This is a genomic window from Streptomyces sp. NPDC043427 (assembly GCF_056436655.1).
On the sequence record NZ_JBWKCC010000010.1, the window covers coordinates 57,672 to 171,420 of the forward strand.

General features: G+C 71.2%; 96 protein-coding genes, 1 tRNA gene and 5 pseudogenes (2 of these 102 only partly in view). 35 read left to right on the forward strand and 67 right to left on the reverse strand.

Translation table 11 applies throughout. From position 1 onward, the window contains the following. Together AC067M_RS18555 and AC067M_RS18560 are read left to right on the forward strand one after the other, a co-directional pair. Positions 1–882, forward strand: partial view of an MFS transporter gene (locus tag AC067M_RS18555; RefSeq protein WP_478698062.1) — the 3' portion only. It extends 492 nt beyond the left edge of the window; 882 of the gene's 1,374 nt are visible here — the last part of the coding sequence; its start codon lies off the left edge, out of view; its stop codon occupies positions 880–882. Positions 883–947: 65 nt separating this feature from the next. Continuing rightward, a complete protein-coding gene (locus tag AC067M_RS18560) occupies positions 948–2,174 on the forward strand; it encodes a serine hydrolase domain-containing protein (protein ID WP_478698063.1) in 1,227 nt (408 codons plus the stop codon). A 13-nt stretch (positions 2,175–2,187) separates the two neighbouring features. Here AC067M_RS18560 and AC067M_RS18565 read toward each other — a convergent pair whose 3' ends face one another. The 4 genes from AC067M_RS18565 to ribA form a co-directional block, all read right to left on the reverse strand. Further along, on the reverse strand, positions 2,188–3,342 hold the full coding sequence (locus AC067M_RS18565; RefSeq protein ID WP_478698064.1) for a saccharopine dehydrogenase family protein: 1,155 nt from the start codon (positions 3,340–3,342) through the stop codon (positions 2,188–2,190). Further along, the gene (locus AC067M_RS18570) at positions 3,335–4,405 is read right to left on the reverse strand and encodes a saccharopine dehydrogenase (protein ID WP_478698065.1); all 1,071 of its coding nucleotides are present in this window, start codon (positions 4,403–4,405) and stop codon (positions 3,335–3,337) included. The genes AC067M_RS18565 and AC067M_RS18570 overlap by 8 nt, the downstream gene beginning before the upstream one ends. Then, positions 4,402–5,547 (reverse strand): NAD(P)/FAD-dependent oxidoreductase, encoded by a 1,146-nt coding sequence (locus AC067M_RS18575; RefSeq protein WP_478698066.1) that lies wholly within the window; start codon positions 5,545–5,547, stop codon positions 4,402–4,404. The genes AC067M_RS18570 and AC067M_RS18575 overlap by 4 nt, the downstream gene beginning before the upstream one ends. Positions 5,548–5,759: 212 nt before the next feature. Continuing rightward, a complete protein-coding gene (gene ribA / locus AC067M_RS18580) occupies positions 5,760–6,419 on the reverse strand; it encodes a GTP cyclohydrolase II (RefSeq protein ID WP_393618450.1) in 660 nt (219 codons plus the stop codon). Between the two features lie 39 nt (positions 6,420–6,458). On the opposite strand from ribA, the gene AC067M_RS18585 reads away from it, so the two are divergent. Further along, positions 6,459–7,238 carry a creatininase family protein gene (locus AC067M_RS18585; protein ID WP_478698067.1) on the forward strand — a complete coding sequence of 260 codons (780 nt, stop codon included), beginning with the start codon at positions 6,459–6,461 and terminating at the stop codon, positions 7,236–7,238. Between the two features lie 266 nt (positions 7,239–7,504). Here AC067M_RS18585 and AC067M_RS18590 read toward each other — a convergent pair. From AC067M_RS18590 to AC067M_RS18610, 5 genes and pseudogenes are all read right to left on the reverse strand, one after another. Further along, positions 7,505–8,473: pseudogene (locus AC067M_RS18590) on the reverse strand (lysylphosphatidylglycerol synthase transmembrane domain-containing protein); the annotation flags it as partial. Beyond that, positions 8,470–9,585 carry a hypothetical protein gene (locus AC067M_RS18595; protein ID WP_478698068.1) on the reverse strand — a complete coding sequence of 372 codons (1,116 nt, stop codon included), beginning with the start codon at positions 9,583–9,585 and terminating at the stop codon, positions 8,470–8,472. The pseudogene AC067M_RS18590 and the gene AC067M_RS18595, both read right to left, overlap by 4 nt. Positions 9,586–9,761: 176 nt before the next feature. Further along, positions 9,762–10,958, reverse strand: a complete 1,197-nt coding sequence (locus AC067M_RS18600; RefSeq protein WP_478698069.1) for a glycosyltransferase family 4 protein — start codon at positions 10,956–10,958, stop codon at positions 9,762–9,764. Further along, positions 10,955–11,353 (reverse strand): 6-pyruvoyl trahydropterin synthase family protein, encoded by a 399-nt coding sequence (locus tag AC067M_RS18605; protein WP_133925701.1) that lies wholly within the window; start codon positions 11,351–11,353, stop codon positions 10,955–10,957. The genes AC067M_RS18600 and AC067M_RS18605 overlap by 4 nt, the downstream gene beginning before the upstream one ends. A 116-nt stretch (positions 11,354–11,469) precedes the next feature. Next, positions 11,470–12,453 (reverse strand): zinc-dependent alcohol dehydrogenase, encoded by a 984-nt coding sequence (locus tag AC067M_RS18610; RefSeq protein WP_478698070.1) that lies wholly within the window; start codon positions 12,451–12,453, stop codon positions 11,470–11,472. A gap of 107 nt (positions 12,454–12,560) precedes the next feature. Between AC067M_RS18610 and AC067M_RS18615 the strand changes: the two genes are divergently transcribed. Continuing rightward, positions 12,561–13,358 (forward strand): CDP-alcohol phosphatidyltransferase family protein, encoded by a 798-nt coding sequence (locus tag AC067M_RS18615; RefSeq protein ID WP_478698071.1) that lies wholly within the window; start codon positions 12,561–12,563, stop codon positions 13,356–13,358. Between the two features lie 84 nt (positions 13,359–13,442). Here the strand turns inward: AC067M_RS18615 and AC067M_RS18620 are convergent, their stop codons facing one another. The 4 genes from AC067M_RS18620 to AC067M_RS18635 are packed head-to-tail and all read right to left on the reverse strand — an operon-like array spanning position 13,443 to position 17,480. After that, positions 13,443–13,565 (reverse strand): hypothetical protein, encoded by a 123-nt coding sequence (locus tag AC067M_RS18620; RefSeq protein WP_478698072.1) that lies wholly within the window; start codon positions 13,563–13,565, stop codon positions 13,443–13,445. A gap of 34 nt (positions 13,566–13,599) precedes the next feature. Next, a complete protein-coding gene (locus AC067M_RS18625) occupies positions 13,600–15,390 on the reverse strand; it encodes an ABC transporter permease subunit (protein ID WP_478698073.1) in 1,791 nt (596 codons plus the stop codon). A gap of 20 nt (positions 15,391–15,410) precedes the next feature. Further along, positions 15,411–16,940, reverse strand: a complete 1,530-nt coding sequence (locus AC067M_RS18630; RefSeq protein WP_478698074.1) for an ABC transporter substrate-binding protein — start codon at positions 16,938–16,940, stop codon at positions 15,411–15,413. A gap of 3 nt (positions 16,941–16,943) precedes the next feature. Further along, entirely contained in the window at positions 16,944–17,480 is a 537-nt protein-coding gene (locus tag AC067M_RS18635; RefSeq protein ID WP_478698223.1) for a GNAT family N-acetyltransferase, read from the reverse strand. A gap of 215 nt (positions 17,481–17,695) precedes the next feature. On the opposite strand from AC067M_RS18635, the gene AC067M_RS18640 reads away from it, so the two are divergent. From AC067M_RS18640 to AC067M_RS18650, 3 genes are all read left to right on the forward strand, one after another. Continuing rightward, positions 17,696–18,655, forward strand: coding sequence for an ATP-binding protein (locus AC067M_RS18640; protein WP_478698075.1), 960 nt, complete (start codon positions 17,696–17,698; stop codon positions 18,653–18,655). Between the two features lie 34 nt (positions 18,656–18,689). After that, positions 18,690–19,082 (forward strand): SCO5389 family protein, encoded by a 393-nt coding sequence (locus AC067M_RS18645; RefSeq protein WP_478698076.1) that lies wholly within the window; start codon positions 18,690–18,692, stop codon positions 19,080–19,082. Positions 19,083–19,283: 201 nt separating this feature from the next. After that, entirely contained in the window at positions 19,284–20,744 is a 1,461-nt protein-coding gene (locus AC067M_RS18650) for a hypothetical protein (RefSeq protein ID WP_478698077.1), read from the forward strand. Positions 20,745–21,190: 446 nt separating this feature from the next. Here AC067M_RS18650 and AC067M_RS18655 read toward each other — a convergent pair whose 3' ends face one another. Further along, positions 21,191–21,403, reverse strand: a complete 213-nt coding sequence (locus AC067M_RS18655; RefSeq protein ID WP_478698078.1) for a hypothetical protein — start codon at positions 21,401–21,403, stop codon at positions 21,191–21,193. 187 nt (positions 21,404–21,590) lie between these two features. Here AC067M_RS18655 and AC067M_RS18660 point away from each other — a divergent pair, with 187 nt between their 5' ends. Next, entirely contained in the window at positions 21,591–22,148 is a 558-nt protein-coding gene (locus tag AC067M_RS18660) for a hypothetical protein (protein WP_478698079.1), read from the forward strand. On the opposite strand, the pseudogene AC067M_RS18665 reads toward AC067M_RS18660, so the two are convergent. The 3 genes and pseudogenes from AC067M_RS18665 to AC067M_RS18675 form a co-directional block, all read right to left on the reverse strand. Beyond that, positions 22,143–22,259: pseudogene (locus tag AC067M_RS18665) on the reverse strand (IS5/IS1182 family transposase); the annotation flags it as partial. The gene AC067M_RS18660 and the pseudogene AC067M_RS18665 overlap by 6 nt on opposite strands. A 192-nt stretch (positions 22,260–22,451) precedes the next feature. Beyond that, positions 22,452–24,524 carry an elongation factor G gene (gene fusA / locus AC067M_RS18670; RefSeq protein WP_478698080.1) on the reverse strand — a complete coding sequence of 691 codons (2,073 nt, stop codon included), beginning with the start codon at positions 24,522–24,524 and terminating at the stop codon, positions 22,452–22,454. A 348-nt stretch (positions 24,525–24,872) separates the two neighbouring features. Continuing rightward, a complete protein-coding gene (locus tag AC067M_RS18675; protein WP_478698081.1) occupies positions 24,873–25,574 on the reverse strand; it encodes a nucleotidyltransferase domain-containing protein in 702 nt (233 codons plus the stop codon). A gap of 233 nt (positions 25,575–25,807) precedes the next feature. On the opposite strand from AC067M_RS18675, the gene AC067M_RS18680 reads away from it, so the two are divergent. From AC067M_RS18680 to AC067M_RS18720, 9 genes are all read left to right on the forward strand, one after another. After that, positions 25,808–26,623, forward strand: a complete 816-nt coding sequence (locus tag AC067M_RS18680; protein WP_478698082.1) for a hypothetical protein — start codon at positions 25,808–25,810, stop codon at positions 26,621–26,623. Between the two features lie 94 nt (positions 26,624–26,717). Continuing rightward, complete coding sequence (locus AC067M_RS18685) at positions 26,718–27,869, forward strand: NAD(P)/FAD-dependent oxidoreductase (RefSeq protein ID WP_478698083.1); 1,152 nt, start codon at positions 26,718–26,720, stop codon at positions 27,867–27,869. Continuing rightward, positions 27,866–28,165 carry a (2Fe-2S)-binding protein gene (locus AC067M_RS18690; RefSeq protein ID WP_478698084.1) on the forward strand — a complete coding sequence of 100 codons (300 nt, stop codon included), beginning with the start codon at positions 27,866–27,868 and terminating at the stop codon, positions 28,163–28,165. The genes AC067M_RS18685 and AC067M_RS18690 overlap by 4 nt, the downstream gene beginning before the upstream one ends. Further along, complete coding sequence (locus AC067M_RS18695; RefSeq protein ID WP_478698085.1) at positions 28,158–29,570, forward strand: FAD-dependent oxidoreductase; 1,413 nt, start codon at positions 28,158–28,160, stop codon at positions 29,568–29,570. Before AC067M_RS18690 ends, AC067M_RS18695 begins: the two co-directional genes overlap by 8 nt. A 45-nt stretch (positions 29,571–29,615) precedes the next feature. Continuing rightward, positions 29,616–30,512 (forward strand): dihydrodipicolinate synthase family protein, encoded by an 897-nt coding sequence (locus tag AC067M_RS18700; protein WP_478698224.1) that lies wholly within the window; start codon positions 29,616–29,618, stop codon positions 30,510–30,512. A gap of 37 nt (positions 30,513–30,549) precedes the next feature. Further along, positions 30,550–31,551, forward strand: coding sequence for a proline racemase family protein (locus AC067M_RS18705; protein ID WP_478698086.1), 1,002 nt, complete (start codon positions 30,550–30,552; stop codon positions 31,549–31,551). A gap of 48 nt (positions 31,552–31,599) precedes the next feature. Beyond that, a complete protein-coding gene (locus AC067M_RS18710) occupies positions 31,600–32,298 on the forward strand; it encodes a GntR family transcriptional regulator (RefSeq protein WP_478698087.1) in 699 nt (232 codons plus the stop codon). Between the two features lie 82 nt (positions 32,299–32,380). After that, entirely contained in the window at positions 32,381–33,076 is a 696-nt protein-coding gene (locus AC067M_RS18715; protein WP_478698088.1) for a type 1 glutamine amidotransferase domain-containing protein, read from the forward strand. A gap of 167 nt (positions 33,077–33,243) precedes the next feature. Beyond that, positions 33,244–34,557 (forward strand): flavin-containing monooxygenase, encoded by a 1,314-nt coding sequence (locus tag AC067M_RS18720; RefSeq protein WP_478698089.1) that lies wholly within the window; start codon positions 33,244–33,246, stop codon positions 34,555–34,557. A gap of 109 nt (positions 34,558–34,666) precedes the next feature. Here the strand turns inward: AC067M_RS18720 and AC067M_RS18725 are convergent, their stop codons facing one another. The 6 genes from AC067M_RS18725 to AC067M_RS18750 all read right to left on the reverse strand — a co-directional run bounded on the left by AC067M_RS18725 (position 34,667) and on the right by AC067M_RS18750 (position 39,996). After that, positions 34,667–35,812, reverse strand: a complete 1,146-nt coding sequence (locus AC067M_RS18725; RefSeq protein WP_478698090.1) for a tryptophan dimethylallyltransferase family protein — start codon at positions 35,810–35,812, stop codon at positions 34,667–34,669. A 295-nt stretch (positions 35,813–36,107) separates the two neighbouring features. Further along, complete coding sequence (locus AC067M_RS18730) at positions 36,108–37,460, reverse strand: cytochrome P450 (protein ID WP_478698091.1); 1,353 nt, start codon at positions 37,458–37,460, stop codon at positions 36,108–36,110. 8 nt (positions 37,461–37,468) lie between these two features. Next, complete coding sequence (locus AC067M_RS18735; protein WP_478698092.1) at positions 37,469–38,062, reverse strand: GTP-binding protein; 594 nt, start codon at positions 38,060–38,062, stop codon at positions 37,469–37,471. Continuing rightward, the gene (locus tag AC067M_RS18740) at positions 38,037–38,414 is read right to left on the reverse strand and encodes a DUF742 domain-containing protein (protein WP_478698093.1); all 378 of its coding nucleotides are present in this window, start codon (positions 38,412–38,414) and stop codon (positions 38,037–38,039) included. The genes AC067M_RS18735 and AC067M_RS18740 overlap by 26 nt, the downstream gene beginning before the upstream one ends. Next, the gene (locus tag AC067M_RS18745; protein ID WP_037680888.1) at positions 38,411–38,812 is read right to left on the reverse strand and encodes a roadblock/LC7 domain-containing protein; all 402 of its coding nucleotides are present in this window, start codon (positions 38,810–38,812) and stop codon (positions 38,411–38,413) included. Before AC067M_RS18745 ends, AC067M_RS18740 begins: the two co-directional genes overlap by 4 nt. After that, the gene (locus AC067M_RS18750) at positions 38,809–39,996 is read right to left on the reverse strand and encodes an ATP-binding protein (protein WP_478698094.1); all 1,188 of its coding nucleotides are present in this window, start codon (positions 39,994–39,996) and stop codon (positions 38,809–38,811) included. Before AC067M_RS18750 ends, AC067M_RS18745 begins: the two co-directional genes overlap by 4 nt. Before the next feature lie 505 nt (positions 39,997–40,501). Here AC067M_RS18750 and AC067M_RS18755 point away from each other — a divergent pair. Then, positions 40,502–41,444 (forward strand): annotated as a pseudogene (locus tag AC067M_RS18755) (endo-1,4-beta-xylanase). A 64-nt stretch (positions 41,445–41,508) separates the two neighbouring features. Here AC067M_RS18755 and AC067M_RS18760 read toward each other — a convergent pair. The 22 genes and pseudogenes from AC067M_RS18760 to AC067M_RS18865 all read right to left on the reverse strand — a co-directional run bounded on the left by AC067M_RS18760 (position 41,509) and on the right by AC067M_RS18865 (position 65,562). Next, positions 41,509–41,596, reverse strand: a tRNA-Leu gene (locus AC067M_RS18760). A gap of 177 nt (positions 41,597–41,773) precedes the next feature. Further along, positions 41,774–41,953: pseudogene (locus AC067M_RS18765) on the reverse strand (aldehyde dehydrogenase family protein); the annotation flags it as partial. A 117-nt stretch (positions 41,954–42,070) separates the two neighbouring features. Continuing rightward, positions 42,071–43,120 carry a sugar phosphate isomerase/epimerase family protein gene (locus AC067M_RS18770; RefSeq protein ID WP_478698095.1) on the reverse strand — a complete coding sequence of 350 codons (1,050 nt, stop codon included), beginning with the start codon at positions 43,118–43,120 and terminating at the stop codon, positions 42,071–42,073. Between the two features lie 59 nt (positions 43,121–43,179). After that, positions 43,180–44,613, reverse strand: coding sequence for an alkaline phosphatase family protein (locus AC067M_RS18775; RefSeq protein ID WP_478698225.1), 1,434 nt, complete (start codon positions 44,611–44,613; stop codon positions 43,180–43,182). 26 nt (positions 44,614–44,639) lie between these two features. Beyond that, on the reverse strand, positions 44,640–45,809 hold the full coding sequence (eboE, locus tag AC067M_RS18780; RefSeq protein ID WP_478698096.1) for a metabolite traffic protein EboE: 1,170 nt from the start codon (positions 45,807–45,809) through the stop codon (positions 44,640–44,642). 3 nt (positions 45,810–45,812) lie between these two features. Next, positions 45,813–46,661: a TatD family hydrolase gene (locus tag AC067M_RS18785; protein WP_478698097.1), complete on the reverse strand. Its 849-nt coding sequence runs from the start codon at positions 46,659–46,661 to the stop codon at positions 45,813–45,815. After that, positions 46,661–47,476 carry an EboA domain-containing protein gene (locus AC067M_RS18790; protein WP_478698098.1) on the reverse strand — a complete coding sequence of 272 codons (816 nt, stop codon included), beginning with the start codon at positions 47,474–47,476 and terminating at the stop codon, positions 46,661–46,663. Before AC067M_RS18790 ends, AC067M_RS18785 begins: the two co-directional genes overlap by 1 nt. Then, on the reverse strand, positions 47,473–48,492 hold the full coding sequence (locus AC067M_RS18795; RefSeq protein WP_478698099.1) for a sugar phosphate isomerase/epimerase family protein: 1,020 nt from the start codon (positions 48,490–48,492) through the stop codon (positions 47,473–47,475). Before AC067M_RS18795 ends, AC067M_RS18790 begins: the two co-directional genes overlap by 4 nt. Continuing rightward, positions 48,489–49,451 (reverse strand): SCO3242 family prenyltransferase, encoded by a 963-nt coding sequence (locus AC067M_RS18800; RefSeq protein ID WP_478698100.1) that lies wholly within the window; start codon positions 49,449–49,451, stop codon positions 48,489–48,491. Before AC067M_RS18800 ends, AC067M_RS18795 begins: the two co-directional genes overlap by 4 nt. After that, the gene (locus AC067M_RS18805; RefSeq protein ID WP_478698101.1) at positions 49,448–50,608 is read right to left on the reverse strand and encodes an inositol-3-phosphate synthase; all 1,161 of its coding nucleotides are present in this window, start codon (positions 50,606–50,608) and stop codon (positions 49,448–49,450) included. Before AC067M_RS18805 ends, AC067M_RS18800 begins: the two co-directional genes overlap by 4 nt. Before the next feature lie 112 nt (positions 50,609–50,720). Then, entirely contained in the window at positions 50,721–52,103 is a 1,383-nt protein-coding gene (locus AC067M_RS18810; protein WP_478698102.1) for a ThuA domain-containing protein, read from the reverse strand. A 12-nt stretch (positions 52,104–52,115) separates the two neighbouring features. Further along, positions 52,116–54,617 (reverse strand): PQQ-dependent sugar dehydrogenase, encoded by a 2,502-nt coding sequence (locus tag AC067M_RS18815; protein ID WP_478698103.1) that lies wholly within the window; start codon positions 54,615–54,617, stop codon positions 52,116–52,118. Between the two features lie 81 nt (positions 54,618–54,698). Further along, the gene (locus AC067M_RS18820) at positions 54,699–55,697 is read right to left on the reverse strand and encodes a sugar phosphate isomerase/epimerase family protein (RefSeq protein ID WP_478698104.1); all 999 of its coding nucleotides are present in this window, start codon (positions 55,695–55,697) and stop codon (positions 54,699–54,701) included. A gap of 13 nt (positions 55,698–55,710) precedes the next feature. Continuing rightward, positions 55,711–56,922 (reverse strand): Gfo/Idh/MocA family protein, encoded by a 1,212-nt coding sequence (locus AC067M_RS18825; protein ID WP_478698105.1) that lies wholly within the window; start codon positions 56,920–56,922, stop codon positions 55,711–55,713. 119 nt (positions 56,923–57,041) lie between these two features. Further along, on the reverse strand, positions 57,042–58,082 hold the full coding sequence (locus AC067M_RS18830; RefSeq protein WP_478698106.1) for a substrate-binding domain-containing protein: 1,041 nt from the start codon (positions 58,080–58,082) through the stop codon (positions 57,042–57,044). A 17-nt stretch (positions 58,083–58,099) separates the two neighbouring features. Then, the gene (locus AC067M_RS18835) at positions 58,100–59,119 is read right to left on the reverse strand and encodes an ABC transporter permease (protein WP_478698107.1); all 1,020 of its coding nucleotides are present in this window, start codon (positions 59,117–59,119) and stop codon (positions 58,100–58,102) included. Further along, on the reverse strand, positions 59,116–60,639 hold the full coding sequence (locus AC067M_RS18840; protein ID WP_478698108.1) for a sugar ABC transporter ATP-binding protein: 1,524 nt from the start codon (positions 60,637–60,639) through the stop codon (positions 59,116–59,118). Before AC067M_RS18840 ends, AC067M_RS18835 begins: the two co-directional genes overlap by 4 nt. Before the next feature lie 177 nt (positions 60,640–60,816). Beyond that, complete coding sequence (locus AC067M_RS18845) at positions 60,817–61,998, reverse strand: ROK family transcriptional regulator (RefSeq protein ID WP_478698226.1); 1,182 nt, start codon at positions 61,996–61,998, stop codon at positions 60,817–60,819. Between the two features lie 198 nt (positions 61,999–62,196). Further along, positions 62,197–62,874, reverse strand: a complete 678-nt coding sequence (locus AC067M_RS18850) for a GntR family transcriptional regulator (protein WP_478698109.1) — start codon at positions 62,872–62,874, stop codon at positions 62,197–62,199. A gap of 159 nt (positions 62,875–63,033) precedes the next feature. Next, positions 63,034–63,981: a beta-ketoacyl-ACP synthase III gene (locus AC067M_RS18855; protein ID WP_478698110.1), complete on the reverse strand. Its 948-nt coding sequence runs from the start codon at positions 63,979–63,981 to the stop codon at positions 63,034–63,036. Positions 63,982–64,127: 146 nt separating this feature from the next. Next, positions 64,128–64,262 carry an MFS transporter small subunit gene (locus AC067M_RS18860; RefSeq protein WP_267882582.1) on the reverse strand — a complete coding sequence of 45 codons (135 nt, stop codon included), beginning with the start codon at positions 64,260–64,262 and terminating at the stop codon, positions 64,128–64,130. Then, positions 64,231–65,562, reverse strand: coding sequence for an OFA family MFS transporter (locus AC067M_RS18865; protein WP_478698111.1), 1,332 nt, complete (start codon positions 65,560–65,562; stop codon positions 64,231–64,233). Before AC067M_RS18865 ends, AC067M_RS18860 begins: the two co-directional genes overlap by 32 nt. A 381-nt stretch (positions 65,563–65,943) precedes the next feature. Here AC067M_RS18865 and AC067M_RS18870 point away from each other — a divergent pair. Both AC067M_RS18870 and fdhD read left to right on the forward strand, forming a co-directional pair. Further along, positions 65,944–66,199, forward strand: a pseudogene (locus AC067M_RS18870) (2Fe-2S iron-sulfur cluster-binding protein); the annotation flags it as partial. 7 nt (positions 66,200–66,206) lie between these two features. Beyond that, positions 66,207–67,055: a formate dehydrogenase accessory sulfurtransferase FdhD gene (fdhD, locus tag AC067M_RS18875; protein ID WP_478698112.1), complete on the forward strand. Its 849-nt coding sequence runs from the start codon at positions 66,207–66,209 to the stop codon at positions 67,053–67,055. A 96-nt stretch (positions 67,056–67,151) separates the two neighbouring features. Here fdhD and AC067M_RS18880 read toward each other — a convergent pair whose 3' ends face one another. After that, on the reverse strand, positions 67,152–67,589 hold the full coding sequence (locus AC067M_RS18880; RefSeq protein ID WP_478698113.1) for a MarR family winged helix-turn-helix transcriptional regulator: 438 nt from the start codon (positions 67,587–67,589) through the stop codon (positions 67,152–67,154). 122 nt (positions 67,590–67,711) lie between these two features. Between AC067M_RS18880 and AC067M_RS18885 the strand changes: the two genes are divergently transcribed. Together AC067M_RS18885 and AC067M_RS18890 are read left to right on the forward strand one after the other, a co-directional pair. Next, complete coding sequence (locus tag AC067M_RS18885) at positions 67,712–68,629, forward strand: quinone oxidoreductase family protein (RefSeq protein WP_478698114.1); 918 nt, start codon at positions 67,712–67,714, stop codon at positions 68,627–68,629. 103 nt (positions 68,630–68,732) lie between these two features. Beyond that, positions 68,733–70,610 carry an exo-alpha-sialidase gene (locus tag AC067M_RS18890; protein WP_478698115.1) on the forward strand — a complete coding sequence of 626 codons (1,878 nt, stop codon included), beginning with the start codon at positions 68,733–68,735 and terminating at the stop codon, positions 70,608–70,610. A gap of 13 nt (positions 70,611–70,623) precedes the next feature. Here AC067M_RS18890 and AC067M_RS18895 read toward each other — a convergent pair whose 3' ends face one another. Next, a complete protein-coding gene (locus AC067M_RS18895) occupies positions 70,624–71,667 on the reverse strand; it encodes a bile acid:sodium symporter family protein (protein ID WP_478698116.1) in 1,044 nt (347 codons plus the stop codon). Positions 71,668–71,807: 140 nt separating this feature from the next. Here AC067M_RS18895 and AC067M_RS18900 point away from each other — a divergent pair, with 140 nt between their 5' ends. Continuing rightward, the gene (locus AC067M_RS18900) at positions 71,808–72,695 is read left to right on the forward strand and encodes a LysR substrate-binding domain-containing protein (protein WP_478698117.1); all 888 of its coding nucleotides are present in this window, start codon (positions 71,808–71,810) and stop codon (positions 72,693–72,695) included. Here the strand turns inward: AC067M_RS18900 and AC067M_RS18905 are convergent. Beyond that, the gene (locus AC067M_RS18905; RefSeq protein WP_478698118.1) at positions 72,664–72,990 is read right to left on the reverse strand and encodes a hypothetical protein; all 327 of its coding nucleotides are present in this window, start codon (positions 72,988–72,990) and stop codon (positions 72,664–72,666) included. The two genes, AC067M_RS18900 and AC067M_RS18905, sit on opposite strands and share 32 nt — an antisense overlap. Continuing rightward, a complete protein-coding gene (locus tag AC067M_RS18910) occupies positions 72,987–74,003 on the reverse strand; it encodes an Lrp/AsnC family transcriptional regulator (protein ID WP_478698119.1) in 1,017 nt (338 codons plus the stop codon). Before AC067M_RS18910 ends, AC067M_RS18905 begins: the two co-directional genes overlap by 4 nt. Positions 74,004–74,111: 108 nt before the next feature. On the opposite strand from AC067M_RS18910, the gene AC067M_RS18915 reads away from it, so the two are divergent. Together AC067M_RS18915 and AC067M_RS18920 are read left to right on the forward strand one after the other, a co-directional pair. Next, positions 74,112–75,611 carry an MFS transporter gene (locus AC067M_RS18915; protein ID WP_478698120.1) on the forward strand — a complete coding sequence of 500 codons (1,500 nt, stop codon included), beginning with the start codon at positions 74,112–74,114 and terminating at the stop codon, positions 75,609–75,611. Positions 75,612–75,845: 234 nt separating this feature from the next. Continuing rightward, positions 75,846–77,672 (forward strand): AMP-dependent synthetase/ligase, encoded by a 1,827-nt coding sequence (locus AC067M_RS18920; RefSeq protein WP_478698121.1) that lies wholly within the window; start codon positions 75,846–75,848, stop codon positions 77,670–77,672. 18 nt (positions 77,673–77,690) lie between these two features. On the opposite strand, the gene AC067M_RS18925 is transcribed toward AC067M_RS18920, so the two are convergent. The 3 genes from AC067M_RS18925 to AC067M_RS18935 are packed head-to-tail and all read right to left on the reverse strand — an operon-like array spanning position 77,691 to position 82,824. Then, a complete protein-coding gene (locus AC067M_RS18925) occupies positions 77,691–79,724 on the reverse strand; it encodes a PQQ-dependent sugar dehydrogenase (protein WP_478698122.1) in 2,034 nt (677 codons plus the stop codon). A gap of 12 nt (positions 79,725–79,736) precedes the next feature. Then, on the reverse strand, positions 79,737–82,022 hold the full coding sequence (locus AC067M_RS18930) for an alpha-galactosidase (RefSeq protein WP_478698123.1): 2,286 nt from the start codon (positions 82,020–82,022) through the stop codon (positions 79,737–79,739). Positions 82,023–82,035: 13 nt separating this feature from the next. Beyond that, positions 82,036–82,824 (reverse strand): Tat pathway signal sequence domain protein, encoded by a 789-nt coding sequence (locus tag AC067M_RS18935; RefSeq protein ID WP_478698124.1) that lies wholly within the window; start codon positions 82,822–82,824, stop codon positions 82,036–82,038. A 287-nt stretch (positions 82,825–83,111) separates the two neighbouring features. Between AC067M_RS18935 and AC067M_RS18940 the strand changes: the two genes are divergently transcribed. Continuing rightward, positions 83,112–83,948: an aldo/keto reductase gene (locus AC067M_RS18940; RefSeq protein WP_478698125.1), complete on the forward strand. Its 837-nt coding sequence runs from the start codon at positions 83,112–83,114 to the stop codon at positions 83,946–83,948. A gap of 66 nt (positions 83,949–84,014) precedes the next feature. Here AC067M_RS18940 and AC067M_RS18945 read toward each other — a convergent pair whose 3' ends face one another. The 4 genes from AC067M_RS18945 to AC067M_RS18960 form a co-directional block, all read right to left on the reverse strand. Further along, positions 84,015–84,716, reverse strand: a complete 702-nt coding sequence (locus AC067M_RS18945; protein WP_478698126.1) for an SDR family oxidoreductase — start codon at positions 84,714–84,716, stop codon at positions 84,015–84,017. Between the two features lie 93 nt (positions 84,717–84,809). After that, positions 84,810–85,679, reverse strand: coding sequence for a class I SAM-dependent methyltransferase (locus AC067M_RS18950; protein WP_478698127.1), 870 nt, complete (start codon positions 85,677–85,679; stop codon positions 84,810–84,812). Positions 85,680–85,851: 172 nt separating this feature from the next. Continuing rightward, positions 85,852–87,573, reverse strand: coding sequence for a glycoside hydrolase family 6 protein (locus AC067M_RS18955; RefSeq protein ID WP_478698128.1), 1,722 nt, complete (start codon positions 87,571–87,573; stop codon positions 85,852–85,854). Between the two features lie 69 nt (positions 87,574–87,642). After that, positions 87,643–89,121 (reverse strand): cellulase family glycosylhydrolase, encoded by a 1,479-nt coding sequence (locus AC067M_RS18960; protein WP_478698129.1) that lies wholly within the window; start codon positions 89,119–89,121, stop codon positions 87,643–87,645. A 251-nt stretch (positions 89,122–89,372) separates the two neighbouring features. Here AC067M_RS18960 and AC067M_RS18965 point away from each other — a divergent pair, with 251 nt between their 5' ends. Both AC067M_RS18965 and AC067M_RS18970 read left to right on the forward strand, forming a co-directional pair. Then, positions 89,373–92,285 carry a glycoside hydrolase family 48 protein gene (locus AC067M_RS18965; RefSeq protein ID WP_478698130.1) on the forward strand — a complete coding sequence of 971 codons (2,913 nt, stop codon included), beginning with the start codon at positions 89,373–89,375 and terminating at the stop codon, positions 92,283–92,285. A 102-nt stretch (positions 92,286–92,387) separates the two neighbouring features. After that, positions 92,388–95,057: a cellulose binding domain-containing protein gene (locus tag AC067M_RS18970; RefSeq protein ID WP_478698131.1), complete on the forward strand. Its 2,670-nt coding sequence runs from the start codon at positions 92,388–92,390 to the stop codon at positions 95,055–95,057. Positions 95,058–95,258: 201 nt separating this feature from the next. On the opposite strand, the gene AC067M_RS18975 is transcribed toward AC067M_RS18970, so the two are convergent. Beyond that, complete coding sequence (locus AC067M_RS18975) at positions 95,259–97,130, reverse strand: rhamnogalacturonan lyase (RefSeq protein ID WP_478698132.1); 1,872 nt, start codon at positions 97,128–97,130, stop codon at positions 95,259–95,261. A 38-nt stretch (positions 97,131–97,168) separates the two neighbouring features. Then, complete coding sequence (locus tag AC067M_RS18980) at positions 97,169–98,128, reverse strand: helix-turn-helix transcriptional regulator (RefSeq protein WP_478698133.1); 960 nt, start codon at positions 98,126–98,128, stop codon at positions 97,169–97,171. A 39-nt stretch (positions 98,129–98,167) separates the two neighbouring features. Here AC067M_RS18980 and AC067M_RS18985 point away from each other — a divergent pair, with 39 nt between their 5' ends. Beyond that, positions 98,168–98,692, forward strand: coding sequence for a hypothetical protein (locus AC067M_RS18985; RefSeq protein ID WP_478698134.1), 525 nt, complete (start codon positions 98,168–98,170; stop codon positions 98,690–98,692). After that, complete coding sequence (locus AC067M_RS18990) at positions 98,689–99,171, forward strand: hypothetical protein (RefSeq protein WP_478698135.1); 483 nt, start codon at positions 98,689–98,691, stop codon at positions 99,169–99,171. The genes AC067M_RS18985 and AC067M_RS18990 overlap by 4 nt, the downstream gene beginning before the upstream one ends. Here AC067M_RS18990 and AC067M_RS18995 read toward each other — a convergent pair. Together AC067M_RS18995 and AC067M_RS19000 are read right to left on the reverse strand one after the other, a co-directional pair. Then, on the reverse strand, positions 99,134–99,880 hold the full coding sequence (locus AC067M_RS18995; RefSeq protein WP_478698136.1) for a class I SAM-dependent methyltransferase: 747 nt from the start codon (positions 99,878–99,880) through the stop codon (positions 99,134–99,136). The genes AC067M_RS18990 and AC067M_RS18995 overlap by 38 nt on opposite strands. Before the next feature lie 32 nt (positions 99,881–99,912). Continuing rightward, positions 99,913–100,218: a 4a-hydroxytetrahydrobiopterin dehydratase gene (locus AC067M_RS19000; protein WP_478698137.1), complete on the reverse strand. Its 306-nt coding sequence runs from the start codon at positions 100,216–100,218 to the stop codon at positions 99,913–99,915. A gap of 119 nt (positions 100,219–100,337) precedes the next feature. On the opposite strand from AC067M_RS19000, the gene AC067M_RS19005 reads away from it, so the two are divergent. Then, entirely contained in the window at positions 100,338–101,195 is an 858-nt protein-coding gene (locus tag AC067M_RS19005; protein ID WP_478698138.1) for a helix-turn-helix domain-containing protein, read from the forward strand. Here the strand turns inward: AC067M_RS19005 and AC067M_RS19010 are convergent. Continuing rightward, positions 101,177–101,602, reverse strand: coding sequence for a hypothetical protein (locus AC067M_RS19010; RefSeq protein WP_478698139.1), 426 nt, complete (start codon positions 101,600–101,602; stop codon positions 101,177–101,179). The two genes, AC067M_RS19005 and AC067M_RS19010, sit on opposite strands and share 19 nt — an antisense overlap. A 275-nt stretch (positions 101,603–101,877) precedes the next feature. Here AC067M_RS19010 and AC067M_RS19015 point away from each other — a divergent pair, with 275 nt between their 5' ends. The 4 genes from AC067M_RS19015 to AC067M_RS19030 all read left to right on the forward strand — a co-directional run bounded on the left by AC067M_RS19015 (position 101,878) and on the right by AC067M_RS19030 (position 106,629). Further along, entirely contained in the window at positions 101,878–102,741 is an 864-nt protein-coding gene (locus AC067M_RS19015) for a helix-turn-helix domain-containing protein (RefSeq protein ID WP_478698140.1), read from the forward strand. A gap of 17 nt (positions 102,742–102,758) precedes the next feature. Then, a complete protein-coding gene (locus tag AC067M_RS19020) occupies positions 102,759–103,580 on the forward strand; it encodes an SAM-dependent methyltransferase (RefSeq protein WP_478698141.1) in 822 nt (273 codons plus the stop codon). Positions 103,581–103,709: 129 nt separating this feature from the next. Next, positions 103,710–104,336 (forward strand): hypothetical protein, encoded by a 627-nt coding sequence (locus tag AC067M_RS19025; RefSeq protein ID WP_478698142.1) that lies wholly within the window; start codon positions 103,710–103,712, stop codon positions 104,334–104,336. A gap of 1 nt (position 104,337) precedes the next feature. Further along, entirely contained in the window at positions 104,338–106,629 is a 2,292-nt protein-coding gene (locus tag AC067M_RS19030) for a M48 family metalloprotease (RefSeq protein WP_478698143.1), read from the forward strand. 52 nt (positions 106,630–106,681) lie between these two features. Here the strand turns inward: AC067M_RS19030 and dnaK are convergent, their stop codons facing one another. From dnaK to AC067M_RS19060, 6 genes are all read right to left on the reverse strand, one after another. Then, complete coding sequence (gene dnaK / locus AC067M_RS19035) at positions 106,682–108,559, reverse strand: molecular chaperone DnaK (protein WP_478698144.1); 1,878 nt, start codon at positions 108,557–108,559, stop codon at positions 106,682–106,684. Positions 108,560–108,619: 60 nt separating this feature from the next. Then, a complete protein-coding gene (locus AC067M_RS19040) occupies positions 108,620–109,378 on the reverse strand; it encodes a glycerophosphodiester phosphodiesterase family protein (protein WP_478698145.1) in 759 nt (252 codons plus the stop codon). Positions 109,379–109,381: 3 nt separating this feature from the next. Then, positions 109,382–110,770, reverse strand: coding sequence for a hypothetical protein (locus tag AC067M_RS19045; protein ID WP_478698146.1), 1,389 nt, complete (start codon positions 110,768–110,770; stop codon positions 109,382–109,384). Positions 110,771–110,902: 132 nt separating this feature from the next. Beyond that, positions 110,903–111,328 (reverse strand): OsmC family protein, encoded by a 426-nt coding sequence (locus AC067M_RS19050; RefSeq protein ID WP_010983301.1) that lies wholly within the window; start codon positions 111,326–111,328, stop codon positions 110,903–110,905. 66 nt (positions 111,329–111,394) lie between these two features. Then, complete coding sequence (locus AC067M_RS19055; protein WP_478698147.1) at positions 111,395–113,188, reverse strand: vWA domain-containing protein; 1,794 nt, start codon at positions 113,186–113,188, stop codon at positions 111,395–111,397. After that, positions 113,185–113,749 carry the 3' portion of an ATP-binding protein gene (locus AC067M_RS19060; RefSeq protein WP_478698148.1) on the reverse strand. It continues 497 nt past the right edge of the window, so the window shows 565 of its 1,062 coding nt (coding positions 498–1,062); its start codon lies beyond the right edge, outside the window; it ends in the stop codon at positions 113,185–113,187. The genes AC067M_RS19055 and AC067M_RS19060 overlap by 4 nt, the downstream gene beginning before the upstream one ends.

Genomic DNA, 113,749 nt, shown 5'->3' on the forward strand with positions numbered 1-113,749 from the left:
ACCGTGGTACCGGCCCTGGTGCTCGGCGTGCTCGCCCTCACCGTCAGGAACGCGCCGAAGCCCGCCGGCAGCGGGGCGCCCCGTCTGGACCTGCCCGGTGCCGTGCTCCTCACGCTCTGCCTCGCCTGTCTGGTGCACACCCTCGTCGCGCTCCCGGCGTCCGGGCGGCCTCCGGCCGGCGGGCTCGGCCTGGCCGTGGCCGTGGTCGCCGGTGTCGTCCTCGTCCGGCACGAGCGGCGTACCGTGAGCCCGCTCGTGCCGTCGGACGTCGTCGGCGTACCGGACGTGAGTGCGGCGCTCGGGGTGCTGGTCGCCGCGTCGGCCGCCCTGAACGGCACGCTGTTCGCGTGCGTCCACGTCATGCAGGGCGAGCTGGGCCTCGACGCGTTCCACAGCGCCCTGGTCAGCGTGCCGCTGGCCGCGCTGATGGTGGTCGCGGCGGCGGCCTGTCCGGTGCTGCTGCGCCGGGCCGGTGCCCGTCGTACGACGGTGGGGGCGACGGTCGTGCTCGCGCTCGGCGTCCTGGTGCTCGCCCGGGCGGCGCACGTGCCCGCGCTGTGCGCCGGTTTCGCGCTGCTGGGCGCCGGGTTCGGCACCGTGATGGTGGCGGCCACCCATGTCGTCGTACGGCGGGCTCCCGTGGAGTCGGCCGGGGTGGCGGGCGGGTTGCAGCAGACCGCGATGAACGTCGGGCCGGTGCTGGGCGTGGCCATGGCGGCCCTGCTCATGGGGCTCGGCACGGCTCGCTTGCCTCTGCTCGCCCTGGCCGCCGTGGCCCTGGTCGGGGCGGCGGCCGGGTGCGCGCTGCCGGGGCGCGCTGTCGCGACGATCACACATCACGGCGATGTGGGGGACCGCTCAGGTGTTCCTGCGGGACGATGAGTCTGAGGCCGTCCGGGCGGGGTATGCCCGAGCGCACCTCGACGAACGCAACGGAGGAAAGAGCGATGGCACAGCTGCGACAAGAGGTCGACCCGAGCGAGGTCGGGCTGGACGCGAGGGCGCTGGGCCGCCTCGACCGGTACGTCGCCCGCCTCGTCGACGAGGGGCGGCTGCCCGGTTTCCTCACGGCGGTCTCCCGCGGCGGCCGCGTGGCCCACCTCACCACGTACGGTCGTCGTGACGTCACTGCCGGTCTCCCGGTCGAGTCCGACACCTTGTACCGCATCTACTCCATGACCAAGCCGGTCACGTCCGTCGCCGCGCTGATGCTGGTGGAGGAGGGCGCGCTGTCGCTCGACGACCCGGTCTCCGACCATCTTCCGGCCTTCTCCGACCAGCGGGTGTACGTCGACGGCTCGGGTGCCGGGATGCGGACCCGCCCGGTCGAACAGCCCATACTCGTGCGGCACCTGATGACCCACACCGCGGGTCTGACCTTCGCCTTCTACCACTGCCACCCCGTGGACGCCCTCTACCGCGAGGCCGGTCTGGAGTCGGCGGTGCTGCCGGGCTCGGACCTGGCCGGGACCGTCGAGGCGTACGCGCGACTGCCGTTGCAGTTCGAGCCGGGGACGCAGTGGAACTACTCGGTGGCCACCAACGTCCTGGGCCGGGTCATCGAGGTCGTCTCCGGCAAGCCGCTGGACGTGTTCCTCGCCGAGCGGATTTTCGGCCCGCTCGGCATGACCGACGCCGGGTTCCAGGTCACGGACGAACAGGCCGGGCGGCTGGCCGAGTTGTACGGCGACACCGACAGCGGCATCGAACCGATCGCGGGGCTCCCGCTGTTCGGTCGCCCCCGGTTCCTGTCGGGCAGCGGCGGCATGGTGGCGACCGCCCACGACATGCACCGGTTCATGGAGCTGCTGCGGCGGCGCGGCGAACTCGACGGCATCCGTCTGCTCGCCACCGAGACCGTGGACCTGATGACGAGCAACCACCTGCCCGGCGGCGCCGACCTGCGCGAGGTCGGCAGCCGCCCCGCCCACGACGAACCCGGCAACGACGGCGTCGGCTTCGGCCTCGGTGTCTCCGTGGTGATCGACCCGGAGCGCACCCAGGCCCCGTCCGGCCTCGGCACCTACGGCTGGAGCGGGGTGGCCACGACGACGTTCTGGGTCGACCCCGGCCGTGATCTGACCTTCCAGTTCCTGACGCAGCTGCGACCGAGGAAGTCGCTCAAGCTCTATCCCGAGCTCAAGCGACTGCTGCACGAGGCGATCACGGACTGACCCCGGCCCGAGGTCACTCCTGGGCGCTCAGAGTGAACTCCACTCCCTCCCGGGCGAGTTCACCGAGCCACTCCTGCGACCGGGCCGCCGTCTCGGCGGCGCGGCTCAGCCCGGGTGGCAGGGAGCCGTCGAGGATGTGGCGGACCCCCAGGGCGAGGGTGCGGGAGACACAGCGGGCCATGGCGCTCTCCTGCGCGTCGCCCTCCAGGTCCAGGAGGTAACTTCCGGACCATGTACGGTCGTTGGCAGCCCGCACGTCCAGCGACACCGCGAGCACCACACGGTCGCGGTCGGCGTCCGTGGTGGGGTGGGTGTCCGCCAGCTCCCGTGCCAGTGCGGCGATCCGGGCGTCGTCGCCCGCCTTGAGCTGCTCGAACACCGCCTCCCAGGCCCGCAGCCAGCCGTCCAGGCGCAGGGTGCCGCGTACGAAGTGCGACGGCTTCCACGCGGAGGGCAGTTCGTACTGGGCGACGAACGGCACGCTGTCACGGTTGGGGTAGACCTCGAAGGTCTCGCCGCCGACGACGTGCGGGCGGGTGGCCTCCCAGGGCCGCTCCGCGACGGTCTCGGCACCGTCCTCGATGTAACGGGCGGACGAACGCAGGGCGTTGAGGACACCGAGGGGTGCCCAGCTGAACCGGTAGCGGAAGTCGTTGGGGACGGCCGGGATGCCCCCGCAGTACGAGGTGAGCTCGTACGACGCCGCCGTGCCGTCTCCGATCGCCTCCCGGGCGCGGGCGACGAGGCTGTGCGCGAAGAGGTGGTCGATGCCCGGGTCGAGCCCGGCCTCGGTCAGCACGACGACCCCGGCCGCCATGGCCTCGGGCACCTGCTCGACGACGGCGTCCGAAACGTAGCTGGAGCAGGCGAAGTGGGCCCGCCGCCGCACACACGCCGCCAGCAGCGACGCGTGCTCCGGGGCGGGCAGCATCGACACGACGACGTCCCCGGGAGCCAGCTCCGCGGTCAGCGCGTCGAGCGTGTACGCGCGGGGCTCGGCGCGGCCGGTGAGGCCCAGCCGGCCGAGGGCCTCGGCCGCGCGCTCCTCGGTGCGGTGCCACAGCCGTACGCGCGCGGTGTCGGCGCACAGCGCGGAAAGGCCGCTGCCGGTGGACAGTCCGGCGCCGATCCAGTGGACGGTGCCGCTCGCGGGAACCGGCTCAGTCATTGCGGAACTCCCCTTGCTCGATGCCGAGTTCACGGCAGGCCTGGTGGAACCGGTCCAGACAGCGCCCCCATGGGCCGCCGGTGGTGAAGTCGAGCAGCTGGAGCAGCAGGGCCGCCGAGAAGTCGACGCTGGACTCGCGGGGCAGGAGGGAGGGCAGGTTGTCGATGGCGATCAGGTCGAGCGGGGGTTCCTTGCGCAGCCGCCGTACCGGGTCCGTCCACTCGGTGGTGCGGTCGTAGACCGGCAGGACGTTGAGGGGCGAGCCGACGTCGCAGGTGACGTCGGAGAGGGTGCGCAGTCGACGGGCGGGGTCGTCGAGGTCCTGTTCGCGGACGAAGGGCGGCACCGGGGTGGTGGCGAGGACGCAGTTGACCAGGGCGTCGTGGTCCAGCAGGGCGCGGCGGTCCAGGGCGCGGGTCTCGGCCAGATCCCAGCAGGTGGGCTCGATCCCGGCAGCGTGGAACGCGACCCGCGCCCCGCGGCCGCTGCGGCCCAGGGCGCCGATCACGAGCGCGGTGAAGTCCGCATCCCCAGCGTCCCCGGCAGCCGCGCGCAGCGTGTCGTCCAGCTCGTCCTTGTCGGTGGGCCGCAGCGGCGCCACGAGACGGCCGCGGTGCTGGAGCACGGCCAGGGCGGCGCCCAGATAGCCGGCCCAGAAGCCGAAGGCGGCGAGCCGGCGACCCTCGTCGTCGACCAGGTACTCCAGGTCGAGCAGCGCCCCTCCCCCGGCGGCGAACCGGCGCAGCAGCTCGGCGGCTCCGGGCTGCCGCTTGTAGGCGTGCCCGAAGAAGATGTGGCGGTGCGTCAGTTCAGCGGGGTTCTCGGGGAGTTCCTTCAGGCCGAGGACGACGGCGGCGCGCGGCGCCGACACCCACGAGCCCGCGGGGGCGACACGGCAGCCGACCGCCTCGTACTCCTCCACGGGGAAGATCCGCTGCGGGGACTCCTCGACGGTCAGAGCCACTCCGGCCTCCACGAGCCGCCGGGCGTCGGAGGGGACGATCGGGGTGCGCCGCTCGGTGGTGCGGACCTCGTGGCGCAGCCACAGATGGAGTTCCGTCATACGCAGTTGACCTCCGGACGCGGGGCGTCGGCCGCGAACCGGCCGGCGCTCAGGGGGCTGACGTCCACGAAGGGTACGCGGCCCAGGTACAGGTCGCGGATCACCTCGCCGACGGCCGGTCCCTGGAGGAAGCCGTGCCCGGAGAAGCCGGTGGCATACAGAAAACGGGATACCGAAGTCGCCTCGCCGATCAGTGCGTTGTGGTCCGGGGTGACCTCGTACAGGCCCGCCCAGCCGCCGGTGCGGCGCGTGTCGAGCAGGGCGGGGGCGCGGCGCTGCATGGCAGCGGCCAGTCGGGGGATCCAGCGGTCGTGGGCGTCGGTGGCGAAGCCGGGCCGTTCGTCGGGGTCGGACATGCCGACGAGGAGACCGGGTCCCTCCGCGTGGAAGTAGAGGCTGCTGGCGAAGTCGATGGTCATGGGCAGCTCGGGCGGCAGTCCGGCCACTGCTTCGGTGACCGCGATCTGCCGGCGCAGCGGCTGCACCGGCAGATCCACGCCGACCATGGCGCCGATCGCCCGGGACCAGGCGCCGGCCGCGCAGATCACCGTGTTCGTGGCGATCCGGCCGAGGGTGGTCACGACGGCGGTGATGGTGTCGCCTCGCAACTCGATGCCGGTGACGGCGGTGTGGCGCAGGATCTGCACGTCGCGTCCGCGGGCGGCGGCCGCGTAGCCGTGGACGACGGCTTCGGGCGTGCAGTGGCCGTCGTCCGGCGAGTAGGCGGCCGCGAGGAGGCCGTCGGTGCTGATCAGCGGGGAGAGGCGGCGGGCCTCGGCCGGGGTGATCATGCGGCTGGGCACGCCGAGGGAGTTCTGCAGCGCGACGCCCGCCTCGAAGGCGGCCACCTCCTCGGGCGTCGACAGCAGGAACAGATAGCCGACCCGGCGCAGACCGATGTCCTGTCCGAACTCCTCGCCGAACCGGCCGAACGCCTCCAGGCTGCGCGCCCCGAGCTGGATGTTGAGTGCGTCGGAGAACTGCGCCCGCACCCCGCCCGCGGCCTTCGAGGTGGACCCGGCGGCCAGTTCGTCGCGTTCGACGAGAACGACGTCACGGACGCCCGCGGCGGCCAGGTGGTGGGCGATGCTGGTGCCCATCACACCACCGCCGATGACGACGACCGAGGCATGTGTGTTCACTCGGGCGGCCCTCCTTTTTTTGTGGCTCGGTTCGCCTCCGGGGCGCCTGTTGCCGGTGTCGAGAGGCCGACCGTGCTCAGCCCTTCGGGCCTCCGCGCGGTCGGCCTCTCGACACCGGCGTGCCCCTTCGGCTCACTCGCCTGTACGGCGAGCGGCGCCGGCCATGGTGCCGGGGCCGGAAACGTACTTCCAGGAAACCGCCCGCACCCGGGTCAGGACCAGTGCGCCACCGCGTCCAGGTGGGGCAGGTGGTGGTCGAGGCGCTCCCGCTTGGTCCTGAGGTAGGTGATGTTGCTCTCGCACGGCGGTATGAGCAGCGGAACCTGCTCGGCGACCTGGATGCCGTTCTGCGTCAGCGCGTCGCGCTTGCGCGGGTTGTTCGACATCAGACGCACGGACCGAACGCCCAGGTCCTTCAGCATCTCCGCGGCGACGCCGTAGTCGCGGGCGTCCACCGGCAGGCCCAGGGCGAGGTTGGCCTCGACGGTGTCCAGACCCTCCGCCTGCAGGGCCATCGCGCGCAGCTTGGCGAGCAGGCCGATGCCGCGCCCTTCATGCCCTCTGAGGTAGACGACGATCCCGCTGCCCTCGGCGACGACCGCACGCAGCGCCGAGGCCAACTGGTCGCCGCACTCGCAGTGCTGGGAGCCGAAGGCGTCACCGGTCAGGCACTCGGAGTGCAGCCGGGTCAGGACGCCGTCCGTGCCGATGTCGCCGTAGACCAGGGCCACCTGTTCGTCGCCGCGGTCGTGGTCGAGGTAACCGACCGCCTGGAATTGCCCGTAGACGGTGGGCAGTGGGGCATTCACGACGCGTTCCACACCCGTGCGCTGCGGTGACTTCTTGCCGAGTACACCAATTTTTTCTGTCATGATCTGGGTTCCTAAGCAGAGACGAAAGGCCGTGAAGAGATGAGTGGTTCGGGCATAGGGTCGGAGGCGTACGGTCTGGTGCCGGCGGACACTACCGAAGACGTACGGACGCGAGGCGCGGTCGTCTCAACGCAGGTCGCGATCCTTCCGGTCGGAAGCTTCGAACAGCACGGCCCGTATCTGCCGCTGGCCACCGACACGCTCGTGGCCTGTGCCATCGCCCGGGAGATCGCCGCCACGTATCCCGTGCACCTCCTTCCTCCGGTGACCATCGGCTGCTCGCACGAGCACGCGGACTGGCCGGGAACCGTCAGCATCTCCTCCGTGACCCTTCACGCGGTGGTACAGGACATCGCGGCGTCGCTGCGCCGCTCGGGCGTCGAGGCCCTGGTGGTCGTCAACGGGCACGGCGGCAACTACGTCCTGGGCAACGTGGTCCAGGAGGCCTCCGCGCGCGGTGAGCGGATGGCGCTCTTCCCGGCCCCGGAGGACTGGGAGGCGGCGCGGGAGCGGGCCGGGGTGGTGACCTCGCTGCTCACCGACATGCACGCCGGGGAGATCGAGACCTCCATCCTTCTGCACGCCCACCCCGAATTGATCCGGCCCGGCTACGAGTCCGCCGATTTCGTCGCGGACGACCGCCGTCATCTCCTCACCGTGGGAATGTCCGCCTATACCGATTCGGGCGTCATCGGCCGTCCCTCCCTCGGTTCCGCGGAAAAGGGGAAGGAACTGCTGGCGAGCTTCGCGGATTCCTTCAACTCGTATTTCTCGCTGCTGACTTCGGCGGACGAGTCGACGGACACCGGGCGGGCGTAGGCACCGCCCCGGGCCGCCGCCGAGCGAGGTTCCGGGACCGACACGACGGCCCCGGACCCGGCGGCGGACACGTCGGCCTCCGGCAGGGCCGGTACGGCGACCACGGACCCGGCGGATCCGGCATCCGCCGACCCGGTGGGCGCCGCGGCTGCCCCGGAGCCGGCGCGCAGGCCGGTGTACCAGCGGGCGACCAGGACGAGGGCGCCCGGCAGCGCGGCGACGAAGCTCAGCACTCCGTACACGACGGCCACGGCCAGTCCGGTGTCCGCGCCGAGCCCGGCGGCGCCGAACGCCCAGGCGGTGACACCCTCCCGGGGACCCCAGCCGCCGACGTTCAGCGGCAGGCCCATGGCGAGCAGGGCCAGGACGGCGAGGGGCAGCAGCGCCAGGACCGAGGCGGCGGAGCCGACGACCCGGGCGGCGAGCACGAACATCGCGACGTGACCGGCCAGGACGGCGACGGACGACACCAGGACGCCCGGGCCGTTGCGCCGGGACAGCAGCCCCTCACGCGCCTCGGCCAGCATCCCGCGCAGGGCCCGGCCCCGACGGGACGCGGACGACGAGCGGTTCATCCGCAGGGCGAGGACCACGGCGAGGGCGCCCGCCCCGGCCAGCGCGAACAGCGGGACCAGGCCGCGCACGTCCTGCCGTACCGGGGAGTCCACGGTGAGCAGGACCGTCACTCCTGCGACAACCAGCACGAGCTGCCCCGCGGTGCGTTCCAGGACCACGGCCTTCACGCCCCGCGCGAGGTCGCCCTCGCTCTGTCCGTGGCGTACCGCCCGGTGTACGTCGCCGAGGACGCCACCGGGCAGGGCCGCGTTGAGGAACAGCGCGCGGTAGTAGTCGGCGACGGCAGCGCCGAACGGCAACCGGATGCGCAGGCCGCGGGCCACGAGCGCCCAACGCCACGCGCTGAGCACGGTGGTGGCGACGCCGATCCCGAGCGCCAGCAGCAGCGTCGGTACGTCGATCCGTCGCAGGCCGTCCAGGAAGACACCGGTGCCCATCCGCCACAGCAGCACGGCGAGGATGGCGACACCGGCGGCCGTACCCAGGTGGGTGCGGAGGCGGGCGCGGGACCGGGGTGCCGTCGTGGTGCCCTCGGCCTGGTGGGGCTCGGAGACGATCACGCCGATACGGGCCTCGGACACGGCCGCGTCGTCCCGTACCCGGAACGTGGTCGCGGCGGGGTCGGCCGAGGCGACCGGTGCGCTCGCCTCCACCCTCATGAGGCCCCGCCCGTCGGCCGGGGCAGCGCCAGCAGGTCGCTGTGGTGGACGGTGACGCGCAGTTCCCCGGCGGCGCAGGCCGCGAGGCGTTCGGCGAGGTACTTCTCGGCGCGGGGCGCGAGTTCGGGCCGCTGCTCGACGGCGGCACCGACCCAGCCGCGCAGCCACTGTCCGGTCAGCGCGGGCTGGTCGGGGCCGAGCCGCCAGGGGCTCGGGTGCAGTCGTACGGTCGCGCCGCGCTCGGCGAAGGACTCGGCGGCCGCGGTGACCGCGTCAGGGCCGAGGAGGCCGCCGCGCCGCTGGTGGTCGTTGAAGGCGGCGGCGATCTCCGCGTCCAGCGGGTCTTCGTGGGTGAAGTCGACGCGGCCGGCCACGGAGAGCGTCAGCAGGGCCGGGCAGCCGGCCCCGACGCACGCGGCGGCGAGGGTGTCGATCTCCTCCCGGGTGAGGACGTCGAGCAGTGCGGAGGCGGTGACCAGCGAGGCGCCGAGCAGGGCGTCCGGGGTGAGCCGGGCGACGTCGCCGCGCCGCGTCTCCACGGTGACCCGGCTGCCGTCGGCGGCCGCGCGGGGGGAGGCCACGGCGGCGAAGTGCAGCAGGTAGGGGTCGCGGTCGTGCAGGATCCAGTGCTGGGCGCCGTCGAGGCGCGCGGCGAGCCAACGGCCCATCGAGCCGGTGCCGCACCCCAGGTCGTGGATGGCCAGCCCGCCGGAGGCCCGGCCGGGCAGGTTGGCGAGCCTGATCCGCAACGGGTCCAGCAGATCCAAGGACCGCGCGGCGGCGTCCGCCGGCTCCCGCAACTGCAGCCACTCCGGCGCGTATCGCGGGGCGTCGTCATCTTCCCCGCCGTCCCGCAGCCGTACGGTGGGCCGCTCCCCGGGCCGCGCGACGGGCCCGGCACCGGCGATCACGTCATCGGCGGACGCGCCCTGCGGGCTCGCCCCACCGGCCACGACACCGTCGGCCGCAACCGCACCCGGCGCCCCGGCCTCACCGGGCGCCACGGCGACCACGGGGATCACCGCCGCACCGGCGGCGGCAGCGCCTGCAGCAGCAGCCCCACCGGCCGCGCCCGCACCCGCACCCGCACCCGCACCCGCACCCGCCGACATCGCAGCACCTGACGCGACCACGCCCCGCACCTCCGATCCGCCGGAGGCAGCCGCAGCCGCCCCCTCGGCCACGGATGCCCCGGACCGTCCCGCGCCATTCGTGTCCCTGGGCCCTGGCTGCGCCGGTATGCGGCCCGTCTGTCGTGCCATGTCGACCGGGGTCGCCGTCGTCTTCCTCATGCCGCCCTCCGGGGGTCGCTGGGGAGCCGGCCCAGTACGCCGGCGAGGCTCTTCGCGGTCGTCGCCCAGCCGTCGAGGGCGGCGCGTCGGCCGCGTGCGGCGGCCTTGAGGCGGCGTCGGACGTCCGCCTCGCCGAACCAGCCGCGCAGCTCCGCGGCGAGCGCGGCAGGGTCCTCCGGCGGTACGAGAATGCCGGGGACCCCGCCGTCGGGGGCCCGGCCGACCGCCTCGGGCAGGCCGCCGACGTCCGTCGCGAGGACGGGGATGCCGCGCGCGAGCGCCTCGGTCACCGCCATGCCGTACGTCTCGGCGTACGAGGTGAGGACCATCAGGTCGGCGGTGGCGTAACTGGCGTCGAGCGCGGCGCCGGACCGGGGCCCCGCCAGCTCCAGGCGGTCCTCCAAGCCGTACTTCTTGATGAGTCCGCGCAGATGGGCGACGTACTCGGGGTCCTGGTTCAGGCCGCCGACGCACACGCAGCTCCACGGCAGGTCGGTGACCGCGGCGAGCGCCTCGACGAGCCGGTGCTGCCCCTTGCGCGGTGTCACCGCGGCCACGCACAACAGGCGCGATACGCCGTCGGTGCCGGAGGCGAGGGGCGCGATGTCGGCGCCCGGCGCCGCCACGTGCACGCGCTCGGGGGCGAGGCCGTGGTGGGAGACGAGACGGCGGACCGCCCAGTCGCTGGTGGCGATCACCGCGGGGACCGCCCGCAGCACCGCGCGCTCCTTGGCGTCGAGTTCCGTCGCCACCTCGGGCGAGATTCCCCGCTCGTCGCCGAGCGGCAGGTGCACCAGCACGGCGAGGCCCAGCCGGTCTGCCTCGGGGACGATGATCTCCGGGACGCCGCAGGCGACGAGTCCGTCGATGAGGACGGCCGTACCGTCCGGCAACTCGCGCAGTGTCCGCGCGAGTTCCGCACGGGCGGCGGCGCCGGGCCGGGGCCACTCACCGTCGACCAGGTGCTTGTGGACCTGCCAGCCGAAACCGGGGAGGTCCAGGCAGACCCGGCGGTCGTAGGCGTTGCCGCCGCTGGGCTGGGCCAGGTCGTCGACACCGCCCGGCATGACGAAGTGCACGGAGCGCAGAGACATGGGGATGATGTCGGCGTTCTTGAGAGCGGAGTGCTGCACGGGCACGTAGGCGAGGGCCGCCGTCGGCGTGGCCGGCTTCTCCAGGGTCACGTCGGTCACAGCGCACGCTCGTAACTCGCCCAGGCGACGTGCGACTCGTGCAGGGTGACGGAGAGGCCCGCGATGCCCTTGGCGCCCTCGCCGAGGGCGCCCTTGTGGATGCGCTCGGCGAGCCGGTCGGCGATGACCTTGGCCAGGAACTCGGTGGAGGTGTTGATCCCGGCGAAGTCGGGTTCGTTGTCGAGGTTGCGATAGTTCAACTCGCTGACGACGGCCCCGAGCTCTTGGGTGGCCAGTCCGATGTCGACGACGATGTTGTCGTCGTCCAGCTGCTCACGCCGGAATGTGGCGTCCACGAGGAACGTCGCTCCGTGCAGGCGCTGCGCGGGTCCGAAGACCTCGCCGCGGAAGCTGTGGGCGATCATGATGTGATCGCGGACGGTGACACTGAACAACGGACGACCCTCCAGGTGCGGCGCGTCTGGTCCCCCGGCGAAGTCCTGCCGGGGGATGCCGACTAGTACGGCTCTTCGCTTCCCCGCGTTCAGCCGGATCTCACTCTTTTCTCAGGTCAGGCGCTTTTGCTGTACCTGACCCGGTGACACAGCGCCGGGATCTCGCCCGACGCGAGCTTCGGCATCACCTCCGGCAGCTCCTCGAACGCGCTCTCCCCCGTGACGAGCGCGTCGAGCGCCGGGTCGGCGAGCAGCTCCAGGGCGAGGGTGAGGCGGTCGGCGTACGTACGGCTGGAGCGGCGGGCCGGGGAGACGGTGCCGACCTGGCTGCTGCGGATGACGAGCCGCCGGGAGTGGAAGGCCTCGCCGAGCGGGAGGCTCACCTGTCGGTCGCCGTACCAGCTGAGTTCGAGGACGGTGCCCTCGGCGCTGAGGAGTTCCAGGGAGCGGGCGAGTCCCTGCTCGGTGGCGCTGGCGTGGACGACGAGGTCACAGCCGTCGAGAGCGTCCTCGGGGGCGGCGAAGTCGACGCCGAGCGCCTGGGCGACCTTGGCGCGGGCCGGGTCGGCGTCCACCAACTGCACCCGTACGCCGGGGAAGCGGGCGAGCAGCGCGGCGACCGAGCAGCCGACCATGCCGCCGCCGACCACGGCGATCCGGTCGCCGACCAGCGGAGCCGCGTCCCACAGCGCGTTCACGGCGGTCTCCACGGTGCCGGCGAGGACGGCCCGTTCGGCGGGCACGTTCTCCGGTACCGGTGTGACGGCACTCACGGGCACGACGTAGCGGGTCTGGTGCGGGTAGAGGCAGAAGACGGTACGGCCGACGAGTTCCCGCGGCCCCTCCTCCACCTCCCCGACGCCGAGGTAGCCGTACTTCACGGGAGCCGGGAAGTCGCCCTCCTGGAACGGCGCTCGCATCGCCGCGTGCTGGCTCTCGGGCACCCCGCCGCGGAAGACCAGGGTCTCCGTGCCGCGGCTGACTCCGGAGTAGAGCGCGCGGACCACGACCTCGCCCTCGGCGGGATTCGGAAGGTCGACGTCGCGTATCTCGCCCGCACCTGGGGAGCTGAGCCAAAACGCACGTGCGGTGCGCTTCATCGAGGTCCTCCTGAACGATCGGGAACTTGTGTGCGTACCGAGGTGTGCACAGGCCGCGCACAGTACGCGGCACTGATCGACTCTGTCACACGGCCGGAGGATGTTCGGTGGCCCTGAACCACACTTACGAGGCGAGGCTGGTCCAGCAGGAGACCGCGGTGGGCGCGGGTGTTCAGATCCTGCTTCTGGCCGTGCTCGGCACGGGGATAGGCATGGGCACCGCGGGCTGGGTGACCGGTCTCGTCTTCGCCATCGCCTCCTGGGCGGTGCTCTCCCGGGCCCTGCACCGCTCCCGGCTGCGCTCCTTCGGCCCCGCGAACCGGGTCACCCTCGGCCGGGCCACCCTCGTGGGCGGGGTGACCGCCCTGGTCGCCGACTCCTTCGAGAGCTCGCCGCCGGTCACCCTCCTCGTGGTCCTGACGACGGTCGCGCTGATCCTCGACGGCGTCGACGGCAAGGTCGCCCGCCGTACCGGCACGTCGACGGCGCTCGGCGCCCGCTTCGACATGGAGGTCGACGCCTTCCTGATCCTGGTGCTGAGCGTCTACGTCTCGACGCAGCTCGGCCCCTGGGTCCTGCTGATGGGCGGCATGCGCTACGCGTTCGTCGCCGCGGCCCGCGTCTGGCCCTGGCTCAACGCCGCGCTCCCGCCGAGCACCGCCCGCAAGACGGTGGCCGCGCTCCAGGGCATATGCCTGCTCCTCGCGGGCTCGCAGCTGCTGCCGTACGAGGCCAACTTCGCGGTCGCGCTGCTGGCACTGGGATCACTGGTGTGGTCGTTCGGCCGTGACGTGCTGTGGCTGTGGCGGACCTCGCGGGTCGTCGCCCAGGAGGCGCAGGAGCAGGAGCAGGAGCAGGAGCACAGGCAGGGGAAGAAGCAGGTGCTGGAGCTGGCCGCTGGGTGAACCGAGCACACGTCGAAGGGCCCGGATCGTGCGTGCGATCCGGGCCCTTCGACGTGTCGTGCTACGGCCGTCGCGGCTGGAGTGCTACGGCCGTCGCGGCAGGAGCGCGATCGCGGCGCCCGGTATGGCGGCCAGCACGAGCCAGGGCACGGGCGCCGGCAGGCCCGCGTCGAGGAGGGTGCCGGTGGCGGCGCTGCCGAGCAGCACGATCAGCCCGGAGACCGAGGAGCGAAGAGCGCGGTCATCGTGTGGTCGCCAACTCCGGTTTGGACATGCGCGGTTGGGCTGCCTCTTCGGTCGCCCCACGCTGTCCCGGTCGCCGTCGTCGCACCCCACCGGCCGCCGCCGCCACGGCGAGTGTGCCGAGCAGGGCGAGTACGGCGGCCGGGGCGAGGACCGCCCAGGGGGCGCGCTCGGCGTAGGGCTGGTTCTCGGCGAGCAGCAGGCCCCACTCCGGGGAAGGCGGCTGGGCGCCGAGGCCGAGGAAGCCGAGGGAGGCGAGGGCGAGGGCGACACCGGGCAGGCGGAGCAGGGCGTGGCGGGTGACGGGCGGGAGCACGGCGGGCAGGAGCTCGTGGCGCAGCACATGCCAGGGGCCGGCGCCCAGGGCGCGGGTGGCGGTGAGGTGGAGGGTGGCGCGCTCCTGCCGCAGCAGCGCCGAGGTGTGCGCGGCGAGCGGCGCCCAGGCGACGGCGGTCACGGCGAGCGCGGGGGTGAAGGGCCCGCTTCCCGAGGCCGCGGTGACGAGAAGTGCGACGAGGACGGGTGGTACGGCGTTGACGGTGTCGACGGCCGGTCCGGAGAACCGGGGCAGCAGGCCGAGTACGACGCCGGCGAGCAGGGCTGCCGCGCTGATGGCGAGGGCGAGGGCGAGTGTGTCGAGAGCCCCGTGGGCGATACGGGCGAGCATGTCCCGGCCGAGGGCGTCGGTGCCGAACGGATGGGACGGGGAGGGGGGTCGGAGGCGTGCTGTGGTGTCGAGGGCGAGCGGGTCGCGGGGGAGGCCGAGCGCGATGACGACGAACAGCGTTATGCCGTATACAGAATGCAGGATCCTGCGGGCCGCGCCCACCTCTGGCCGCTGCGGACGGTGGAGTGAGGACAGGACGCCGTCGCGCAGGGCCGGCCCGACGAGGCGGCGGGCGGCGAGGTGGGTGGCGCCCGTCGTGACGGCCGCGAGCAGGACGAGGAGGAGTGTGCCGGCCTGGAGGACGGGCAGGTCCTGGGCGAGAGCGGCCTGGAGGGTCGTACGGCCCAGGCCCGGGATGTCGAAGACCTGCTCGACCGCGACCGAGCCGCCGGTCAGACCGACGACGAACAGGCCGATGTTGGGCAGCAGTCCGGGCAGGCAGCGCCGCAGCGCCTGGCGGGCGATGCTCCTGCGGGGGAGTCCGCGTGCGGCGGCGGCCAGCGCCCAGGGCTCGGCGAAGGCGCCGGGCAGCAGATCGTCGAGCAGCCGCCCCAGGACGGCACCGGCGGGCAGACCGAGGGCGAGGGCGGGCAGGACGGTCCATGGGGGGCCGTACCAGCCGAGGGCCGGCAGCCAGCCCAGCTGGACGCCGACGACGGTGGCGAGGACGGACGCCGTGAGGAACTCGGGCAGGGCGGCGAGCACGGCGGAGGCCGAGCCCGCGGCGCGTCGGGGCGCGCCGGTGCGCAGGGTGCGCGCGCAGAGCAGGGCGGCCGTGCAGCCGGCGACCACGAGGGCCACCGCCATGAGCAGCAACGACACCCCGAGCGCATGGAGCACTCCGGGCATGACCTCCGCCCCGGAGATCCACGACCGCCCGGCGTCACCGCGCGGCAGCCCGCCGAGCCACTCCCCCAGCAGACGCAACGGCCCTTCGTCCAGGCCGAGTTGGGCCCGGATGTCGGCCAGCACCTCCGGCGTGGGGTCCCGGTCCGCCGAGCGTGCCTTGAGCACGGTGAGCGCCGGGTCGGTGTGCGAGAACCAGGGCAGCAGCCCGATCCCGCAGACCAGCAGCGCGCCGAGGCAGACACGCCAGAGCAGCGTGCCGAGGGTGCTCCTCATCGTTCAGCGCTCCTCGGGGTTCAGCGCCGTGTGCCGGAGCCGACGAGGGTGCGCTCGTACGGGTCGAGGAGCGCCCCGCGCACGGAGGTGCCGACGCCGGTGATGACGCGCTGGTGGACCAGCGGGACGACGGCGTCGGTGCCGAGGATCGCGGCCTCCGCGGCCATGGCCGCGTCCTGCCGCTCGGCGGGGTCGGCGGCATACGCGGCCTCGGCCACGGCCCGGTCGACGCCCTTGTCGCACAACAGGGCGAGGTTGTAGCCACCGTCGCATGTGTAGTCACTGGCGAGCAGGGCGACGGGGTCGCCGGTGTCCAGCAGGCTGTTGCGGGCGCCGACGAACGCGTCGAACTTCCCGGCCAGGGTGTCGCTCTCCAGCCGCGAGTACTCACGCACCTCGAGCTTGACCGTGAACCCGGCTTTCTCCAGCTGCTGCTTCACCACCTGGGCGACTTCCGGGAGTTCGGGCCTGTTGCTGTAGGTGGCGAGGGTGAGGGAGGTCCCGTCGGCCTTCGCCGCCCGCGCGCGTCCGGTCGGCTTGCTCCGCTTGCCCTCGGCCCAGCTGACGGCGGGGCCGTAGATACCGGCGCCGGGGTCGGCGTGCCCCTCGTAGACACCCTGGGCGAGAGCTGCGGGGTCGACGGCGGTGCGGGCGGCGGCGCGCAGTGCCGGGTCCTTGAACGGGCCGGACCTGCTGTTGAGCAGCAGGCTCGTGGTGCGGGTCGTGGCGGTTTCCCGGCGCGTGCCCTTGTCGAGGGTGGCGGCCTGGGCGACGGGGATCGCCTCGGCGATGTCGACCTGGCCGGTGCGCAGGGCGTTGGCGCGGGCGGTGCCGTCGGCGATGAACCGGGCGTAGACGCCGGAGGCATGGGCGAGGCCGCCCCAGTAGTCGTCGTAGCGGTCGAGGGTTGCGGCGGTGCTGCCGGTGACCTTGGTGAGCTCGAAGGGGCCGGTGGCGGTGCCGACCGGGTCGACGCGGCCCATGTTCCCTTGGCCCTGGTTGCCTTGGCCCGTGGCGCCGTAGGCGTTCGGGGAGAGGACGGCGAGGCTGGGGCTGGCGAGTCGCAGCGGCAGGACGGGGTCGGGGGCGGTGGTGGTTACCCGTACGCCCGTACGGCCCTGTGCTTTCGCCGTGAGGTTCACGCCGGAGAGGGCGGCGGGTGCGGGCTTGGCGTCGGTGGCGTGGGTGAGGGCGGCGGCGACCGCGGACGGCGTGACGTCGGTGCCGTCCTGGAAGGTGGCCTCGCGCAGCGTGAACAGCCAGGTGCGGTCGTCCTCGCGGCGCCAGGACGCGGCGAGCGCGGGGGCGGCGGCGCCGTTGGCGTCCAGGGCGGTCAGCCCCTCGGTGACGCCGAGCCGGCTCAGGAGGGTGGCGTCGGCACCGTACGGGGAGAGGTTCTCGGCGGGCGGGAAGGCGAGGGCGACGCGCAGGCGGGAGCCGTTCTGGCCGTCGGAGGAGGACGAGGTGCCCTCGTCCCGGGAGGCGAAGCAGGCGGTGAGGAGGGGGGTGAGCAGGAGGGCTGCCAGGAAGCGGGAACGCGGGAGACGCACGGGTCACCGCCCCTGCGCGGTCGCGAGCGGGCCTTCGAGCTGAGCGTCGGCATGATCCTCGAACGGCAACGCGAACGGCACCTCGAAGTGCACGATCCCCTGCCCACCGCCCTCGTCACCGCGTTCGTCGTGCACGACCTCGCCCAGCGACCGCCAGAAGCCCTCGGCACCGGGCACGGAGGGATCGGTGTGGAGGTACACCGACCGATAGCCGCCGTCCGCGGCCGCGAAGGCGAGGAGTTCACTGACGAGTCGCCGGGCGAGACCGCGCCTGCGGTGCTCGGGGCGGACGTAGACGCGCCTCAGCTGGGCCGTCTCGCCCGAGGGGAAACGCTCGGCGACGAAGCGAGGGTTCGGCGGATGGGCCGGGCCGCGGGAGTCGAGGGCGGCGGTGGCGACCACGGTGGCGTCGCTCGCGTCGACCGCGACGATGAGGGTGTGGCGGGCGGGGGCGAGATACGCGGCGGCCGGGTCGACGATGTCACCGTGCCAGCGGGGCACGTATCCGGTGCCGAAGTCGCGGTAGACGGTGTCGAGCATGACAGCTCGGGCGCCGTCGAGGTCGTCTGGGCCCGCGGGCCGTATGCAGAAGCTAGGCACTTGCACATCATATGCATTAAGGATCAACGAAGATCACTCGTCCGCGCGTCCGGTCACGACATCCTCACCCCGACCCGCCCGTCGATTTGACAGTGATCGAGAAGCTGCCTAAAACCTAACGACATGACATTCATTTTCAAAAAGACGGCGCGGTAATGCGCGTCGCGTTCGTCGGCAAGGGCGGCAGCGGCAAGACCACCCTGTCGGCGCTCTTCTCCCGATGGCTGGCCCACTCCGGTGCGCCCGTGCTCGCCATCGACGGCGACATCAACCAACACCTGGCCGAGGCGCTCGACCCCGCGGACGGCACGTTCACGGCCCCGCCGCTGGCCGCGCACCTGGGCGACATCAAGGACTTCCTGCGCGGTACGAACCCGCGCATCGCCTCCCGCGAAGCGATGATCAAGACGACTCCGCCGGGCCGCGGCTCCCGCCTGCTGCGCCCGCTCGGCGACGACGAGGTGCACGCGCGTCACGTCCAACGCGTGGGCGGCGTACCGCTGATGGTGACGGGCGAGTTCGACGAGAGCGACCTCGGGGTGGCGTGCTACCACTCCAAGCTCGGCGCGGTCGAGCTCTACCTGAGCCACCTCGTCGACGGCCCTGGCGAGTTCGTCGTCGTCGACATGACGGCGGGCGCCGACGCGTTCGCCTCGGGCCTTTTCGCCCGCTTCGACCTCACGATCCTGGTGGCCGAACCCACTCGCAAGGGCGTCTCCGTCCACCGCCAGTACCGCGACCACGCCCAGGAGTTCGGCATCCCGCTCGTCGTTGTCGGCAACAAGGTGACCGGCGAGGACGACCTGCTCTTCCTCAAGGAGGAAGTGGGAGACGACCTCCTCACCCACCTGGTGCACTCGCCGTGGGTACGTTCGGCCGAGCAGGGCCGCGCGAGCGCCCTGTCCCTGGATTCCCTGGAACCTGACAACCGCCACGCCCTCGGTGTGCTGCGCGAGGCGGTCGACTCCCGCCCCAAGGACTGGCCGACCCTCCACCGCCACGCCGTCGACTTCCACCTGCGCAACGCCCACGCGTGGGCGGACGCGGCGACCGGCCTCGACCTGGCGGCACAGGTGGACCCGGACTTCGTACCGGGCCCCTCTTCACTCACCTGACCTCGAAGAACCATCCCAGACAGGACACGCAATCATGTCGCTCGACGTCTCCCCCAAGCTCCTCGCCGAAGCCGAGCAGGGCGCCCTCCGCGAAGAGGACTTCGTGAACACCGTCCGCACGTCCCTCCCCTACGCCTACGACCTCATCGCCTCCCTCGCCACCGAACTCCACACCGGGGCTCGCGACTTCACCGACAACCAGACCCCTCCCCCCTCAGAGCACGAGCGCGGCCAACTCCTCCGCGCCCTCGCCAGCGACGCCATCCGCACCAGCCTGGAACGCCACTTCGAGGTGACCCTGGCCTTCCAGAACTGCCACCGCGTCGCCGCGTTCCGACCGGAGGCGCGGGGCGGGGAGACGTACGCCCGGTTCACGTCGCCGCGGTCGCAGGTGCTGAACCAGTCGCCGGAGTTCAGGGACTGCTGAACCGGAGCACGGGCGCGCGGGCCGCGGGCCGCCACCCGCAGGCCTACCGCCCGGGCAGCGCCGTCGGCGGGTAGCGGCAGGGGAACACATTTTCCTCACCCGACGGTGCAACCATTTCCACATGCGGAGGGTCGATGTCTGCATGCACCACCGATCCCCGGGCCACGGCCCCCGCCGTCCCGCCGCCTGAGAGAGTCCCCGTTGTTCGACAGCACGATCCCGCAGCGGGAGAAGCACAACCCTGCCTCGCCGACCACCACCCGCTCACCGTCGGAGATACGCGCCGAGCGCCGCAGACTCTTCGAGTCCATCCGCGCCCACCGCCGCCTCCTCGTCAAACGGCGCTCCTTCGAGGTTTCCGACCAGCGGCGCCTGAACCGCGAGGCGAGGGACCGCAACCGTGCCGAGGCCGCCCACGGCAAGGCCCTTCAACGCATCCACGAGCGACGCGTGCGTCAGGAGAGTTCACTCAACCGGCAGCTGAGCGGACTGGACGGCAAGCGCGAGCACCAGGAGAAGCAGGCTCTCGCGGTCCTACGCCGCGAGTCCATCGAGCGGATGCTCAACAGCACCTACCTCACCGCGAGCCAGGTGAACGGCATCGGCAGCGGACTGGTCCGGGACCTCGCGGCTCAGGGCATCAGAACGGCCGCCGACTTCAAGCGCGTCAGCTGGGGCACAGCACCCAACGGCAAGGGCGGCCAGGTGCTCTACATCCACCGCGCGAAGGGCGGCAAGGTCCACATCAACGGCATCGGCGAGCACCGAGGCCGGCCCCTGATGGAGTGGCGCCAGGCAGCCGTCGCCCGCGCCGAGGCCCGCGCCCCGCACACACTCCCGCCGGACGAACGGCACCGTATCGCCGAGATCATCGAGGCAGAACGCGAACGTCTGCGCCAGCAGTTGGCTGAGGCGCCTCGCGACGCCGAAGCCGCACGCGCCGAAGCAGTACGGCTGCACGCCGACGCTCTTGAGCAGCTCGCCGCCTCCACCCGCGAGACAGCCCTGCGCGCCGATGAACGCCGGGCCGAGTTCGACGCCATGGCCGAGCAGTTGCTCGCCCTCCAAGCACAACTGTCCGCGCACATCGACCAGTACGGTGATGTGGGCCGCCGTGTCCGCCGAGCCCAGGTCCGCGCCCTGCGGCCGCTTCCCGAGGCGCCGGCGCTGCCGGCCATCCCCTCTCCCCGCATCCCGGAGTCCGCACCGGCCTCGGACACGCCGGCCCGCCCACGGGTCAGTCTCACGAAAGCCGCTGACGTTCAGGCAATCCATCCGGCTACCGGAGTCCGGGCAAGCCTCGGCTGGCTCGTGCCGATCGTGTTCCTCGGCTTGACAGCGATCCTGGGCGTAGGCGGGCAGGACGCCACGGCTCCGGTGTGGTTCAGGATCACGACCCGGCTTGCGGCTCTGGCGATCACTGCGGAACTGCTCCGCCTGTGGATCCCGCGCAGACGCTGGCGTACAGCCGACCGCATGCCCTCGGGGACGGGCCCGCTGGCCACGGGGGTGTTCTTCGCGCTGCTCTCCGCGAGCATGTTCGCGGACACCGAGCCGGACGGCGGTGCGCCGTGGGCCGCGTCGGCCGTGTCGCTGGTGCTTCTGTTGGTGGGCAGTGCCCTCCGCGCGGGCAAGGGGAAGGGCGCCAGGGTTTCCGACTGACCACGCGGAGGTGTGTTACGGCAATGGCTCAGTCGTGCGCGACAAAGCGCACGAACTGCGCCCAGCCGTCACGCCCCACGGCGAAGTGAGAGGGGGGTTACGTCCTTGGAGTCCCTCACGCAGACGGTTCTCCTGGTCGCCGCTCTGGCCGACCGCTGAGGCACGGAGCCGTATCCGCCCAGCGGCAAGAGTGTCTGGGCAGAACTCGACGTCTGCTCCCCGAGGGGCATCGGGTAGAGCTCCAGCGCACGGGCAGGCAGACCAGAGGTGGGCCGTCGCCTGTCGCCCGGTAGGCGAGCGCGGTCCCGTCGGGTGCGGTGAAGGTGGGCAGCGCGGGAGCCTGTCAGCGGGGCAAGCGACGGGCAACCGCGTTTCGTGCGGTGCCGGCGCCTCCGCCAACCCGTTTGGCCGCGATAGCCGCGCGTTGTGCTCCGGTTGTTCGGCCGCTAGCGACGGACCGCGTACTCGCCCAACCCGTTCTCCACCAGTCCGAAGACCTCCTGCGCGAGCGCGACCATGGTCGGGCAGATCTCGTCGACACTCTCGCCCCCGATCCGGCGCCGGTGGATCTCGTCCATGAGGGAGATGCGGGCCGCGGCGATCTGCACGGCCACGCAGTGCGCGACCGACCGCTCCGCCCAGCGAGCTACCCGCCGCAAGCCCGGCACCGAACTCGTGCCCGTCAGCACGACGGCCCGCTGAATCACCCACCAGCCGAACCCCCAGGCCGGCACACTCGAATATCAATAGCCGACAACGTCGTTAGATCCTGCGGTGCGCATGGTGCTGCATGCCAGATCGATAACCTGTGTCGGCGCCGACTGACCTGGTGCGAAACTTCGGGCCATGACTTCACCCCAGCTGAGCGAACTGGACTATCTCCGGGAGATTGAGCGCCTTGCCAACCACGTCAGGGTGGAGGCATCCAACGAAGGATGGCTCTCGCTCCAGGCGGACCCGGAAGAGTCGACACCGCTGCAGCGCAACGTGAACGCGCTTGCTCGGGCTCTGCGCAGTTACCACTTCGAGGGCGATGGCTGTACGGAGGAGGACCGGCCTCCGGTCCGACTCGTCGGCGCCTCGGTGTTGAAGCCCGGGGCCATGCCGGTCGGGGTGGAGGAAGCGTACGAGGAGGTGTGCGTGCGAATCGGCGTCGAGCCCAGGTCTGAGGGCTGGGCACTGTGGAACACCTGGAGCGATGGGGACTTGAAGGTCACCATGGTGGTGGCGGCTGTCGAGACGACGGAGGGGTTGTTCGAGAACTGGTCACGCGGCAGGGCAGTCGATCCGGTGTCACCGCTGCCGTCCCAGATCGCCCTCATCCGCCATGGCTGGATAGGGCCCATGACGTTCTCGCCCCGGGGCGTCACTCGGACGGGCCTTGGCGGTCAGCCGCTGTCATAGGTCCTGGCTCCTCGGTCGGCGTCGGATCCAGATGAGAATGGCGGCGATGTGCAGCGCGGCCTGCTGGGCGATGGCGAGCTTGTCCGTTCGCATGGCCGGACCGTGCCACCGGGGGCCGGTCAGCTCCTCGACCCTGCTGGATACAGGCCCGCGGGGCGCATGGCGCGAGCATTCCGCCAACGACACCGGGGAGCCTACGCCGAGGCCGTCGACCGTGCCGTCGACTGTCGTGTCGTCCCTCTGAGCCCTCGTGGACGGTACGGGGCGGCCCCACCCTTCTCCAGGTGGGGCCGCCCGCTTGCATCACCGCGCGAGCGCGGCTGCCGGTGCCGGGGCGTAGCCCGTGGGCCGGGACGTGAAGGTGCCGCGTCCCTGGGTGCGGCTGCGCAGGCGGGTCGCGTAGCCGAAGAGCTCCGCCAGCGGGACGGTGGCGGTGACGACCGCCGCGCCGCCGCGCGTGGCCGAGCCCGTCACCCGGCCGCGCCGGGCGGCGAGGTCGCCTAGGACCGAGCCCACGGCGTCCTCGGGCACGGTGACCGTGACCTCGACGACCGGCTCCAGGAGGACCACCGCGCAGCCGCGCAGCGCCTCCCGCAGTGCGAGCCGGCCCGCCGTGCGGAAGGCCATCTCGGAGGAGTCCTTCACATGGGTCGCCCCGTCGGTGAGGGTGACGCTCAGCCCGGTGACCGGGTGACCGCCGAGGGGACCCTCGGCGAGGGCGTCCCGGCAGCCGGCCTCCACGGCACGGACGTACTCCTGCGGTACCCGCCCGCCGACGACTGTCGAGCGGAACGCGAAGCCGTCGGCGCCGTCCTCGGACTCCAGCGGCTCCACGTCGAGCACGACATGGGCGAACTGCCCCGCGCCGCCGTCCTGTTTGACGTGCCGGAAGACCAGAGAGGACACACCACGGGCTACCGTCTCGCGGTAACTCACCCTGGGGCGGCCGACATTGACGTCGAGCCCCTGGTCTCGGCGGATCTTCTCCACCGCGACCTCCAGGTGCAGTTCACCCATGCCGGACAGCACCGTCTGGCCGGTCTCCGCGTCGGTGCGGACGACCAGGGAGGGATCCTCCTCGGCCAGCCGTGCCAGCGCCGACGCAAGCCGTTCGGCGTCGGTGCCCGTGCGCGCCTCGACCGCCACGGAGACGACCGGGTCGGCGACACTCGGCGGTTCGAGGACGAGCGGGGCGCCCGGTGCGCACAGGGTCGAGCCCGCGCGTGCGGACTTCAGCCCGACCACGGCCACGATGTCTCCGGCGACCGCCCGGTCCAGCTGGGCGTGGCGGTCCGCCCGAACCCGCAGAATCCGGCCGATCCGCTCGGTGCGCCGCGCACCCGCGTCCCACACCGTGTCTCCCTTCTCGATCGTTCCCGAGTACACCCGCAGGTAGGTGAGGCGGCCCGTGGGGGTGGCGTTCACCTTGAAGGCGAGCGCAGCGAACGGGGCCGCGGGGTCGGCGGGCCGTCGCTCGTCGACGCCATGGTGGACACCGCATACGGCCGGCACGTCCAACGGTGACGGCAGATAGGCCACCACCGCGTCGAGCAGCGGCTCGATGCCCCGGTTGCGGTAGGCGGAGCCGCACAGCACGACCACGCCCTCGCCGCTGTGCGTCAGGTCGCGCAGCGCCACGGCGAGGGTGTCCGCGGAGAGCGTCTCCCGGTCGCAGAACTCCTCCAGCGCGGCGGGATGGCGTTCCGCCACGGCCTCCTCCAGCAGGCGGCGCCGTCGCCGCGCCTCCTCGAGCAGGGCGTCCGGCACCGAGCCCTCGGCTGCGGTACCGCCCTCGTCGCCCCAGGTCAGAGCCCGCATGCGCAGCAGGTCGACGACGCCGGTGAAGGCGTCCTCCGCACCGATGGGCAGCTGCACCACGAGCGGGGCAGGATGCAACCGCTCCCGGATCGACGCGACGGCCGTGTCGAGGTCGGCGCCGGCCCGGTCGAGCTTGTTGACGAAGGCGATCCTCGGCACCCCGTGCCGGTCGGCCTGCCGCCACACGGACTCGCTCTGCGGCTCCACACCCGCCACCGCGTCGAACACGGCGACCGCGCCGTCGAGCACCCGCAGCGAACGCTCCACCTCGTCGGCGAAGTCGACGTGTCCCGGGGTGTCGATCAGGTTGACGCGGTGGCCGTCCCAGGCGCAGCTGACGGCCGCGGCGAAGATGGTGATGCCACGGTCGCGCTCCTGGGGGTCGAAGTCGGTGACGGTCGTGCCCTCGTGGACCTCGCCGCGCTTGTGCGTGGTCCCGGTGGCGAACAGGATCCGCTCGGTGACGGTGGTCTTGCCGGCGTCGATGTGGGCGAGGATGCCCAGGTTGCGGACGGCGGCGAGCGGGTTGGTGAGGTGACGGTCGAGGTGGGTACGCACGGCCCGTGGCCTTTCGAAGTGTTCAGGAAAGGGACGGCGCGATATCCGGACGAGGCGTGCTCGCAGCCCGCTGACGTGACGTCAGCAGGCTGCGAGCAGGAACAGCTGGTGGTGTTCTCAGGCAGTCGTCTCGGTCATCCGGCACCGGCCGCGCAGCGGGCGCCGGACCGCCGAGGACACGAGGATCACCCCGTACCGGGACGGGGAGACGACGACAGCGGTGCGGTCACGCATGGCCTTCTCCCCTCACTCGTCACGACGACGCCAACGCTCAAGCAGTGGGCGGCGCTGGGTACTTGGTGAGTATAGGAGCGGGCAGTGCCGTCACGCACCCGTATATTTTCTCCGTCACGCGCCCGGCTCGGCGCGGGAGTAGAAGTGGCGGCGGACCCGGCGCAGCCACGCGTCGGCGGCCGACTCGTCGGGCTGCTCGGGCAGCACGGAGCGCGTCTCGGTGAACGCCGTCTCGAACCGGCGCAGCAGCGGCAGCGCGGCCGTGGGGTCGGCGGCGACCTGTTCGCCGAAGCGGTGGTAGCTCTCGGGGTCCTCGACCCGGACGGTCAACCGTCCGGCCGCGTACAGCTCGAAGCCCTGCTCGCACAGCCGCTTGAGATGGCGGGCGTGTTTGGCGGAGCGCCTGCGGGAGTCCGCGGAGAACGAGCCTTCGCCCCGGCCCTGGAGCCTCCTGAACTGCTGTGTGGCATAGCCGAGATAGGCGTCGCGGACGCGTCGGGCGCTCAGGAAGGAGGCGCGGATGCCGATGAGTTCGTCACCGAGCGCAGTGCGTACCTCGTACAACTCGTCGGACAGCCAGACGAGTTCCATCACGGTCGGGTTCCCGCCGAGGGCGAGCCGGCACCACTTGGCCGCTTCGTGCAGGGTGCGGTCCGGTGCGGTGCTGACATGGGACTCCTTCGGCCCGCGCAGGCCGTGCAGTTCCTCGGTGGGCGCGGCGAACATCCCGAGCCGGTCGATGTCGGAGCCCTCGCGGGCGAGTCCGTACGCGGTCGAGCCGACGACGCCCGACAGCAGGATGTTCTCGACGGTCACGACTGCCCCCGGTGGTGGTGTCACGCCCCCTTGGCGGGGCGGCGGACCAGTAATGATGCCGCGCCGACGGGGTCGGCCACCTGGCATTTTTCTCACTCGTACGGCGCTGTGCGCTGGTCCCGCGCGGGGCCCGGTGGTGCCGTGGGAGGGAGCATGCGAGAAGAGCACCCGGGGTGCGCAGGGAAACCGAGCGTCTTCGCACACCCGGGGGCCGTCCTCAGGAGGCGTCCGTGATGACCCCATGTCCGTCCCGTCCTGCCCGTGTCCTCGCCGCCGCCCTGGCCGCGGGCACGCTGTTCACCACGGCGGCCTGTTCCTCGGACGGGGACGGCGGTGACACGGACACCGGTGCGGGCGCCGCCTCCCCGGTGGCCGGGCAGACCACCACCGCGTCGGCCGCCGCGCCCCTCACCGAGGCCGGGGCCCGGACGGCGCTCATCACGGAGGGTGACCTGGAGGACGACTGGACGCAGGTCAAGGGCGCGGGCGGCTGGCGGGACTCCCTGCTCGTCGGCAAGGTGGACCTGGCCGACCTCCTCACCGCCGAGGCGGACGCCACCGACTGCCAGAGCCTGCTCGACTCGCTGTACGACGACGACCTCCTGGGCAAGCCGTACGGCGCGTCGGCGCTCACCGGCTTCCGCGAGGGCGACGCCCGGCTCCTCTACCAGGTCGCCGCCCACCGCAGGGCCGACCTCGACAAGTCGTCGGCCTGGCTGGCTTCCCTGCCGGACCAGTGCGACCAGTTCACCGCGACCGGCGCGGGCGGCGAGCGGACCGTGCAGGTGGTGGAGGCCTCCCTGCCCAAGGAGGGCGACGCCCGGCAGGGTCTGACGGTGACGGTGAAGGGCATCGCGGACGGCTCCCCCGTCACGCTCACCCTGGACGTCGCCGCCGTCCGGGTCGGCACGGACGCGATCACGGTCACCAACGGAGGGCTCGACGGGGCCGACCACGACAGCACAGAGCAGGCGGTGAAGGAGGGCACCCAGCGGTTGAAGGACGTCCAGGCCGGCCGGACTCCGGCGCAGGAGCCGAGCGTGGAGTGACGGGCTGCGCGGCGCGGCAGAACCCTCGCGGGCGACTCCCCCGGCATGCGGCGGGGGCTGTTGGCGCTACTGAAGTATGTGACATATTACTGCCGTGACCAACCGACTCTGTGACGTCGTGGTCGTCGGTGCCGGCATGGTCGGCGCCGCCTGTGCGCTGTACGCGGCCCGTGCCGGGCTCGACGTCGTCGTGGTGGACCGCGGCCCGGTGGCCGGCGGCACGACCGGCGCGGGCGAGGGCAACCTGCTCGTCTCCGACAAGGAGCCCGGCCCGGAACTCGAACTCGCCCTGCTGTCCAGCCGGCTGTGGACCGACCTGGCCAACGAGCTGGGCACCGCCGTCGAGTACGAGCCCAAGGGCGGGGTGGTCGTCTCCGCCACCCCCGAAGGGCTCACCGCCCTCACGGAGCTGGCCGCCGCCCAACGCGCCGCCGGTGTCGAGACGGTGAGCGTCGGTGCGGACCAACTCCACGCACTGGAACCGCACTTGGCGCCCGGTCTGGCAGGCGGTGTGCTCTACCCCCAGGACGCCCAGGTCATGCCCACCCTGGCCGCCGCACACCTCCTACGGGCCTCGGGCGCACACCTGGAGACCGGCCGGACGGTGACGCGGGTGCTGCGCGGCCCCGACGGTGCGGTTCGCGGCGTCGCGACCGACCGGGGCGACCTGTACGCGCCGGCCGTGGTGAGCGCGGCCGGCACATGGGGCGGTGAGGTGGCCCGGCTCGCGGGAGTACACCTGCCGGTCCTCCCCCGGCGCGGCTTCGTCCTGGTCACCGAGCCCCTGCCGCGCCGGGTGCGCCACAAGGTGTACGCCGCGGACTACGTGGCCGACGTGGCGAGCGACTCGGCGGCGCTCCAGACCTCACCGGTGGTCGAGGGAACCGCCGCGGGCCCCGTCCTCATCGGCGCCAGCCGCGAACGGGTGGGCTTCGACCGGTCCTTCTCACCGCCGGTGATCCGGGCGCTGGCGGCGGGGGCGACACGGCTGTTCCCGTTCCTGGAACGGGTACGGGCGATGCGCACGTATCTCGGTTTCCGGCCCTACCTGCCGGACCACCTGCCCGCCGTGGGCCCCGATCCACGGGTGCCGGGCCTGTTCCACGCCTGCGGGCACGAAGGCGCGGGCATCGGACTCGCCACCGGCACCGGGCATCTGATCGCACAGGTGCTGGGCGGCGCGACTCCCGACCTGGACCTCGCGCCGTTCCGCCCCGACCGCTTCGCCGAGGAGGCCGCTTCGTGAATCCCCTGGACCTGGCGCGGGCACGGCCCGGCACTCCGTTCACCGTCACCTTCGACGGGCGGGAGATCGAGGCGCTGCCCGGGCAGACGGTGGCCGCGGCGCTGTGGTCGGCGGGGATCCACTCCTGGCGCACCACACGGGGCGGGGGGCGACCGCGTGGTGTGTTCTGCGGGATCGGCGTCTGCTTCGACTGCCTGGTCACCGTCGACGGACGCCCCAACCAGCGGGCCTGCCTGGTTCCGGCCGAACCCGGGGCGGAGATCCGTACGCAGGAGGGGACGGGGCACGGTGACTGAGCATCCGTGTCTCGCCGTCGTCGGCGCGGGTCCCGCGGGGCTGGCCGCCACCCTCGCGGCCGCCGCGCGGGGTGTGCGTGTCGTCCTGGTCGACTCCGCCCCGGAGCCGGGCGGACAGTTCTACCGACAGCCCGCCCCGGGCCTCGGCGCCCGTCGGCCTCAGGCGCTGCACCACCAGTGGCGCACCTGGGAGCGACTGCGCGACGGACTGGAGGCGCATATCGCCGCCGGGCGCGTCACATACCTGAGAGGTCATCATGTGTGGTGCGTGGAGCGGCAGTCAGCCGGATTCACCGTGCACGCGCTCCTCGGCCCCGGGCAGGAGGAACCCGCCGCCGTACGCGCCGACGCGGTACTGCTCGCGACCGGCGGCTACGAGAAGGTGCTCCCCTTCCCGGGCTGGACTCTGCCCGGTGTGGTCACCGCGGGCGGCGCCCAGGCCATGCTGAAGGGCGGGCTCGTACTGCCCGGGCGCAGGGCGGTCGTGGCCGGCACCGGGCCGCTGCTGCTGCCGGTGGCGACCGGGCTCGCCGCGGCGGGCGCGGAGGTCGCCGCGCTGATCGAGTCCGCCGACCCGAAGGGCTTCGTACGGCGCACCCGCGCCCTCGCCGCCGCGCCGGCCAAGCTCGCCGAGGGCGCCGGGTACGCGGCCGCGCTGGTGCGTCACCGGATCCCGGTGCGGACGCGGCACACGGTCGTCGCGGCTCACGGCGGTGAACGCCTCGAAGCGGTGAGCGTGGCCGCGCTGGACGGCGAGGGCCGGCCCGCGCCGGGCACCGAGCGGCGCATCGCCTGCGACACCCTCGCCGTCGGGCACGGCATGCTGCCGCACACCGACCTCGCGGAGGGCCTCGGCTGCCGGCTCGACGGGCCGAACGTGCATGTCGACGACGAACAGCGCACCGACGTCCCGGGCGTGTGGGCCGCCGGGGAGGCCACCGGGATCGGGGGCGCGGCCCTTTCGCTGGCCGAGGGGCACATCGCCGGGCGGTCGGTCGCGGCGCGGCTGGCGGGGGCCGTGCCCGACCCGCGCGCGTGGGCCGCGGCCGCCCGGGCCCGCACCAGGATGCGGGCGTTCTTCGCGGCGGTCGACGGGGCGTACGCGGCGCCCGCGCGCTGGGCGGACCAGGTCACCGACGACACCCTCGTGTGTCGCTGCGAGGAGGTCACCGCCGGTGCCGTCCGGCAGGCCGTCGGGGAACTCGGCGCGGGCGACCTGCGCACCGTGAAGCTGCTGACGCGGGCCGGGATGGGCTGGTGCCAGGGACGGATGTGCGCGCCCGGGGTCGCGGGCGTCGCCGGATGCGAACTCACCCCGGACAAGAGGATGCTGGCCCGGCCGGTACCGCTCGGGGTGCTCGCCACGCAGGCCGGCTCGCCCGATGCGGACAGGACGGATCAGTAATATGTCACACCCTACTGAAGGGGGCCCTTTCCGATGAACACCCCGCTGACCACCCCGCAGCACCGCCCCTGGCGCGGCGTTCTCGTCGCCACCGCGCTCCCGCTCCGCGACGACCTGTCCGTCGACCACGACCGGTACGCCGAGCACTGCGCCTGGCTGGTCGACAACGGCTGCGACGGCGTCGTACCGAACGGCTCGCTCGGCGAGTACCAGGTGCTCACCCCCGAGGAGCGCGCCAAGGTCGTCGAGACGGCCGTGGCCGCGGTCGGCGGCGCGCGGGTGATGCCCGGGGTCGCCGCGTACGGCTCGGCCGAGTCGCGCCGCTGGGCCGAGCAGGCACGCGACGCGGGCTGCGCGGCCGTGATGCTGCTGCCGCCCAACTCCTACCGCGCGGACGAGCGTTCGGTGCTCGCCCACTACGCGGAGGTCGCGAAGGCGGGCGTGCCGATCGTGGCGTACAACAACCCGATCGACACCAAGGTCGACCTGGTGCCCGAACTGCTCGCCGCCCTGCACGCCGAGGGCCACATCCACGGTGTGAAGGAGTTCTCCGGTGATGTCCGTCGGGCCTACCGGATCGCGGAACTCGCCCCCGAACTGGACCTGTTGATAGGGGCGGACGACGTGCTGCTGGAGCTGGCGGTGGCGGGTGCCAAGGGCTGGGTGGCCGGCTACCCGAACGCTCTGCCGCGGGCGTCGGTGGAGCTGTACCGCGCCGCCGTCGCCGGGGACCTCGACACCGCGCTGCCCCTGTACCGGCAGTTGCACCCCTTGCTGCGCTGGGACTCCCGCGTGGAGTTCGTGCAGGCGATCAAGCTGTCCATGGACATCGTCGGCCGTCACGGCGGCGCCTGCCGCCCGCCCCGTGTACCGCTGCTGCCGGAGCAGGAGGCGGTCGTACGCGCGGAGACCGAGAAGGCGGTCGCGGCGGGCCTCACGTAGTCGGTGTCACCAACGCCACGGCCCGGAAGGGGACCTCATGCGCAGCAAGCTCGTCCTGCACGCCGTCGACTCGCACACCGAGGGCATGCCCACCCGCGTGATCACCGGCGGGATCGGGACCATCCCCGGCGCGACGATGAACGAGCGGCGGCTGTACTTCCGTGAACACCGCGACGACATCAAGCAGTTGCTGATGAACGAACCGCGTGGCCACTCCGCGATGAGCGGCGCGATCCTGCAGCCGCCCACCCGCCCGGACTGCGACTGGGGCGTCGTCTACATCGAGGTCTCCGGCTATCTGCCGATGTGCGGACACGGCACGATCGGGGTGGCGACGGTGCTCGTCGAGACCGGCATGGTCGAGGTCGTCGAGCCGGTGACCACCATCCGCCTCGACACCCCGGCCGGCCTGGTGGTCGCCGAGGTCGCGGTGGAGGACGGCGCGGCCCGGGCGGTGACGCTCCGGAACGTGCCGTCCTTCTCGGTCGGCCTCGGCCGCAAGGCGACGCTGGCGGACGGCCGTACGGTGACGTACGACCTGGCGTACGGCGGCAACTTCTACGCGATCCTGCCGCTGGAGGAGTTCGATCTGCCCTTCGACCGCGCCCGCAAGGACGACATCCTCGCGGCGGGGCTGGCGCTGATGGACGCGATCAACGCCGAGGAGGAGCCGGTCCACCCGCAGGATGCGTCGATCCGCGGCTGCCACCACGTCCACCTGTACGCGCCCGGCGCCACGGCCCGGCACTCCCGGCACGCGATGGCCATCCACCCCGGGTGGTTCGACCGCTCCCCCTGCGGTACGGGGACCAGCGCGCGCATGGCGCAACTGCACGCGCGGGGCGAACTGCCGCTGCACACCGAGTTCGTGAACGAGTCCTTCATCGGCACCCACTTCACGGGCCGGCTGCTCGGCACGACCGAGGTGGCCGGTGTACCCGCCGTGCTGCCGAGCTTCACGGGGCGGGCCTGGATCACGGGTACGGCACAGTATCTGCTGGACCCGACGGACCCGTTCCCGGCGGGCTTCGTCCTCTGAGCCCCGTCCCTCCCTCACAGCCCCACATCTGCTCCAAGGAGACACCCGATGGCCGCCCAGCGCAGCAGCAGCCCGCCGCCTGCCGCCGGACCCGCGCTGCCCCGGCTGGGCGGACGCCGGAGCAGCTACCGCGAACGGGTCGCCGACGCCCTGCGTGCCGCGCTGATCGCGGGTGAGCTGCGGCCCGGCGAGGTGTACTCCGCGCCGGGCCTCGCCGCCCGCTTCGGCGTCTCCGCGACCCCGGTGCGCGAGGCGATGCTGGATCTCGCGAAGGAGGGGCTGGTCGACAGCGTCCCCAACAAGGGGTTCCGGGTCACGGAGGTCTCGGAGAAACAACTCGACGAATACACCCACATCCGTGCGCTCATCGAGATCCCGACCGTCGTGGGGCTGGCGGGCACGGCCGACCCCGTCTCGCTGGAGGCGCTGCGCCCGGCCGCCCGGGAGATCGTCACCGCCGCGGTGGCCGGTGACCTCATCGCGTACGTGGAGGCCGACACCCGCTTCCACCTGGGTCTGCTGGCCCTGGCCGGCAACGCCCACCTGGTCGAGGTCGTCCGCGACCTACGCGGCCGCTCCCGCCTCTACGGTCTCACCGCCCTCCTCGAGTCCGGCCGTCTCCTCGCTTCCGCGGAAGAGCACCTGGAACTGCTGGACGCCCTCTTGGCGCGGGACGAGCGCGCGGTGCGCGAGGTCATGAGCCGGCACCTGGGGCATGTGCGGGGCTTGTGGGCCGCCGGAGCGTGAGACGGAGCCTCCCCCTATCGTCGAACCCGTAACGTCAGTTCTCCCCCTCCCCCCACACACACAGAACGACTTCGGAGAAGCCATGTCCAAGATCCTCTTCGTGATGACCGGCGCCGACCACTGGACGCTGGCCGACGGCACCCAGCACCCCACCGGCTTCTGGGCCGAGGAAGCCGTCGCCCCGTACGAGGCGTTCAAGTCCGCCGGACACGAGATCGTCGTCGCCACGCCGGGCGGGGTCGTCCCGACCGTGGACAAGGGCAGCCTGGCCGCTGAGGTGAACGGCGGCCAGGAGAACGCCGACCGGGTCGCGGGCGTCCTCGCCGGGATGACCGAGCTGCGGCAGCCGGTCCGGCTGGAGGACGTACGGCTCGACGACTACGCCGCCGTGTTCTACCCGGGTGGCCACGGCCCCATGGAGGACCTCGCTGTCGACACCGTGTCCGGCGGGCTGCTCGTCGACGCGCTGGAGTCGGGCAAGCCGCTCGGCGTGGTCTGCCACGGGCCCGCTGCGCTGCTGGCCGCCGTGAAGGAGGACGGCGCGAACGCGTTCGCCGGGTACCGGGTGGCGGCGTTCACCAACGCCGAGGAGACGCAGGCAGGTCTCGCCGGCCAGGCGAAGTGGCTGCTCCAGGACCGGCTCACCGAGGCGGGCGTCGAGGTGCGGGTGGGCGAGCCGTGGGCACCGCACGTGATCGTCGACCGCAACCTCGTCACCGGCCAGAACCCGGCATCCTCCGCCCCACTCGCCACGGAACTCCTGAAGAAGCTCGGCTGAGCGTCCCGGACTTCGGCCGGTCCTGTCCCTCCCCCCGCTACGACGCCGCGGCCTGCCTCCCCGAGCGCCACGCCTGTGATGCAGCACTCCTCTGGTGTGAGGCGTGAAGCGGATGGGCAGTCAATGCCGGAAGGATCAAGAGGCGTCCTGTGGGGGGAGCTTTGAGCATGTCATCCGCTGCGGCGGTGTGCGTCATCGGCACGGGCCTGTCGGGCCTCGCGGCGGCGCACGCCCTCGCGGCCAGAGGCATCGAGTTCGTCTGCCTGGAGAAGGCACCGGACGTCGGAGGCATCTGGCGCCGGCCGCAGGCGGGCGAACCAGGCCCGGGTTACGTGTCGCTGCACCTCAACACGGCCAAGCAGCTGACCGCGTACTCCGCCTTCCCGATGCCGGACTCCTACCCCCTGTATCCCCGGCACGACGCCGTCGCCGCCTACCTGCGGTCCTTCGCCGAGTGGGCGGGCGTCCTGCCGCACGTCGAGCTGCGCACCGAGGTGGTGTCCGTACGACAGGACACCGACGGAACCTGGACGGTCACCAGCCGCGACGCGGACGGCGAGGTGACCTCGAGGAACTTCGCCCATGTGCTCGTCGCCTCCGGACACAACTCGGAGCCCGCGCTGCCGGATCCCCTGCCGCCTGGCTCCGATGCCTTCGAGGGAACGATTCTCCACTCCCTGGACTACCGGGACGGCGCCGACTTCGCCGGGCGACGGGTCGTCGTCGTGGGGCTCGGGGCATCGGCGGTGGACATCGCCGCCGACCTGTCCCGGCACGCCGCACACACCGTGCTGTCGGTGCGCCGGGGACTGCACATCGTCCCCAAGCAGCTCTTCGGCGTCTCGGTCGACGAGATCGCCGACGCCCCGTGGTGGACCCGGATGTCCTTCGCGGAACAGCGCCGTTTCGTCGAACAGGCCCTGCTCGTCGCGCGGGGCAGGCTGGGCGACTACGGCCTGCCGGAACCGGACCACCCCATCTTCTCCTCGGCCGTGACCATCTCGGACGAGATCCTCAGCCGTATACGGCACGGCGCGGTGACCCCGAAGCCCGCGATCGAGTCGTTGGACGGCAACCGGGTCGTGTTCACCGACGGCACGTCCACCGAGGCCGACGCCGTCGTCTACTGCACCGGCTTCCGGATGGCCTTCCCGTTCCTGCCCGCCGGAGTCCCGGCCGGTCCACAGGGGTCGGTCGAGCTGTACAAGCGGGTCGTCGCACCGGATCACCCCGGCCTGCACTTCGTCGGCCTGGTCCGTCCCGTGGGCGCCATCACCCGGCTCGTCGAGGCGCAGTCGCGGTGGGTCGCGCGGATCATCGACGGCGAGGCCGTCCTGCCGTCCGCGGAGGTCATGCGCAAGGAGATCAGCGCGTATCTGAGCGGCATCAACAGCCGCTACGGTGCGGCGGAGGGCGCGTCCATCCAGGTCGACGTCGCGCCCTATCTGCGGGAGCTGTGCGACGAATTGCGGGACGAATAGGAGGCCGGCCGGCTCGTCCGGCGCCCTCTCTCACGAGGCTCCTGGTGAACGGAGTCGCCCTGGTGGGGCCCCATTCACCGGGAGCGTCGGCATCGCGGCCGAAGGTGGGTCACCCCACGGCTTCGGCCCGCGGTGGCTCCAGAACTGCGGGCGGCCGAACCTCGTAGGCCTCCGAGGAGATGTACGCGGTCACCCGCGGCGGTCGGCCCCGCTGGTGGGCGAGGGCCAGGTAGGCGATGAGCCCCACGCCGTCCTCGGGTCGGCGTGCGGTGAGTGCGGTCAGCGACCGGCCGAGCGGCGCGGGATCCACGCCGTACCGAAGGAGCAGTGTCTCGGCGCGTGCCAGGGCCTCGCCGTCGTGGCGTACGTAGTCGCGGACCGGGATGTGGAGGGTGAAACCGCTCGGTGCACCGCTCGCCGAGTCGGTGAAGGAGTGACAGGTCAGGACGGGCCGCCTGTCGAGTCGTACGTCGGCCCGGTCACCGGCGTCGGCGTCGAGTCCGGCGGCCGTACGGAAGAAGTCCTCGACCTCCATGTGCAGGGGACCGGAGTCCGCCCGCGACAGCAGGCCCGCCTCCGTGGCCGCGAGATCCGGGTGCCGGACGTAGACCTTGGCGCGGGGGGCGTCCCAGTCGCCGAGGTCGAGGGCGAGGAAGGGGTAGCCGTCGGCCGGGGGGAGCGACTCGAACCCGTCGGGGTGGCCGAGCCGGGTCAGAGCCTCCCGAACCGTGTCGGCGGAACGTTTTGCCCCGGAAGCGGCGGGGTTGAGATACACCTTGACCTTCGGGACCCCGCCGGGTCTCAGCTCCAGCGCGCACCACAGGGTCAACGGACCCTGAGGGGAGGCGGGGAAGAACAGGTCCTCCAGTTCGTCGAGCCGGTCGGTGGTGAAGCCCCAGCGCCTGGCCATCTCGCGGACGACGCGCAGTCCGGTCCGGCCGTTCTGCGTCAGGCCCGCGGCGCCGTACCCCGGTTCGACCAACACGCGGAGCGTCGGGGCCGCGTCCGGCGAGAAGGAGAGCGAGAACTCCACCGGGGTCTGGTCGTCGGAGAGGAAGGTGGGGGTGGGGGGCGGCAGATCCAGTGGCCGTTCGGCCACCGGGCCCAGCGCGTCGGTCAGCGTCTGTGCGTAGGACCCGGCCGAAGCCGAGTCCAGTCCCACGACGTCGCACAGGCGCAGCAACTGTCCCGCCGTGTGCCCGCCGAGTGTCTCAGCCCTTGCGGGCGTCGTGCCGCCGAACCGGGAGTCGGTCACCGGTCCTCCCGCCACACGCCGGAGCGCACATGAAGATACCCGCCTGCGAAGGCGGGTATCTCGCTGGTCGAGCTGTGGAGTTGGTCCCTGGTGGAGGGGGCGTTCGCACGCCCCCCGGGTATGGGGGGCCGGGGTCGGAGCAACGCGGTCGCGTACCGAACGAAAGCGGCGTCGGTGGATATGTGGTCCACGACACCTCCTTTGCCTCGTAACCAACACGGATAACCGCGTTGCTCACTACCCCCGCGGTTGAAACTTCATGCAATCCGGGGGAGTTGGAGGCGTGTCGTGAGAATCACCTCGTCACCCAGGTCAGGAACTGGCTCCACAGTCCGGACCGTTCGGACCTCCGGCTCCCCGGCTCGGCGTGCGCGGCGGGCACCGGCGTCTGCGTCCTGGCCGGCGCCGCCGGCCGTCGCGCCGCCTGAACCGGCGTGAAACGAACAGGAATTTGGGCCAGCGCACGGTGGAAGGGACCCTGCCGCCAGGTCAGACTGTCCGACGGTACGGAGAGCTCGACGTCGGGGAGCCGGTTGAGCAGGTGCTCGAGGGCCGTCACGGTGATGTGCCGGACCGGCTCCTTGGAGGGGCAGGCGTGCGGACCCGCGCTCCAGGACAGGTGGGCGCGGTTGCTTCCCGCCTGGCGTGCGGCGGTCAGCGCCGGGCCGGTGTTGGCCGCGGCGAAGCTGACCAGGACCAGGTCGCCCGCCCTCAGCTTCTGGCCGGCGAACTCCATGTCGGCCGCCGGGTAGTGCGGCGCGTAGTTCGCCATGGGCGGGTTGTCCCACAGCGTGTCGTCGATGGCTTCCTCGATCAGACCGCCCTTGTAGGCGTAGCGGTCGTCGGTGAGCAGCAGGTGCAGGGTGTTGCCGATGAGGTTGCGCAGCGGTTCGACGCCGGAGCCGAGGAGGAGGGCGAGCTGGTGCACCATCTCCTCGTCGGTGAGGCGTGACTGATGCTGCATCAACCAGGAGGTGACGTCCTCACCGGGCCTGGCCCGCTTCAGCGCCACCAGTTCGCCGACCGCCTGGAACAGCACCTGGGCGGCCTTCTCGGCGTTGTTGCCGTCGAACATGCCGGAGATGCCGAAGAGCACCCGGTCGCCGATGTCCGCGGGGCAGCCGAAGAGGTCGTTCAGCACGAACAGCGGCAGTTGCTTGGCGTAGTCACCGAGCAGGTCGGCCGAACCACGGCCGCTGAACTGGGAGATGAGGTAGTCGGAGATGCGCTCGGTGCTCTGGCCCAGCCGACGCGAGTCGACGCGGGCCATGCTGTCAGTGACCGCCTGACGCAGTCTCAGGTGCTCGGCGCCGTCGCTGAACATGCAGTTGGGCCGGTAGGCCAGCAGGGGGAAGACCGGGCTCTCCGGGCTCACCTTGCCGTCGTTGAAGTCCCGCCAGCGGCGGGCGTCCTTGCGGAAGGAGCTGGAGTCCTGCAGGAGTTGGAGCGCCGCCGTGTAGTCCGTGACGAGGGTCGCCTCCACGCCCGGCGCGAGCTCCACGGGCGCGGCCGGCCCGTAGTGGCGCAGATAGGTGTAGTACGCCTGCGGATCGGCCGCGAACTCCGGCCCGTACAGCGGCACCCGGGCGCCGGTGTGGTGGGCCGGGCACCCGGGCGGGGGGACCGGGGCGGTGGGTTGAGCGTCCATGCTTGCTCCTAGTGAGCGCGTTGCAGCAAATAGCGGACGAGAGTGATCAGGGCGTCCGCCGACGACCTCTCGTCGCGCGCGTCGCAGGTCACGACGGGCGTGTCGTCGAGCAGATCCAGTGCCTCGCGCAGCGCCCTCTCCTCGCGAAGCGGTGTGCCGTCGAAGCGGTTGACGGCGATGGCGTAGTCGAGTCCGTACTGCTCGATCAGATCGATCACGGCGAAGGAGTCCGCGAGCCGCTCGGGGTCGACCAGCACCAGCGCCCCGAGGGCGCCGCGCGCCATGTCCTCCCACATCTGCACGAACCGCTGCTGACCCGGCGTGCCGAACAGGTACAGCACGACCCGTTCGCTGATGGTCAGGCGACCGAAGTCCATGGCCACCGTGGTGGTCGTCTTGCCCCGTACGCCCTTGAGGTCGTCGAACGACTCCCCGGCCCGGGTCATCGTCTCCTCGGTGGACAGCGGGGTGATCTCCGAGATCGCTCCGATGAAGGTGGTCTTGCCCACCGCGAAGTGCCCGACGACGAGGATCTTCACCGCGGTCTGCGTCGCCCCGTCACGGACGTAGTCCTGCTCATCCAAACTTGGCCCTGAGACCATTCAGCACCTCCTCCAGGATCTGCTTGTCGGCGAGCGGAGCCCGCTGCACGGGCGCGCGGGTGATGAGGTAGCCGCCCTCCGTGAGGGCGGAGAGCAGGATCTTCACCACGCCCAGCGGCAGCCGTGTGTGCCCGGCGACCTCGGCGACCGAGAGGTAGCCAGCCGAGCAGAGGTCCAGCAGGTTCTGCTCCTCGGGCGAGAGCCGGGTCGGACGCTGCTGGTGGTCGGCCGCCGCGGTGACCAGGGTGATCAGGGAGAGCTGCGCCTCATCGGGCAGACCCCGCCCCTTGGTGATGACGTACGGACGCACTAATTCGGCGGCCTGGGGCTCCAGCGCGTCGGGACCGGTCATGAGCGCGCGCCGAGGTTCTCGCGCGGCGGCGTCGTCAGGGCCTTGCCCAGCTGGCCGACGAGCTGCTGCATACGGAAGGTGATGTCCGCCATGTCGACGTCCGGGGACGCGGAGACACCGAGGTAGGCGCCCTCGCCGGCGGAGATCAGGAAGACCCAGCCCTCGTCGAACTCGACGAGTGTCTGCCGCCAGTGGTGCCGGGTGCCGCCGATGAAGAAGCCGAGCGAGCGGCTGAGGGACTGGACCCCGCTCATACCGGCGGCGACCCGGTCCGCATCGTCCTTGCCGAAGTCCTGCGTCCGGGCCATCAGCAGACCGTCGGCGGAGATCAGTACCGCGTGCAGGGCACCGGGGATCTCCAGGGCACTGTCAAGCATCCATGACAGATCGTCGTTCACGAGACCTCATGTCCTTCGCTGCTCGCATCACGTGTGCTGCTGGTCTGCTCGGCGGTGTCCGCCTGCGTGGCGCGACCGGACTGCGTGCCCCGCTGGAAGGCGCCCATGATGGCGGCCGTCTCCGCACCGGAGCGGGCCGTGCGTGTGGCCGAGGTGCTGCCCGGCACGATGGCCATGGGCCGCTTGCGGCGACGCTTGGGCAGACCGTCGACGGTCGAGGACGTCAGCGCGGGTTCGGGGCCACCGAGGTCCGGCGCGGGAACGGCGGGGACGGCGGCGGACTCGGCGTCGGGATCGGCCGGGGCCGGCGCCTTCTTCTCCGGCATGTTGGTGAGCAGCTCGTGCGGCAGAAGGACGACCGCGCGGACGCCGCCGTACGGAGAGCTGGAATCCACGGACACCTCGAATCCGAAGCGTTCGCACAGGACGCCGATGACGGCGAAGCCGAACTGCGGCGGGTTGCCGAGCTCGGAGACGCCCGAGACCCGCTCGCTGGACAGGAGCTTCTCCGCTTTCGCCCGCTCCTCGTCATTCATGCCGACGCCTGCGTCGTCGACGACGATGCAAATTCCCTTGGGCACGGTGCGAATATTGATTTCGACGATCGTGTCCGGGCTGGAATAGCTGGTGGCGTTGTCGAGCAGTTCCGCGAGAGCCAGGGCGACCGGTTCGACGGCACGGCTGGTGATACCGAAGTCGACCTGGGAAAGAATTTCGACGCGTCGGTAGTGCCGGACCCTCCCCTGCGCGCTGCGGACCACGTCATAAACCGAGGCGACGTCGCGTTGCCGGCCCAGCCAGCCGTCGCACAGCACGGCGATCGACTGGGCGCGCCGACCGAACTGCGAGTTCGTGTGGTCGATCTCCAGAAGGTCCTGGAGGATCACCGACTCGCCGTACTTGTTCTGCAGCCTGGAAACAATCAACTGCTGCTCTGCGGCGAGACCTTGGAGGGTCCGCATGGCGGACTTGAGGACCGTTTTCGTCGCTTCCTCGGCCCGTTCCTGCGCGGCCTCGACGGATTCCGAGTATTGGTTCTCCAGCTCGGAGTAATGATTTCTGAGCCCCGCGATCTCCTGCCTCAAAGTCTTTGCCGCCCTGCGTTGGCGAACAATGACCGCGATCGTGGCAAGGATGACGAACAGGAGAGCCCAGAATACCGGGTTCTGTATGTATTGCGTCATAAGACTCTCTTCAGGCGACTGACGGCCAGCTGCTGAATTCCCGTCAATAACGGGGGGACCGGCGGACCGCCCATCCGCCCGCTCTACAAGCGCGGTGATCGTATCATCGTAGGAACCGGTCCCTGACCGCCAATATGCTGCCTTTGCTGGACCATTGACGGTCAGTCAGCCCATGTTGGTTGACATCGGCGCAAGCTTCACCGTGATGCCGGACGTCCGTCTTCGAAACTTTCGAGCAGCTGTCCGAATCTTCACCGCCTGACCGTCACCGCAGCCCTCCCGCACGTCGCGCGACGCACTCCATTGACGCCCATGAGTACTGTCCTTACTGCCTACTCAGCCATCCGGAAGCAGCTTCGAAACTTTCGAGATCGCTGTATGTTTCAAGTATCAGCCATGACCGGGGCTTCCGGTCGGCCCCGTCCAGCACATCGGGAGATCAACCACCAAAAGGAAATGACATGGTTATGAAGGCACCTCGCAACGCCCCTTCCGAACGCCCCCGTTGGCGCCCACGCGTCCGTGGGGACTGACCCTCGGCACGGCGGGCCTGCTCGCCACGGCCGGCCTGACCGCTCTCGCCGGGTCGGCCGACGCCGCGAGCACCCTGGGCTCCGCCGCCGCCGGCAAGGGCCGCTACTTCGGCGTCGCGGTCGCGGTGAACCACCTCGGTGAATCCCCGTATGTCAGCACGCTCGACACCGAGTTCAACTCCGTGACGCCGGAGAACGAGATGAAGTGGGACGCCACCGAGCGCACACGGGGCTCCTACAGCTTCGGCTCCGCCGACCTGCGTGGGCTTCCAGTCCCACTTCTACAGTGCCTCCCCCGTGCCCGGCGAGTACCGGGCGAACCTGCAGCGCTTGGCCGACCTCGGCGTCGACGTACAGATCACCGAGCGGGACATCGAGGGCTCCGGAACAGCCCTGGCCAACAGCTACAACAATGTGGTGCAGGCCTGCCTGGCCGTCTCCCGCTGCACCGGCATCACCGTCTGGGGCGTCACCGACAAGTACTCGTGGCGCGCGAGCGGCACGCCCCTGCTGTTCGACGGCCACTACACGAAGAAGGCCGCGTACACCGCGGTGCTCAACGCGCTCGGCGGCTCCTCCTCGGGCGGCGGGAGCGGGGGCGGGGGCGGCGGCAGCGCGACGTGTACGGCGACGTACAGCAAGGCAGAGGAGTGGAGCGACGGCTACAACGGCAAGGTGACGATCACGGCGGGTGCGTCCGCGATCAGCAGCTGGACCACGAATGTCACGGTGACATCCCCGCAGACGGTCTCCGCCACGTGGAACGGCACGCCCACCTGGGACGGCAGCGGGAACGTGATGACCATGAACGGCAACGGAACGCTCGCCGCCGGGGCATCCACGAGCTTCGGGTTCACGGTGATGAAGAAGGGGAACTCCGCCACGCCGGCGGTCGGCGGCTGCACTGCTTCCTGATCCGCGGGAACGGACAAGAAAACCTCGTGCGGGACGAGCTTCTGCTCGTCCCGCACGAGGTGAGTGGTGTCCGAGGGGGGACTTGAACCCCCACGCCCGATAAAGGGCACTAGCACCTCAAGCTAGCGCGTCTGCCATTCCGCCACCCGGACCAGGTGTCTGCCGCCTTGCCGGGGGTGTTCCCCGCGGCGACATGGACAACAATACCAAGCTTTCGGGGTGCCTTTCACCTGCGTTTCCCTCTCCTCAGGCGCTCTGGCGGCGGCACCCGAAGGCATCACCCGGGGTGACGAATCGGTCACCCCGGGATGCTCGTGCGCACTCTCGTACGGCATGAGCTGGTACTCCCAGACGTTCCCCGGCAGCCGCTCCCCCGTCGGCCCCCGCGTCACCGCGCGCGCCAGCAGCTCGCCGCCGACGAAGGCCCCGCGCCAGGACGCGCCGAAGCCGCCGACCAGCTCGTCGCGGTCCCCGCGGGAGCGCGGGGCGCCGTGGCCGACGCTCCTGGCCGGGCAGGAAGCGGGCGTCCGCAGGGCCCCGCGGTGCAGCGGGACGGCGCCCCGCGCCCTGTTCAGGAGGTGGCCCTCCCCGGTCTCGGACTCGGAGGGCCACCTCGCGCGCGCGGCTCAGCACTTCTCGCGCAGCGAGTGCAGGTGCTCACTCGAACGCCGCGCGAAGGTGAACGACTCGGTCGGATTGTCGTGCTCGGCCTGCCAGTGGTGCGCCATGCGCTCGCCGCGCAGCCGGGTGACCGCGGAGATGAACCGCCGGTAGTCGATGTCGCCGTCGCCGACGTCGGTCATGCGGTAGCCGTACTGGTTCGCCGGATCGCTCACGCCGTCCTTCACGTGGAAGAGCGGGTAGCGGTGAGGCTGCCTGAGGACGTAGTTCAGCGGTTCGAAGGGTGCGGGCGTGCCGTCGGGCCGCTTCGAGAAGCGGAACTGGCCCGAGTACGCCCAGAAGATGTCCATCTCCAGGAAGACCAGGTCGGGGTCGGTCTCGGCGAGCAGCACGTCGTACAGCCGTACCTTGGGGTTGTCGGTGGCGAAGGAGAACTCCTCGGAGTGGTTGTGCTGGTAGAACTTCATGCCGCGCGCCCGGGCCGCCGCGCCGTAGGTGTTGAACTCCTCGGCCGCGCGCTTCCACGCGTCGACGGTCGAGCCGTAGCGGAACGGTCCCGAGGCGGTGCCGATGTGCTTGAGTCCGAGCGCCTCGGCGTCGTCGAGGACCTTGGTGAGGTTCTGCGCGAAGGTGTAGGCGGCCGGGTCGCTGGAGTAGTAGCCGACGTGGCTGCCGATCGGGTTCAGGCCGTGGTTCCTCGCCAGCCGCTTGAGCTGGGCGAGGGTGATGGGGCCCGCGGAGCCCTGGGTGTAGCCGGCGAACTCCACCTCGTCGTAGCCGTACTTCTCCAGTTCGGCGAAGACGGGGGCGAAGCCGAGCGTGGAGACCTTGTCGCGCAGGCTGTAGAGCTGGATGCCGAGCCGGCCGGGCGGCAGGACGGGGCGGCCGCGGCCCGCCGACGCGTTCGCGGTGTCCGCGCTGTCGGCGGCGGCGGTGGCGGGGCTCGTGGCCGCGCCCAGCAGGGCGGCGGCGGAGGCGCCTGCGGCCACGCCGAGCATGCCTCGTCTGGTGAGCCGGTGGGCGAGTTCGGGGTCGGACCGGAAGGTGCGGCTCATGCTGGAACTCCTCGGGATCTCGGGCCGTTGTCAGTGGTGAGTGCTTCACTTGTGACCAGTCAGGACAGACCGGCCAGTCGGAGCAGGAGAGACTTCACGTCGGTGGCCGCGACACGGCCGCCGACTGCACGGGGGGTGGAGCAGATGAGGAGCGGACCGTCGTCGTCGCTCGCCGGAAGGCGGCCGTGGCTGCCGCGAATAGGTGAGGCGTCCAGGGGCACGACCGCCATGCGGTAACGCATGCCGAGCTTCTTGCGCGCCAGTGCCGTGGCCGCCTTGACCTTCACATACGGGTCGAGCGGATCCATGAAGAGCTCGACCGGGTCGTAGCCGGGTTTGCGGTGGATCTCGACGAGCCGCGCGAAGTCGGGCGCGTGGGCGTCGTCGAGCCAGTAGTAGTACGTGAACCAGGCGTCCGGTTCCGCGACGGCGACCAGTTCGCCGGAGCGCGGGTGGTCGAGATGGTGCTCCTTCTTGCCCTCGTCGTCGAGGAGTCGCTCGATGCCGGGCAGGTCGGCGAGCGCGGCCCGGGCGGCGTCGAGGTCCTCGGGGCGGCGTACATAGACGTGGGCGATCTGGTGGTCGGCGACGGCGAAGGCGCGGGACGCCATCGGGTCCAGGTACTCCATGCCGTCCTGCGTGTGCACCTCGAGCAGTCCGGCGCGGCGCAGGGCCCGGTTGATGTCGACGGGCCTGCTCACGCGGGTGATGCCGTACTCGGAGAGCGCGACGACGGTACGGCCCTCGGTGCGGGCGTCGTCGAGGAGCGGGGCGAGGGCCGTGTCCAGCTCGGCCGCCGCCTTCAGGGAGCGCGGGTCGTCGGGGCCGAAGCGCTGCAGGTCGTAGTCGAGGTGGGGGAGGTAGCAGAGCGTCAGGTCGGGGTGGCGGGTGCGGATGATGTGCCGGGTCGCGTCGATGATCCAGCGACTGGAGACGAGGTCGGCGCCAGGGCCCCAGAAGTGGAAGAGCGGAAAGGTGCCGAGCTGCGCGGTGAGTTCGTCGTGCAGGGCCGGGGGCCTGGTGTAGCAGTCGGGTTCCTTGCGGCCGTCGGCGTAGTAGATCGGACGGGGGGTGATGGTGATGTCGGTGTCGGCGCCCATGGCGTACCACCAGCAGATGTTGGCGACCGTGTAGCCGGGGTGCGCCCGACGGGCCGCGTCCCACAGCTTGTCTCCGGCGACGAGGCCGTTGTGCTGCCGCCACAGCAGTACGTCACCCAGCTCGCGGAAGTACCAGCCGTTGCCGACGATGCCGTGCTCCGACGGGGGGGTACCGGTGAGGAAGGTCGACTGAGCGGCACAGGTGACGGCGGGCAGGACGGTACCGAGCGGCGCCTGGGAGCCCGACCGGGCGAGGGCCTTGAGGTGAGGCATGTGCTCGAGGAGACGGGGGGTGAGGCCGACGACGTCCAGGACCAGGAGAGGGGTGGGGGCCGGGGCGGGACCCGGGTTGGTGGCCTGGTGGGGGCTCGTGACGGTGCCGTCGGGGCTCATGGCGGTACTGGCGGTGCTGTCGGTGCTCACGGGAGCTCCTTCAGGCCGAGGTCCGTCAACAGGTCGCGCGCGAGGGAGAGTTCGGCGGCGATGCCGTCGGTGAGCTGGGTGCGGGCGCGGGGGCGCAGCTCGGGTGGGAGGGCCTGCCAGGTGTAGGTCTCGACCTCCAGATGACGGGTGAGCGGGTGCGGGCCGCCGACGAGCCGGGTCAGTGCGGCCCTCAGCACGGGGAGCGTGGAGGTGAGGGGCGCGGCGGGGGCCGCGTGCAGCGGGACGTGGAAGTGGGCGCGCCAGGGTGTGGCGTCGGGCAGGGCGTCGCCCTTGAGCGCCTCGCCCAGGTCGTCGGTGCCGCACAGACCGGCGGCGGTGACAGTACGGGTCTGGTGCAGGAAGCGGGGCTCGTCGAAGGCGGCGAGGGCCTCGCGGACATCGGGGAGGCCAGGGTGCTCGGCGTGCAGGGCGGCCGAGAGCTGGGACTTGACGACGGGGACGCCGGCTCGGGTGAGCGCGTCCAGGGCGGTGTGCGGATCTTCGAAAGAGGTGGCGAGGTGGCAGGTGTCGACACAGACACCGATGCGGTCGTGGTCGATCGCGGTGAGCGGCGCGATGGCGTCGCCGGTGGTCTCGACGACGCAGCCGGGTTCCGGTTCCAGGCCGACACGGATGGAACGGCCGGTCAGCTCGGCGAGGGCGTCGAGGCGTTCGGCGAGGGCACGCAGTGCGGCGCGGGCGGCGTCGGCACGGCTGGAGTCCTGGGCGGTGCGCCAGGCGAGCGGCAGGGTGGAGACGCTGCCCTCGGTGACGTCGTCCGGGAGGAGCCCGGCAAGGACACGGGCCAGGGAGGTGGTGTGGCCGAGGCGTTCCGGATCGGCCCAGTCCGGCTTGTACACACGGTACTTGACCTCTTCGGCGCCGAAGCCCTCATAGGGGAAGCCGTTGAGGGTGACGACCTCGAGGCCGCGCCGGTCGAGCTCGGTGCGCAGGCCACGCAGCGCGGACGGGTCGCTGACGAGGGTGTGGGCCGCGTCCCTGGCGAGCCACAGGCCGATGCCGAGGCGGTCGCGGCCGAGGCGTCGGCGGACGGGCTCGCAGTGGTCGCGCAGTTGGGCGAGGACGCCGTCGAGGGTTTCGGCGGGGTGCACGTTGGTGCAGTAGGCGAGGTGGACGGTGGTGCCGTCGGGGTGGCGGAAGCGCATCGCTCACTCCCCGCCACGCAGGACGGAGTTGCCCTCGTGGGTTGCGTCGGGGGCGCCGACGTCCAGGTTCAGACGGCCGCTGAGACCGTAGAAGGCTACGGGGTTGCGCCACAGCACCTGGTCCACGTCGTCGTCCCTGAAGCCCTCCGCCAGCATCAAGTCACCGACCCTGCGGGTCTTGAGGGGATCGCTCCTGCCCCAGTCGGCGGCGGAGTTCACGAGGACGCGCTCCGGCCCGAAGGACTGGAGGATCGCGACCATCCGCCGCTCGTCCATCTTGGTGTCGGGATAGACGGAGAAGCCCAGCCAGCAGCCGCTGTCCCTGGCCTCCTTGACGGTGGTCTCGTTGAGGTGGTCGACCAGCACCCGTTCCGGGGGCAGCGCGGACTCGCGGACGACGTCGAGGGTGCGGCGCAGTCCGGCGAGCTTGTCGCGGTGCGGGGTGTGGACGAGCGCGGGCAGGCCGTGGTCGGCGGCGAGCTGGAGCTGGGCGGCGAGCGCCGTGTCCTCGGCGGGCGTCATCGAGTCGTAGCCGATCTCGCCGACGGCCACGACGTGGTCCTTGAGGAGATACCGGGGCAGTTCGTCGAGGACGGGGGCGCAGCGCGGGTCGTTGGCCTCCTTGGGGTTGAGGGCGAGCGCGCAGTGGTGGGCGATGCCGTGCTGGGCCGCGCGGAACGGCTCCCAGCCCAGGAGGGAGTCGAAGTGGTCGAGGAAGGAGGCAGGCGAGGTGCGGGGCTGGCCGAGCCAGAAGGAGGGCTCGACCACGGCACGGACGCCCGCGGCGTGCATGGCCTCGTAGTCGTCGGTGGTTCGGGACGTCATGTGGATGTGGGGGTCGAAGATGCGCATCAGGACTCCTCGCCGTGGGGGCGGTCCGTGCGGGGCTCGGCCGGTGCGGACCGGGTGAGGGTGAGGACGCGGTGCAGGTCCGCGGGGACGGGGCGGTCGGCGGCGGTGCGTTCGGCGACGTAGTCGCCGAGCATGCGGGCCAGTTCGGGGTCGGCGCGGGCGCGGCGGTCGAGGTCGGTCACCTCGCCGATGTGGACACCGGTGAAGAGGCACTTCAGAACGGCATGGCGCCAGGCGTGGGCGTCGAGGTGCCGGGCGCCGTAGGGGCCGACGGCGGCGGACAGCAGCCGGGTGTCGTTGGTGCGCAGGGCGTCCTCGACGAGCGGGAGGGCGTCCGGGCCCGGCACCAGGTGGTGCAGGGCTTGGAGGACGGCGCGGCGTTCTGCTGCGGTGCCCTGGAAGTAGACACGGGTGAGCACGGTCGGATCGGCTCGGGCCGCGTGCAGGATGAGGACGCGCACGGCGTCGGCGTGTTCCGCACCGCATCGGCGCCCTGCCTCGGCGAGGCGCAGCTCCCACACGGAGATGGGCCCGTGGAGACCGGGGTGGGAGGCCGCGTCGTCAAGAGCCCGGTCGAGCCAGGTGCGGGCGGGGGTGTCGAGGGTGGCGTCCAGGTGGGCGCGCACTTCGGAGAGAGGGCTGTGGGCGAGGGCAGGTGCGGAAGATGAGACGGGGCCATCGACGCCGGAGGGCGGGGCTGATGTCCCGGAGGCGGGTGCCCCGGAGGCGGGTGCCCCGGAGGCGGGTGCCCCGGGGTTCGGGTCCGTCGAGTCGGCCGGGCGGCAGGCCGGGTGGGCCGCGTGCGGACGCGTCATGAGAAGTTCCCTTCTGGGGTGGCGGAGGGCTCGCCTGGGGGTGGGGCGGACGGTGCTGTCGGTGGGCCTGGCGGTGCGGTGGCTTCTGGGGGCGTAGGCGGGGTGTCCGTCTCTGCCCGGGGGCGGGGAGGTGCGGTGGGCGGGGCTGCCTGCCGGAGGAAGGGGAGGGAGAGTTCGGCGAAGTGAGGTCCGGCGTGGGAGTGGCGGGGCAGTTCGACGACGGTCAGGCCCTGGTATCCGGTGGCGGCGAGGGCCGCGAGAACGGGTGGGAAGTCGATGTCCCCGTCTCCGAAAGGGAGGTGCTCGTGGACACCGCGGCGCATGTCCTCGATCTGGACGTGGCGCAGCCAAGGTGCGGCGGCTCGTACGCAGTCGGCGGGAGAAAGGGGTTCGAGGCACTGGCAGTGGCCGATGTCGAGCGTGAGACCGAGATGATCCGGGTCGCCGAGGGCCCGGCGCAGGCGGTGGAAGTCGGAGAGGGAGGCGAGGAGGTGACCCGGTTCGGGTTCGACGGCGAGCGGGATGCCGGCGGCGGTGGCGGCGTCCAGGACGGGGGTCAGGGACTCGGCCAGCCGCTTCCAGGCCGTGTCCTCGTCCGTGCCCGGCGCGGCGGTGCCGCTGAAGCAGTGCACGGCGTGCGCACCGAGATCGGCGGCGACCTGGACGGCACGGGTCAACAGGTCGACGCGGCGGCCTCGGTCGTTTGGGTCGGGGTCGAGGAGGGAGGGTCCGTGTTTGCGGCGTGGGTCGAGGACGTAGCGGGCGCCGGTCTCGACGGTGACCTCAAGATTGAGGCCGTCCAGCCGGTGTGCGAGGCGACGCGTGCGGGTGGCGAGGTCCGGGGCGAGCGGGTCGAGGTGCATGTGGTCGAGGGTCAGACCGACACCGTCGTAGCCGAGGTCGGCGAGGAGGGTGAGGGCGTCGTCGAGGCGGAGGTCGGCGAGGCCGTTGGTGCCGTAGCCGAAGCGGAGGGGGCTGTTCAGGGGAGTGGCCCGGCTGGTGGACCGAGGGCTCATGTGACGCTCACCTTCCTCGCGTATCTGCCGGCGGCCGGGGCGAGGGCCGCGACGAGCACGGCGGTGACACCGGCCCCGGAACGGGCGGCGAGCGCCGCCTGGAGCGGGATCATGGCGCGGATGCCGCCGCCGACGGCCCGCTGGGTGAGAGGGGGTGACGGGTTGAGGGCGGCGTGGAGGTAGGGGCGCGCGGCTGTGGTGGCGTAGACGGCCCCGAGGGCCGTGCCCAGAGCGTCGGCGACGGGCTGTACGGGACGGCTGCTGGGCTCCGACGACCGACGGACAAGGGCTCGCCGGCTCAGCCGGGGCAGGAGTCCGGTCAGCAGGGCGGTCGCGGTGAGGGCCGCCAACGGGGCCTGTGTTGAGCCGCCTCGGGTCTCGTGCCGGGAGACGGCGGTGACCGCGAAGGTGTGGGCACCCAGAAGACCGGCCGACGGGAGCGCCTCGCGGATGTGGCCGGTGGTGGCCGCCGCGCCGAGGAGGAGGTCCAGGGCGCGGGCGGTGGCCATGGCCGCGGGGCCGGCGGGCGTGTGCGTCAGGGCGAGGTCGTACGCCCAGACCGTGGCCGCGAGCGGTGCGGCGACCGCGAGTGCCGGGCGTCCGGCGCAAGCCGCGAGGGCCAGGCCGCTCACCGTGAGGGTGCAGGCCGCCGTCAGGGCCGCGGAGGGACGGATACGCCCGGACGGGAGGGGACGGTGTGGGCGTTCGGCGGCGTCCTCCTCACGGTCGGCCCAGTCGTTGAGGGCCATACCGGCCTCGTAGAGACACAGGGAGGAACCGATGGCGAGCAGGGTACGGGAGTTGGGACGTGTGGCGGTCGCCGCGGCGCCTGCCAGTGCGTCTCCGGGGACGGTGAACAGCGCGGGGAGGCGGAGGAGTTCGGCCCAGGCGCGGCGACGGTGGTGCCTGCGGTCGCCCCGCGTACGGGACACGCCGACGACCCCACTGCCCCGCCTCACTCCTCCTCCCCCGCGTCGGCGTCCCTCAGCCGGCGCGCGAGGCCTACCAGTGCCGCGTACTGCTCTCCCAGGGCCGCCGGCCCGTCCCCCACCGGGTCCTTGAAGAAGAAGCCGAGGTCGGTGAGGGGGCCGCGGAGACCTGCCTCGTGGGCGCGGGTGGTCAGGCGGGCAAGGTCGAGGACGAGAGGTGCGGCCAGGGACGAGTCGCAGCCCTGCCAGATGGTCTGGAGGATCATGCGGGTGCCGAGGAAGCCGTCGAAGGCGATGTGGTCCCAGGCCGTCTTCCAATCGCCGAGCGCCGGTACGTCGTCGATGTGGACCTGGCCCTCGGGAGCGGCGGCGAGGGTGTCGGTGAGGACACGTTCCTTGCCCGCGTTCTTCGCGGCCGCGGCGGCCGGGTCGGCCAGCGCCGCGCCGTCCCCGCCGCCCAGCAGGTTGGTGCCGGACCAGGCCCGGACCGCGAGGGCGCGATGGGTGAACATCGGGCCGAGGACGGAGCGCAGCAGCGTCTGTCCGGTCTTGCCGTCTCGGCCGGCGTACGGCAGGCCGCTCGATTCGGCGGCGGCGGCGAGGGCGGGGTGGTGCAGGCCCGTCGAGGGGGTGAAGTTGATGTACGGACAGCCGGCGCGCAGGGCTGCCGCCGCGTACAGCGAGCTCGGTGGGAGCGCGCCCGAGGTGGGCGGCGGCTCGGTGGACGCCACGTTCACCACCACCGCCCGCTCCAGACCGCGCCGTCGTACGAAGTCCCGCATGTCGGAAGCGAAGGTGGTGATCAACTCCTCCACGTCCCGCGTGTCGCCCGGGGCGGGGCCTCCCGGTCGGATCTCCCGCTCCACCGCGTCGAGTTCGGCGGCGACGGCAGACGGCAGGCCGGGGGGCAGTACGCCGCCGGCCGCCAGTTCCTCCGCCCGCTTGGGCAGAGGGCAGTCCACCGTGTCGTGGCCGCCGAAGACGAGGGACGACAACGCCGGCAGGCCGCTCTCCGCGAACTCGGGTGTCTCGGTGACCAGGCCGGTCGGCGCGTGCAGACCCGCGGTGACGGCTGCGCATCCCGCGACGACGGTGGTGGCGACGGAACCGCGCGCCCCGATCAGCCAGACACCGACACGCGGTGCGGAAACGGACGCGGACAGGGACACAGGCACGGGCACGGACATGAGCAGCCTCCTTGTCGAGAGCACCGACACCAACCGGACGGACACCAACGGGACCGGCGCAGACGGGGAAAGGACGGCGGGCGGGAGTCCGGCGTCCCCCGCCCGCCGCCGCTCAGTTGCCCCTGACGGGCAGTTCCTTGATCCGGACGTTACGGAAGGACACCTGGTCGTCGGCTCCGTGGTTCTGGATGCCGAGGTGTCCGTCGCGCAGGCTCCGGGCCGGATCGGTGTTCGCGAAATCGTTGATCTTCACGCCGTTGAGCCAGACGCGCAGGCGTTCGCCCTCCACACGGATCTCGTACGTGTTCCACTCCCCCGGCGGGTTCAGCGCGCGGTCGCGCTTCTCCAGGTCGGCGGACCGGAAGCCGTAGACGGCCCCGGTGGTCTTCTCGGGCACGTCCGTGGCGTCTATCTGGATCTCGTAGCCGTTGTTCACCGCCGACCACGGGTCGTCCGAGGACGGGAAGCCCACGAACACACCGGAGTTGTCGTCACCGGCGGCACCGGAGGCGCCGGCCCCGGCGGAGGCACCGGACACACCGGACATCCGCCAGTCGAGCTTCAGGGAGTACGCCTCGAAGCTCCGGTCGGCGTACCACAGCAGGCCCATGCCGCCCGACGACGTCAGCGTGCCGTCGCCGTCGAGGGTGAACGAGCCCGGCCCCGCCTGCTTCCACCCGTCGAGCGAAGCGGCCGTGCCGTCGAAGAGCGGCCGATAGCCGTTCTCCGGACGGCAGTCGGCCTGCGCGTCGCCGATCGCCCAGCGGATTCCACCCAGCAGGTGGGCGAGCAAGGCGGGTTCGGCGTACGACTCGACGGTGTGGCCGACTCCCGTGTAGAAGGCCCGGCCGCCCCGGTAGTTCTGGCACCAGGCGATCGGGTGATCGCCGTTCATGGTGCCGCCGGTGTACGAGGACTCGTCGAGCGAGGCCAGGACGTGGGCCCGATCCCGGGGATTGGAGCGGTAGTTGTACCACTCGTCGGTGCGTTCCCAGGTCCGTGGGAGCGCCGAGGTCGCCGGGTGGGCCCGGTCCTCGACGTTCACCTCGGCCTGCTGGATCGCCGGGTGCGACTGGAAGTAGGCGCCGACGAGGCCGCCGTAGAACGCCCAGTCGTACTCGGTGTCGGCGGCGGCGTGGATCCCGACGTAGCCGCCGCCGTGGCGGATGTAGCCCTCGAAGGCGGTCTGCTGGGCGGCGTCGAGGACGTCTCCCGTCGTCGACAGGAACACGACCGCGTCATAGCGGCGCAGGTTGGCGGGCGTGAACGCCCTCGCGTCCTCGGTGGCGTCGACGGTGAAGCCGCCGCGTTCGCCGAGTTGCCGTACCGCGGCGAGCCCGGCCGGGATCGAGTCGTGGCGGAAGCCGGCCGTCTTGGAGAAGACGAGCACGCGCCTGCCGTCGTGACCGGTCTGGGAGACGGCCGGGTGCGTCACGGAGCCGAGGAGCAGCGCCGCTCCCAAGAGCGCGGTGATCAGGTGGCCTCTTCGGGGCATGGGAGCCTCCTCTCAGCCGGTCGTGAAGGTGAAGTCGTCCACGTCGAACAGGGCGCCCGAGCCGCCCTTGAAGACCAGGTAGAGCGTGGTCGTGCCCCTCGGTGCACGGGACAGGGCGGCGGTGACGTCCTGGAAGGTCTCCCAGCCGCCGGTCACGGGGACCGTCGCCTTGCCGAGCCGGGTGCCCGTCGGGGATCCGGCGCGGATCTCCAGCGTGCCGCCCGCGCCTCCGGAGGAGACACGCGCCGTGATCTGCTTGGCGTTGCTCAGGACGTACGGCGTGAAGGAGATCCAGTCCCCGTTGTCGATGTCTCCGACGGTACGCCCGCCGTGCGCGGTGTCCTTCGTGCTCACGGTGACGCCGGAGGAGTCGCCGAAGTGCTCGGCCTGACGGTGGCGGGGCTGGGCGACGTTCTGGTCGTGCGTGGTGAGCGGGGCCTGGCCGCCGCCCCCGCCGTCGGTGTACTCGGCGTCCAGGACTCCGAAGATGTTGGCGTCCTCGTCGTGGCCGCCGTCGGCGCTGGTCTGGAGGGTGCCGGTGCAGCCCTGGGCGGAGGTCACCGGGTGGCCGTGGCTGTCGTGGCCGAGGACGAAGGTGACGGTGACCTTGGAGCAGTCGATCCTTCGGTCCTCCGGGTCGGTGACCTTCACCTTGAAGGGGATCGCGTCGCCGAAGCTGAACAGCTGTCCGTCCTTCGGCGCCTCCAGCACGACGGTGGGCGCGGTGTTGCCGACCACGATCTGCACGCTCGCGCTGCCGGTGCGGCCGGTCGCGTCCCTGGTGGTCAGGGTCGCGGTGTAGGTGCCGTTCTTGCGGTAGGTGTACGCCGGGTTGGCCCGCGTCGACCTGCCGCCGTCGCCGAAGTCCCAGCTGTACGTGAGGCGGTCGCCGTCCTGGTCGCTGGTGCCCTCGGAGGAGAACCGCACCTTCAGCGGGGCCTGCCCGGAGGTGCGGCTCGCCGCAGCCTGCGGTACCGGGGAGTGGCCGTCGGTGGCGTTCTCGATGCGGTACAGGGCCGAGTGCTCGTCGCCGCCGAACCAGGAGACGCCGTAGTCGAGGACGTACAGCGCGCCGTCGGGGCCGAAGGCCATATCCATGATCTGGGTGCCGGTCCACGGGATGTCGTTGATGGACTGCACGGTGCCGTTCGCGTCGCTCGTGATCCGTTTGATCCAGCGGCGGCCGAACTCCCCGGCGAAGAAGTCACCGTCGTAGGCCTCGGGGAACTTCACCGGCGAGTCGAGCGCGGCGTCGTAGTGGTAGACCGGGCCGCCCACCGGGGACTCGGAGCCACTGCCGAACTCGGGCTTGGACCCTCCGTCGTACGGGATCCAGGCGGCCTGGGCCGGGGGCAGGTCCGTGAGGCCGGTGTTGTTCGGCGAGGTGTTCTTCGGGGCGGCGCAGTCGAAGGCGGCCCCCGAGGCGCCGGTGGCGAAGTCGTAGTCCACGTAGGCGTCGTTGTCGCCGGTGCAGTACGGCCAGCCGAAGTTGCCGGGGCCGGTCACCCGGGCGAACTCGACCTGACCGCCGGGGCCTCGGGCCGGGTCGGCGGCGCCCGCGTCGGGGCCGTAGTCGCCGACGTAGAGGATGCCGGTCTTCTTGTCGACGCTGAAGCGGAACGGGTTGCGCAAGCCCATCGCGTAGATCTCGGGCCGTGTCTTGTCCGTGCCGGGGGCGAAGAGGTTGCCGTCGGGGACGGTGTACGAGCCGTCGGCGTTCACCTTGATCCGCAGGATCTTGCCGCGCAGGTCGTTGGTGTTGCCGGAGGAACGCTGGGCGTCGAAGGCCGGGTTGCGGTTCGCGCGTTCGTCGATCGGGGTGAAGCCGTCCGACTGGAAGGGGTTGGTGTCGTCGCCGGTCGACAGGTAGAGGTTGCCCGCCGCGTCGAAGTCGATGTCGCCGCCGACGTGGCAGCACAGGCCCCGGGAGGCCGGCACGTCGAGGATCTTCGTCTCGCTGGCGGTGTCGAGCGTCCCGTCCGTCTTCAGGACGAACCGGGAGAGTCGGTTGACGCCGTCGAAGGGCGCGAAGTCCGCCGCGGTGCCGGTTTCGGGGGCGTCGTCGGCGGGGGTGTTGAGCGGGGGTGCGTAGTAGAGATAGATGAAACGGTTCTCCGCGAAGGCCGGGTCGACGCCGATGCCCTGGAGTCCCTCCTCGTCGTGGGAGTAGACGTCGAGCTTGCCGGCGAGCCGGGTGGTGCCGGCCGCGTCGGTGAGGCGGAGTTCGCCGTCGCGTGAGGTGTGCAGGACGGAGCGATCGGGGAGGACGGCGAGCGACATGGGCTCGCCGACCTCCGCCTCGCCCTTGGCGAGGGTGACCTGCTGGAAGTCCTCGGCCGCGGCGGCGGGCCCCCGGTCGGCGACGGCTGCGCCGGCCGGAGGCGAGGTGAGCGTGAGGGACGCGCCCGCCAGCAGCGCGCCGCTGACCAGGGCGGCCGCCTTGCGCCAGGACGGGCGTCGTCGTCTGTGCGGCTGTGTTCGGTCGGTGCGGGTGATGCGGTCGTTCCCGTGCACGGATGCCTCCAGGAAAAGGCCGGTTGTACGGGCGGGTGCGTGCGCCGGGATGCGCCGTCATCCCGGAGAGCTGAGAGAGCGTCAGTTGCCGAACGCCGCGTCGAAGGAGGCCGACGGCGGCTCGAAGTCGTACGCCTTGAGGCGGGTCAGGGCCTCCGGGGCGCCCTGGAGCCGGTCCATGCCGGCGTCCTCCCACTCCACGGAGACAGGGCCCTGGTAGTCGATGGAGCGCAGCATCCGGAAGACGTCCTCCCAGGGGACGTCGCCGTGGCCGGCCGACACGAAGTCCCAGCCACGGCGCGGGTCGCCCCAGGGCAGGTGGGAACCGAGGCGGCCGCCCCGGCCGTCGAGGCGCTTGCGGGCCTCCTTGCAGTCCACGTGGTAGACGCGGTCGCGGAAGTCCCACAGGAAGCCGACCGGGTCGAGGTCCTGCCACACGAAGTGGCTGGGGTCGAAGTTGAGACCGAAGGCCGGTCGACGGTCGACCGCGTCCAGTGTGCGTACGGTCGTCCAGTAGTCGTATGCGATCTCACTCGGGTGGACCTCGTGCGCGAACCGCACGCCCTCCGCGTCGAAGACGTCGAGGATCGGGTTCCAGCGCTCGGCGAAGTCCTCGTACCCGCGCTCGATCATCGACTCGGGCGCGGGCGGGAACATGGCGACCAGGTGCCAGATGGCGGAGCCGGTGAAGCCGACCACGGTCTGGACGCCGAAGGCGGCCGCGGCGCGGGCGGTGTCGGCGATCTCGGCGGCGGCCCGCTGCCGGACGCCTTCCGGCTCGCCGTCGCCCCAGATGCGCTCGGGCAGGATCGCCTGGTGCCGCTCGTCGATGATGGCGTCGCAGACCGCCTGGCCGACCAGGTGGTTGGAGATCGCCCAGCACTTCAGGCCGTACTTGTCGAGCAGTTGATGGCGCGAGGTCAGGTACGACGGGTCGGCGAGGGCCTTGTCGACCTCGAAATGGTCGCCCCAGCAGGCGAGTTCCAGACCGTCGTAGCCGAAGTCGCGGGCGAGGCGGCAGACTTCTTCGAGGGGCAGGTCGGCCCACTGGCCGGTGAAGAGCGTGAACTGGCGCGGCATGCGTGGGGCCTCCTCAGACCGCTATCGGGGTGTAGACGGAGTTCTTCTCCGCGCTCTCCTCCACCGCCGCGAGGACGCGCTGGACCTGGAGTCCGTCGGCGAAGGAGGGTTCGGGGCGGCGCCCCTCGGCGATGGCATGGACCAGATCGCGGGCCTGGTGGACGAAGGTGTGCTCGTAGCCGAGTCCGTGGCCCGGGGGCCACCAGGCGTCGAGGTAGGGGTGTTCGGGCTCGGTGACGAGGATGCGCCGGAAGCCGGCCTGTGCGGGGGGCTCCGAACCGTCGTGGAACCAGAGCTCGTTGAGACGCTCCAGGTCGAACGCCAACGAGCCGTGTTCGCCGTTGAGTTCGATGCGCAGGGCGTTCTTGCGGCCGGTGGCGTACCGGGTGGCCTCGAAGGAGGCGAGGGCGCCGGAGGCGAAGCGGCCGGTGAACAGGGCGGCGTCGTCCACGGTGACCGTGCCGGTGCCGGCGGTCGACACGGCGGCCAGTCCGCCGCTCGCGCCCCCGCCGGGCAGCGGCCGCTGCCGTACGAACGTCTCGGTGAGCGCTGAGACACCCGCCAGCCTCTCCCCCGCAAGACACTGCGCCAGGTCGACGATGTGCGCGCCCAGGTCGCCGAGTGATCCGGATCCGGCGAGTTCCTTGCGCAAACGCCAGGTCAGCGGGAAGTCGCGGTCCACCAGCCAGTCCTGAAGGTATGTAACTCGCACATGGCGCAGGGTGCCGAGCCTGCCCTCGGCGACCATCCGGCGGGCCAGCGCGGTGGCGGGGACCCGGCGGTAGTTGAAGCCGACCATCGCCAACTGGCCGCGTTCGTAAGCCTCTTCGGCGGCATACGTCATCCGCTCGGCCTCCTCGACGGTGTTCGCCAGGGGCTTCTCGCACAGGACGTGCTTGCCGGCCTCCAGGGCGGCGAGGGCGATCTCGGCGTGGCTGTCGCCGGGGGTGCAGATGTCGACGACGTCGATGTCGTCCCGTGCGATCAGGACGCGCCAGTCGGTCTCGGCCGCCGCCCAGCCGTGCCGGTCCGCCGCCGCGCGCACGGCCGCCGCGTCCCGGCCGCAGATCGCGGCGAGGACCGGGCGGCGGGGCAGGTCGAAGACACGGCCCGCGGTGCGCCAGCCCTGGGAGTGGGCGGCGCCCATGAAGGCGTAGCCGACCATGCCGACGCGCAGCGGTGGTTTCCCGGCCTCCGGTCCTGCTGACTGCTGCGGCTGTTCCATGCAGAGGTCCTCCTCGTCGTCGTGGCGCGGTGGGGGGTGCGGGCGCCTCGTGGGAAGCCGGTCACTTCAAGCCCGTGGACGGGCTCTCGGTGAGCCGTCGTTCGAGTCGAAGGCGGGGCTCACCGGAAGCCCGTGGACATGTACTGGTCGACGTTGTCCTTGTCGACGACGGCCGAGTACAGCGTGATCGAGGCGGGGATCTCGTACTCGGCGAGGCCGCCGACGCCCTTGCCCTGGCCGAGGGCGCGGGCGAGGTCGATCGCGGAGGCGGCCATGGTCGGCGGGTAGAGGACGGTCGCCTTGAGGACGCCGTTGTCCTGTTTGATCGCCTGGAAGGCGGAGAGCGCGCCGGCGCCGCCGACCATCAGGAAGTCGTCGCGCCCGGCCTGCGCGACGGCGCGCAGCGCGCCCACGCCCTGGTCGTCGTCGTGGTTCCACACCGCGTCGAACTGGGACTGCGCCTGGAGGAGTTGGGCCATCTTGGCCTGTCCGGACTCGACCGTGAAGTCGGCGGCCTGGCGGGCCACCTTCCTGATGTTGGGGTAGTTCTTCAGCGCGTCGTCGAAGCCCTGGGTGCGCTGCTTGGTCAGCTCCAGGTTGTCGAGGCCGGCCAGCTCGATGACCTTGGCGTTCGACTTCCCCTTGAGTTTCTCGCCGATGTAGTGGCCGGCGTTGAGCCCCATGCCGTAGTTGTCGCCGCCGATCCAGCACCGGTACGCCTGCGGGGTGTTGAAGATGCGGTCGAGGTTGACGACGGGGATGCCGGCGCGCATCGCCTTCAGGCCGACCTGGGTGAGTGCCTTGCCGTCGGCGGGCAGGACGACCAGGACGTCGACCTTCTTGTTGATGAGGGTCTCGATCTGGCCGATCTGTGTGGCGGTGTCGTTGGAGCCCTCGGTGATCTCCAGGGTGACGTCCGTGTACTTCTTCGCCCGGTTCTTGGCGTTGTCGTTGATGGCGTTGAGCCAGCCGTGGTCGGCCTGCGGGCCGGCGAAGCCGATGGTGACCCGCTTGCCGGGCTTGTCGTCGGCCGCGGGCTGGTCGTCGGCGGCCGGCTTTTCGTCGCTGGGCTCGTTACTCGTGCAACCTGCGAGGAGGGCACCCGCGGACACGGCGGCGGTGCCGAAGAGCAGTCCTCTGCGACTGGTGAGGTGTGACATGGCGGTGAACCCTTTCCTCAGGTCGTGCTCGCGGTACGGCGCTGGACCAGCACGGCGGCGACGATGATCGCGCCCTTGGCGATCTGCTGGACGTCGCTCTGCAGGTTGTTCAGGGCGAAGATGTTGGTGATCGTGGTGAAGATCAGGACGCCGAGCACGGAGCCGGTGATGGTGCCGCGGCCGCCGCTGAGCAGCGTGCCGCCGATGATCGCGGCGGCGATGGCGTCGAGTTCGTAGAGGTTGCCGTTGGTGTTCTGGCCCGAGCCGGACAGGACGATCAGCAGGAAGGCGGCGATGCCGCAGCACAGCCCGGACAGCAGGTAGAGGTAGAGGCGCTGGCGGCGGACATCGATGCCGGCGAGCCGGGCGGCCTCCGCGTTGCCGCCTACGGCGACCGTGCGGCGCCCGAAGGTGGTCCGGTTGAGCAGCAGCCAGCCGATGACCGTCACGACCGCGAAGACCAGGACAAGCGGCGGAATCCCGAGCACGTAGGAGTCGCGCTCGCCCAGTTCGAGGATCCCGTCGACGGTGACGATCTGCGTCCTGCCGTCGGTGATCTGCAACGCCAGCCCGCGCGCCGAGGCCAGCATGGCGAGCGTGGCGATGAACGGGACCATCGCGCCGTACGCGATGAGCAGCCCGTTCACCAGGCCGCAGCCGAGCCCGACGAGCACCGCGGTGAAGAGGATGCCCGCGAAGCCGAACTCCTGCGTGGCGACGGTGGTCGCCCACACCGAGGCGAGGGCGACGATCGCGCCGACGGAGAGGTCGATGCCGCCGGAGGTGATCACGAAGGTCATGCCGACGGTGACGACACCGATCACCGAGGCCTGGGTGAGGACGAGTTGGAGGTTGCGGGTGTCGAGGAACTGCTCGGGCTTGGTGATCCCGCCGATGACGACCAGGACGGCGAGCACGCCGAGGAGGGACAGGGTGCGGACATCGGCGCGGGCCACGAGGCCGCGCCACGCGGGGAGTTGGCCGACCGACGGCACCTTGTCGGTGCTGTCCCGGGGCGGGGAGACGGGCTGCGTCATGACGCCGGGCTTCCTTCCATGACGAGGTCGAGTACGCGGTGTTCGTCGAGCTCGCGGGCGGGCGCCGTGTGGACGACGCGGCCCTCGCGGAGCACCAGCACACGGTCGGCGAGGCCGAGCACCTCCGGCACCTCGCTGGACACCAGCAACACGGCGAGCCCTTCGTCGGCCAGTCGACGTACGACCGCGTACAGTTCGGCGCGGGCGCCGACGTCGACACCGCGGGTGGGTTCGTCCAGCAGCAGGACACGGCAGCCGCGCAGCAGCCAGCGGGCCAGGACGGCCTTCTGCTGGTTGCCGCCGGAGAGGGTGCGCACAGGGACGGACGGGTTGTCGGGGCGCAGCGACAGCTCGCGTGTCGCGGCCCGCGCTGCACCGAGTTCGGCGCTCCGGTCGATCCAACCCCCGCGTGAGAAGCGGGACATGGAGGAGACCGAGACGTTTCGGGTGACGGACTCCAGCATCAGCAGCGCCTGCGCCTTGCGTTCCTCGGGCGCGAGACCGAGACCGGCGCGGACGGCCGCGCGTACGCTGCCGGGCCGCAACGGCCTTCCTTCGACGAGGACTTGACCGGCGCTCGGATTGCGGGCGCCGTAGATGGTCTCCAGGATTTCGGAGCGCCCGGAGCCGACCAGCCCCGCGAGTCCGACGATCTCCCCCGGGTGCAGGTCGAGGTCGAGGGGCGCGAACTCGCCCTCCCGGGCCAGCCCCCGCACCTGGAGGATCGGCGGCCCGGTCGGCGCCGAGCCCGCCGCCGGCCGGGCGGGGAAGACGTACTCCACGTTCCGCCCCGTCATCAGCGCCACGACCTCACGGGTCGGTGTCGACTCGGCGGGCAGCCCGCCCGCCACCGCGCGGCCGTCCTTCAGTACCGTCACGCGGTCGCCGATGCGGCGGATCTCTTCCAGGCGGTGCGAGATGTAGACGACGGCGACACCCGCGGCGGTGAGGTCTGCGACGATCCGGAAGAGGTTGTCGACCTCGTCGGGGTCGAGGGCCGCCGACGGCTCGTCCATGACGATGAGGCGTACGTCGTGGGAGAGCGCCCGCGCCATGGAGACGATCTGTCGCTGTGCCGCCGACAGCGCGCCGACGAGCCGGGACGGATCGATCTCCGGATGCCCGAGTCGCTTCAGCAGAGCGGCCGTTGACGCGCGTGCCGCCTTTCCCCGTACGACGAAGCCGGCGGCCGTGGGTTCGTGGCCGAGGTGGACGTTCTCGGCGACGGACAGGTGCTCGACCAGGTCGAGTTCCTGGTAGATGGTGGCGATGCCGAGGCGCATGGCGGCGATGGGCGAGCGCAGCGTGACGGGCTCGCCGCGCCAGTGGATCGTGCCGGTGTCGGGCTGGTGGGCGCCGGCCAGGACCTTGATGAGGGTGGACTTCCCGGCACCGTTCTGGCCGAGCAGACAGTGCACTTCACCGGCCTGGACGTCCAGGTCGACGCCGTCCAGGGCCCGGACGCCGGGGAACGACTTGGTGATGCCGGACATGGTGAGCAGCGGTGGTTCTGGTGCCATGTGGGTTCCCCTCGGCGGACGTGCGGGCCGGTTTCAGGGCGATTCGCCTGCCGCGCGGGCCTCTTGAGGAAGAACAGGAGTTCTGAGGCAGAGCAGGCGTTGTCTTCAGGCAGAGCAGGCGTTTTCAGGCAGGGCAGAGCGATGCGCTGTACTGGTGGGCCGAACCGAAGTCGGGGTCTAGGCGGGCGAGAAGAGGTGGTCGCTGATGAGTCGGGCCGCGCCGATGACTCCGGCGGTCGGCCCCAACTCCCCCAGGACGATAGGCAGGTTGCCCGTCGCGAGGGGCAGTGACTGGCGGTAGACCTGCGTGCGGATCGCGGCGAGCAGGGTGTGGCCGAGGCCGGTCACCCCGCCGCCGATCAGCACCAGGCCGGGGTTGAAGAACGAGACGAGTCCCGCGATGACCTGGCCGACGCGGTCGCCGCCCTCGCGGATCAGGTCGAGGGAGGTCGCGTCGCCCGCGGCGGCCGCGGCGGCGACGTCCACGGCGGTCAGGACGCCGTTGGTCTCCAGCCGGGTCGCGAGTTCGACGCTGAGGCCCTGCTGGGCCGCCTCCAGCGCGTCGCGGGCCAGTGCCGCCCCGCTGAAGTGGGCTTCCAGGCAGCCCCGGTTGCCACAGGCGCAGGGGCGTCCGTCGGGCACGGCCTGGATGTGCCCGATGTCGCCCGCGCTGCCCGTCGCACCGCGGTGGACCTCACCGCCGACCACGATGCCGCAGCCGATGCCGGTGCCGATCTTGACGCAGAGGAAGTCGCCCACGGAGCGGGCGACGCCCGCGTGCTGCTCCCCCATCGCCATGAGGTTCACGTCGTTGTCGACCATGACCGGGCAGCCGAGTTCCTGGCTGAGCGCCTCCCGCACGGGGAAGCCGTCCCAGCCCGGCATGATCGGCGGCGCGACCGGTACGCCCTCGGGGAAGCGGACCGGGCCGGGGACGCCGATGCCGGCGCCGTCGAAGCCCTCCGCGAGCCCCGATGCGCGCAACTTGGCGGCCATGGAAAGGACTTGCTCGAAGACCGCGACCGGTCCCTCGCGCACGTCCATGGGTTGGTTGATGTGGCCCAGGATCTCCAGTTCCGCGTTGGTGACCGCGACGTCGACGGAGGTGGCGCCGATGTCGATGCCGAGGAAGCGGAGGCCCGGCGCGAGCCGGATGTTGTGGGAGCGGCGCCCGCCGCGCGAGGCGGCGAGTCCGTCGGCCACGACAAGACCCGTCTCCAGCAGCCGGTCGACCTCCACGGCCAGCTTGGACCGCGACAGGTCGACCTGGTCACCCAGTTGGGCACGGGAGTTGGGCCCGGAGTCACGCAACAGCTTGAGCAGCCGGGCCTGGTGCGCGTTGGCGGGGCGTGCCGTCATGCGTCTCACGAACCCCTCCTCGCCTCGATTCGGCCACCCGTGTCGGGCTTTCGAGGGGAACGTAGCAGCGACTGCCGGGGCTGGGAAGAAGCCGTGCACGGATTGCTGCGAACTTTCTCCACTGACAGGACAAAGAAAGTCACGGACAAGGATGACCCGAAGGCGGGGGGTCACACAGAGTGAAGGGCCCGGCGTCGCTCAGGACTTGGCGCGCTCGTGATACGACTTCCGCGTGTGCTCGGTGTGTTCGCGCATGAGACGGGCAGCCTCCTGCTGATCCCCGGCCACGATCGCGGTGATGAGCTCCGCGTGCTCCGCCCAGGACTTGTGCCCGCGCTGCCGGGCGACCGGCGTGTGGTACCAGCGCACGCGGCGGTCGACCTGGGCGGCGAGTTCCGCGAGGACGGCGTTGCCGGCCAACTCCATGATCTTCGCGTGGAAGCGGGCGTTGAGGACGACGGCAGCGTCCACGTCGTCCTTGGCGACGGCCAAGCGTCCCTGTGCGCACAGTTCGTCCAACGCGGCGATGCCGGCACTGTCCGCGTTCGCCGCGGCGAGCCGGGCGGCCTCGCCCTCCAGGAGCGTACGCACGGTGAGGAGTTGGTCGGCCTCCTGCTCGGTCGGCTCGTGCACGAAGGCGCCCTGGGCGGGCCGCAGATCGACCCAGCCCTCGGTGTTCAGCCGTTGCAGTGCCTCACGCACCGGCTGCCGGGAGACTCCGAGGTGCCCGGCGAGTTCGCTCTCGACCAGGTGCTGGCCGGGCTGGAGGGCGCGGGTCGTGATGAGTTCGAGCAGTGCCTCGTAGACACGGTCGCGCAGCGGGCCGGGGCGTTCGAGTTTGGGCACCGCGCCCTGCGGCAGTCCTGTCGACAACATCGGTCGCTCCCCCTCCTGGACGGCGCCGGGCTGGCCACAGCCGGACAATCAGTATCGATTGTCTTTCGTCTACAGTCCACGGCGTACAGGTGCCAGAGCAGGGCACAGTTGACCTCGTCGCACGCCCCCTCACCGGCAGCGCACTCACAGGCAGCGCACTCACGGACAGCGCACAACCTGCCCCGCGTACGACAGGTTGCCGCCGAACCCGAACAGCAGTACCGGGTCTCCCGTGGAGATCCCGCCCTGCTCCACGAGCTTGGAGAACGCCAGCGGGATACTGGCGGCCGAGGTGTTCCCGGACTCGCACACGTCCCGCGCGACCACGGCGTTGACCGCGCCGATCTTCTCCGCGAGGGGCTCGATGATGCGCAGGTTCGCCTGGTGCAGGACGACGGCGGCGAGGTCCGCGGGGGCGAGGCCGGCCCGCTCGCAGGCCTGCCGGGCCAGAGGCGGCAGCTGCTGGGTCGCCCAGCGGTAGACGCTCTGCCCCTCCTGCGCGAACCGCGCGGGCTGTCCCTCGATGCGCACGGCGTGCCCCATCTCGGGCACCGACCCCCACAGCACGGGCCCGATGCCGGGCTCCTCACCCGACAAACAGGCCTCCACCACGGCGGCGCCCGCGCCGTCCCCGACGAGCACGCACGTCGTACGGTCGGTCCAGTCGGTGACGTCGGACATCTTGTCGGCGCCGATGACCAGGGCACGGCTCGCCGCTCCGGCGCGGACGGTGTGGTCGGCGGTGGCCAGCGCGTGGGTGAATCCGGCGCACACCACGTTGACGTCCATGGCGGCGGGGTTCGGCACGCCGATGCGGGCGGCGACACGGGCGGCCATGTTCGGGGAGCGGTCGACGGCCGTGGAGGTGGCGACCAGCACCAGGTCGATGTCGGCCGGCGTCAGCCCCGCCGTCGCGAGCGCCTTGGCGGCGGCGTGCGCGGCGAGCTCGTCGACCGGCTCGTCGGGACCGGCGATGTGCCGCGTGCGGATGCCCACCCGGGACCTGATCCACTCGTCGCTGGTGTCGACCAGGCCCGCCAGGTCCTCGTTGGTGAGTACCTTGGCGGGCTGGTAGTGGCCGACGGCGGCGATGCGCGAGCCGTTCATTGGGGGGTCCCCCTAAGTTGCTTCGGGTAGCGGGACCCACCAGTCTGATCAGTGACTCACGGGTACGACGGCAGGTGAAGCCACAGGAATCGGCCTCAGGTGTTGTCGGCTTCCGTCAGGCCTCGGACGCCCGGCCCCCCGAACGCCTACCCGGTGAACAGCTGCTTTGCCTTCAGCACGAGTTCGTAAAGCCCGTAGGCGAGCGGCGCGCCCACCCACAGCCAGGCGAAGGCGATCAGTGGTCGGCGGTCAGGCGGACTCGGGCTGCTGTCGTGCGACATCGGCGGCCTTTCTCGGGGCGGGGATGTGGTGGCGGGCGTCGACGGGCCGGACGAGTTCGTTGGCGACGAAGCCGACGACGAGGAGTCCGATCATGATGCCGAAGGACAGGCCGTACAGGGACGCGCCGTGCTTGCCGGCCTCCTCCTGCCGGTCGGCGATCCAGTTCACGATGAGCGGGCCGAGGACCCCGGCCGTGGACCAGGCGGTCAGCAGTCGGCCGTGGATCGCGCCGACCTGGTACGCGCCGAAGAGGTCCTTGAGGTAGGCGGGGATCGTCGCGAAACCGCCGCCGTAGAAGGAGAGGATCACCAGCGCGCTCAGGATGAACAGGGGCTTGGAGGAGTCCCCGAACAGGGCGATCAGCGCGTACATCAGGGCGCCGACGCCCAGATAGACGCGGTAGATGTTCTTGCGTCCGATCAGGTCGGAGGTGGACGACCAGCCGATGCGGCCCGCCATGTTGGCCGCGGACAGCAGGGCGACGAAGCCGGCGGCGGCCGTCACGGAGACCGGGGTCGAGGTGTCGGCGAAGAAGTCCGTGATCATCGGGGCGGCCTTCTCCAGGATGCCGATGCCGGCGGTCACGTTCATGCACAGCACGACCCACAGGCACCAGAACTGCGGGGTGCGCACGGCGCTGCGTGCCGAGACCTGAGGACCGGCCAGGACACTGGGCCCGCTGTCGACCGGCCGCTCGGTGCGCGGCACCCGCACCAGCAGCACGCCCAGCAGCATGAACACGGCGTACGACAACCCGTGCACGAGGAACGCGAGCGCGATCCCGGAGTGGTCGGCTCCGAAGGACTCCAGCATCTGTGCCGACCAGGGCGAGGCGATGAGCGCACCGCCGCCGAAGCCCATGATGGCGATGCCGGTGGCCATGCCGGGCCGGTCGGGGAACCACTTGATCAGGGTCGAGACGGGTGAGATGTAGCCGATGCCGAGGCCGATCCCGCCGACGAAGCCGTAGCCGAGGACGATCAGCCAGTACTGCTCCGTCGCGGCGCCGAGCGCGGAGATCAGGAAGCCGGACGAGAAGCACACGAGGGCGACCGTCATCGCCCAGCGCGGACCGTTGCGCTCCACGAGCGTGCCGCCGAACGCGGCGGACAGTCCGAGCATCACGATGGCGAGCTGGAAGGGCAGCGCGCTCTGGGTGCCGCTGAGACCGAGCGCCGATTCCAGCGGCGGCTTGAACACGCTCCAGGCGTACGCCTGGCCGATGGAGAGGTGGACGGAGAGCGCGGCGGGCGGAACCAGCCAGCGGCTCCAGCCCGAGGGTGCGACAGGGGGACTCATGATGCCGAACGGTAGGAACCCTGCAGCAAGTTGAGAAGGCGGCGCGTCGACCGTATGCGATGAACGGTATTCCGGGCGCGCCGAACGGTCGGACCGACCGGTATCCCGAGCCACGTCCTACGCCGTGTGCTCGGTCAAGCCGCGCCCCGCGACCGTGCTCCATGTGTGCACGGACCTCGCCTGTGCGGCGGCCGGGGGGCCGAGCTGTGCGGCGGTGTCGGCGCCGGCGAGCGTGCGCGAGGCCGTCCTCGCCGCGCGTGCGCCCGACTCGGCGCCCCGGGAGCCGCCGGCCGCGATGGCCGTGCCCAGGCCGGGGACGCCTCACTGATCCTGCTCCGTCGCGTCTGCGTCCTGGACGCCACGAGTCCGAACCGGGCCCGTTCGATCGAGGTGTGCCCGCCGGGCGCGCTGTCGTTCCGGTCGGAGTTCGGCCTGCGCGCGGCGGGTACGTGGGACGACTCGGCGCAGTGGAGACGACGACGGTGTGCGCGTACTGCGGAGTGGGCTCCACCTGACGCTGCACGTGCAGGACAATGAGATCGTGAAGGTCACCTCGCCGCACGACAGCCCGGTGACCCACGGCAACCTCTGCATCAAGGGCCGTTTCGGCTGCCAGCACGTACAGAACCGGGGCTGATCAGGACATGGGACGAGTCACGGAACGACGCAAGGTACTGCGTATACGGGACGGGGCGGTCTCCAGTCGCCCGGACACGCTCGTCGCCGAGGAGCCTTTGGAGATCCGGCTCAACGGGAAGCCGCTCGCGATCACCATGCGGACACCCGGTGACGACTTCGCGCTCGCCGCGGGTTTCCTGGTGAGCGAGGGCGTCCTGGCGACGGCATCCGATCTGCAGAACATCGTCTATTGCGCCGGGGCGACCGTGGAAGGGTCGAACACCTACAACGTGGTCGATGTGCGGACGGCCCCGGACGTCGTCGTCCCGGACATCACCCTGGAGCGGAACGTCTACACGACCTCGTCGTGCGGTCTGTGCGGCAAGGCGAGCCTGGACGCGGTGCGGACGACGACCCGCTGGCCCATCGCCGACACTCCCCCGCTCCGGGTTGAGCCCGAGCTGCTCGCGAGCCTCCCCGACCGGCTCCGGGCGGCCCAGCGGGTCTTCGACCGGACCGGGGGCCTGCACGCGGCGGCCCTGTTCTCGGAGAGCGGGGAGCTGCTGGACGTACGGGAGGACGTGGGCCGGCACAACGCGGTCGACAAGCTGGTCGGCCGTGCCCTGCAGAACGGGGAGCTGCCGCTGTCGCGCACGATCCTGCTGGTCTCCGGGCGGGCCTCCTTCGAGCTGGCGCAGAAGGCCGTGATGGCGGGCGTTCCGGTGCTGGCGGCGGTCTCGGCGCCCTCGTCGCTGGCGGTGGATCTGGCCGCGGAGGCCGGTCTGACACTGGTGGGCTTCCTGCGGGGAAGCTCCATGAACGTGTACGCGGGCGAGGGCCGCGTCGCCCTGCGGGCCGCGGCCCCCCAGGGCTGACCGGCTGCCCGCGACACGGCGGTGGGGCCCGACCGGCGGGAGCGTTCCCTGCGCCGCAGGGGGCGCCGTCTCAGGCGCCGGTGTGTCCGTCGGCGGTCAGTCCGCCGTGCCCGAGATCCGGGTCAACAGGCCCATGAACCGCTCACGTTCGGCCGGTGAGAGCGGATCCAGCAGCACGTCGTTCGCCTCGCGGGCGACCTTCTCGCAGCGGGTCAGCATCCTTGCGCCCTCCTCCGTCAGGGACACCGCGTTCTTGCGGCGGTCCGTGGGGTCCGGCTCGCGCACGACGAGTCCGGCGGACTGAAGGTCGTTGAGGATGCCGACCAGATCCTTCGGATCGAGTCGGACAGCGCGGCCGACGTCCGCCTGGGCGACGGGCGCGAGATCACGGACGGCGGAGAGCACGACGTGGTGCCACATCTTCATGCCCTCCGCGGCCAGCGCCTCCGCCACCAGGGCCCGTCCCCGGGCGGCCGCCCGGCCGAGGAGCCAGCTGGGCAGTGAGCGGATCGCGGGGAGAGGTGCTTCGGCCATACCGGAAGCCTAACGAATGATTATTGGACTTCCCAATGATCGTTCGTTACCGTTGGGATTCCCAACGATGTCATGGGTGCTCCCCACGAATGCGCGGAGCGCCCGGCGACCCCGGAGGTGCGATGCGCCGCGTCCGCTACGAGTCCCCCGGCGGCCCCCTCTTCCTCGAAGAGGCCCCCGTCCCCGAGCCCGGCCCCGGTGAGATCCTCGTGCGCTGCGAGGCGGTCGGCGTCACCCTGCCGGTCGTCCGCAAGGTCACCGAAGCCGCCGAGCCGGTCCCCCTCGGAGGCGAGATCGCCGGGGAGGTCGTGGCGGTCGGGGACGGCGTCACCCGCTTGCGGACCGGCGACCGCGTGACGGGGCTCTGCTTCGGACACGGCTACGCCGACTACGCGACCCTGCACGAGGCGATGGCCTCGCCGGTGCCCGAGGACGCCTCGGCCGTCGATGCGGTCGCCCTCGTCCGCAGCGGCCTGGTCGCCCTCGGCGCGCTCACGGCGGCAGGCCCGGAGCCCGGTGAATCGGCCCTGGTCACGGCCGCGGCGAGCGGGGTCGGACACCTGGCCGTGCAGCTCGCGCGCCACCGGGGCGCCTCTCGGGTCGTCGGTGCGGTCTCCGACCCGGCCAAGGCCGGCTTCGTGCGTTCGCTCGGCGCGGACGAGGTGATCGGCTACGGCGACGAGAGCTGGGGCGAGCCCGTCGACTACGTCCTCGACGCGGTGGGCGGCGAGCTGCTCACCCCGGCCGTCGCGGCCCTCGCCCCCGGCGGACGGCTGGTGGCGTACAGCTCGGGCGGCGGGACGATCCGGGCGTACGACCTCCTGGTGGGCGCCAAGTCCGTGATCGGGTTCCAGATGGCGCGGATCGCGCGCGGTGAGCCGGAGTTGTACGAGCGGTGGCTGCGGGAACTGTGGCAGCTGTTCGCCGACGGGTCCGTACGGCCCGCCGTGCACGGGGAGTTCGCCCTGGAGGACGCGGCCAAGGCGCACGAGACGATCGAGTCGCGGGCCAACACGGGCAAAGTCGTCCTGATCCCCTGACGCACGCTTCTTGTGAGGCCCCGAAGACGCCAACTAACGTCTGTGGCACGCACGTTGGACGTAGGATGTCCGAATGTCCAGACACTGAAGGGCAGGTCGTACCATGCCGTCAAGTGTTCGCGCAGGACTCAGAACCACCCTGGCCGCCCTGATCGCGGCGGCCGCCGCACTGTTCTCGCTCCCGGGCCCGGCAGCACAGGCCCAACCGGGCACCACCAAAACCCCGTTGGAGCAGCAGATCCTCTTCAAGGCCTCCCAGGACCCCGGTTACGCCTGCTTCCGCATCCCCGCGGTCGTGCGGACGACCGACGGCACGCTCCTCGCGTTCGCCGAGGGGCGGGTCCTCAACTGCGGCGACGCCGCGGACATCGACATCGTGCTCAAGCGGTCCACCGACGGCGGCCGTACCTGGGGCCCGCTCCAGGTGGTCAACGAGGGCGACGGCGACACCCACGGCAACCCCGCGCCGGTCGTGGACCGTGAGACCGGCCGCATCCTGCTGGCGGAGACGTACAACACGGGCCGTACGGACAGCGCGGGCTGCGAGGTGCCCTGCGACCGCACCCCACACCTGCAGTACAGCGACGACGACGGCGTGACGTGGTCAAAGCCGCGCGACCTGAGCGACGAGATCCTGCCCGGGAACTGGAACTCCTGGTACGCCACCGGCCCCGTCCACGGCATCCAGCTGACCCGGGGCAAGCACGCCGGGCGGCTGGTGTTCGGGGTCAACACCGAGACGTGGAACGGCAGCCGGGTGAGCGCCAACCACGCCGCGCTCATCGTCAGCGACGACGGCGGCGACCACTGGAAGGTCGGCGCGACCGACTCGTGGCCGATAGGAGCCGACGGCGTCTTCCGCCAGAAACCGTCCGAGGTGACCCTGGCCGAGCGCGCCGACGGCTCCGTCCTCGTCAGCGGCCGTGAGCAGGACGGCACCGACCTCGGCCACCGCACCCAGGCCGTCAGCCGCGACGGCGGCAACAGCTTCGCCGCCCCCTTCCAGGACCTCCCGGACCTCTACACCCCGCAGGTCCAGGGCTCGATGCTGCGCCTCGGCAACCGCATCCTGCTGGCCTGCCCGGGCGACCCCGACCGGCGCCGCACCATGATGATCCGCTCCTCCTACGACGGCGGCCGCACCTGGGACAGCGTGGACCGCGGCACCGTCGTGACCACGGACTGGTCGGGCTACTCCGACCTGGTGCACATCGGCGGGGACGCGGTGGGCCTGCTGTACGAGGGCGGTGCCGTCGACGCCCGCGACGAGATCCGCTTCGCCCGCTTCACCGAGGACTGGCTGAAGCCGCGCCGCGGCCCGGACCCGACCACGCTCGACCTGGCGTCGCTCACGAAGCCCGCCCCCGTCCTCGGGGGCGCCGAGGAGACGGACGGCGTCTTCGGCGGCGCGCTCTCCTTCGACGGCGCCGACGACGCCGTACGCCTGCCGTACCGCAGCGGACTGCCGCTCGGCACGAAGGACTTCACCGCCTCGCTGTGGTTCCGCTACACCGCCACCACCGGCGAACAGCCCCTGCTGTGGATGGGCGGCATCGGCACGAACCAGCCGCAGGTCTGGCTGCGCGGTGAGCCCGCCAACAACCGCCTCCAGGGCCTGATCACCGTACGCGACGGCGCCTCGCCCCCACGGTCGGCGTACCTGCGCACCGACGGCGCCTACAACGACGGCGAGTGGCACCACCTGGCGCTGCGGCGCGGCGGGGGCCGGCTCACCCTGTTCGTCGACGGTACGGCGATCAGCACGCCGGACGTGCTCGGCTCGGTCAGCCGCAACTCACCGTTCGGCGTGCATGTCGGCCAGCGCATGGACGGCCGGGCCTTCTTCACCGGCGCCATCGACGACGTGCACGTGTGGGACCGGGCCCTGAGCGGCGCCGAACTGGCAGGCCGCCAACAGCTCGGCGCCGGCCGGGGCAGTGTCCTGTGGCTGCCCCTGGACCGGGTGAGCGGCGGGCGCTGACGTACAACGGGCATCAACGCGACGGCGACCCCGTACCCGCCGTGGTGCGGGGTCCTGCCGTCGGCTCGATCGCCCCGGCCGGCGCCGCCTCCGGGTCGCGCGCCCGGCGCTTGGCGATCACCGCGCAGACCATCAGCTGCATCTGGTGGAAGAGCATCAGCGGCAGCACGGCCAGTGAGGCGTGCGCGCCGAACAGGACGCTCGCCATGGGCAGTCCGGAGGCGAGGGACTTCTTGGAGCCGGCGAACTGGATCGCGATCCGGTCCTCCCGGCCGAAGCGCAGCGCCTTGCCGCCGTACCAGGTCAGCAGCAGCATCACCGCGAGCAGGACGGCCTCGACGAGGAGCAGCCCGCCGAGGCGGACCGCGCTGACCTGGTGCCAGATGCCCTGGACCATGCCCGCGCTGAACGCGGTGTAGACGACGAGGAGGATCGAGCCTCGGTCGACGAGGCCGAGGACCTTCTTGTGCCGGGTGACGAAGCCGCCGATCCACCGGCGCAGCAGCTGTCCCGCCAGGAACGGCACGAGCAGCTGAAGCACGATGGAGAGGAGGGAGTCGGCGGAGAACCCGCCGGCGCTGTTGCCGAGCAGCGCGGCGGCGAGCAGCGGGGTGACGACGATGCCGACGACGGAGGAGAAGGAGCCCGCGCAGATCGCGGCGGGCACGTTGCCCCTGGCCATGGAGGTGAAGGCGATCGACGACTGGATGGTCGACGGGACCAGGGTCAGGAAGAGCAGGCCCTGGTAGAGCGGGTGGGTCAGGAGGACCGGGACCAGGCCGCGGGCGGCCAGGCCCAGCAGCGGGAAGATCACGAAGGTACAGGCCAGCACGGTGACGTGCAGCCGCCAGTGCTTGAGGCCGTCGAGGGCCTCGCGGGTGGACAGGCGGGCTCCGTACAGGAAGAAGAGGAAGGCGATCGCCGCGGTGGAGGCGCCGGAGGCGAGGTCGGCGCCCGTGCCGCGCGCGGGGAAGAGGGCCGCCAGGCCCACCGTCCCGAGCAGGAGCAGGATGTACGGGTCGATCGGCAGCCGGCTCGGCCAGCGCAGGCGTTTCACGGTGCTCCACTTGCTCGTTCGTTTCACAGAACGGGACCCAGGGGCCCCTCTCCATCGTGCTCCTCGACTCCGTGATCGGGAATCCGTCATACCGCTCTGACTGTCATCGCGTTCTGTGATGACCGGGTACGGTGGTAGGCGTGTACGACCCCTCCCATCTGCGTACCTTCCTCGCGGTGGCCCAGACGCTGAGCTTCACGCAGGCCGCCCGGCGGCTGGGCCTGCGTCAGTCCACGGTGAGCCAGCACGTGCGGCGGCTCGAGGACGCGACCGGACGGCAGCTGTTCACCCGGGACACCCACTCGGTGGAGCTGACCGAGGACGGTGAGGCGATGCTCGGCTTCGCCCGGCGGCTCATGGAGGTGCACGAGCAGGCGACGGCGTTCTTCACCGGCACCCGGCTGCGGGGCCGGCTGCGCTTCGGCGCGTCGGAGGACTTCGTGCTGACCCGGCTGCCGGAGATCCTCGAGGGTTTCCGCCACGACCATCCCGAGGTCGACCTGGAGCTGACCGTCGAGCTGTCGGGCACGCTGCACGAGCAGCTCGCGGCCGGGAAGCTGGACCTGGTGCTGGCCAAGCGGCGCCCCGAGGACCCGCGCGGGGAGCTGGTCTGGCAGGACGAGCTGGTGTGGATCGGCGCGGAACGGCTGCGCCTGGACCCCACCCGGCCGGTCCCGCTCATCGTCTATCCACCGCCCGGCATCACCCGCGCCCTCGCCCTGGAGGCCCTGCAGCGCCAGGGCCGCGAGTGGCGCGTCGCGTGCACCAGCGGCAGCCTGAACGGACTGGTCGCGGCGGCCCGGGCGGGGCTGGGCGTGATGGCGCACTCGCGCGGTCTGATTCCGCCGGGCCTGGTGCGGGTGCGTGAGCGGGCGGGACTGCCGGAGCTCGGCGGTGTCGACTTCGTCGTCGTCCACGGCCGCCGCCGCGCCTCCGCGCAGGACGCCGCGGACGCGCTGGCGTCGGCGATCCTGGCCGGCGGGAGACGGCTGGTGGCTACGGGGTCGCGGCCTCCCAGCGGTCGTTGAAGCACTGGGCGTTCTGCCGGCCCCGGTCCCTCTCGACGGTCGGCGTCGTCTTCGCGTCCATCCCGTCCACGCCGAGCACCACCTCGTAGGAGAGCGCGTTGTCGAAGACGACGAAGTGGTGCACCGGGAAGATCCGCAGGTGGTGTGGGAGCGTCGAAAGCGCGACGATCTTCACCTGGAGCCCCAGCAGTTCCCGCTGGTCCCGCGGTTCCTCCAGCGGTCGGTCGATGTGCTCGGGCGTCTCCACGATGAACAGCCGCGACTGCTTCGGTCCGGGCCGGCACCGTCTGATCATGGTGCTGCCGCTCTGACCGTCCGCGCCTTCGCATTGCGGTCGGGCCGTTGGTACGTCAACTGCTTGACCCGGCGCAGGAACGGGCTCGACTCGACGTGCTGGACGCCCTCCAGGCGCCCGATCGGGCCGCTGAGGTAGGCGTACAGGCCGGCGGTGTCACGCACGACGGTCGTGACGACGAGGTGGGAGGGGCCGGCCGTGGCGGCGGCGAAGGCGACCTCGTCGTGGCCGGCGAGGGCCTCCCCCACGGAGTGCAGGGCGCCGGGCGTGGTGGTGATCCACAGGGCGGCCGCGAGGGGGTAGCCGATGGTCTCGGAGTGGTACTCGACATCGATGTACACGGCGCCGGAGGCGAGCAGCGCGGCCAGACGGCGTTTGACGGCGGACTCGGAACGGCCGGTGGCGCGCTGGAGTTCGGGGTAGGAGGCGCGGCCGTCGCGTTCGAGGACGGCGAGCAGGGGTTCGTCCTCCGGTTCGATGCGGGCCGGTCCGGTGGGCGGGCGGTGGTCGGGGCGCAGGGCGTCGAGCTGGTCGTCGGTGAGGGCGCCGAACTTGCGCGTCCAGCCGTTGGGGCCGCCGTAGAAGCGGTGCAGCAGTTGATGGGCCCGGATCTCCACGACGCTCGGGGTGCGCGGGAGTTTGCCGAGGAGGAGGTCGTCGTGGTCGTCCGGGCGGCGCGGGCGGGTCATGCAGATGATCTCGGTGCCGCCCGAGGCGAGTCCGATCCAGGAGGTGTCGTACCGCTTGGCGAGGGCGTCCGCGATGACGGTGGCGCTGTCCGGGGCGCAGCGCAGGCGCAGCATCCACTGGTCCTGGCCGAGCCGTTCGGCGTCCCGGAGGGCGACGATCCGCAGGCCCGCCTCGGCGCACAGCTTGCGGTAGCGGCGCGCGATCGTCTGGTCGGAGACGCCGAGGACCGCTCCGAGACGGCTGAAGGAGGCCCGGCCGTCGACCTCCAGGGCGGCCAGCAGTTGGAGGTCCAAGGGGTCGAGGGTGTCGGATTCCATCTTCATAGTGGCCTCCAGTGTCGGGTTCCGGCGATCGTACGGGCATTTCCACTGCGATCGTCCGCCCTCTACGCATCGTTCGGGTGTACGCATCCATCGACGAGGGAGTGGGACATGCGCACATGGGGGCCGCTGACAGCGGTGTGTCTGGGGACGTTCATGTTGTTGCTGGACGTGACGATCGCGATCGTCGCGCTGCCGGACATGGCGCGGGCGCTGGACGCGTCGCTGAGCGATCTGCAGTGGGTGATGGACGGGTACGCGCTGGCGCTGGCCGCGTTGCTGCTCGGAGTGGGGGCGGCGGCCGACGTGCTGGGGCGGCGCCGGGTGCATGTGGTGGGCGTCGCGGTGTTCGCGGTGGCCTCGCTGCTGTGCGGGCTGGCGAGCGGCCCGCAGATGCTGGTCGCCGCGCGGGCGGTGCAGGGCCTGGGCGCGGCGGCGATGTTCGCCACGACGCTGCCGCTGCTGGGCTCGGTCTACCAGGGGAAGCGGCGGTCGGTGGCGCTCGGGGTGTGGGGTGCGGTCAGCGGCGCGGCAGCCGCGGTCGGCCCGGTGCTCGGCGGACTGCTCACCGACGGGCCGGGCTGGCGGTGGATCTTCTACGTGAACCTCCCGGTGAGCGTGGCCGCGTTCTGGCTGACGCTGCGGGTGGTTCCCGAGTCGCGGGGGCCGCGCGGCCGCCGTGTCGACTGGGCGGGCACGGCGACCTTCGCGGCAGCGGCGGGCGCGGTGACCTACGGGGCGGTACGGGCCGGTGCGCACGGCTGGACGGAGAGCGGCACGCTGGTGTCGTTCGCGCTCGCGGCGGTGGCGCTGGTCTGCTTCGTCGTGGTCGAGCGGCGGGGCACCGACCCGCTGCTGGATCCGCTGCTGTTCCTGAAGCCGGCGTTCTCCGGGGTGATGGTGGGCGCGTTCGCCTTCAACGCGGCGGCGTTCGGTGCCCTGGCGTACACCTCGATCTGGTTGCAGACCGTGCTCGGGATGAGTCCGGTGCGCGGTGGGGCGGTCTTCCTGTGGCTGTCGCTGGCCTCGTTCGTGGTGGCGCTGGCCGGGGGCCGGCTGCTGCACGGGGTGCCGGCGCGGTACACGGTCGGGGGCGGGCTGCTGCTGACGGGCGCGGGCCAGTTCTGCATGGCGGGGCTGGACGCGGGGTCGGGGGCGGGCGCGCTGGTGCCGGGGCTGGTGCTGGTCGGCGTCGGGACGGGGCTGGTGACGCCCGGGATCGCGGGGGCCGCGCTGGCCGCGGTGGAGCCGGAGCGCGCGGGGATGGCCGGCGGCGCGGTCAACACCTTCCGCCAGCTGGGCTACGCGCTCGGGGTCGCCGTCTTCGGCACGTTGCTCACGTCGGACATGCGGGGGACCCTGCCGCACGACGCGGCGCACGCGCTGGCGGGCGGCGCCGCCGGAACCCTGCGCGGCACCTTCCCCGAACACACCCTTCGGGGCGCCTTCGCCTCGGGGCTCGGCACCGTCGCGGTGACGGCGGGGCTGGTGGCCACGGTCGCCGGGATCCTGGTCCTCACCCTGGTCAGGACACCCCGCGCCCAGCGGGCCGGCGTAACGGAATCCGCCGTTTTGACGCTGGAGGAAGAGGAGGTCGCGCCCCGTCCCTGACCTTCCGGAAAGGGCTCACATGCCGTGATCGGGTCGTGCCGATTCGGTGGAGATTACGGCACCGAAACTTACTCAATCGTCAGTTTTCTGTCCGACCCTTCCGCATGTGAGCCCATTTTCCGGCACTGACCAGCGCATACAAGAGCGTTGCTCGCGTTCACGACCCCTCCCGCCCCGTCACCGGGTGGGGTAGCTTTCACGGCGCTGTGCGGAGCGTCAAGAGCGGGAGCGGGTTTGCGCGAGTACACCAACCCTCCGTTGACGTTGGCACCGCCGGTGGGCGGTCTGGCCGACGTCGTCTTCCAACACGCCCAGGAGGACCCGCTGTACATCGCGCTCGGCCGCAAGGACGAGCTGGGCCAGTGGCGGGACGTGACCGCCGCCGAGTTCCGCGACGAGGTGCTCGCCCTGGCCAAGGGCCTGCTGGCCCGGGGCATCCGCTTCGGTGACCGGGTCGCCATCATGTCCCGTACCCGCTACGAGTGGACGCTGTTCGACTACGCGCTGTGGACGATCGGCGCCCAGGTGATTCCGATCTATCCCACGTCCTCCGCCGAGCAGTGTTTCTGGATGCTGTACGACGCCGAGGTGACCGCGGCGATCGTGGAGCACGAGGACCACGCGATGACCATCGCCACGGTCATCGACCGGCTGCCACAGCTGCGCGAGCTGTGGCAGCTCGACTCCGGCTGCGTCCAGGAGCTCTACGACTCCGGCGCCCACGTCGGCGACGACGTCGTCCACCGGCACCGGCAGGCGGTCACCCCCGAGTCGGTCGCGACGATCATCTACACCTCCGGCACCACGGGCCGCCCCAAGGGCTGCGTCATCTCGCACGGCAACTTCATGATGGAGGCGGACACGGTCCGCGAGCGCTGGGAGCCGGTGTTCCACTCCAAGCGGGGCGACGAGGCGGCGACCCTGCTGTTCCTGCCCCTCGCGCACGTCTTCGGGCGGATGGTGCAGGTCGCCGCGATCCGCGGCAAGGTCCGCTTCGGCCACCAGCCACAGCTGAACGCGGCGGCGCTGCTGCCCGACCTGGCCGCGTTCCGGCCGACGTTCTTCCTCGCGGTGCCGTACATCTTCGAGAAGGTCTTCAACGCGGCCCGCCGCAAGGCCGAGCGGGAGGGCAGGTCCGGCCCGTTCGAGAAGGCCGTCGACATCGCCGTGAAGTACGCCGAGGCGACAGAGGCGAAGGCCTGGGGCGTCGGGCCCGGCCCGTCGGCAGGTCTGCGCGTGCAGCACCAGCTCTTCGACAAGCTCGTCTACTCCAAGGTGCGCGGCGCGATGGGCGGCCGGGTCCGGCACGCCATGTCCGGCGGTTCGGCGATGGACCGAAGGCTCGGGCTCTTCTTCGCGGGCGCGGGCGTGCAGATCTTCGAGGGCTACGGCCTCACCGAGTCGACCGCGGCCGCGACCGCCAACCCTCCCGAGCGCACCCGCTACGGCACCGTGGGCCAGCCCATCCCCGGTATGACCGTGCACATCGCGGACGACGGCGAGATCTGGCTGCGCGGCGACAACATCTTCCAGGGCTATCTCAACAACCCCAAGGCCACCGATGAGGCCCTGCACGACGGCTGGCTCGCCACCGGCGACCTGGGCGCCCTCGACGAGGACGGCTACCTCACCATCACCGGCCGCAAGAAGGAGATCCTTGTCACGTCCGGCGGCAAGAGCGTGGCCCCGGGACTGCTCGAGGAACGCGTCCGGGACCATCCGCTGGTCAACCAGTGCATCGTCGTCGGCAACGACCGCCCGTACATCGCGGCCCTGGTCACCCTCGACCAGGAGGCCGTCGAGCACTGGCTGCAGATGCGGAACAAGCCCCAGCTGACATCCGCCGAACTGGTGCACGATCCAGACCTGGAGACGGAGGTCAGGCGCGCGGTGGTCGCCGCCAACACCCTCGTGTCGCAGGCCGAGTCGATCCGCACCTTCCGCATCCTCGCCCAGCCGTTCACCGAGGAGCACGGCCTGCTGACTCCGTCACTGAAGCTGAAACGCAAGGCGATCGAGAACGCCTACGCCAACGAGGTCGATGCGCTGTACCGGGCGTAGGCGATCTCCGGCCGATGCCTAGCTGATGCCGACCCGGAAGATCTTGTCCGAGCCGTCCGCCTCACCTCCGTTGTTGTCGCTGTTGGTGGTCGACAGCCACAGCTGGTCGGCGCCCGGCACCTTGGTGACCGTGCGCAGGCGGCCGTAGGTGCCGACGTAGTACGCCGAGGGGGTGCCGACGCTCTCGTTGTCGCCGTTGATCGGGATCCGCCACAGGCGTTCGCCGCGCAGGGACGCCATGTAGACGACGTTACGGACGATGGCGATGCCGCTGGGCGAGGCCTCGGAGACGTTCCAGGTGGCTTTGGGGTTCGTCATCCCCGAGACGTTGCAGTTGCCCTCGCAGGTGGGCCAGCCGTAGTTGCCGCCCGGCTTGATCAGGTTCAGCTCGTCCTTGGAGCTGTTGCCGAACTCCGCCTCCCACAACCGGCCGTTGCGGTCGAAGGCGAGGCCCTGCGGGTTGCGGTGCCCGTAGCTGTAGACGTAGTTCCCGAACGGGTTGCCGGGGGCCGCCTTCCCGTCCGTCGTCATGCGCAGGATCTTGCCGTTGAGGGAGTCCTTGTCCTGGGCTAGATCGGGTGTCTGGGCCTCGCCGGTGGAGACGTAGAGATAGCCGTCGGGGCCGAAGGCGAGGCGGCCGCCGTTGTGGTAGCGGTTCTTCTTGATGCCCTGGAGCAGCACCGTGTAGTCGCTGAGCTTCGTGCCGTCGTACGTCATACGGACCACGCGGTTGCCCTCGGACGCGGTGTGCATGAAGTAGACGCGGTGGTTGGTCGCCCACTTGGGGTCGACCGCGACGCCGAGGAGCCCGCCCTCGCCGTTGGTGGTGACGGCGTTGGGAACGGTCCCCACCTGGGTCCTCGCGCCGGCCGTCGTGACCTTCCAGACGCGGAAGTCGTCCCGCTCGGTGACCAGGGCGGACTGTCCGTCGGGCAGCCAGGAGGTGCCCCACGGGATCGTCCAGCCCGTGGACAGGGTGGAGACGGACGACGGGACGCCGCCGTCGGTGGCGCACGCCTTGGTCGTGAGGTTCACCGTGTTGCTCTGCGCGGAGACGTTGCCCGCCGCGTCGCGCGCGACGACGTTCAGGGCGTACGGGCTGTCGCAGGCGAGGCCGGTGAGGGTGGTCGACGTGCCGCTGGTGACCGTCTTGTAGACCGTGGTGCCGCTGCGCACGTCGTACGCGACGACCGCCCGGTCGTCCGTCGAGGCGCCCCAGGTCAGGTCGACGGCGTTCGACGTGATGCCGGCCGCGGACAGCGTGCCGGGCTTGGTCGGCGGTGCGGTGTCGGAGCTCGGTCTGGTCGTGCAGTCGACGACCGGGCTCGCGGCGGAGGTGTTGCCGGCCGCGTCCCGGGCGATGACGGTGAGGTTGTACGTCGTGTCGGGCGTGAGGCCGGTCAACACCTTGGAGACCGAACTCCCGGACGCCTCACTGATCTTGTTGCCGTGCTCGTAGAGGTCGTACGCCGTCACGCCCACGTTGTCCGTGGCGGCCCCCCAGGCGAGGGTCAGGCCGTTCTCGCCGATGTCCGAACACCTGGGCACGCCGGGGCGGGTGGGCGCCTGGGTGTCGGCCGCCGCCGCGACGCCGACGCGGTCCAGGTTGGGGCCGCCGCCGTCGGTGGTGGCGGTCGCGCGGATCTTGTTGGACCCGGCATTCAGCGGCACGTTCACGGTCTTCGTCGCCCAGGTGTTCCAGTCGGCGGTGGCCGGGAAGGACACGCCGGAGGCGACCACGGTGCCGCCCACGGAGATGTCCATCGGCCGGTCCGTGGCGGTCCCGTTGGCGTACCGGAGGGCGAGCGACGAGGTCCCGGTGGCGGTCGCGCTCACCGTGAACTCCACATAGGAGCCCGTGACGTTGGTGTAGTCGACGAAGCCGGTGCCGGTGTAGCCGGTGTGGTTGGTGGCGACGGCGCCCTGGGAGATGGCGGCGTCCTCGGCCTGGTAGTCGGTGGCCGCCCGGGCGCTGCCCCCGGTGAGGCCGACGAGCGGCACGGCGAGGGCCAGGGGGAGGCCCCACGCCAGTGCTCTGGTGGGTCGTTTCATGGTGGTGTCCCCTCAGCCCGTGTACCGGGTGAAGACCTTGAGGTAGTCGTACGGTTGCTGCGAGACTCCGCTGCACGCGTCGCCGTCGGTGCCCGAGCCGCAGGGACGGTCGCGGTTGACGGACCAGTAGGTGAGGCGCCCGATGTGGTGCTGCTGGGCATAGGCGAGCATGGTCTCGAAGTCGGCGAGGCGGACCCGCTCGCCCGAGTCGTCGGTCTTGCCGTTCATCGAGGACAGCCCGATGTGGGCGTAGGCGGTGGCGTCGCTGTAGCCGTACGCCGACTTGACCCGTGCCTTGAGCCCTTCCATGGCCTGCGTGGTCAGGGCGCCCATGTTCGTGGTGCCGCCGCCGAAGTCGAACGGCATGATGCACCAGACGTCGTTCGCCAGACCGGAGTTCGCGGCCCGCTTGATCATGTCGACGCCGGTGGAGTCGGGGCCGCTGGTGGTGGTGCCGAAGGTGATGACGGTCTTCAGGCCGGGGTTGTTCGCCTTCACGGTCTTCAGCGCGTCGACGACACGCTGCCGCACGGTGGCGTTGGACCACTCGGTGTTCTCGATGTCGATGTCGAGGGCCTTCAGCCGGTACGCGTCGATCACCTTCTGGTACGCGCCCGCGAGCGCCGAGGCGCTGGAGCACTTCTCGCCGAGCTTGTTCCCGCTCCAGCCACCGACGGAGACCATGACGTCACCCCCGGCTGATCTGATCGCGTTGATCTTCGACTGGTCGGTGCCGCCGGTCAGCGGGCGCGAGCCGTCCCACTTCGGGTTGCAGCCGCCGTCGGAGAGGATGAACGCGAGCGTGAACCACTTGACGCCGGTCGCCGACATCACCGAGGTGGGGTTCTGCGGGCTGCCCCAGCCGAGGTACTCGTAGGGGGCGACGGCCATGCCCGGTGCAGCGGCCGCGCTCTTCAGGGAGTTGACCGGCTTCACGCGGATCAGCCGGGTCTCGCCGGGCCGCAGGGTCGCGCTGTAGGAGTCGTCGATCACGCCCTTGTGGGAGCCGGACCACAGGTCGGTGACGTCACCGGAGCCGGTGAAGCCGACCTTCGACCAGTCCACGGCGACCGTCGTGTTGCCGGACGTACCGGTGTTGAACAGGGCCACCACGTACTGGCCGTCGCTCTCCTTCTTGCTCCAGACCTGCTTGACGCCGCTGCTCACGATCCGCTTGGCGGCGACGCCGTCCTGGTTGACCCCGATGAGCCGGTCGTTGGTCAGCATCGCCTTGTCGACCGGGTCGAGATCGGTCAGGTCGGTGCCGAGCAGCAGCGGCGAGGCCGCCATCGCCCACAGGGTGAAGTGGGACCGGCGCTGGTCGGCGGTGAGTCCCACCCGGTCACCGTTGCCGATCTCCAGGGAGTCGAGGTCGTTCCAGCCGCCCGGACCGGCGTGCGGCTGCCAGGAGGCCGCGGTGTTGAAACGGGAGGAGACGTGGGACCAGTCGGTGAGCGGATAGCCGCTGCCGTTGTCGCCCGGACCGCAGTAGCACTCGACGTCGCCCTGGGTGCGCCAGCTGTTCGCGTGCTTGCGCCAGGTGGAGGCGTCGGCGATCGCGAGGTTGTTGGACAGCGCGTAGTTGATGGGCCGTCCGGTGGCGCGCAGCGCCTTGTCCCAGGCCTGTACGTCGGGGACGTCCTGGCTGCCCACCCCGTCGATCTTGAGGTAGTCGACTCCCCAGGAGGCGAACTGCCGCGCCCAGGAGTTCACGAACTCCTGCGCGCCCGGCTTCCCGTAGTCGATGTAGTACATGTTCTTGCAGTTGTAGTTCTTCTCCGTCTTCGACGTGTCCGCGATGTCCTTCGCGTGGTACGAGGTCCCCTCGATCGGCGTGTTCCTGGTGACGGCGTTCTTGGCGATGCCGGGTGTCACGTAGAAGCCGAACTTCAGGCCCTTGGAGTGGATGTAGTCGGCCAGTGCCTTGATGCCGCCGGGGAACTTGGCGGTGTCCACGGCCCAGCGGCCGTAGGAGTCGACGACGAAGCCGTTGTCGTCGCACTTCTGCCAGAAGTCGTCGAGGTTGACGTAGACGAAGCCGTGGTTCTTGAGGCCGCTGGAGACGAGCGCGTCGGCCTGGGCCTTGATCTTCGCCTCGGTCGGCCAGCGGCGGGTGAAGCTCCAGCTGCTCCAGCCCATGGCGGGCCGGATGGACTGGCCGTTGTCGGAGGCGGCCGCGGGGCGGGCGGCGGCCAGCAGCGGTACCACTGAGGCGATCAGCAGTCCGACCACGGCCAGGACCAGTGATCTGACGGGGGTGACGCGGGTGAAGCCTGTCGTCTGGACGTGGGTCGTCATGGGGAGGGGCTCCTCACCCGAGCTGGTAGCCGCGGAGGTTGGTGAGCAGGAGGTAGGTGTTCTGCAGGGATCCGGAGGTGTCGCCGAGGGAGCGGTAGATGCCCCACTTGGGGCGCACGCGGTCGGCGAGGAAGGTGTCGACGCCGGTCTTCGAGGCGTCGATGACCGTCGAGCCGCCGCTCTTGAGGATCCAGCGGACCGAGCCCGCCGAGCCGTTGCCGACCTTGATCTGGAAATCGACGTCGGTCCATGTGTCGTGCAGCGGGTCCAGATCGGTGCGGCCGACCAGGATGTCGTCGATGGCGAGCTTCAGCTCGATGGTCTGCTTGCCGTTGACCCGGCGCAGGGACTGCACGACGATCGGCGAGCTGCCGGCGCCCGGCTGCTTCATCTGCATGATGTGCGTGAAGGTGGTGGTCGCCTTCAGCGAGCTCGGGATGTACATGGAGTACGTGACCCGCCAGGTCTGGCCCTGGGTCCACTTGAGATAGCTGCTGCTGCCGGTGCGCAGTCCGGTGACCTCCTGCCGCTGGCGGTCGGTCGACGTGTCGCGGTCGACCGTGTGCATGTTGAAGCGCCAGTTGTCACCGGTGGCGTAGATGTGCGGCTGTCCGGCGGTGTGCGAGTCCGCGCGGTCGTCCTCGACGGTCTCGAAGGCGCCCAGGCCGTCACGGCTCGCGGACGGCGCCCACTTCTGCTGCCAGGAGGCGGCGTGCGCCGTGGTCGCGGCCGGCAGACCGACCGCGGCTCCCGCCGCGCCGCCGAGGGCGGCACCCAGCAATCTCCTTCTTGACGTGCTCATGACACTAATCACCTCGCAGGGTGGCGTTCACTTGGGTGTACCAAGTTCATTGGATCGCTCGTCAGCGCCATACAGAGTCGCGGTACGCGGCGGCGCGGGTCAATGGTCCGGACCATAGACGTCGGATGTGTTTCGGCCAACCTCCGGCCGGCTCCGCGCTGCTGCCCCTGCCTCCCGTTCGGCCCCGATGGATTGGGATGGATTTCGGGGGTCAGGAATACATCACACCCCGTGATCGTTGACCATGGGATGTACCACCCGACGGACAACCGAAGGATCAAGAGCTCGTGAGCAGCAAGGTCCCCCCGATCATCCTGAACAACGGCGTCGAGATGCCCCAACTCGGCTTCGGTGTGTGGCAGGTGCCGGACGACGAGGCGGAGCAAGCCGTCGCCGCCGCGCTCGAGGCCGGGTACCGCAGCATCGACACAGCGGCGATCTACGGCAACGAGGAGGGGACCGGCAAGGCCATCGCGGCCTCCGGCCTCCCCCGCGAGGACATCTTCGTCACCACCAAGCTCTGGAACACCGACCAGGGGTACGACTCCACCCTCCGAGCCTTCGACACCTCGCTGGAGAAGCTCGGGCTGGACTACCTCGACCTGTACCTGATCCACTGGCCGCGTCCGGCCAAGGAGCAGTACGTCGACACCTACAAGGCGTTCGAGAAGCTCCACGCCGACGGCCGGGTGCGGGCCATCGGTGTCTCCAACTTCCTGCCGGAGCACCTCGAGCGGCTGGCCGGTGAGACGTCGATCGTCCCGGCGGTCAACCAGATCGAGCTGCACCCGCACCTGCAGCAGCACGCCTCCCGCGAGTACCACGCGCAGCAGGGCATCGCCACCGAGGCCTGGTCGCCGCTCGGCCAGGGCAAGGGCCTGCTGGAGGTTCCGGCGATCGTGGCCATCGCCCAGAAGCACGGCCGCACCCCGGCCCAGGTCGTACTGCGCTGGCATCTTCAGCTGGGCAACGTGGTGATCCCGAAGTCCGTGACGCCGTCGCGGATCAAGGAGAACATCGACGTCTTCGGCTTCTCGCTGGACACCGAGGACCTGGCGGCGATCAGCGCGCTCAACGAGGACCGGCGCCTGGGTCCGGACCCGGCTACGTTCAACCAGGGCTGACCCGGTCACACGGCAGGCCTGTGCCCCGGATCCGTTGCGTACGGGTCCGGGGCACACGTGTCTTACTCAGTTGGGCTGCCCGATCGGCCGTACGACTACGGTGTTGACGTCGACCCCCTCAGGCTGCCGGATCGCCCACACCACCGAGTCGGCGATCTGGTCGGCGGTGAGGAGGTGGCCGGGCGGCAGGCTGCCGAGGTCGTCCCAGAACGGGGTCTCCACCCGGCCGGGAGCGACCAGCGTGACGCCGATGCCCCACTCGGTGACCTGACGGCGCGTGTTCTCGGCGAGACCGGTCACCGCCCACTTCGTCGCCCCGTAGAGGTTGCCCGGCGTGGGCACGAACCCGGCGACACTGCCGACCAGGACGATCCGGCCGCGGGACTCCTTCAGCGCCTCGACGGAGGCCCGGATGAGGAACGCGGGCCCGAGGACGTTGGTCAGCACCATGTCGGTCCAGCCGGCCGGGTCGCCCTCGGCGACCGAGTCGTGGGTGGCGGAACCGGCGTTGGCGACGACGGTGTCCAGTCGCCCGAACTCCTTCAGCGTACGGTCGACCGCCGACCGTATGTCGTCGTACTCGGCCGTGTTGCCGACGACCGTCAACAGCCCCTCCGGGTTGCCGAGTTCCTCGGCGAAGCCGCGCAGCCGCTCCGCACCGCGGCCGGTGACGGTCACCCGCCACCCGGCCTCCAGCAGCTGCCGTGCGACAGCGGCGCCGATGCCGCTGCCGCCGCCGGTGATGAGTGCGACCCGAGAGTCGATCATGATGCGGTGCCCCCTGTTTCGTGGTGAACGCGGGTGAGTCCATCACTTGGAGCGCTCTCGAAGTCAAGGGGCCGACATGCTGCCGGGCTCCGGCTACTGCGCCCGGACCGCCGTGTACACGGTGTGTGCCGCCAGCACGAAGACGTCGGACCGCCGGTGCACGCTCGCCTCGTCGTCCGCGTCGAGGAGCCGGTCGAGGGTGGCGCGGTCGTCGGCGTCGAGGTCGCCGGCCAGGCCGTCGCGCAACCGGGACAGGGAGGCCGCGATGTAGGCGCGGGCCCGGTCGGAGGCCGGGGCGGGCAGGTCGAGGAGGAAGCTGCGGGTGCGGGTGTGCTTCAGTCCCACGGCGGCCAGCAGGGCCGGCCAGTCCTCGGTCTCGGCGACGGAGCCCGGCAGGTCGTCGCGCATCCGGTTGAACCACTCCTGCTCCGCCGCCTCCAGCCGCGCCTGCAGGCCGGGACGGCCGATGCCGATGTCGCGGGGCAGGAACCGCGGAGAGAGGCCGCCCTCCATGAGCGCCACCGTCCCGCCGGGTGCGAGCCGCTCGGCGAAGGCGGTGAGGGCGGTGCGCTGGTCACCGAGGTGGTGCAGGCTCCGGCCCGCCCACAGGAGGTCGGCCGGGTAGTCCAACTCACCGAGAACGCCGGGCAGTTCACCGGCCAGGGTGTCGAAGCGGTCGCCGTACCCGAGCCGCTCGGCCCGTGCCCGGGCGCGTTCCAGAAGGGGTGCGGAGCCGTCCACGGCGACCACGCGGGCGCCCGGGAAGACCTCGGCGAACAGACAGGAGACGACGCCGGGTCCGCTGCCCGCGTCGACGATCAGTCCCGGCTCGGTCACCTCCTTGCCCAGCCAGGCGAGGGCCCGTTCGTAGAGGGGTGCGTAGAGCTCGGCCTGGGATTCCAGGTGCGGGGCCATCTCGGCCCAGTCGATGTCGGTGTGGTTGTGGTTGTGGTCGTGCGCCATGGTGGACAGCCTCTCGCTCGGTGTGACGCCAGCCTGCGCCGACGCACCGCGCGAGAGCCACTGCTGTTGCCGGGGCAGCAAAAAACGGCATGGTCCGGGGACGCTTCGCGTGATCCGCCGGGGCCTCGGTCGAGGGGAGTGACCGAGGCCCCGGCGGACCGGGTTCAGCGGATCAGGACAGCGGGGGGTACGCGTTCTGCATCAGCTGCTGGAACTGGGCGGAGAACCAGTGCCCGGACAGCGGCGCGTTCGGCAGGGCGCCGGACATGTTGTTGCCGTTGCGCGGGTTGCCCGTGTACGTCGGGTCGCACATTCGGTCGAAGCCCTTGCCCTCGTCGTTCGAGATCGCGCTGCTGGCCCCGTCGGACTCCCCCGGCGGCTTCATCCACACGTAGGCGTCGATCCCGGTCGCAGGGCTGGCCTTGGGCCGCTCGCCGAGACCGGCACCGGACTGGTTGCACCAGTTGCCGGTGTTGAGGCGGCGGTCGTAGCGGCCGCCGTCGACGTAAGTGTCGACGCTGGTCATGGCACCGGGGCCGGTGGGCCGGGCCGAGCCGCCCCAGCCGTTGCGGGAGGTGTCGATCAGCATGCCGATCTTGGAGTCGAACCCGGTCGACACCAGCTGGTTGCGGAACGCCTGGGCGTAGGACAGCTCGTCGACGTAGCGGTTCCAGTCGACCCACTTGGACTCGCGGACCGACTTGCCGGCCACGGAGTCGGTGATGGTGAAGTTGTTCTCCTTCAGGGCACTGTAGTTGGCCGTGTTGGTGATGAAGCCGTGGACGTCGTTGACGGTGGCGCCCTCGGAGGTGGCCGCCTCCTTCATCAGCGTGGCGCTGGGACCGAAGTTGTCGTCCCAGCCGATCCAGCCGTGGTGGCCCGCGTCGATGTAGTTGTAGACGTTGGGCACGTCACCGAGCTTGTTCAGGGCGTAGCCGACGCCCTTCTGGTAGTTGCCGTTGGCCTTCATCACGTCGCACTGCGGGGTGGCGGTGGCCCGGCCGCCGGTGTTGGTGACCAGGTTGGGCAGCGAGTCGATCTCGACGGTGGTGACGATCCGCAGCGAGGCGTACTTCGAGTCGGCGAGGATCGCCTTGATCGGGTCGATGTACTGCGTCTTGTACTTGTCGATCTCCGTGGGGCCGAGCTCGCCGTTGGAGGCGAGGGCCGAGCAGTCGCGTCCGGGCAGGTTGTAGATGACCAACTGGACGACCATCTCGCCGGAGCCCTTCTGCCGCAGGGCCTCGTCGAGATGGGCGCGCAGGCCCATCTTGCCGCCGGCGCCGTTGATCGCGGCGATCCGGTCCAGCCACACGCCGGTCGGCTGGTTGGAGACCCGGCTGCCGCCCGGCTCGGCGGCGGCATTCGCGGACCACTCGGGGTTCACGTACACCTTGGCGCCGGCGTACGGGTTGTCGACCCTGCTGGAGGGGGTGCCGGGGTCGGTCGGGCCCGGGTCGGTGGGGCCGCCACCGCCGTCGACGTTGCAGGTCACGCCGTCGAGGGTGAAGGTGTCCGGGATGGCGTTGCTGCCGCTGTAGGTGCCCTGGAAGCCGAAGCTGACCGAACCGCCGGACCCCAGTGTTCCGTTGTAGGTCTCGTTGGCGGCGGTGACGGCGGCCCCGCTCTGGCTGATCTTGGAGTTCCAGAAGTTGGTGACCTTCTGGTTGCCCGCGTAAGACCACTTCACCGCCCAATTGGACTTGGCGATTCCGTTGTTGGTGACGGTGACGGCGGCGGTGAAGCCGGTGTCCCACTGGTTCTGCACCTTGTAGTCGACGGTGCAGGGGACGGCGGCGAGGCCACTGCCCGAGGGCGCGACGGCGAGCGCGGTGCCGGAGGCCCCGGCGACCAGCGCCATGGCGGCGAGCATCGCTGTTCTGGTACGGCTCATGAGTGGGGGTTTCCTTCTCCGTTGCGGGTGTTCATTGCGGGTGGTGAAGGTGGTGAGCGTGGTGCTGGTTCATCCGTTCAGGGCGCGCAGATGGTCACGCAGCCCGATACCGAACGACGTGGGGGTTCCGTCGTAACCGGCGATGAGGGACGGGCAGGAGGAGCAGTCCCAGGCGTTCCAGGTCCAGCCCAGGTAGGACAGGCCGCGGTCGTCGAACCACTTCATGACCCGGTCGATGAAGGAGTGCGCGCAGGTGTTCTCGCCGATCTCCCCCGCGACCAGGGGGACCTGGGTGGCGACGGGCGCGAGCGTGGAGTTCCAGCAGCTCTCGTTGGAGCAGGTGTTGAAGTTGTACACGTGCCAGGCGGCGGCCAGGTTGCCCGTCGGGTCGGTGGGCTTGTAGGTGAGCCACTGGCTCAGGTCGTTGGAGTACGCGATCCCGCCCGCCAGGATCACGTTCTTGGAACCGGTGGCCCGTACGGCGTCGACGAGATCCTGCACACCGGCGACTTCGTACCCGATACCGGGGCAGGTCCCGCCGTCACGCCAGCACTGCCACGCCTGGGTGGTCGTGGAGGTGGCGCGGTCCGGGTAGGGCTCGTTGAACAGGTCGAACACCACGGCCGGGTCGCTCTTGAAGGTGTTGGCCACCGAGGTCCAGAACGACGGCGTGTACCGCATGTCCGGCATCGGCTTCTGGCAGCCGGCGTGCACGTCGGAGCAGCCGGCCGAGTTGCCGGTGTACTGGCCCCAGGTCCAGTGGAGTTCGACGACGGGGGTCATCCCGTGCGCCTTCACCTTCGCCACCAGATCCTTGACGGCGTTGATGTAGTTCGCCCCGGCGTACTCGGGCTTGATGTCGGACAGCCCGAGCCAGCACTCCTCGTTCAGCGGGATGCGGACCGCGTTCGCCTTCCAGTCCGCGATCGCCTTGATCGCGGCGTCGTCGACCGGTCCGTCCCAGATGCCGCGCCCCTGGACGCACATGAACTCGCCGCCGGAGCGGTTCACGCCGAGCAGGCGACGGGATGTCCCGCCCGCGTCGACGAGTTTGTTCCCGGAGACGTGCAGCGCGGGCGGTTCGTCACCGGTGTCCGGCGGGTCGGACGGGGGCGGTGTGGGCGTCGGTTCGGTGTCGACGTTGCACGTGGTGCCGTTCAGTCTGAACGACGTCGGTACAGGGTTGGCGGCGGACTTGGACGCGATGAACCCGCCACTGACGCCGGCGCCGGTGCCCAGCTGCCCGTTCCAGTTCTCGTTGGACGCGGTCACGGTCGTACCGGTCTGGGACCACTTGGCGCCCCAGCCCTGAGTGAGCTGCTGCCCGCCTGTGAAGTCGAAGCCGAGGCTCCAACCGCTCAGGGCCGCGGAGTTGTTGGTGATCTTCACGGCACCCTGGAAGCCGGTGTCCCACTGGCTGGTGACCGAGTACTCCACCGTGCAGGCAGGGGTGGCGCCCTGGGCCGTGACCGCCGGAACGGTCACGCCTCCTATGCGGGCGGCCGCGCCGGCGACGGGTAAAAGTACTGAACGCGGGGGGTGTCGCATGAGCGACTCCTTGCAGCTCAGGCGCGTCGTGACCAACGCGTCGACTGATGGAACCGCTCCCACTGGTGTCTCGAAGTTAGCGCCAAGCGTCAGTAAAGAACAGGGGCGTCACTGACTTTCCCTCAACTGTTCCAGGTCGAATCTTTTCGACTCTTCAAACATCTTGACCCCTCGCACCCTCGTCCTCACTATGGGAGCGCTCCCACTGGTTCAAGCCTTGACATCTCCGAGCCGCAAGGAGGAACCAGCACATGCATCCCAGAGGCAGACGCCGCACCGCGCGGCGACTGTGGACCGCCGTGGTGGCGGCCCTGGCCCTTCCGCTGACGATGTTGAGTTCGGGATCGACCCCCGCTCAGGCGGCAGCGCTTCAGTGCAGTGTCGACTACAAGACCAATGACTGGGGTTCCGGCTTCATCGCCTATCTGACCCTCACCAACCGGGGCACGGATCCGATCAACGGCTGGACGCTGACGTACGCCTACTCGGGCAACCAGAAACTGTCCAACGGGTGGAGCGGCGTCTGGTCCCAGTCCGGGCAGTCGGTCACGGTGAAGAACGCGACCTACAACGCGAACATCGCCGCCGGGGCGGCGGTGGACACGGGCGCGCAGTTCACCAGCGGCGCCAACGCCGACCCCACCTCCTTCGCGGTCAACGGCACGCCCTGCACCGGCGCGCACCAGCCGCCGATCACCGTGCTGACCAGCCCCGCGGCCGGGGCCGTCTACTCGCAGGGCGACGCGGTCCCGCTCGCGGCCACCGCCGCGGCCGCGGACAGCGCGACCATCAGCAAGGTCGAGTTCTACGACGACACGACCCTGCTGGGCACGGACACGAGCGCGCCGTACACCCTGTCCGCCTCTGGCTTGACCGTGGGCAGTCATTCGCTGCTGGCGAAGGCCTACGACAGCCTCGGCGCCTCCGCGGAGTCCACGCCGGTCGGCATCACCGTCGCCTCGGGTCCCGCCGTGGTGGCCTCGCCGACCCAACTGCCCGTGCAGCAGGGCAAGACGGCCACGTACGACGTGAAGCTGTCGACCCAGCCGTCCGCGAACGTGACCGTGACGACCACCCGTACCGGCGGCAACACGGGCCTCACGGTGACCGGCGGCGCGTCGCTCGTCTTCACCCCGTCGAACTGGAGCACCGCGCAGAAGGTGACCATCACCGGCAACGCCTCCGGCACCGGTGCGGCGACCTTCGAGTCGACGGCCACCGGCCATGCCAAGGCCACGGTGACGGCCACCCAGATCGCGGCGACCAAGGAGTACGACGCCCGGTTCCTGGAGCTCTACGGCAAGATCACCAACCCGGCGAACGGCTACTTCTCACCCGAGGGCATCCCCTACCACTCGGTGGAGACGCTGATCGTCGAGGCTCCCGACCACGGTCACGAGACCACGTCGGAGGCCTACAGCTATCTGCTCTGGCTACAGGCGATGTACGGCAAGGTGACGGGCGACTGGACCAAGTTCAACGGCGCCTGGGAGATCATGGAGAAGTACATGATCCCCACTCACGCCGACCAGCCGACCAACTCCTTCTACAACGCGTCCAAGCCGGGGACCTACGCGCCCGAGCTCGACACCCCCAACGAGTACCCGGCGAAGCTGGACTCCGGGGTCTCTGCGGGCTCGGACCCGATCGCCGGTGAGCTGAAGACCGCGTACGGTACGCCCGATGTCTACGGTATGCACTGGCTGCAGGACGTCGACAACGTCTACGGCTACGGCAACTCGCCCGGCAAGTGCGAGGCGGGTCCGTCGGACACCGGCCCGTCGTACATCAACACCTTCCAGCGCGGCGCGCAGGAGTCGGTGTGGGAGACGGTGCCGCAGCCGACCTGCGACGCCTTCAAGTACGGCGGCAAGAACGGCTACCTGGACCTGTTCACCGGGGACGCGTCCTACGCCAAGCAGTGGAAGTTCACCAACGCCCCCGACGCCGACGCGCGCGCCGTGCAGGCCGCGTACTGGGCGGACGTCTGGGCCAAGGAGCAGGGCAAGGGCAGTGCTGTCTCCGCGACCGTCGGCAAGGCCGCGAAGATGGGCGACTACCTGCGCTACGCGATGTACGACAAGTACTTCAAGAAGATCGGCAACTGTGTCGGACCGTCCACCTGCGCGGCCGGCACCGGCAAGGACGCCTCGATGTACCTGCTCTCCTGGTACTACGCCTGGGGCGGCGCCACCGACACCAACGCGGGCTGGGCCTGGCGCATCGGCTCCAGCCACGCCCACGGCGGCTATCAGAACCCGCTCGCGGCGTACGCGCTGAGCAACTACGCCCCGCTGAAGCCCAAGTCGGCGACGGGCCAGGCGGACTGGGCGAAGTCCCTCGACAGGCAGCTTGAGTTCTACCGCTGGCTGCAGTCCGACGAGGGTGCCATCGCGGGCGGCGCGACCAACAGCTGGGCGGGCCGGTACGCGACCCCGCCGGCCGGCAAGTCGACCTTCTACGGCATGTACTACGACGAGCAGCCCGTCTACCACGACCCGCCGTCCAACCAGTGGTTCGGCTTCCAGACGTGGTCGATGGAGCGGGTCGCCGAGTACTACCAGCAGACGGGGAACGCGGCCGCCAAGGCGGTCCTCGACAAGTGGGTCGACTGGGCGCTGTCCAAGACCACGATCAACCCGGACGGCACCTACCAGATCCCCTCGACGCTCCAGTGGTCGGGCCAGCCCGACACCTGGAACGCGTCAAGTCCCGGTGCCAACAGCGGACTTCACGTCACCGTCGCCGACTACACCAACGACGTCGGCGTGGCGGCCTCGTACGCCAAGACCCTGACGTACTACGCCGACCGGTCCGGTGACACGGAGGCGAAGACGACGGCGAAGGCGCTGCTGGACGGCATGTGGAAGAACCACCAGGACGCGCTCGGGATCGCCGTGCCGGAGACCCGCGCCGACTACAACCGCTTCGACGACGGCGTGTACGTCCCGAGCGGCTGGAGCGGCAAGATGCCGAACGGCGACACGATCAACTCCTCCTCGACCTTCGCCTCGCTCAGGTCCTTCTACAAGAACGACCCGGCCTGGTCGAAGATCGAGAACTATCTCGCGGGCGGTGCCGCGCCCTCGTTCACGTACCACCGGTTCTGGGCCCAGGCCGACATCGCCCTGGCCATGGGCTCGTACGCGGAGCTCCTCGAATAGGTCCCCGCTAAGGCTCCGCGTACCGCGCCGGGCGGCCCTCACCCGCACAGAGGGCCGCCCGGTCGTCGCGCGTTCCCCTCCCCCACAGGAAGGACTCCCACCGTGCGAAGAACCCGCATCCTCACGGCCGTCCTCGCCCTCGCCGCCGGCCTGCTGGCCGGCACACCCCCCGCACTGGCCTCGGCCGACGAGAAGGTGACGATCGCCGCCGAGTCGTACACCTGGAAGAACGCCCGCATCGACGGCGGCGGCTTCGTGCCCGGCATAGTCTTCAACCGCAAGGAGAAGAACCTCGCCTACGCCCGCACCGACATCGGCGGCGCGTACCGCTGGCAGGAGTCGAGCAGGACGTGGACGCCGCTGCTCGACTCGGTCGGCTGGGACGACTGGGGGCACACGGGCGTGGTGAGCCTCGCGTCCGACTCCGCCGACCCGAACAAGGTGTACGCGGCGGTCGGCACGTACACCAACAGCTGGGACCCGAAGAACGGCGCCGTGCTCAGGTCGTCGAACCGTGGCGCCAGTTGGCAGAAGGCGGACCTGCCGTTCAAGCTGGGCGGCAACATGCCGGGGCGTGGCATGGGAGAGCGGCTCGCGGTCGACCCGAACAAGAACAGCGTGCTGTACCTGGGCGCGCCCAGCGGCAAGGGGCTGTGGCGGTCGACCGACTCGGGGGCCACCTGGTCGCAGGTGACCAACTTCCCCAACGTCGGCAACTACGTCCAGGACCCGAGCGACACCTCCGGCTACGCCAGCGACAACCAGGGCATCGTCTGGGTCACCTTCGACGAGTCCACGGGCACGTCCGGCAACGCCACGAAGACGATCTATGTCGGGGTCGCCGACAAGGACAACGCGGTGTACCGCTCGACCGACGCGGGGGCGACGTGGACGCGGCTCGCCGGCCAGCCGACCGGTTACCTCGCGCACAAGGGCGTACTGGATACGGTCAACGGCTATCTGTACATCGCATACAGCGACAAGGGCGGCCCGTACGACGGCGGCAAGGGCCAGTTGTGGCGGTACGCGACCGCGACGGGCACCTGGACGAACATCAGCCCGGTCGCCGAGGCCGACACGTACTACGGCTTCAGCGGGTTGACGGTCGACCGGCAGAAGCCGGGCACGGTGATGGTGACCGGGTACAGCTCATGGTGGCCGGACACGCAGATCTTCCGCTCGACGAACAGCGGCGGCACCTGGACGAAGGCGTGGGACTACACGTCGTACCCCACCCGCGCGAACCGCTACACCATGGATGTCTCGTCCTCGCCGTGGCTGACGTGGGGCGCGAACCCCTCACCGCCCGAGCAGACCCCCAAACTGGGCTGGATGACGGAGGCGTTGGAGATCGACCCGTTCAACTCCGACCGGATGATGTACGGGACGGGTGCGACGATCTACGGCACGGAGAACCTCACGAACTGGGACGGCGGCAGGCAGTTCACCATCAAGCCGATGGTGCAGGGGCTGGAGGAGACCGCGGTCAACGACCTCGCCTCTCCCCCGTCGGGCGCGCCGCTGCTCAGCGCGCTCGGTGACGTCGGCGGCTTCCGGCACACGGACCTGACGAAGGTCCCGTCGATGATGTACACGTCGCCGAACTTCACCACGACCACGAGTCTGGACTTCGCCGAGACGAACGCCAACACGGTGGTGCGCGTGGGGAATCTGGACTCCGGTCCGCACATCGCGTTCTCCACGGACAACGGCGCCAACTGGTTCGCGGGGACGGACCCTTCGGGCGTCTCGGGCGGCGGGACCGTCGCGGCGGCGTCGGACGGCAGCCGCTTCGTGTGGAGCCCGGCGGGCACGGGGGTGCAGTACGCGACCGGCTTCGGTACGTCGTGGCAGGCGTCGAGCGGGATCCCGGCGGGCGCGATCGTCGAGTCGGACCGCGTGGACCCCAAGACCTTCTACGGCTTCAAGTCCGGGAAGTTCTACGTGAGTACGGACGGCGGCGCCACCTTCACGGCGTCCTCGGCGACCGGCCTGCCGAGCGGCGACAGCGTGCGCTTCAAGGCGCTGCCCGGCGCGAAGGGGGACGTCTGGCTGGCGGGGGGTGCGACGGACGGCGCGTACGGCCTGTGGCACTCGACGAACGGCGGTACGACGTGGACCAAGCTGTCCAACGTCGAACAGGCGGACGCGATCGGCTTCGGCAAGGCGGCCGCGGGTGCCTCGTACCAGACCCTCTACACCAGCGCGAAGATTGCCGGCGTCCGGGGGATCTTCCGCTCCACCGACAAGGGCGCGACCTGGACCCGCGTCAACGACGATGCTCACCAGTGGGGTTGGACGGGCGGGGCGATCACCGGTGATCCGCGAGTCTACGGCCGCGTCTACGTCTCCACGAACGGCCGCGGTGTCATCTACGGCGACACGTCGGACACGAGCGGTGGAGGCGGCGGTGGCGGAGGCGGAGGCGGAGGCACCGACCCCACCCCGCCCGGCGCCTGCGCGGTGACATACAAGATCACCAACCAGTGGTCGGGCGGCTTCCAGGCGGACGTCCAGCTCGCCAACACCGGCACCAGCGCCTGGTCCAACTGGTCCCTCACCTGGACCTTCCCCAACGGCCAGACCGTCTCCCAGGCATGGAACGCCGACTACACCCAGTCCGGTTCGACGGCAACAGCGAAGAACGTCGGCTGGAACGGCAACGTGGCGGCGGGTTCGTCAGTGAGCTTCGGCTTCACGGGCAACTGGTCGGGGACGAACACGAAACCCACGGCCTTCGAACTGGGCGACCAGAACTGCACGGTGAGCTGACCGGAGGGTGTGTGCCGCTCCGGCACACACCCTTACTGCTCCATCACCATCGACGGCGAGACGAAGTCCGGACGGGCCAAGGGCGGCCACACCATCTGCTCGGCCGGCTCAACGGCGACTTCAGCGGCGGACTCAGCTGGACAGGGGCCCGACAGGCGGGTGCGAGCCGACTCCGGGTCGGTGCGCACCCACCGGCTCCCGTCAGGGCGTGTACACCGTCGGCCTGGGTGCCGTCGGCATGTTGTTGCCGATGAAGAAGCTCGGGTGCGGGGGCTGGTTGTAGGCGGTGTTCTGCCAGGCGATGCCCGTGCGGTACATCGTGTCGTGCAGCAGTGTGGTGATCCGGGTGGTGGTCTCGATCGGCGTCGAGTAGACGCGCAGGGCCGTGTTGTCCGACGTGGGCCAGACGACCTCCTCGCGCCAGTCGCCGAGGATGTCGCCGGAGAGGGACGGGGTCGCCTTGGTGCTGTTGTTGGAGTGGACGGAGGAGCCGGTGAGGAGGCGGGTGTCGGAGGAGGTGCCGTACTTGTCGATGTGGGTGCCGTCGAGGAGTTCGCGGACCGGGTCGGCGTCCCACCAGGACAGGAAGTTGACGGAGGACGGCTCGCGGCCCTTCGTGGCGCCGGCCTCGTCGCGGATGGAACTGTCGGAGGCGGACCACACCTCGGCCCCGTCGTTGCCCGCCCAGATGTCCCCGGCGACACCGCGACCGTTGTCGCAGCAGGCGGCCAGCTTCCAGTTCACGGTGCCGTTCGCGGGGTTGATGTACAGCTCCGCCGGCTGAGAGGTGGACTCGGAGACCTTGAAGTACTCCAGGCCCGCGTGCCCGGGGTCGAGGTCACCGAGGTGCTGGGCGTCGCCGTGGCCGGTCCTGGTCGTCCACAGCCCGTTGCCGTTGTCGTCGACCGCCATCGCGCCGTAGACGATCTCGTCCTGGCCGTCGTTGTCGACGTCGCCGACGGAGAGGCTGTGTGAGCCCTGACCGTCGTACCCCTTGCCGCTGTTGGTGGAGGAGGTGGTGTCGAAGGTCCAGCGACGGGTGAAGGAACCGTTTCGCCAGTCCCAGGCCGCGATCACCGTGCGCGTGTAGTAGCCGCGCGCCATGATCAGGGAGGGGCGCGAGCCGTCCAGGTACGCCGTGCCCGCCAGGAAGCGGTCCACCCGGTTGCCGTACGAGTCGCCCCAGGACGAGACCGTGCCGCGGGCCGGGACGTAGTCGACGCTCTGCATCGCCTTGCCCGTCCGGCCGTTGAACATCGTCAGGTACTCGGGGCCCGACAGCACGTAGCCGCTGGAGTTGCGGTGGTCGGCGGAGGAGCTGCCGATGACCGCGCCGGTGCCGTCCCTCGTGCCGTCGGCCGTCTTCATGGCGACCTCGGCCCTGCCGTCGCCGTCGTAGTCGTACACCTGGAACTGCGTGTAGTGCGCGCCGGAGCGGATGTTGCGGCCCAGGTCGACGCGCCACAGCCGGGTGCCGTCGAGCTTGACGCCGTCGATGACCGTGTTGCCGGTGTAGCCGGACTGGGAGTTGTCCTTGGCGTTGGTGGGCTGCCACTTCAGGACGAAGTCCAGCGCGCCATCGCCGTCGAGGTCGCCGACCGAGGCGTCGTTCGCCTCGTAGGTGTAGGCGACACCGTCGGGGGTCGTACCGCCGGCGGGCGGGGTGATGGGCACGTCCTTGTAGCCGGTGCGGAACTGGATCGCGTGGACGGAGTCGGCCTGCTCCACGCCGTTCACGATCGCGCGGACCGTGTAGTCGGCGGAGTTGGGCGCGCCGGAGTGGAAGTAGTTCGTGGAGCCGGTGATCGGCGTGGAGTTGACCTTCGTACCGGCCCGGTAGACGTTGAAGGACACGTTGTCGGGGTCGGTGCCGAGCCAGCGCCAGCTGACCAGGTTGCCGCTGTCGGTGTGCACGCTGACGACACCGCGGTCGAGCTTCTCCACCTGGCGGGCCGTGGCGGCCTCGGCACTGCCGGCGCTCAGCGCGGTCAGTCCGGCGCCGGTCAGGGCCGCCACGGCGGTCAGGGCGGCGAGGACGGCGGGGCGTCTGCGGTGCGTGTGGGGGTGCTGCACGGGACGAACCTCCTGGAGGACGGACGGGTTCCGCCCTCTCAGTCGTCGCCCATGGCATCGACGTTGCCGTAGATTCCGGCCAGTTCGGCGACCGTCCGGGCGATGCGCTCGCGAAGCTCGGGAGGTGCGAGGACCTCGACGTCAGAGCCCATACGCAGGAATTCGGCGTGCGCGTGGTCCAAGGACTCGATGGGGACGGTGGCCCGGGTCCAGCCGTCGCCGTCGTCGAGTACGTCGGCCTTCACCGCCCTCGCCAGCCGCACGCCCGGCGCCATCCGCACCAGCGCCTCGCCGCGGTGGAGGCGTTGGTGGAAGTCACGCTGGTACGCCGTCCAGTACGTGGCCAGGTCGAAGTCGTCCGGACGAGCGAACTTCTCGTCATTGGTGGTGAGTTCGAGGATCTGGTCGACGCGGAAGGTGCGCGGCCCGGGGCCGGCGACCACATACCAGCGGCCCGCCTTCAGAACCAGTCCGTACGGCTCCAGACGGCGTTCCACGTCGGTGGGCTCACGCCATCTGCGGTAGACGATGTGCAGGGTGCGGTTGTTCCATACGGCGTCGGCGACCGCCGACAGAAACCTTGGCGCCTCCCCGCCCTCGGCGTACCAGCCGGGCGCGTCCAGGTGGAAGCGTCCGCTGATCCGGTCCGCGTGGGCCCGCAGCTCGGGCGGCAGGGCGGCGCGGACCTTGAGCTGGGCGGCGGCCAGGACCGAGCCCAGGCCGAGCTCGGCGGCCGCAGCCGGGGCACCGGCCAGGAACAGTGCCTCGGCCTCGTCCGCGGTGAGGCCGGTCAGACGGGTGCGGTAGCCGTCGAGGAGTCGGTAGCCGCCGGAGTGGCCCGCGTCGCCGTACAGCGGGACGCCCGCCGCGCCCAGCGCCTCGACGTCCCGGTAGACCGTACGCACCGACACCTCCAGCTCCTCGGCGAGCTGGGCGGCGGTCATCCGGCCCCTGGTCTGGAGCAGGAGCAGGATCGAGACGAGTCGACTGGACTTCACTGACACAGGATGTCAGTGGACCGCGCCTAGCGTCCCGCCATGACCTTCACGGCCTCCGCGGCCTCCGCGGCCTCCGCGGCCTCCGCGGCCTTCACAGAGAAACTGTTGACCGTGCCACCGCCCATCGAGGTCGCCGGTCGGCACATCAAGCGCTACCACGTCACCGCCGACCCCGACGGCATCGCTCCCGATGTACAGGATGCTGCATACAAAATCCTGCCGACCCTGCTGCCGGAGCCGGACGGCACCCCGCCGGCGACCTTCGTCGTCCTGCACCGGGGCGGCGACGACGGCGCCTACCTGAACGCCTACAGCTGGACGTGGGACAACGTCCTGCACTTCGGGGGCGCGGCGGCCGGCCAGCCATTCCTCGGCTGTCCCGACCGCGACCCCACGCACTTCATCAGGCCCGGCAAACCGTGGATCGGCTGCGTCTGGGAGCTGCCGCCGATCCTGCACGAACGGGACGCCTGGGTACGGCACATGCTCGCGCCCGACGTCCCGGACCTGAACGCCTACTTGACCGATTCCCTGCCCGAGGGCACCACAGGAGACCGCGCATGAGCAGCCCGCACGACTTCGACTTCTTCCACGGCGACTGGGAGGTCCGCCATCGTCGGCGCACCGACTTCCTCGACTCCGACAGCGACTGGGAGGAGTTCCCGTCCACGTCCCGCTGTTGGCCGCTGTTCGACGGGGCCGCGAACGTCGACGAGATCGACATGCCGTTTCTCGGGTCGAAGGGGCTGACGCTGCGCCTGTTCGACCAGGAGACCCGGCAGTGGTCCCTGAACTGGTCCTCCAGCCGCAGCGGCAGACTGTTCCCGCCGGTGGTCGGCGCCTTCGACGGCGACCGCGGCGAGTTCTACGGCGACGACACCCACGACGGCAAGGACGTGCGAGCCCGGTTCGTGTGGTCGAGGGTGTCGGACATCTCCGCCCGCTGGGAGCAGGCGTTCTCGCTGGACGGCGGGGAGACCTGGCTGACCAACTGGGTCATGGAGTTCACGCGTCCCACGGCTTCAGGAACGCCCGCAGGGTGAACTCGGGGTCGGGGCGGGGCCGGTCCTGCTCGGGCAGGGCCTGGAGCCGGGCGGCGAACTCCTCGGCGAGCGGCTCGCCGGGCGGCAGCGTGACGAACCAGCCGCGCCGCAGGTCCGCGACGGCCCGGCGCGGACTGCGCCCCTGCCCCTGGCCACGGAATCGGGCCTGCCCGGCCGGGACCAGACCGCAGTCGAGGGCGTACGACTCGACGAGTTCGGCCGCGTCGGAGGCCGGGCGGCGGGGGCGGGAGGCGAGCACGGCGTCGATGTCGCTGCCGACGTTGTGCGAGGCGCCCTTGTCGACCGTGGTGACGTACACCCCGCCCGGTCGCAGCACCCGGGCGCACTCGGCGACGACGCGTCGCACGTCCTCGGCCGGTTCCACGAGGTGCAGCAGCCACACGCTGCTGACGGCGTCGAACTCCCCGTCCCGGAAGGGCAGTCGGCGGCTGTCGGCGCGCACGACGGCACCGGGCAGGCGGGCCGCGGCGTGCCGGACCATCGTCTGCGCGAGGTCAACCCCGGTGACGCGCAGGCCGTCGCGGGCCGCGAGGCGCCGGGTGACGATGCCCGTGCCGCAGGCGATGTCGAGCAGGCTGCGCGCCCGGGGCGGTACGAGGCCCAGGACGGCCTCGGCGGCGGCTGCCGCCCTTGGCTCGCCCCCGCGCGAGGCGTCGTAGCGCTCGGCTTCCTCGTCGTAGTCCAACACGTCCGCTCCCCCCCGTCACCGTCCTGCCCGTGTCACCGCACTCCGTGCCCGGGAGCCAGCGCCTCCACGCGTCGCGCCAGCTCGAAGTCCTGTTCGGTGACGGCTCCGCCGGCGCTGTGGGTGTTCACGGCGAGCGAGACCGTGTTGTAGCCGAGGGTCAGCTCGGAGTGGTGGCCGAGCTCCTCCTGGACCTGGGCGACGTGGATGACCAGGGCGGTCGCCGCGAAGTGGTCGGCGAGCCGGTAGGAGCGGGTGATGCGGTCCCCGTCGAGGGTCCAGCCGGGCAGCTCGGCCAGGCGGTCCTCGATCTCCTTCTGCGACAGCGGCTCGGGGGGCATGACGGTGGCTCCCTTCGTGAGTGTCACGTACCTGTCCAGCCTGCCACAGGAGCGGCGCCGCGGCCCTGGTCAGGCCCGCCCGGGGCCCCGAGGGGCACGCCTCTTGTACGGTCGTGCGCATGACCACTGCCGCGTCCGGACACGCCGCCCCAGCCGCCTCCGCCGCCCCCGCCGCCCCCGCCGACAGGGGCGTGGGCCCGCTGCTGCGGGCGTGGCGGGAGCGGCGGCGGGTGAGTCAGCTGGAGCTGGCGCTGCGCGCCGACTCCTCCGCACGGCACATCAGCTTCATCGAGACGGGCCGCTCCCGGCCGAGCGAGGAGATGGTGCTGCGGCTGGCCGAGCACCTGGACGTCCCCGTCCGGGAGCGCAACGCGCTGCTGCTGGCGGCCGGTTACGCCCCGCACTACCCGGAGACCCCGCTCGACGATCCGGCGCTGGACGCGCTGCGCGCGGGCATGGAGCGGCTGATCCAGGGCTACGAGCCCTACCCGGCGCTGGTGGTCGACGCGACGTACACCGTCGTCGCCGCCAACCGGGGCATCACGATGCTGCTGGACGGCGTACCGGAGTCCCTGCTCACGCCGCCGCTGAACGCGATGCGGCTGACGCTGCACCCGCAGGGGCTCGCGCCGCGCATCCGGAACCTGCGCGAGTGGCGCGGGCATCTCCTCGCGCAGATGGAACGGCAGATCGCCCTGTACCGGTCGGAGCCGCTGCGGGCCCTGTACGAAGAAGTAGCGGCCTATCCGATGCCGGAGACCGGGCCCGGGGCGGCGCCCGTGGACGGACCCGCCGAGCCGGTCCCGTACTTCGCCCTGCCGATGCAGATCGAGCACGAGGGCCGGACGCTGTCCTTCATCTCGTCTATCTCCACCTTCAACACGCCGATGGACGTGACCGTCGCCGAGCTGGCCATCGAGACGTTCCTCCCGGCCGACCCTGCGACGGTCAAGTACCTTCACGCGCTGGCGACCTGACGTGCTTTCAGGGCGAGGTGCTGGAGGGTGGCGAATCCGGCGACGGTGAGCGCCTGGAGCACCGTCCACCCGGCGCCGACCGCGGACGGCGACAACCAGAACGCCCACGCGACACAACTGAGCGCGGCCCAGGCGAGGTTGGCCTCGATCACCATCCGCACCGGCAGCACGGCGGGGCGGGCACGGCAGGCGAGCAGGCCGACACCGGCCGCGAACACCGCAAGAAACGCGCCGAGTTCGAGGAGCAGTCCGGAGCCGACGCCGAGGAGGCGGCCGAGGGGGCCGGAGGCGGCGAGGTAGGCGAGGCCGTTCGCGCCGGTCACGACGGCGTCCAGGGCGAGGAAGCGGCGCAGCATGATCTGCGGCTCGGACGTGCGGGCGAGTGCGGTGAGCTGGGTTGCGGACATGATGAATCACCCTCCGTCGAGGTCGGATCACTGCGGTCGGGGGTCGGGTCCCGGGCCGGAGTGCGCCGGCTCGGAACCCGGTGCCTCTACGATCCCGCCGCGGGGCCGGAGGGTCGATTACCCGCGGGGTAATGAACGCCCGTGGCGGGTCCTACCGGGAGTAAGGGGCGCCTCCCCCGGCACGCGTGACGAGTTCTTCCTCGCCAGCCCCGTGAGTTGGCGGCCGGAACATGACACACTGGCTCGGATCCTTCGGCGCGTAGGGGAGACGTGGCGTGAGTGAGCGGCGGCCGGCGCCCACCGTGGGACAGGTGGTGCTCGGCAAACGGCTTCAGGAGCTGCGGGAGGCGGCCGGCCTCAAGCGCGAGGAGGCGGCACGCGTCCTGCGCGTGGCCCCCGCGACCGTACGGCGGATGGAGATGGCCGAGGTCTCCCTGAAGATCCCGTACCTCCAGGTGCTCCTCGAGGCGTACGGCGTGCCCGCGTCCGAGGCCGCCGCCTTCGTGGCGCTGGCCGAGGACGCGAACAAGCCGGGCTGGTGGCAGCGGTTCCACGATGTGCTGCCGGACTGGTTCAGCCTGTTCGTGAGTCTGGAGGGCGCGGCGCGGATGATCCGCTCGTACGAGCCGCACTTCGTGCCCGGGCTGCTGCAGACGGAGGAGTACGCGCGCGCCGTCCTCGACTCCGGCACGATCGGGCAGACCACGCCGGAGTCGATCGAGCGGCACGTGTCGCTGCGCATCGCCCGGCAGCGGCTGCTGGACGGCCCGAACCCGCCCCACCTGTGGGTGATCATGGACGAGACGGTGCTGCGGCGCCCGGTGAGCATCCGGCCCGAGGTGATGCGGGACCAGCTGGACAAGCTCCTCGAGTACGCCGAGCGCGACCGGATCACCCTGCAGGTCGCCGAGTTCGCGAACGGGCCCCACCCGGGGACGTACGCCCCCTTCTCGCTGTTCCGCTTCGCCGAGCCGGAGCTGCCGGACCTGGTGGTCACCGAGTATCTGACCGGTGCCCTGTACCTGGACTCCCGCGCGGAGGTCTCCGCGCACCTGGAGGTCCTGGACCACATGACGACGCACGCCGCGTCCGCCGAGCGCACCAAGAAGCTGCTGCGCGAGTGCCGCGAGAACTTCTGAGCGGGAGAAGCCGACCCATGACCGGATCCGACACCGACGCCCTGCCCCCGCGCATCGACACCAGCCGGCCGCACCCGGCACGGGTGTACGACTGGTGGCTGGGCGGCAAGGACAACTACCCGGTGGACGAGGAGCTGGCCCGCCGGATCCTCGCCGTGGACGGGAGCGTGCTGCGTGGGGCGCGGGCCAACCGCCGGTTCATGCAGCGGGCCGTGCGGACCGTCGCCGAGGCGGGGATCCGCCAGTTCCTGGACATCGGGACCGGCATCCCCACTGAGCCCAACCTGCATCAGGTGGCGCAGCAGGTCGCGCCGGAGTCGAGGGTCGTCTACGCGGACAACGACCCGATCGTCCTCAGACACGCGCAGGCGTTGCTGCGCGGCTCCGCCGAGGGCAGCACGACCTATGCGCACGCCGACGTACGCGACGTCGACACCCTGCTGGCCCGGGCCGCCGAATCCCTGGACCTCACTCGGCCGGTGGCGCTGTCGCTGGTGGCTCTGACCCACTATCTGGGCGACGAGCCCGACGGCGACGACGTGTACGGCCTGCTGAAGAAGTACGTCGCCGCGCTCGCGCCGGGCAGCCATCTGATCCTGTCCCAGGTCACCCCGGACCTGAACCCGGAGGCCGTCGGACAGGCGGCCGAGCACTTCCGGCGCGGCGGCACACCCTTCCATCCGCGCTCCCTTGCCGAGTTCGCGCGCTTCTTCGAGGGCCTGGAGCTGCTCGGGCCGGGCCTGATCCCGGTATCCGGGTGGCGGCCGGAGCCGCAGGACGTGGCCCTCCAGGCGGAGGGCATCGTGCCGGTGTACGCGGGTGTGGCCCGCAAGGCCTGAGCCCGCGCCGATCGCCGGACAGGCCGAGGGGTCCGGGGCCATACTTGCGATACATGGCGACACATGTGCCGATGTCCGGAATTCATGGAGTCGCGGCGGGGCAACGACACGGGGGGCTGACACACACTCATGACGACTCCGACACCATCCGGCACCGTCGCGTCCACGAGCCCGTGGCGGGTCGACGCGGAACGCCGTCAGCTCGCCCGGGCGCTGGCCGAGTCGGTGGTGACCGACGTGGCCGCCCAGGAACTCCCGCTCTTCGAGCGGCGTGCCCGGAGCTACTTCCGCCCCCGGCTGTGGAGCCGTAGGCCCTTGTCGGTCGACCCCATCGGGCTGGCGACCGACGTGGTGACGCCCGCGGCGCTGTCGGCGGCGGTCGGAGTGCTCGGGGTGATGTCGGCCGAGTTGGTGAGCCGGTTGACCGCGCGCCTGGTGGGCCGGGTGGCGCGCCGTCGACGTCGGGCCGAGGTCGAGCCGGCCGAGCCCGCCGCGCCGCCGGTGGCAGCGCCCGCACCGACCGCCGCGGAGCTGGCCCGCTGGCGTGCGGCCGCGCTGTCGGGCGCCCTGCGCCATGTCTCCGGGCAACGGGCCGAACGGGTCGCCGACTCCGTGCTGGCGGAACTCGTCAACATGCTGGCGAGGGACACCGAGCCCGGCGGGAACGGAAACGGGAGACCAGCCGGCGACGGAGACACAGCCGGAGGCAGAGACGCAGCCGGCGGCGGAGACGGCCCAGCGGCGACCGGACGCTGACGTGCTCGTACGGGCCCTCCTCTTCTGTGTCGCCCTGATGGCCGCCGCCGTCACGATCGCCTTTCCGGCGACCACCAGCCGGGAGGACGACAGCTCCGAGGCATACAGCCGGTGTTGGCCGGGCGCCTTCAGGGAGTTCCAGTTGACCCTGCCCATGGACCCCGTCGAACGCGAGATCCTTCGCCAGGCGCCGTTCTGGCCCCCGCAACCAATACCGGAGGAGTACGGGCCGGCCCTGAAGCGGTACTTGCAGGAGCACTGCCCGGCGCAGACGGTCGACCCGCGCAAGTCGCGCGAGTCGCGGTTGGGACTGGCGCTGGGCGTCCTGGGGGTGGGGGGCTTCGCCCTGTACTGGCTCAGCCCGTACCAGCAGATCACCTTCCGGCGGCTGCTGCGGCTGCGGCCCACACCGCCCACCGGAGCACCCCGCGGCTACCGGCCGGACCTCGCCGACGCGGTGTTCCGGCTGGCGGACGACGCGGGGGTGACCGTCCACGGGGTGTGGCTGAACGCCTCCGAGTACACGAAGAACGCGGTGGCGTTCGGGCACTGGCGGCGCCGGCACATCGAGCTCGCGAGTGGCATGGAGAAGCTGTTCGACGAGGATCCGGACACCTTCGAGGTCGTGGTCCGCCATGAGCTCGGCCACATCCGCCACCGCGACCTCGACGTCACCCATGGCGTCACCGCACTGTGGGGGGCCTTCGCCGTCCTGCTCGCCGCCACCTTCTGCTTCGCGGTGTCCGGTTACGCCGGCGACGGTGCGTACCTGCTTCGGCTCTCCTTCCATCTCGCCCTGCTCGCCTGCACGTTGTACGCGGCCCGCAACGCCTTCCTCCAGTCACGGGAACTGCACGCCGACGCCTTCGCCGTGGGTGGTCCCCTCGAAACGGACCGGGGGGAGGAACGGCGGCGGAAACTGGACGAGTTCTTCGTCGATCTCGCCGCACGACGTCCGTCCGCCCCCCGGTGGAACCGCGCGTGGTTCGTCAGCGGTATGACCCCCGCCGCACCGGACACGACGGTGCGCGGCGGCGCCGGTCTGCCGTTCGCCACGCATCCCGCGCTCCAACGTCGTAGGGCGGCCCTGCGCCACCCCGCCCTGGCGAGTGAACTCAGTGTCTGGGAAGCCGCGTTGACCGGTTGCGTCGCCCTGTTGGCCGTGAACCTGCTGCTGGGGGACAGTTACGACGTCATGGTGACGGCGCTGCGACTGGGCGCCGGCGAGCTCGACACGCTCCGCCCCGTCTACACGTGGCTGGCGCTGCCCCTGCTGCTCCCGGCCGGTGCCGTACTGGGCTCCGGCATCCGGCACACGGTCGCCGCGTGGGGCGGTGTCCGCGGTGGACGCGCCCTGGCGGGACGGCTGGCGCTGCTCGCCCTGGGTCTGTGGGCGGGGTTGTGTGCCGGGTGCATGCTCCATCCGACGCAGGCGTCCGAAGGCCGGTCCGTGCAGCTCGGCACGATGTGGTGGAGCGAATTCACCGACGCCCTCGGGCTCGGCCTCGCGCTGACGGCGGCGCTGACGGTCCTGGCGCTGTCGTTGTTCGCCCTGGTCTGCGACGGCGTGTGGGGGCCACAGGCGGCGTCCTGGTGGGTCGGCGCGTATGGCCTGCTCGCCACCCTGACCTGGTTCCCGACGGCCCTTCCCGACGGGAGTGCCCCGTACCTCCAGGGCGTGGTGGTCGGCGTGGCGCTGCTGAGCGGAGCCCTGCTGCCGTTCCTGCGGCGCCGGACCGGACAGCCCGCTCCCCCGCCCCTCTTCCCGGAGGGGCCGGTGACGCGGACCGAGGCTCCGGACACGACGGGGCCACGACTCCTGCTGGCCCATGCCGTCACCGTCGCGACGGCCGTCGGGGTGATCGTCGACGCCGGTGACCTCCTCGTCGACGCACCGGAGACAGCGCTCGCGCTGGTGTTCCGGCTGGGGCTGGTCTCCTACGTCGCCGTCCTCACAGGAGCGGCCGCCGCGCCGCACGACGCCGAGTTCCGGCGGCGGGTCCGGTACGCCGTCCTCTGCCTGGTCGTGAGTGCCGGAGCGGCCTTCCTGATGTATTTGAAGAGCGCCGTCCTGGGCGTCCTGCCGGTCGTGGTGATCGGCGGGGCGGCGGCCTGCGTGGCGATGGCCGGCCGGATCTCGGCGGCCGCCCTCTACGCCTTCCGCCACCGTCGGAGCTCGGCGACGGCCACGCCGACTCCCGCCCCGTCCGACGCCGCCCCGCAGCCGCCCTCGGCCGGGCCACGAGGTGAGCCCGGAAAGGGCCCCCGGCACGCCGCGGGCCGGCACCGCTGATCGGCGGACCGTCAGGCCGTGGGACGCGCAGGGAGGAGACGGAGGAGACGGTCTACGCCGCCCCGCCCTTCGCCTCGCGGTCCTCGTCGTCGACGATCTCGGCGTCCACCACCGTTTCGTCGTCCTGCCGGCCCTGTTGGTCCTGGCCCGGTGCGGCGCCCTCGGTCGGTGTCTCCTGCTGGGCCTGGGCGTACATGGCCTGGCCCATCTTCTGGCTGACGCCGGCGAGTTTCTCGACGCCGTCGCGCAGGGCGGCCGTGTCGGCGTTCTGCTCCAGGAGCTGCTTGAGCTCGGCGACCGCGGACTCCACCTCCGTCCTGGTCTCGGCGGGGATCTTGTCGGTGTTGTCGCGGAGGAACTTCTCGGTCTGGTAGACGAGTTGCTCGGCCTGGTTGCGGGTCTCCGCGGCCTCCCGGCGCTGCCGGTCCTCCTCGGCGTACTGCTCGGCCTCCCGCATCATGCGGTCGATGTCGTCCTTGGGCAGCGCGGAGCCGCCGGTCACGGTCATCTTCTGTTCGCGGCCCGTCGCGAGGTCCTTCGCGGAGACGTGCATGATCCCGTTGGCGTCGATGTCGAAGGCGACCTCGATCTGCGGGACACCGCGCGGCGCGGGCGGCAGCCCGGTGAGGTCGAAGACGCCGAGCTTCTTGTTGTAGGCGGCGATCTCGCGTTCGCCCTGGTAGACCTGGATGCCGACGGAGGGCTGGTTGTCGTCGGCCGTGGTGAAGATCTCCGAACGCCGGGTGGGGATGGTCGTGTTGCGTTCGATGAGCTTCGTCATGATGCCGCCCTTGGTCTCGATGCCGAGGGACAGCGGGGTGACGTCGAGGAGCAGGACGTCCTTGACGTCGCCGCGGATGACGCCCGCCTGGAGGGCCGCGCCGACGGCGACGACCTCGTCGGGGTTGACGCCCTTGTGCGGGTCCTTGCCGGTCAACTCCCGTACGAGCTCGGTGACGGCGGGCATCCTGGTCGAGCCGCCGACGAGGATCACGTGGTCGATCGCGGACAGCTTGATGCCCGCGTCCTTGACGGCCTGGTGGAAGGGTGTCCTGCACCGGTCGAGCAGGTCCTCGGTGAGCTCCTGGAACTGGGCGCGCGTCATTTTCTCGTCGAGGTGCAGGGGGCCCTCGGCGGAGGCCGTGATGTAGGGAAGGTTGATGGTGGTCTCGGAGGACGACGACAGTTCGATCTTCGCCTTCTCCGCGCCCTCGCGCAGCCGCTGCAGCGCCATCTTGTCGTTGCCCAGGTCGATGCCGTTCTGGCCCTTGAACTTCTTGACCAGGTACTCGACGATCCGTTGGTCCCAGTCGTCGCCGCCGAGGTGGGTGTCACCGTTGGTGGCCTTGACCTCGATGACGCCGTCACCGATCTCCAGCAGGGACACGTCGAAGGTGCCGCCGCCGAGGTCGAAGACGAGAACGGTCTGCTCCTCGCCCCGGTCGAGGCCGTAGGCGAGGGCGGCGGCGGTCGGCTCGTTGATGATCCTGAGGACCTTCAGGCCGGCGATCTCGCCGGCCTCCTTGGTGGCCTGTCGCTGGGTGTCGTCGAAGTAGGCGGGCACGGTGATCACGGCGTCTGTGACGTCCTCGCCGAGGTAGGACTCGGCGTCCCGCTTCAGCTTCTGCAGGACCCGCGCGGACAGCTCCTGGGCGCGGTAGCGGGTGCCGTCCACGTCGCCCTGGTCCGGGAAGCGCCAGTGCGCGTCGCCCATGTGGCGCTTGACCGAGCGGGCGGTGCGGTCGACGTTGGTGACCGCCTGCCGCTTGGCGACCTCGCCGACGAGCACCTCGCCGTTCTTGGCGAACGCCACGACCGACGGTGTGGTCCTGGCCCCCTCCGCGTTCGCGATGACCGTGGGTTCGCCGCCCTCCAGGACGGCCACCACCGAGTTCGTGGTTCCGAGATCGATCCCGACCGGACGTCCCATCACTGTCCCCTTTGTGAGGAAATCTCCCGCACTCCAGCTCAGAACCTGAGTGGGCTCCTGTCAATGGGACACGTTCCCCGCCGCCGGGGTTCGATGCGGCTCTCCCCGGAGCTGGACGGCCCGCCGGGGCCGGTCGGTGACCAGTACGTCCACGCGCGGGTCGGTGAGGAAGGTACGCATCGCGGTGTCGTCGTTGACCGTCCACACCATGGTGAACAGGCGGTGGCGGGCGGCCTCGCGCAGCACGCCCGCGCGGGCGAGACGCTGGTGCACGGCGACCCCGTGGGCCCCGCAGGCGCGCAGGCGCCGCATGGGGAACAGTTCGCTCGCCCGGGTGCGGGCCAGCCGGGCGGCCCCCACCTCCTGGCGGTCGCGTCCCAGGGACAGGGCGGTGCGGACCTGGGGGAAGGCGCTGGTGATCTCGGCGATCGACCGGTCCTCCAGGGTGGTCGCGACGAACCCGTCGGGGCCGAGCAGGGCGATCGCCCGGTCGATCAGCTCGCGCTCGTGGCCGACCTCCTTCAGATCGAGGTGCCCGACGAGCCTCCCGGCGATCAGCGCCATGACCTCGTCCACGGCCGGCACCGGGAAACCGGCGCGTTCGCTGAGCTCGGCGTGGGCGATCCGCGCCAGCTCAGGACCGGTGCCGTTCACGCGGGGGTCGTGGTGGACGACGAAGACACCGTCCGCGGTCCGCCGGATGTCGAACTCGACGTACTCCGCGCCGGAGGCCACCGCGTCCTCGTAGGCCTCCCGGGTGGCCGGGCCGAAGCGTTCGGAGCCGCCGCGGTGGGCGGAGACGGCGGGGCGTCGCGGCATGGGTCACCTCCCGGACGAGGGGCGTGGAGGGGGCACGGGCGCCCGGACGTCGTCCGGGGCGGCCAGGAGCGAGCCGGAGCGCCTGCCGACCCGCCTGAGCAGCACATAGCCGATCAGGACCAGGACGACGAAGGGCAGCCAGGCCACCACGTAGGCCGCGCCGTATTCTCGCAGGTCGAGGATCGAGCGGCCCTTGTCCACGTTGGTGCCGTTGACCCCGAAGAACGCCAGCAGCAGCGTCGGCGGCAGCGCGATCAGCGTGGCAGCGGCGACGAGGCCGGAGATCGTACGGTCGCGGCGGTCGTCCCGCTCCGCGAGGGCGGCGTCCAGGGCCGCCGAGCGGGCGTTGATCACGGAGGTCAGTCGCTCGACCATGCGCGCGGAGTTGTCGAGGCTGTCGCGGACGCCGAGCGCGTCGCGCAGGGAGGACTGGAAGCCCTCCATGACCATCTCCGGGATCAGCAGGCTGTCGACGTAGGCCTCCACGCCGAAGGCGAGGTCGAGTTGGAGTTCGTTGACGCCGGCCGACAGCCGGGAGATGAGCGCGCGCACCTCGGACGGGGAGTCCGTCGGCGCCTGTTGGTTGGCGCGCATCATCCCGAACGCGGCCAGCCGGGTGCGCTGCAGGACGGCCAGGGCGGAGACCATGCCCAGCGCCACCAGGGCGAGGCCGTTCTCCACGTGTGGGGCCCAGCCCGCCTGGACGGAGACGCCCCGGCCGTGCGCGGAGACGGTCACGCCGTGGTTCCTCATGTGCGGCGGGACGATCACGCCGGCGTGGGGAACGCCGTTGCCGGGCAGTCTGCCGCGGTAGATCATCTCGCTGAGCGGGGCGGACAGCCGGGGGTCGTCGTGATCGCCCGCGTCGAGCAGGTCGCGCGCCAACCGGCCCCCGGGGAAGATGACTTGGTGGACGTTCTGCCCGAAGGCGAGCGGTTCTGGCAGCCCGAGTCGTTCGGTCAGCACCTCGAGCAGCGGCCGGCCCGCGAGGGTGAGCTCGGCGCGGTCGAAGCAGGTGGCCGCGAGCCACGGGGCGACCGCGTCGGACGGGGTCTCGTCGGCGAAGTCGCAGTCAATGAGCAGGGTCGCGTCACCGCGCGGGGTGGTGACGACCAGGACACGCGCCCCGGCCAGGTCGAGTCCGCGCGCGCCGCTCGGCAGCCCGAGCTCCTGCGGGGAGACCTGTTCGGTCAGGATCGGTACGGGCAACAGCGGTTCGCTGGAGCGCAGATGGGGCGTGAAGCGGCCGAAGTCGAAGCCGGCGACGAGGCGTCCGGGCGCTCCGGGTTCCGGTAAGACCCGGCCGGCCAGACTGAACAGCAGCAGGATGCGGGTGCGTTCGCGGACGGCGGAGTCGAGCACCCGGCCGTTGTCGGAGGTTCCCGGCAGCATTCCCATCCTTCCGACGCCTGTTCCGCCGTATCGGCGCAGGGCGTTATACCCCGCCCCTCGTCGCCGAACCGGCGGGCACGCGGACCGCCCCGGGAGGGCGGCCCGCGGTGGCGTGCGGTGGGTCGCGCCGGGTCAGGCGAGCTTGGCCGACAGGGTGATCGTCGTGCCGGTGAGGGCCTGGCTGACCGGGCAGTTCTTCTTGGCGTCCTCGGCGGCGGCGACGAACGCGTCGTTGTCGAGGCCGGGGACCGTGCCCTCCACGGTCAGGTGGATGCCGGTGATGCCCTCGCCCGGCTGGAAGGTGACGTCGGCGGACGTGACCAGCTTGGTGGGCGGGGTTCCGGCACCGGCGAGGCCGTGCGAGAGGGCCATGGAGAAGCAGCTGGAGTGGGCGGCGGCGATCAGCTCCTCGGGGCTGGTCTTGCCGTTCGCCTGCTCGGCGCGCGACGGCCACGACACCGGCTGCTGGCCGATGCCGGAGGAGTCGAAGGTGACGACGCCGTTGCCCTCGAGCAGGTTGCCTTCCCAGACGGTGTGTGCGGAGCGCGTGGTTGCCACGGTTCTTCCTTTCACGTGGGTTTCCCGTCGGACGGGTTTCCGTGCCCCATCCGATCACATTCCCGCTCACCGCACAGGGAAGACCGGCCCCTGCGGAGTGAACGGCAGGCGACGGCCCTGCGGAATCAGGTAGGCGTGCTCGCGCCGCACCCGTACGACGTCGCACCAGCCGTCCGTGATGATCAGGACGGGTGCGCCGGGCGGGAAGTCGTCCGCCCGGCGCAGCAGGTCGATGCCGGGCTGCAGGGCCGTGCCGCCGCGGCCGTGCACCCGTACCCGGCCGGCGATCTCCGTGACCGGCACATACCCGGCGTCGTACGGGGCGGCGTCGCAGAAGACGACCCGGGCGGCCGGTACGTCGCGGGCCTCGGCGTAGGAGGCGATGGCGCCCAGGGCCTTGCCCAGGAGGGTGCGGTCCATGGAGCCGGAGGTGTCGAGGACGACGCCGAAGGTGCAGCGGGCGATCTCCTCGGGCGGGAAGAAGCGGCCCGCGCGGGGGATGTCGGGGGTGGCGGACTGGCGGCGGGAGGGCCGTGCGTATGACCGTGCGGGCTCGGGGCGGGGCACGAACTCGTCGAACCAGCGGGCGAGGCGGGCGTCCCAGGGCAGCGGAGGGTGGCTGAGGGCCCGGATCTCCTCGACGAGGCCTCCCGGGAGGTGGCCGCGCTCCTGCCGTTCGTGCAGGTCCATGCCGTGGGCGAGGCCGCGGCGGTAGAACTCGTCGAGGTCCACGTAGTCGCGGGGGCTGCCGAGCGGGCCGCCGAGGATGTCGCCCGCGCCCTTGCCGCGCAGGGTGCCCAGGCGGCGCATGCGACGCAGGTCGCCGACGAGACGGTCGTAGACCTCCTCCGCGGAGAGGTCCTTGAGCTCGGTGTCGTACAGGAGTCCCTCGGGCATGGTCCCGACCTGCATCTGGCGTAGCCAGCCGTTGATGACGTAGTCGCAGGCGATGTTGAACAGGTACGGGTCGCGGGGGCCGCAGCGGTCGCCGTGGCGCAGGGCGGCGTGCAGCATCTCGTGGGCGAGGATGAAGCGCCATTCCTCGTCGTCGAACTGCCGGAGCGGGTTGACGTAGATCTCGCCGGCCTCCGCGTCGACGGCGGCGACGGCGATGCGGTGGGCGCGGGCGATTTCGGCGTCCGCGACCAGACTGATGCCGGCCGCGATGCCGCCGAGCAGGGGGTAGGAGGAGATGAACCAGCTCAGGGCCTTCTCCCAGGGGCGCCGGGTGGGTGCCTCGCCGTCCAGGGAGTCGCGGCGGCCGCCCGCCATGTCCATCGCCGCGGACACGGTCCGGGTGAGGGCCGTGGCGAAGGCGAGCTGCTGGTCGGGGGGCTGCCCGCGCCAGCGCTCCCACTGTACGAGCAGCTGGTCGGGCTCGTGGCCCGCCGTGCCGCAGTGCTCGTAGGCGGGCGGGAGGCCCTGTCGGCGCCAGCGGGCCGCGAGCTGCTCCTCGTCCCCGGCGGGGTAGGAACCGGGGAGGTCCTCGGGGGGCCTGCCGACGGGGAAGCCGAGCAGGAAGCGGTTGACGACCACGCAGCGGGCTGCGATGTCGTACCGGTCGGGCTGCACCCGTCTGCCCTGCGCGGCCGGTACGTGCCCGAAGCCGAGGTGGAGGACGGCGTGGGCGAGCGACCAGGCCCAGTGGGCGGGTTCGGCGAGGCGGGCGCGGTGGGCGTGCAGCACACCGTCGGAGTCGACGAGGACGAGCCCGTGCCGGGGCGCCCAGGTGCAGTCGTCGTGGCGGCACAGTGTGAAGTCGACGGCGGCGAGGGCCGGGTTGAGCCGCATCAGCCGCATGCCCTCGTCGAACGCCTCGTCCGCTGCCTCCCGCTTCTTCTTGTCGGGGTTCCGGCTCATCGCCGGGCTTCCACGAGCCGCGGCATGTCCCGCGCGGCCTCCACCAGGAACCAGGCGGGCAGTACGGGGTTGCCGTCGGCGTCGGAGGCGATGACCGTCTGGGCCACCTCGACGGAGATCTCGGCGAGCTGCACCAGCAGGGACTTGGCACGATGCGCGGTCTGCCGTCCGTTCGCCGACATGTGCTTCTTGTCGGCGGGCAGTTCCTTGACGAGCCGGCCGCGGAAGGACTCGGCCAGGTAGTAGAGCAGGTCCCGGTCCTCGACGCGGTGCGGCCAGCGGGCGTCGCCCCGGATCACGGCCTCGATGCCGTACCGGCTGCGCACGATCTTGACGTAGCCGCAGAAGGCGGTCGCGTGCGTGGGCGTCAGGGTGCCGTGCGCGAGGACCTTCAGGGTCTGCTCGTCGAGGTCGGGGCCGAAGGAGTGCAGGGCGTCGGAGAGCATGTGCCAGGAGCGGGGCGTGGAGAAGGGCTCCTCGGTCTTGGGCGGCTTGGACCACAGGTGGTCGGGCCGGTCGGTGAGGTGGTCGACGATCCAGGGATGGATGCCATGGTCCGCG

What these genes read in the sequence shown, in the direction of transcription:
- AC067M_RS18710 (WP_478698087.1), top strand. Translation starts at nt 31,600, where the DNA reads ATGGCCGCCCAGCGCAGCAGCAGCCCGCCGCCTGCCGCCGGACCCGCG.
- AC067M_RS18595 (WP_478698068.1), bottom strand. Translation starts at nt 9,585, where the DNA reads ATGTCGGCGGGTGCGGGTGCGGGTGCGGGTGCGGGTGCGGGCGCGGCC.
- AC067M_RS18925 (WP_478698122.1), bottom strand. Translation starts at nt 79,724, where the DNA reads ATGAAACGACCCACCAGAGCACTGGCGTGGGGCCTCCCCCTGGCCCTC.
- AC067M_RS18930 (WP_478698123.1), bottom strand. Translation starts at nt 82,022, where the DNA reads ATGACGACCCACGTCCAGACGACAGGCTTCACCCGCGTCACCCCCGTC.
- ribA (WP_393618450.1), bottom strand. Translation starts at nt 6,419, where the DNA reads ATGACAGAAAAAATTGGTGTACTCGGCAAGAAGTCACCGCAGCGCACG.
- AC067M_RS18935 (WP_478698124.1), bottom strand. Translation starts at nt 82,824, where the DNA reads ATGAGCACGTCAAGAAGGAGATTGCTGGGTGCCGCCCTCGGCGGCGCG.
- dnaK (WP_478698144.1), bottom strand. Translation starts at nt 108,559, where the DNA reads ATGGGACGTCCGGTCGGGATCGATCTCGGAACCACGAACTCGGTGGTG.
- AC067M_RS18570 (WP_478698065.1), bottom strand. Translation starts at nt 4,405, where the DNA reads ATGACGGAACTCCATCTGTGGCTGCGCCACGAGGTCCGCACCACCGAG.
- AC067M_RS18810 (WP_478698102.1), bottom strand. Translation starts at nt 52,103, where the DNA reads ATGCCCCGAAGAGGCCACCTGATCACCGCGCTCTTGGGAGCGGCGCTG.
- AC067M_RS18955 (WP_478698128.1), bottom strand. Translation starts at nt 87,573, where the DNA reads ATGAGCCGTACCAGAACAGCGATGCTCGCCGCCATGGCGCTGGTCGCC.
- AC067M_RS19045 (WP_478698146.1), bottom strand. Translation starts at nt 110,770, where the DNA reads ATGCTGCCGGGAACCTCCGACAACGGCCGGGTGCTCGACTCCGCCGTC.
- AC067M_RS18770 (WP_478698095.1), bottom strand. Translation starts at nt 43,120, where the DNA reads ATGAGCCGCACCTTCCGGTCCGACCCCGAACTCGCCCACCGGCTCACC.
- AC067M_RS19025 (WP_478698142.1), top strand. Translation starts at nt 103,710, where the DNA reads ATGACGACTCCGACACCATCCGGCACCGTCGCGTCCACGAGCCCGTGG.
- AC067M_RS18645 (WP_478698076.1), top strand. Translation starts at nt 18,690, where the DNA reads ATGTCGCTCGACGTCTCCCCCAAGCTCCTCGCCGAAGCCGAGCAGGGC.
- AC067M_RS18990 (WP_478698135.1), top strand. Translation starts at nt 98,689, where the DNA reads ATGAGCAGCCCGCACGACTTCGACTTCTTCCACGGCGACTGGGAGGTC.
- AC067M_RS18890 (WP_478698115.1), top strand. Translation starts at nt 68,733, where the DNA reads ATGCCGTCAAGTGTTCGCGCAGGACTCAGAACCACCCTGGCCGCCCTG.
- AC067M_RS18950 (WP_478698127.1), bottom strand. Translation starts at nt 85,679, where the DNA reads ATGGCGCACGACCACAACCACAACCACACCGACATCGACTGGGCCGAG.
- AC067M_RS18775 (WP_478698225.1), bottom strand. Translation starts at nt 44,613, where the DNA reads ATGAGCCCCGACGGCACCGTCACGAGCCCCCACCAGGCCACCAACCCG.
- AC067M_RS18860 (WP_267882582.1), bottom strand. Translation starts at nt 64,262, where the DNA reads ATGTCGCACGACAGCAGCCCGAGTCCGCCTGACCGCCGACCACTGATC.
- AC067M_RS19000 (WP_478698137.1), bottom strand. Translation starts at nt 100,218, where the DNA reads ATGCCCCCCGAGCCGCTGTCGCAGAAGGAGATCGAGGACCGCCTGGCC.
- AC067M_RS18910 (WP_478698119.1), bottom strand. Translation starts at nt 74,003, where the DNA reads ATGAAGATGGAATCCGACACCCTCGACCCCTTGGACCTCCAACTGCTG.
- AC067M_RS18985 (WP_478698134.1), top strand. Translation starts at nt 98,168, where the DNA reads ATGACCTTCACGGCCTCCGCGGCCTCCGCGGCCTCCGCGGCCTCCGCG.
- AC067M_RS18795 (WP_478698099.1), bottom strand. Translation starts at nt 48,492, where the DNA reads ATGAGCCCTCGGTCCACCAGCCGGGCCACTCCCCTGAACAGCCCCCTC.
- AC067M_RS19040 (WP_478698145.1), bottom strand. Translation starts at nt 109,378, where the DNA reads ATGCCGCGACGCCCCGCCGTCTCCGCCCACCGCGGCGGCTCCGAACGC.
- AC067M_RS18840 (WP_478698108.1), bottom strand. Translation starts at nt 60,639, where the DNA reads ATGGCACCAGAACCACCGCTGCTCACCATGTCCGGCATCACCAAGTCG.
- AC067M_RS18915 (WP_478698120.1), top strand. Translation starts at nt 74,112, where the DNA reads ATGCGCACATGGGGGCCGCTGACAGCGGTGTGTCTGGGGACGTTCATG.
- AC067M_RS18820 (WP_478698104.1), bottom strand. Translation starts at nt 55,697, where the DNA reads ATGCCGCGCCAGTTCACGCTCTTCACCGGCCAGTGGGCCGACCTGCCC.
- AC067M_RS18735 (WP_478698092.1), bottom strand. Translation starts at nt 38,062, where the DNA reads ATGGTCTCAGGGCCAAGTTTGGATGAGCAGGACTACGTCCGTGACGGG.
- AC067M_RS18905 (WP_478698118.1), bottom strand. Translation starts at nt 72,990, where the DNA reads ATGATCAGACGGTGCCGGCCCGGACCGAAGCAGTCGCGGCTGTTCATC.
- AC067M_RS18850 (WP_478698109.1), bottom strand. Translation starts at nt 62,874, where the DNA reads ATGTTGTCGACAGGACTGCCGCAGGGCGCGGTGCCCAAACTCGAACGC.
- AC067M_RS18825 (WP_478698105.1), bottom strand. Translation starts at nt 56,922, where the DNA reads ATGGAACAGCCGCAGCAGTCAGCAGGACCGGAGGCCGGGAAACCACCG.
- AC067M_RS18790 (WP_478698098.1), bottom strand. Translation starts at nt 47,476, where the DNA reads ATGACGCGTCCGCACGCGGCCCACCCGGCCTGCCGCCCGGCCGACTCG.
- AC067M_RS18625 (WP_478698073.1), bottom strand. Translation starts at nt 15,390, where the DNA reads ATGAGGAGCACCCTCGGCACGCTGCTCTGGCGTGTCTGCCTCGGCGCG.
- AC067M_RS18855 (WP_478698110.1), bottom strand. Translation starts at nt 63,981, where the DNA reads ATGAACGGCTCGCGCATCGCCGCCGTCGGCCACTACCAGCCCGCCAAG.
- AC067M_RS18835 (WP_478698107.1), bottom strand. Translation starts at nt 59,119, where the DNA reads ATGACGCAGCCCGTCTCCCCGCCCCGGGACAGCACCGACAAGGTGCCG.
- AC067M_RS18660 (WP_478698079.1), top strand. Translation starts at nt 21,591, where the DNA reads ATGACTTCACCCCAGCTGAGCGAACTGGACTATCTCCGGGAGATTGAG.
- AC067M_RS18845 (WP_478698226.1), bottom strand. Translation starts at nt 61,998, where the DNA reads ATGACGGCACGCCCCGCCAACGCGCACCAGGCCCGGCTGCTCAAGCTG.
- AC067M_RS18960 (WP_478698129.1), bottom strand. Translation starts at nt 89,121, where the DNA reads ATGCGACACCCCCCGCGTTCAGTACTTTTACCCGTCGCCGGCGCGGCC.
- AC067M_RS18785 (WP_478698097.1), bottom strand. Translation starts at nt 46,661, where the DNA reads ATGCGCATCTTCGACCCCCACATCCACATGACGTCCCGAACCACCGAC.
- AC067M_RS19055 (WP_478698147.1), bottom strand. Translation starts at nt 113,188, where the DNA reads ATGAGCCGGAACCCCGACAAGAAGAAGCGGGAGGCAGCGGACGAGGCG.
- AC067M_RS19020 (WP_478698141.1), top strand. Translation starts at nt 102,759, where the DNA reads ATGACCGGATCCGACACCGACGCCCTGCCCCCGCGCATCGACACCAGC.
- AC067M_RS18680 (WP_478698082.1), top strand. Translation starts at nt 25,808, where the DNA reads ATGACCCCATGTCCGTCCCGTCCTGCCCGTGTCCTCGCCGCCGCCCTG.
- AC067M_RS18965 (WP_478698130.1), top strand. Translation starts at nt 89,373, where the DNA reads ATGCATCCCAGAGGCAGACGCCGCACCGCGCGGCGACTGTGGACCGCC.
- AC067M_RS18720 (WP_478698089.1), top strand. Translation starts at nt 33,244, where the DNA reads ATGTCATCCGCTGCGGCGGTGTGCGTCATCGGCACGGGCCTGTCGGGC.
- AC067M_RS18565 (WP_478698064.1), bottom strand. Translation starts at nt 3,342, where the DNA reads ATGACTGAGCCGGTTCCCGCGAGCGGCACCGTCCACTGGATCGGCGCC.
- AC067M_RS18560 (WP_478698063.1), top strand. Translation starts at nt 948, where the DNA reads ATGGCACAGCTGCGACAAGAGGTCGACCCGAGCGAGGTCGGGCTGGAC.
- AC067M_RS18830 (WP_478698106.1), bottom strand. Translation starts at nt 58,082, where the DNA reads ATGTCACACCTCACCAGTCGCAGAGGACTGCTCTTCGGCACCGCCGCC.
- AC067M_RS18730 (WP_478698091.1), bottom strand. Translation starts at nt 37,460, where the DNA reads ATGGACGCTCAACCCACCGCCCCGGTCCCCCCGCCCGGGTGCCCGGCC.
- AC067M_RS19010 (WP_478698139.1), bottom strand. Translation starts at nt 101,602, where the DNA reads ATGTCCGCAACCCAGCTCACCGCACTCGCCCGCACGTCCGAGCCGCAG.
- eboE (WP_478698096.1), bottom strand. Translation starts at nt 45,809, where the DNA reads ATGCGCTTCCGCCACCCCGACGGCACCACCGTCCACCTCGCCTACTGC.
- AC067M_RS18885 (WP_478698114.1), top strand. Translation starts at nt 67,712, where the DNA reads ATGCGCCGCGTCCGCTACGAGTCCCCCGGCGGCCCCCTCTTCCTCGAA.
- AC067M_RS18945 (WP_478698126.1), bottom strand. Translation starts at nt 84,716, where the DNA reads ATGATCGACTCTCGGGTCGCACTCATCACCGGCGGCGGCAGCGGCATC.
- AC067M_RS18880 (WP_478698113.1), bottom strand. Translation starts at nt 67,589, where the DNA reads ATGGCCGAAGCACCTCTCCCCGCGATCCGCTCACTGCCCAGCTGGCTC.
- fdhD (WP_478698112.1), top strand. Translation starts at nt 66,207, where the DNA reads ATGGGACGAGTCACGGAACGACGCAAGGTACTGCGTATACGGGACGGG.
- AC067M_RS18750 (WP_478698094.1), bottom strand. Translation starts at nt 39,996, where the DNA reads ATGACGCAATACATACAGAACCCGGTATTCTGGGCTCTCCTGTTCGTC.
- AC067M_RS18865 (WP_478698111.1), bottom strand. Translation starts at nt 65,562, where the DNA reads ATGAGTCCCCCTGTCGCACCCTCGGGCTGGAGCCGCTGGCTGGTTCCG.
- AC067M_RS18705 (WP_478698086.1), top strand. Translation starts at nt 30,550, where the DNA reads ATGCGCAGCAAGCTCGTCCTGCACGCCGTCGACTCGCACACCGAGGGC.
- AC067M_RS18610 (WP_478698070.1), bottom strand. Translation starts at nt 12,453, where the DNA reads ATGAAGCGCACCGCACGTGCGTTTTGGCTCAGCTCCCCAGGTGCGGGC.
- AC067M_RS18640 (WP_478698075.1), top strand. Translation starts at nt 17,696, where the DNA reads ATGCGCGTCGCGTTCGTCGGCAAGGGCGGCAGCGGCAAGACCACCCTG.
- AC067M_RS18805 (WP_478698101.1), bottom strand. Translation starts at nt 50,608, where the DNA reads ATGTCCGTGCCCGTGCCTGTGTCCCTGTCCGCGTCCGTTTCCGCACCG.
- AC067M_RS18635 (WP_478698223.1), bottom strand. Translation starts at nt 17,480, where the DNA reads ATGCTCGACACCGTCTACCGCGACTTCGGCACCGGATACGTGCCCCGC.
- AC067M_RS18585 (WP_478698067.1), top strand. Translation starts at nt 6,459, where the DNA reads ATGAGTGGTTCGGGCATAGGGTCGGAGGCGTACGGTCTGGTGCCGGCG.
- AC067M_RS18715 (WP_478698088.1), top strand. Translation starts at nt 32,381, where the DNA reads ATGTCCAAGATCCTCTTCGTGATGACCGGCGCCGACCACTGGACGCTG.
- AC067M_RS19005 (WP_478698138.1), top strand. Translation starts at nt 100,338, where the DNA reads ATGACCACTGCCGCGTCCGGACACGCCGCCCCAGCCGCCTCCGCCGCC.
- AC067M_RS18740 (WP_478698093.1), bottom strand. Translation starts at nt 38,414, where the DNA reads ATGACCGGTCCCGACGCGCTGGAGCCCCAGGCCGCCGAATTAGTGCGT.